Consider the following 114,050-nt stretch of genomic DNA (forward strand, 5'->3'; position numbering starts at 1 on the left):
CCGCCACCACCGGTGTTACCGGCATCGGTGTCGCCATTCGCGGCGATCGGGATAGCTACGGCGACGTTGTCATCGCTTTTGTTCCCACCCCAAGAGGCACCGTTGTCGCTGCCAGCTTCGGCATCGTCCATCAGTGCCAGGGCGACAGGTACCGCGGTCGAGTCGCCGCCGCGTCCACCGTTGCCGCCGGACCCGCCGTCGCCGCCCTTGGCGTCGGCAAAGCCAAGCGCGCCAGCGTCGCCGCCCTTGGCGTCGGCATCGCCGCCGTCGGCCTTGGAGTCGCCGCCGACGCCGACGCCCAGGCCGAGGCCCAGACCGAGCCCGACGCCGTCGCCGCCGTCGCCGCCCTTGGCATCGCCGCTGTCGCCGCCAAAGGCTTCGCCGCTGTCGCCGTAACCGCCCTTGCCGTCACCGCCGAGGCCTGCGCCGACAGCCACGCCGGTCGCGTCGCCGCCCTTGGCGTCGCCGCTAACCGCGATCGGCACGGCGTCGCCGCCATAAGCGCTGCCGCCGTCGGACTTGGCGTCAGCGGAGCCGACGACAATCGGCACGCTCACGGCCACACCGCCGCCCTTGGCGTCGCCAGCCTTGGCGTTGCCGGTATCGGCATCGCCGCCCTTGGCGCCGAAGCCACCCAAAGCGACCGAATCGCCAGCATGGCCGCCGTCGCCGCCGGCATCAATGCCTTCGTCGGACTTGGCGTAACCACCCTTGGCGTCGCCCTTGTTGCCGAAGTAGCCGTTATTCTGGACCGTCGCGCTGCCGAGATAGTCGTTGTCCTTCATGTCGCCGGTCTGGTTGATGATGGTGGCGCTGTGGCCATTGCCAGCGCCGGCAAACGCGCCGTTCAGGACGTCCGAGAAGCTGACGTCATCGCCCGGATCGAAGCTGATGTCGCCGTCGCGGCTGAACATCATGACGCCGCCGAGGCCGACATTCACGTCGTCGAGGTCAATGAAATCGTCGTCCTGTTTTCCGTCCGACGTCGCGCTGGCGCTAACATTGGCGTTAACATTGGTGTTAACGTTGTTGGTGTTGGTGTTGGTGTTGCTGTTGTTGCTGCTGTTGCTGCTCGAATTGCTGTTGTTATTGCCGTTATTGTTGGTGTTGTCGCTGGTCGAATTGGCCGTAGCGTCGGCAATGCCGATGCCAGCTCCGACACCCACACCTACGCCGACGCCTACACCGGTGGCGTCAGCGTCGCTCTTGGCGTCAGCGTCGGATTTGGCATCGGCTTTGGCGTCGGCGCTGGCGTCGCTCTTGGCGTCGGCGCTGGCGTCGCTCTTGGCATCGCCATCTCCGATATCGATTACGGTGTCGTCATCGGAGACATCGCCGATGAACTGCCAACCGGTGTTGGAGTTATTGCTGTTGCGAGTAGTCATTGTCGTTCCCTCGGTTAGAGGCCACGACAACCGAACCACATTCAATCTGACGTGGTCTTGGGCTGCTCGCGGCCGTTAAGTTTTCTCGGTAAGAGGCCGCGACAACCGAACCACATTCAATCTGACGTGGTCTTGGGCTGCTCGCGGCCGTTAAGTTTTCATGTGGTTGGTTTTGGATCGCCTGCGCCTAGGGGACTAAGGCCGGAGATCCGGTCATCGTCTGTTTTTATGGCGTCACCTCCCTTTGACGGGGGAGCGAGGCAGCCAGATTGCGCACGAGTTACCGCCTGCGCCGCCCAACGGTGCGGTCGCTAGCTGCTCTCGTGATCTCTGGATGTTCCCCAAACTCCCAATACGGAACATTGGAAGTCTGTGACCGTCAGCCGTAAATTGAAAGCTGATAGTTGGAGCTAGCCCGTTTGGGATGATCTGCTCGCCATGAAGGGTTAAATCCTGGGGCGAAGACCAGGTCGGCAGCAATCGTGAATCGCGGACAGTTGCGCGCCGCGCCGCTGCCAGCACGGGTTGCCCTGGCAATTGCCTAGCTCGTCAGGACTATATTTTTTCGCCTAGTTTTGAGTTAGGAAGTCGTTAACGTGTGTCGTCCGGGTTAGGGGTTCCCGGCCTTTAGCGAGTGCAAGTAAACGGGTGGGTCATGAATGGGGTGGATGGGGTGGAGGCGAGCGGACGAGGTCGAGCTGATACAGCCGATAGAGAATCCTGGGCCCGACGAACCTTGCTGTTCATCGCCCCTGACGACACGATCTCAGATAGCCTGGTGCATGCCGTCGAAAGGGAATTCCCGTGGATCGGGGCTGAGCGCGTTCGCGACCTGTCCGCCACCTGGGCTGCGTTCGATCCTTCGGTTTCCCTTATTCTGATCGATGCGGTGTTTCTGAGCGAGATCGATTCCTGTTCCGCCCAGCTGGCCCGCTTCCACCCGGCAGCCATGACCGCTGTGATGCAGGACGACGGCAGGAGGCCGCTTTCCCCCGATGAGGTCTTTGCGTCGCGAGTGGTGCGCGGCGTGCTTCCCATGAACCTGAAGCTGGATGTGTGGCTTTCCGTGATCAGGCTCATGCTGCGCGGAGGCGAGTATTTTCCCTTGGCCATGTTTCAGTCGTACCTGAACAACGGCATCCCGCATAGCGACACGAAGGAAGCGAAGCCCGCCATCAAACGGCAAGCCGCACTCGAGGAGTCAGGCCAGCTGACGTGTCGGGAGAGTCAGATCCTGGAGATGGCGTCGCAGGGACTGCAGAACAAAACCATAGCGGCCGCGCTTCGCCTTTCCGAACACACCGTCAAAATTCACATGCACAACATCATCAACAAGCTGGGCGCCCACAACAGGACTGAAGCCGCAGCCCTTTTTCATGCCAGACGGGTTGCGGCCGCTGGAATGGTTCCCGGTGCGGATCGCCCGGCGATCTCAACTCTCACGTGAGCAGGTCGATGCCACGCTTCCAGGAGATTTTGCTGCTTGTTGGTCAATTGAACTACACATGGACCAACACAGAAAGCTTGCTGATTTACCTGATTGCCGGTCTGGCGAAAGTAGACAAGGAGACTGCGATCGTCATTTTCCTGACGCTGAACACCACGCGTGCACGGATCGAGCTGGTCGAGCGGTTGGCGAAGATGGCGGGAACACCGGTTGAATGCCGACGCCAGGTCCTGGAGATCGCCAGCCAGCTTACCCGGCAGGGAAAGCTGCGCAACAAATACAGCCACTGCATCTATTCGTTCGACGAAACGGGAACGCATGCGAGCACGCAACTAATGCGCATCTTCGACAGCAAGGATGCAATCAAATATGGGAAGATCGAGGAGCTCGACGATTCCGAGATGAAGCGGATCAGCGCCTCCATCCAGGCGATCAGCGCAATCAACAAGGATATTTGGCGGGTCGTCGAAAGCAATTCTTTCCCGCATTGAATTGCTTGCCCTGTGATGCCGCGCATCGAGGTTGACGTGGGCCACGATCAGGCCGCCGTGACCTCTGCCTGTACGCATTGTCGCGCAGAGCCGGTGACGGTCGCGGCCAACCGTCGGGCTGAGGACGCCAGATGGAAGATAGATCTGGTTTGCGCGCGGCGAAATCGACGCGGGGCGATCAAGGCACGGGTGTCAGGTTTTTATCCGCGCCCACTTGCCGTTTTCGGACTGGGACTGCCGAGCAAAATAACGGTACGACGTCCGTGACCAATTCCTGATCGCGCCCGTCCTGTTGTCCAGCACCAGATCGCCCTGGTTCGTCCGCACCGTCAGGACCGTATGACCTGCGCCGCCAAGCGTCGCAACGGTCAGCAACATGGCGGATGCGGGCCACCCGCGTTTCAACAACTCGGCTTTCTTGAGGATGGCGAAATCCTCGCAATCGCCTTCGCCGGTCGGCAAGCCCCAAACGTCGGCTCGGCCTGCGGAGTCTCTGTCGCCTCTCTCCTTGATGCGGCGATTGACCGACTTGTTCACGCTCGCAAGTTCCGCTTCCAGCCTAGGCGTGAGTTCGACCGCTTTGACCTTGCCGCGGGTGCTGCAGAGCGCCGGATCGCTGGCGCAGAATTTGTAGAAGGCGGCCGGTGCAAAGGCGTAGCCTTGCGTGGCCATCTTCGTTGCTGTTCCAATTGTTTGATTGCTGCAGCCGGCCAACAAAATGGCCGCCGCGAGAAGCGCCGCTGAACGAATCACTGAGTGTCCCCTTTTGGTGGGTCGGTATAATCCTTATGGGGGTTGGTAAATCAACCCTGAGAATCGCAATTGCGCAGGAACAAATTGTTTGCCATACTTAATAAAGTGTTACCGATGGTCGGTAATATTGAACTTTTCGCGCAACCAAAGGGGACGGGAGCGCCTTTTTTTCCCTCAAGGAGGAAGAAAATGCACCTGTACCCTGACGTCTCAAGCACGATTCTAAGAATACTGCTCCTTTCATCCGCTGCCTTCACGGTGGCAATGATCACACCGGCAACAGCACAGCAGAGTCAACGTCCTCGGCTTGCGGCTGCACAGTGCCAACCTCTCACTGAAGCCAATTTCGCGCTTTGCTGTATTGCAGCCAACCGCACCAGCATTCTTTCCGCCGCGCAAATCGACATGTGCCCGCCGGTTACCACGGCCCTTATTACCGCCACCTTGAACGATGGCGGCGATGGTGACGGCGACGGCGATGGTGACGGCGACGGCGACGGCGATGGTGACGGCGACGGCGATGGTGATGGCGACGGCGATGGTGATGGCGACGGCGATGGTGACGGCGACGGCGATGGTGACGGCGACGGCGACGGTGACGGCGGCGGCGGCGGCGGTGGCGGGGGCGGCGGCAGCGGCGGCAGCGGTGGTAGCGGCGGCAGTGGTGGTAGCGGCGGCAGCGGCGGCAGCGGCGGCGACGGCGGCAGCGGTGGTAGCGGCGGCAGCGGTGGTAGCGGCGGCAGTGGCGGTGGCGGCGGCAGCGGCGGCTAACGACCCACCAGATATTCGCTCGATAATCGCGAAGGGTGGGCGTCTAAAGACGCTCACCTTCCGTTTGGGATACTGAAAGGAGAGCCGGCGCGAGGCTGACTATCGGCCGCGAAGCTATCCTCACCACTCCTCCGCGCCGGGCTTCGTCGCAGACCGGCCCTTCAACTGCAGCGAAAACCAGGATCTTCATGGCTCTCTACGCTCATTTGGAGCCCGGCCCACGGCCGTTGCCACCGCCTAGACCGTGCCGTTACAGTCGACAGTTGAAGAACAGCCAAAAACTCGATCAATCTCGGCGAAACCATGTCCGCCCACCGGATTCAAACCTCCAAACGCCTCATGCCAAAGAGGAACTTTCATCGGGCCGAACGGTCTCCCGAACGACGGACGGTCGTGTCGCTGCCGGAGGAGATGGCAAGGATCCGAGACTTGGCGGAAGCCTGGATAATCCGCAATATTGGAAAAAAGGGTCTGTTTACCTACAGTATTAATCCGTATACGGGCGAGAAATCTGGAAAAAACAATGAACTAAGGCAGCTTATGTCGTCGCGCACGTTAGCGGAAATGAGCGTAGGAAATCTCTCGCTTCGCCCTGTTCATCGCCGGAATTTGTCATTCATCATGAATACATGGTATAGAGAAGAGGGTGGTATTGGTTATATTGAGTATGATGGCAAGTCAAAGCTCGGGGCGAACGCGATGCTGCTTCGCACATTCGCGGCAAGCCCTCACTTTGAACAGTTCCAGTCAAAGGCTAGTGCAGCCGCGGAGGGCATCCTTGCGCTACAGAATGCAGACGGGTCCTTTCGCCCTTGGCTAAAGGAGCCGAATTATTCCTTCGACGCAAAATACCTCTTAACATTTTACTCAGGGGAAGCATTAGTAGCTTTGCTTGAATATTACTTCCGGACTGGATTAACCCGTTATTTCGACGAAGCGGCGCGCAGTGCAGAATTCTATTTAGATGAATATGTCCGCAATATCGCAGATAATTATTACCCGGCATACGTGCCTTGGCACACCATGGCTTATCGGCATCTATATGAGTTGACGAAAGCCGATAAATTCGCCGAGGCGGTGTTTACTCTGAACGACAAATTGCTTGAACTTCAGGACCGGTCGTACAGGATTGGACGATTCTTCAATCCAGCAACCCCTCAGTACGGCCTTCCGCACGCGTCCTCGGACGGAGTTTATACCGAGGGGCTGGCTTATGCATTCGAGATGGCGCAGCGGACAGGGGATGAGCTGAGGGCAGGGCGATACCTTGACGCTATTATGCTCTCGTTGAAAAACATCGCATCCTTGCAGTATAGAGAAAAACTGGATGAATCTTCTCTTCCTTTTTATGCGTACCGAGGAGCCATCAGGACCAATGCAGAGAAAAATAGGTGGGCTCGCATAGACAATGCCCAGCATACGATAGACGCTATCCAGGTCTTGGAGAATTTTCTCGGAAGCAAGCAGGCTTCCACATTCGAGCTGGGGCTTTGACTCCCGTCAAAGGACAGCCGGTAGCCCCGAACTGCTCCTGCGTTTCTTCACCAGGCAGTGCGGCCAGCATCCCAGTCTGGATCTGTACCATTTCGACCTTCAACGCCACCCAATATATTGCCCGTGGTTCTGCTTGACCGGCTCAAGCCATGATGCAAGCATGGAAAAGCGTTTTGAACACATCAGGCTCATAAATGCCGACGTTGGAATACCTGTTGACCCCATCGCCGGAAGAGCTGGCGCAAACCCATGTGCTGTTTTTGGCGCGTCATGCCCTCGACTCCAGCCCGGAGCGCAGGGCCAAGTACGGCTACCACGTCGTCTACCATGCCATCATGCTCGAAACGCTACGCGGGCTGGGTTTCAGGGTCACGCCGGCGAGCGAGCACGAGGTGCTGTTCGGGCCTCTCGACTTCGATTTCCTCTATGCCATTCACTCGCATGCGATATTCGATGGTCACGAGCTCCTGGCGCCGGCAATCGCGGCCTATCGTGGCGTCCCCTGTCTCGGCGCATCGGCGTCAAGCCGGGCGGTCTCGGAAGACAAGGTATTGGCCAAGCAACTGGCTGCTTCGCTGGGGCTCGATGTCGCCAAGCACAGGATCATGCAGCCCGGTGAGGTCAGCAATGACAAGTTCAGCCTGCCCGGTTCGTGGATTGTCAAGCCGCGAGGGGGTATCGCTTCCGACGCAATTGTAAAGGTCGAGAATGAAGCGGATTGGCGGGATGCGCTGACAACCATCTCGGATCCGCGTCACGGCGGCCGTGAATTCATTGCAGAAGAGTTTGTGCCGGGCCTCAATCTGACGGTTCCAATTGTCGAGGGCTTCCCCCCGGGTTCATTGGCGGTCTTCGAGGAGCGCGGCCGCCCTGGCGACAATGTTCTGACCAATGAAGCAAAGCGAGGGCTCAACAGTTCCTACAAGTCCGCTCCTTACGACGGACCGGGAGCCGAGGAGGTTTCGGAGGCAACCGCGCGAATGGTGGCCGAGATGTCGCCATTCGACTATGCCCGCTTCGACTTCCGTTATGATCCCGACACGCGGCGGACCGTTTTCATCGAAGTGAACATCGCCTGCAACATGGCGCCGGCCTCGGCGGTCTATCGTTCGGCCGCCCTGCATGGGATCAAGTATGAAGAACTGGTGGGACATGTTTTGACGCACAGTCTCAGGCGTCAGAGAAAGCGGCAAAGATAACCGCAACGCTCGATAAGGCACTTCAGTGATGGTCAGCGCATGCAAATCGATATGGTCGACAAATTCGAAGCGTTGGAGCCACTGAGAGAGAATTGGGACCGGATATATGACTCCGATCCGGAGGCGAACTTCTTCCTGTCGTGGCTATGGATGTCGAATTGGCTGCGACGCCCAAATTGGGTGATTTTGGCCGCGCGGTCTCCCGGGTCGAACGAGTATGTCGCCTTCTTCCCTTTGCAACTCGTCACCGGGCTTGATGAGCAGGCGGGGTTTTATAGCAGCATGAGGATGGCCGGCTCGTATTTCGCCACCTATACGGGCTTCATCTGCGTTCCCGAATTCGAAGAGCAAGTCATTTCGTCGTTCGCCGATCGCCTGCAGGCGCTGAATTGGACAACGTTACACTGCGACGACATTTCGATATCGGCCAGGCGCCGTCAAATGCTGCTTGGAAGCTTTTCTGACAGCCATTTTGTGAAGGAAAAGATTGAACGACGTCGCCATACAACCCGAACAGGCGAAAATATAAATCATGACATCTATATGTATGTCGATTTGCCAGCCGATTGGGACGAATTCCTGGATGGCAACCTTGGCTCGAAAACCCGTCGTGATGTCCGCCATTTTCTTCGTCAGGTCGAAAATAGCGGAGAATACCGGATAAGTTTGGCAGACTTCGAGACAATCCAAAGCGACCTGGAGGTTTTCTATCAACTTTGGCTTGCGCAGTGGGAGGCCAAAAGCCGCGTCTATGCTCAGGGTGTTATTGCCAACTGCCGCCATATGTTACTTGAGTGCCACAAGGCGGGTGTGCTGTTCGCGCCGGTATTGTGGAAAGGCGATACTCCATTAGGAGTGCACATTGCGTTTATCGACAGGTCGAAGCGTTCACTCGTCTGTTTCCTCGTCAGCCGCAATCTCGCAATTCGGAAGCCTCCACCGGGCTTGGTGCTTCACGCCTACAGCATCCGTTGGGCAATTCAAAACGGCCTCAGGACTTACGATCTTGGCACTGGAGATTTTTCGTACAAGTACAGTTTCGGATCGAAGGAGCGGCTTGTAGAGGGTGTCCGGATCGACTCCACCAACAGCCGCAGAAACAGGCTGGATCGAAGAAGCCTTCCTTCAGTGATTTCGTCGGTGCGAAAGCTGCGTCAGGAGGGGAAGTTCTATCTGGCGGAGCGCGGTTGCAGGCAGGTGCTCGAGACTGAGCCGAGCAATCTGGAGGCGCGCCGGCTTCTGAACGAGCTTGTGGCGGCTAGGCGGATTGAGGAGCAATTTGCGCGTGCCTTGCAATGCCATCGGAGCAAGCAATTTTTGGATGCCCAGAGGATTTATCTGCAGGTGCTCGCAGCAAATCCCCGGCATTACGACGCTAATTGTCTGTTGGGCGTTCTATGTCTTCAGGCCGGTCGGTATCAGGCAGCGGACACCTACCTGGCTCGCGCCACCGAGATCAATCCCAAAGCCGCAGCTGCGTACAACAACAGGGGGCATGCCTTGCGCGGCCTGAAACGGTATGACGAGGCTCTCGCGTGCTACGAGAAAGCCATCGGGGTGAAACCCGATTTCGTGCAGGCAATGAACAATCGGGGGGTGACGCTGCGGGCGTTGGGGCGCATTGATGAAGCACTCGCCAGCTTTGACGAGGCGCTGACGCTCAAACCGGACTTTGCCAAGGCCTTGTCCAATCGCAACCAGTTGCGTGTGCCCCTGCCGAGCGACCGTTTGTCCATTGCCGATGATGTGGACACGTTAGAGTAAAGCGCGCCGCGTTTTGCATCTGGTCAAGGACAGGAATGGCCGGGTAAACCGTCGACCTGCTAACCTTTCCACTCCATCGATAGCCCATGCGGATCGCAGACCGCGAGCGTTTTGACCCTGCGCTCGCCATTGAAGTATCTGCTGACCTTGAGAGGATTGAACGTCTCAGTGGGGTTGGGGTGTGCGACCTCGCCTTCCACGGTGACGCGCCAGACCGGCGCCGTCTTGCTCGCCTCCAACAGGATATCGTTTATGCGTCGGTGTTGATCGCCGGAAAGCTGATAGCCCATTATCGTGTGATACACGCACCGGGCTTGATAAGGCGGAATCTCCGCCAGCGCAGAGGCCAGGTTCAGCACGGCGTCGCCGCCTTTGATCCGGGGCGGATGCGCGGCGGCGACCTTCAAGGCGCCGTCCAGTTTTGTGAGCCGGTCAATGCGCTCGGGCCAGACAAGCGCCTTGAGCCACCGACGTTCATTTTCATCCCGAACATCGGTCGGATAAAGTTCGAGGCCGACCCTCGATAAAACGGGGGGCGGGAACATCCCCAATACAGGCACGCCAGGCCCTTCAAGGATGCAGGAAAGGACAAAATCCGCATCGGTCCACCGCTCCAGCTTCGGAGCGCCTGTCCCGTCCGTATACCGATATCCATAGCTGTCGAAGTTCAGGTTCAGGCCGGCGCTGGATCCGATCTCGACGAGGCCAAGCGGAGCGGCGGCCTCGCGCGCAACCAGATCGAATGCGGGCAGCAGCAGCGCGCTGCGGCCAGCCTCGTTGGTGTTGGTGGCGCGTTTCGCGATGATGTCGACGAGTTCGGCTTCGTGGGCACCGCAAAAAGCGGCGAAAAGTTCGAATGCGCGATCGTCGGCCGGCCGCGTTCCGCCCAGACTCGGATAATAATCCTTGAGAGGATGGTCGACGCCGCCGAGCAGGAGATACTGTACCGCGCCGAAGACAAGGTTCGCCGCCGGCTGACCCTTCCTGCGCCCCGCCGCCAGGCGCTGCAGCGCGACATTGTCCGCAATCCCAAGCGACAGCTTTTCATAGAGGGGAGAGCCGCCACGACGAGACTCGTTGGCAAAGAAGCGGTAATAGTGAGCGCTTGTTTCAAACACCACCATAGCACGAACCTAGCGGGCAATAGATGTCTTGGATGTGGATTCCACCTGTAGTTGCCTTAATGCTTTCGGCCCAGCGGGTCAAGGAACCGGGCGAACAATAGAGGCTTTCGAGCATACATTCCTGAGAGGCTGGCGGATGAACGAAACCGTGGATGATACACCTTCGGGATATACTGTCATTGACGGCGCCTTTCGCGACGAATCGCGCAGCCGTTCCGTGCCGTACCGGCTTTATGCCCCAGCTCCCCTCTCTGGCGCTTCCCCGGTGATCCTTGTGTCGCATGGCATTGGCGGATCGCGCGAGGCGATGCCTTACCTCGGGCGGCGCCTGGCGCAAAGCGGCTACGTGGCGGTGCACCTGCAGCATATCGGGACGGACAGTTCGATCTGGCAACAGGCAAACTCCCTTGCGGAAGTCTACCGATTGCTTCGTGAAGCCATGTGGGACGCCAATGCTGCGCGCGCGCGATTTCAGGACGTGCCCTTTGCCCTGCGCGAGCTTGCGCGCATGAACGGCGAGGGGCGGCTCGCCGGCCGCCTGGATTTGACACGCATCGGCATGGCCGGACACTCTTATGGAGGCGTCTCGACGATGGTTGCAGCAGGGCAGAGAATGGGTCCGGGCGGGCAGTGGTCGTTCAAGGAGCCAGGAATTCGCGCTGGCCTGGTCATGAGCCCGAACATACCCATCCAGGGCGGCGACTTGGCCGCCCTTTACCGCGATATCAGTATCCCGCTCTTTCACATCACGGGGACGAAAGATGGCAATGCAGTGCCCGGCAACAAGGAATTCGATCCGATACAGCGGACCCTTCCTTACGAAGCGCTGACCATCCCTCATCAATATCTGCTCGTTCTCGACGGTGCTGGCCACAATGCGTTTTCGGGCCTGAAGCACGGACCACACGCCCACGGCCCCGAGGAAGAGACCCGCTACACGCGCGTTGTACAAGACGGAGCAGTGTCGTTTTTCGATGCCTACCTGAATGGGAAGACGGCGGCTCTGGCGGCGATTCGCCAAACGTTTCAATCCAGCCTTGAGCCGACCGACAGGTTTGAATGGAAATAGCGGGAAGTCCGCCAGTGTTCACTGACAGTTATTTGACCTGGATCCGACGTGGCAGGATGGGGGGAGCAGCCAGCTTGAGTTTTATCTGGTACGCCCAAGGGGAATCGAACCCCTGTTACCGCCGTGAAAGGGCGGTGTCCTGACCGCTAGACGATGGGCGCGCTCAGATGTGAGCGCTTATAGTTGCGTTGCACCAAACCGGCAACCCGTCTGCCGCTACCTGCGACAACTTTTTTCGGTGACCGCAAAACCGCGCATTTTCGGCGATTTTATCCCGGTTCGACGCGGCACCGTATGCCGTCCTGAGACGGCACACGGCGGGCGTTGCATGGACGAGAGGGAGAACCAGCCGTTACCGCCGGCGACGGCAGCGCCAGTTCCAGTCGCGCTCGGGACCGACGTCGATGTGGACGGATTCTGTATGGCAGTAGGTGCCGACGCCGCCGCGCCCTGGCATGCTGCGGATGTAGCTTGCCAGCTGCGCTTTCGAGACGCCTGGAACCTGGATGTCGGCAGCGGCGCAATACATGTGCAGCGAATTCTTGGCGCCGTTGGCGCGGCGATTGCGGGCCGGATCACGATAGCCGGAGGTGACGATCATCTTCTTGCCGTAGTGGCCCTCGATCGTCTTCAGCACGCGGACCAGCGAAGGTTTCAGGCAGGCAACGTCGACATTCTCGGTCTGCTTCAAAAGACCGTTGGGCGCCAGCCGGGCAAGTCCCGGAGCGTATGCCACCTGATATGCGCCGCCTTCATCCTCGTTCAGATCGACGTCGCTGTCGTCGTCGAGGCCGGATTTGCGCTTGATCTCGAAAAGCGCGGTCTTGCGCACGCCAGGCAGCGCGTCATCGGTGAAACGGCTGGTATCGCCGAGCGAAGCCAGTTGCACCGGCTTTTCAGCCGATTTGGCCGAGGCCAGGGTGATGGCGGGTTTTGCCCCCGCCTTGGGCTGTGCGGCCTTGGGCTGCGCCGCCGGCGGCTGCTCGCCCGACCTGTTGCTGGCCTGCGGGGCAGGTGCTGCCGAGGCCGGCGTGGCGCTGAACAAAGAGGCGAAAAACCCCTTCTTCTTCGGCGCATAGGCCTGCGGCTCTGCGGCGGTCACATAGACCGGGTTGTTCATCGCCGGCGCGGCGGACTTCGGCGCGGCCGTGCCGGCATCGGCGGTTTCAGTCTTCTGCGCAGCAGCGTCGGCCTGTTCAACCGTCTGCGCCGCCTGTGGCTGCGGCGTCTGGCCCGCAGCCGTCTCTGCGCCCGCTTTAGCCGGGACGGGGAAGCCGGCATCCGATTTGGTGCCTCCCTGGAGGGCCTGCGCCCCTGGCTTGGCCGCTGGCACATGAGCGACCTGCTCGGGAAGGCTTGCGTCGCCCTTGGCGGTCATCGTCATTTGTGAAGTCGTCATCTGCGACGATGAATCAGTGGTGACCTGTTGGCTGCCGGAGGCTGTGTCCGTAGCCGAGGCATTGTAGCCGGGCATGCCGACGGACAGGGACGGGTCGCCGGCCGAGGTGCAGGACGCCAGGAGCACGGAGAAAAGCGCGGCCGCAATGGCGCGGCTTTCTCCCTTCGCGAGGCGCGATCCTGCTGATTTCAAAACCAAATTCCCCCTCGATGTCCGGTCGGTACTTCATTGGCGGCACCGAAACGTCTCGCCGCAATGAACCCTTGTCCCCGAACGGAAACGAGACCTGTGTCAAATCCGCAAGCCCCAGAGTATTTCGACGGCTAGAGAAGAATCGAGAGTGCTTAAGGGTTGACGAACCCATTTCGCCCTCTTTTACCGGCGCGTCAACTCACCACACATTACAGAAGGTTACACTCGCACCTTGACATAGGTGCCTGGCGCATCGCCCAGGGTTTTCATGTGCTTGCCGGGTTTGCGGGCCGGCACGCGGGTGTCGTCCCTGGCTCCGACCCAGCGTTGCCAGTGCGACCACCAGGAGCCGGGATGGTTGGTGGCCTTGGCGAGCCACTCGTTGAAGTCGCCGGTTGGCTTGCCGCCGGTCCAGAAGTGATATTTCTGCGCCGCCGGCGGATTGACGACGCCGGCGATGTGGCCGGAGCCGGCCAGGACGTAGTCGACCTCGCCGCCGAAATATTTCGATCCGAGGAACACCGAAAGCGCCGGCGCGATATGGTCTTCCTTGGAGGCGAGGTTGTAGACCGGGATGGTGACATCCTTCAGCGATACGACGCGGCCCGCCAGTTCCATCTCGCCTTGCGAAAGTCTGTTCTCGAGATAGCAATTGCGCAGGTAGAAGGAATGGTTGGCTGCGGCCATGCGGGTCGAATCGGCGTTCCAGTAGAGCAGGTCGAAGGGCAGGGGATCCTTGCCGCGCATGTAGTTGTTGACGACATAGGGCCAGATCAGGTCGCCCGAGCGCAGCATGTTGAAGGCGGTCGCCATCTTGGTGCCGTCGAGATAGCCTTTCTCGTTCATCGCCTTTTCGACGGCCGCGACCTGCTCCTCGTCGACGAACACTTTCAGGTCGCCGGCATGGGTGAAATCGACCTGCGTGGTGAAGAAGGTGGCCGATTTGATGCGGTGGTCGCCTTCCTGCGCCAAAAGCGCCAGGGCGGCCGCCAAAAGCGTGCCGCCGACGCAATAGCCGACGGCGTTGACGTCCTGTTCACCGGTGGCCTTTTCGATCGTGTCCAGGCCGTATTGCAGGCCCTCCCTGATATAGGCCTCCCAACTCTTGGTGCCGTGCCGCTCGTCCGGGTTGATCCAGGAGATGACGAAGACGGTGTGGCCCTGCTCGACGGCCCAGCGGATGAAGGATTTTTGCGGGTTGAGATCGAGAATGTAGAATTTGTTGATCCATGGTGGGCAGATCAGCAGCGGCCGCTTGAGCACGGTCTCGGTCGCCGGATCATATTGCAGGATCTCGGCGACGTCGCTGCGGCCCACCACCTTGCCGGGTGTCGTGGCCAGGTTCTTGCCGATCTCGAAGGACGAATAGTCGGCCTGCCTCAGTTTCAGGTCGCCCTTGCCGGCGGCGATGTCCTCGGCCAGCATCTTCATGCCGCGCACCAGGTTTTCGCCATTCGAAGCGATGGTCTCGCGAAACAGTTCCGGGTTGGTCAGGATGAAATTCGACGGCGAGATGGCGTTGGACACCTGCTTGACGTAGAAACCGGCCTTGTGGCGGGTGTGCTCGTCCAGGCCATCGGCGTGCTCGACCAGGTCGGTCGCCCAGCGCGAGGTGACGAGATAGGCCTGTTTGAGGAAATCGAAGAAAGCGTTGCGGCCCCATTCCGGGTCCTGGAAACGCTTGTCGCCGGGCTCGGGCTTGAACGCGCCTTCGGCGTCTTCGCCGCCGTCGCTGAGGCGCTGGATGGAGTTGGCCCAGACGGTCATGTAGCCGGAGAACAGCCGCGTTTGCGCCTCCAGCGCGCGCTGCGGATCGGAAAGCCAGTATTCGCTGAGCTTGGAGAAGGTTTTCACCATGTCGACGACCGGCTCGGCGACATGATCGCGCACGTCGCCTTTCTCGCGCGGCTCGGCCCATGCGGAAGCCGCCTTGCCGGCCTGCTCGATCATGCGCGCCATGTTCAAGGCGAAGCGCTCCGGATCCTTGACCAGATATTGCTCGACGGTCGAAGGCCGGTCAGCTTCCGCTTTGCCCGAATCGGGTGTTTTGGACATGGTTCGCGGGGTTCCTCCCGAAGCGTTTTCTTGACATAGTATCATGGCACATCCAACAGGGTCCAACGCGCTCTATCTTGGCTGCCCGGGAAACAATATGACGACTGATACTGGCAAAACTGTTTTTTCTGGCACTGGTCGTTTTTGCCGCACAGGCGCGGCGGTCGTCTTTTTGGCGATCGCCGGCTGTTCGAGCACCAACATCGAGGGCGCCACGCCTGTCGCGGCTACCGACGGGCCGAAGAACACCGGCACCTATCCGAACCTGAATATCCCGCCGCAGGCGGCGGCGGAGCAATTCACCGAGGCGGAAAAGAACGCCAAACTCGCCCAGTTGAAGGCGGAGGCACAGGCGCAGGGCTCAAAGCGCGGCGCGGTCAAGGTCGCGAACCCGGCGGCGCTGAACACATTGGCGAAGCAGCACGGCGCCGATGCGCTGAAGCAGATCGAAGCCAAATGCGATCCCGCCCTCGACCCTACCTGCAAATAGGATTATATCGCGCGACCGACAACCACCTTTGCCAAAACCACTTTGACCGTCTGGAATTGAACCTACCACTGGAAACGACATGGAAGAATTTCACAAGGTCCGCCGGCTTCCGCCCTACGTCTTCGAGCAGGTCAACCGGCTGAAGGCCAGTGCCCGATCGCGCGGCGCCGACATTATCGACCTTGGCATGGGCAATCCGGACCTGCCGACGCCCAAGGCCATCGTCGACAAATTGTGCGAGGTCGTGCGCGACCCGCGCACGCACCGCTATTCATCGTCGCGCGGCATTCCGGGCCTGCGCCGCGCCCAGGCCAATTACTATGCCCGCCGTTTCGGCGTGAAACTCGACCCGGACACGCAAGTGGTGGCGACGCTGGGCTCGAAGGAGGGCTTCGCCAATATGGCGCAGGCGATCACCGCGCCCGGCGACGTGATCCTGTGCCCAAACCCGACCTATCCGATCCACGCTTTCGGCTTCATCATGTCTGGCGGCGTCATCCGCTCGTTGCAGGTGGAACCGGACGACGGCTTCATTCCGGCGCTGGAGCGCGGCATCCGCCATTCGATCCCGAAGCCGCTGGCGTTGATCCTCAATTATCCGTCGAACCCGACGGCGCAGGTCGCCTCGCTTGATTTCTACAAGGAGGTGGTGGCCTTCGCCAAGAAGAACGACATCATCATCCTGTCTGACCTTGCCTATTCGGAAATCTATTTCGACGGCAACCCGCCGCCCTCGGTGCTGCAGGTGCCGGGCGCGATCGACGTGGCGGTCGAGTTCACCTCGATGTCGAAGACCTTTTCGATGCCCGGCTGGCGCATGGGTTTTGCCGTCGGCAACGAGCGACTGATCTCGGCGCTGACGCGGGTGAAATCCTATCTGGACTACGGCGCCTTCACGCCGATCCAGGTGGCTGCGGCGTATGCGCTCAACGGCGACGGCGCCGATGTCGCGGAAGTGCGCGACATCTACCACAAGCGCCGCGACGTCATGGTCGACGCCTTCAGCCGCGCCGGCTGGGTCGTTCCGGCGCCGGCGGCGTCGATGTTCGCCTGGGCGCCGATCCCGGAGCCGTTCAAGCATCTCGGCTCGCTCGAATTCTCCAAGCTTCTGATCGAGCACGCCGACGTGGCGGTGGCGCCCGGCGTCGGCTTCGGCGAGCATGGCGACGACCATGTCCGCATCGCGCTGGTCGAGAACGAGCACCGGATCCGGCAGGCGGCGCGCAACATCAAGCGCTTCCTGGCGTCCAGCGCCAAACAGCCCAACAATGTGGTGCCGCTCGCCGCGCATCGTTGAGTTGCCTGATACCACATCGATCAAATTCTTGAAGGGCGTCGCCGGACATGGCTGAAGCGTTGCGTGTTGGAATCGCCGGTCTCGGCACCGTCGGCGCGTCGGTGGCGCGCGTGCTGCGCGACAAGGCGGCGGAACTGACGCGGCAATGCGGCCGCGAGGTCGTCGTGTCAGCCGTTTCGGCCCGCGATCCCAAGCGCGACCGCGGCGTCGATCTCGGCGCGGCCAAGTGGTTCGACGATCCGGTAAGAATGGCGCAGACCGCCGAGATCGATGTCTTCGTCGAGCTGATCGGCGGCGACGAAGGGCCGCCGCATTCATCGGTGAAAGCGGCGCTTGAAGCCGGCCGCCACGTCGTCACCGCCAACAAGGCGCTGCTCGCGAAACATGGCGTGGCGCTGGCCGAGACTGCCGAGAAGAAGGGCGTGCTGCTCAATTACGAGGCGGCGGTGGCGGGCGGCATTCCGGTCATCAAGACGATGCGCGAGGCGATGGCCGGCAATTCGGTGACCCGCGTCTTCGGCATTCTCAACGGCACCTGCAACTACATCCTGACCCGCATGGAAGCCGAGGGCCTGTCGTTCGACGCCTGCCTGAGAGATGCGCAGCGGCTGGGCTATGCCGAGGCCGACCCGACCTTCGACATCGAGGGCCACGATACCGCGCACAAGCTGTCGATCCTGACCAGCCTTGCCTTCGGCACGAGGATTGCCGCCAACGACATCTACATGGAAGGCATTTCCAACATCAGCCAGGCCGACATCCGCGCCGCCGGCGACCTCGGCTACCGGATAAAGCTGCTCGGTGTCGCCCAGCGCACGGAAAGCGGTATCGAACAGCGCGTGCACCCGACCATGGTGCCGACGGCCTCGGTCATCGCGCAGGTGCACGGCGTCACCAATGCAGTGGCCATCGAAACCGATATCCTTGGCGAGCTTTTGCTCTCCGGTCCCGGTGCCGGTGGCAACGCCACCGCATCGGCGGTGGTCGGCGACATTGCCGACATTGCCAAGAGCCGGCCCGGCTTCCAGCACGGTCCAGTCTTTGGCCTGCCGGCGAAGGAATTGCGGCCGTACAAGAAGGCGCAGATGCGCAGCCATGCGGGCGGCTATTTCATCCGGCTGACCGTGCATGACCGCATCGGCGTCTTTGCCGCCATCGCCAAGCGCATGGCCGACAACGATATTTCACTGGAATCGATCGTGCAGCACGCCGCCGGGCCGGATACCGCCTTGCAGAAGACAGTGATCCTCGTCACCCACGAGACGACGGAAGCGGCGGTCCGCAGGGCCGTCGACGGCATCACCAGGGACGATCATCTGACCGACAAGCCGCAGGTCATCCGCATCGAGCGGGCGGAATAGGCATTTCACTTTTCTCCTTCAATCGTTTGATATGGTTGCGTTTTCAAAAAAGACCGGCTGAGGTCTTGCTGTTGTCATGGAGCTTTGACACAACCGGCGCGCCTCTCGCGCGAGGGAATGTGCCAACGAGGATTGTCCACCGATGAACGTTGCCCAGAACATCGTCGCCGGCCTTGACCGGATACTCACCATGGAACTGGTGCGTGTGACCGAACGCGCTGCCGTTGCGGCAGCCAGATTGCGCGGACGCGGCGACGAAAAGGCCGCCGACCAGGTCGCGGTCGACGCGATGCGCGAAGAGCTCAACCGCCTCGCCATCAATGGCACGGTGGTGATCGGCGAAGGCGAGCGCGACGAGGCGCCGATGCTCTATATCGGCGAAGAGGTCGGTTCCGGCAAAGGCCCGGCGGTCGACATCGCTCTCGATCCGCTCGAAGGCACGACGATCTGCGCCAAGAACCTACCCAATGCACTGGCGGTCATCGCCATTGCGGAAAAGGGCAGCCTTCTGTTCGCGCCCGACGTCTATATGGACAAGATCGCCATTGGCCCGGGTTATGCGGATGGCGTTATCGACATCGATGCCGCGCCGGCCGAAAACATCGCCAGCCTGGCCAGGGCCAAGGGCATGGCGGTGTCGGAGATCACCGCCTGCATCCTCGACCGGCCGCGCCATGGCGCGCTGATCGAGGCGGTGCGCGCCACGGGCGCTGCGATCCGGCTGATCGGCGATGGTGACGTCGCCGGCGTCATCCACACCACCGATCCGGACGAAACCGGCATCGACATCTATCTCGGCACCGGCGGCGCGCCGGAGGGTGTGCTGGCGGCGGCAGCGTTGCGCTGCACCGGCGGCCAGATGCAGGGAAGGCTGGTCCTCGACACGCCGCAAAAGCTGGCGCGCGCGGCGAAGATGGGCATTTTGGATCCGAACCGGGTCTACCGCGCGCAACACAATGCGCGCGGCGACGTGCTGTTCGCAGCAACCGGCGTGACCGACGGCAACATGCTGGCCGGCGTCAAGTTCGGCCGCAATTTTATCACCACGCATACGATCGTGCTGCGCTCGTCGTCGCGCACCGTGCGCGAGATCAAGGCCAGGCACCAGGATCTGGAAAAGTTTTGATTCCCGACTCGGCTGGCCGTCGCATATTGTGAGCAATGATAATCCGCAGACGGCGCGTCGCATGACGGGCGAAAACCGTATCTTCCTCGATGTCAGGCAGTCGGCATCAGGTGTTTCCTGGGAACACCGGTTGACGGAGCGGCAGGACATGACCGCGCTTGCCATAGCGCAAGGCTATGGCGTGCCGGACATCGTTGCGCGCGTGCTTGCCGGGCGCGGCGTGACCGCCGAGCATACCGAGCGGTTCCTTGATCCGACCATCCGCGATCTTTTGCCCGACCCGGCGTCGCTGACCGACATGGACAAGGCCGCCGCCCGCATCGCCGGGGCAGTCGTCGCCAGGGAAAAGGTGGCGATCTTCGGCGACTACGATGTCGACGGCGCGGCCTCGTCGGCGCTGCTCAAGCGGTTCCTCACGCATTTCTCGGTGCCTGCGGAGATCTACATACCGGACCGTATCTTCGAAGGGTACGGCCCCAATCCGGAAGCGATGCGCGAACTCGTCTCGCGCGGCGCGACGCTGATCGTCACCGTCGATTGCGGCACCAACAGCGCCGTCTCCGTCGACGCGGCGAACGCTGCCGGCGCCGATGTCGTGGTGCTCGATCATCACCAGCTCGGCGGTCCGCTGCCGGCAGCGGTTGCGGTCGTCAATCCCAATCGCGAGGACGACCTTTCGGGGCAGGGCCATCTTTGTGCGGGCGGCGTCGTCTTCCTGGCGCTGGTGCAGACGGCGAAGATCCTGCGCGGCCGGTTGCCGGACGCCGCACCGCCGGACCTGCTCGGTCTGCTCGACCTCGTTGCCCTGGCCACCGTTTGCGACGTGGTGCCGCTGACCGGCGTCAACCGCGCCTTCGTGGTCAAGGGACTGCAGATCGCACGCCAGCAGCGAAACGAAGGCTTGGCGGCATTGGCGCGGGTCTCGCGCATCGGCGAGCCGGTCAGCACCTTTCATCTGGCCTATCTGATCGGCCCGCGCATCAATGCCGGTGGGCGCATCGGCGACGCAGCACTCGGCAGCTGCCTGCTCGCCACCGACGATCCCGTCGAGGCCCGCACCATCGCCGAGACGCTGGACCGACTCAATCAGGAGCGGCAGCAGATGGAACTGGAAATGCTGGCCGCGGCACGGGTCGAGGCCGATGCCGAGCTTGCCGGCGGCAACGGGCCAGCCATCGTCGTCACCGCCAGCTCCAACTGGCATCCCGGCATCGTCGGCCTGCTGGCCTCGCGGCTCAAGGACCATGCGCGCCGACCGGCTTTCGCCATCGCCTTCAACGCCAATGGCGTCGGCACCGGGTCGGGCCGTTCGGTGTCGGGCTTCGATCTTGGCCGGCTGGTGCGCGAAGCGGCCATTGCCGGGCTGATCGTCAAGGGCGGCGGCCATGGCATGGCGGCCGGCATCACGGTGGAGCGGGCGAAACTTGGCGCGCTCAGGGCCTTCTTCGAGGAACGAGCGGCGGCCGAGGTGTTCCGGCTGCAAGGCGAGGAAAGCCTGGCGATCGACGGCGCGCTGGCCGCCGAGGGCGCGACGCTTGGCCTGCTCGATGCGCTGGAGAGAGCCGGCCCGTTCGGCGCCGGGCATGTCGCACCGGTCTTCGCGCTGCCGCGCCATCGCCTTGCCGATGCGAGGCCGGTCGGCACCAATCACATCCGCGCCGAGTTGCAGTCGGAAAGCGGTGGCCGCATCCAGGCGATCGCGTTTCGCGCCGTCGATACGGCGCTCGGCGAATTCCTGTTCAAGAACAGGGGCAAGCCGGTGCATGTCGCCGGTTCGCTTTCGGGCAATCACTGGAACGGCAACCGCACGGTGCAGTTCCGCATCGTCGATGCTGCACGCGCCTGAGGATAGCTTCCGTTTTCTGCGCGGACCTTCAGTTCGGATCGCGCTTCAGGCCAGAACCGCCTGCAGGCGGGCCAACTCGTCGATCTGGGCCATTGTCACCTGATAGCCGATGCGGATTGCCTCGTCGGCGCGATGGAATTCGGTCAGGCCGATGTGGCTGAGTTTTGGCTGCAGCGACATATCGGGCGGGTCGCCGGCAAGTCGCGCCCGCGAAATGCGATCCTGGATGATGTTGAAGGCTTCGACCATAACGCCGGTGATGCCGAGCCGTGTTTGGTACTGGTGCCCTGTGTCGATCAGGCCGGGCCTTGGCGCGTCCTTCTCGATGACCAGTTCGCCGGCGCTGTGCTTGATGACGGCGGCGCGGCCGAACAGATCGTAGTGAAGGTTCACCGCGACCACGAGCGGCTGCTCGTAGGCGCGGCAGACCGAGACAGGGACCGGATTGACCAGCGCACCGTCGACCAGCACGCGCCCGTTGCAACTGACCGGTTCGAATACGCCGGGCAGGGCGTAGGAGGCGCGCATGGCGGTGATCAGTGAGCCGCCCGACAGCCAGATTTCATGGCCGGTGCGGATCTCCGTGGTGACGCAGACGAAAGGTTTTGGCAGATCCTCGAAACGGATGCCGGCCATGTGCTCGCGCAGCCGTGCATCGAGCTTCATGCCGCCGAACAGTCCGCTGCCGCGCAGGTTGAGATCGAGAAGACCAAAAATGCGCCGCTTGGTCAGGCTTCTGGCGAATTCTTCCAGCTCATCCAGCTTGCCGGCAAGATAGCAGCCGCCGACCAGCGCGCCGATCGAGGTGCCGGCGATCATCGACACTTCGATGCCGGCTTCGTCGAGCGCGCGCAGCACGCCGATATGGGCCCAGCCACGCGCGCAGCCGCCGCCCAGCGCCAGCGAAATGCCTGTTTTCCTGGCGGGGCTCTTTTCGGATGCACCGGCGGACGATGACAGGCCATTGGCCTCCCGAACGTCTGGTCTGTTATGCAATGACGCCCATTCGAGCATCACAATCTCCCTTGTCCCGCGGCTAAATTATCGGCAGGCCGTATCGAAATCATGAATATACGTGATTGCAGTTCGGCGAATGGTTCAAATAGATGGTTCATAAGGCTTTCGATACGTTTCTTGCGTATCGAACAGCGGCTTGCTGCCATCGTTGGCAAGCGTCCCCTTGCCGTCGATCAGTCCCACCGTCCGATAAAAGCAGGAACGCCGGCCGGTGTGGCAGGTTGCGTCGTGGCCCATCACTTTGACGCGCAGCCATATTGCGTCCTGGTCACAATCCGTGAGCATCTCGACGATTTTCTGGACATTCCCGGACGTTTCGCCCTTCTTCCACAGAGCGCTGCGCGAGCGCGACCAGTAGTGGGCGATGCCGGTTTCCAGCGTCAGCGCCAGCGCCTCGGCGTTCATATGCGCGACCATCAGCAGCATGCCGTCTTCGGCATCGCTGACGACGACGGTGACCAGGCCGCCGGCATCGAAGCGCGGCGAAAAGACCGTGCTTTCTTCCAGTGTTTTCTTGTCTGATGGAGCTTTCGGAAATTCTACTGCCGACATCGCCGGTCCTTGTTCAGAGCCTCGCCCAGTCCGATCGGATCGGCATGGGCGAGGCTCTGTCTTGTTGTTTGGCCATGATCTGGTCCGAGAACCGGTTCTCATTTCTCGCGATCATGGCTGGCGGCCGGCAAGGCTCGTTCAGCCCCTGCCGCCGCGCACCATGGTGACGAAACGGACCTGTTCCTCGGGCGTGTCCTTGAAAACGCCGGTAAAGGTCGAGGTCAGCGTCGTCGAGCCTTCCTTGCGGATGCCGCGCATCGCCATGCACATATGCTCGGCTTCGAGCATGACGGCGACGCCGCGCGGATTGAGCACGTCCTGGATGACGCCGGCGATCTGTGCGGTCATCGCTTCCTGGGTCTGCAGGCGCTGGGCGAAGATATCGACGACACGCGCGATCTTGGATAGGCCGACAACCTTGCCATCCGGCAGATAGCCGACATGCGCCTTGCCGATGACCGGCACCATGTGGTGCTCGCAATGCGAATGGAACGTTATATCCTTGACGAGGACAAGGTCATCATAGCCGGCGACTTCCTCGAAGGTGCGGCCGAGTTCTTCGGCCGGGCACTTGTCGTAGCCGCCGAACATTTCACGATAGGCCTTCACCACACGCTTTGGCGTATCGACCAGGCCCTCCCGGTCCGGATTGTCGCCGGTCCAGCGCAACAGCGTGCGCACCGCTGCCTCGGCTTCGGCTTCGGTCGGCCGATCGGTGACCGGCTTTTCCATATAGGCGGAAGGGGGCATGAATTTCTTGATGACGGCATCCATAAAGGCGTCTCCCGTAGTTCCCCTCTCAGGAGGAACGAGTTGAACGGACCACGACCTTTCGGGTGTTAGAAACGTGCCCTGTTTCCAGCCCGTAAGCGGCGTGAAGTGAATTGAGCAGGGACGCGGTCGTTGGTCGCCTTGTCCATACCCGAGTACCAGCATTATATATGATCGTTGCGAGCGAAAGGAAGGCCGTCTGCGGCAATCGCTGTTCGCTCGGCGGCAACGGATTGGAAAAATATGATCGACGACGTCTACAATGCGAAAATTCTGGGATTTGCCGGGAATATCGCGCGGATCGGCCGGCTCGACCATCCCGATGCAACCGCGCGCGCGCATTCCAAGCTGTGCGGCTCGACGGTGACCGTCGATCTGAAGATGGATGACGGCATCGTCACCGATTTCGCCCATGACGTCAAAGCCTGCGCGCTTGGCCAGGCGTCGTCCTCGATCATGGCGCAGCATGTCGTCGGCGCCAGCGCGGATGAATTACGCAGCCTTCGCGAGACCATGCTGAAGATGCTGAAGGAAAACGGCGCGCCGCCGCAAGGCCGCTTCGCCGACCTCAGATATCTCGAGCCGGTGCGCGACTACAAGGCGCGCCATGCCTCGACCATGCTGACCTTCGATGCGGTGGTCGACGCGATCGGGCAGATCGAGAAGAAGCGCGCCGAACAGGCAGCGTAGCCGTCAAATGGCCACGGATCACACGCATCAGAGGCCGCGATACACACGCAACTGGCCAGGTCCCTGGCGCAAGACGCCCGGCCGAATTTTCGGCACCTCGCTCGTGCGTTTCTACCAGCTGACGCTGTCCGGCTTTGTCGGCAATTCCTGCCGGCATCTGCCGACCTGCTCCGAATACGCGCACGAAGCGATTGCCCGCCATGGGCTATGGGCCGGCGGCTGGATGGGTTTTTTCCGCGTGCTGCGCTGCGGGCCGGGCGGAACGCATGGCATCGACCGGGTGCCGGACGTGCTGGCCGAGCGCTATGTCTGGTTCACGCCCTGGCGCTACTGGCGGATCGGAAAAAAGGATCCGGAAACCGATGCCGGTGGGGCGTAAGCTCTGCATATAGATGCAGGATCTTTACGATTTGCTAGGGTTAACCGCACGTTGCGTATTTAAGACAAAATCGAGACAAGACGCCTCGCTAAGCCGCTCCTGATAGCCATCAGGAGAGACTGCCAATGCGCCAGATAGACCGCCGTCCATTCGTTTTCGCAGTGGTTATCTACCTTCTGGCCTGGTTTTTGGGTTTTCCAATCCGCGCTCAATCGGCGCCGCTGGCGGAGGTCGAATGCACGCTGATCCTGGATGCTGCAAGCGGTGAAACGCTGTATCGGGACGGGGTCTGCGACCAGCGCTTCAGTCCCGCCTCGACTTTCAAGGTCCCATTGGCCCTGATCGGCTATGATTCGGGAATCCTGAGCGACGAGCACACGCCGGCCTGGGACTACAAGCCCGAGTTCAAGGCGGTCAAGCGGGACCAGAAAACCGTTGACCCGACGATCTGGGAAAAGGACTCGGTGCTGTGGTTTTCGCAGGAAATCACCCGCCGGCTCGGCAGCGAGCGGTTTGCCGGCTACGTCTCGAAATTCGACTACGGCAACACCGATGTTGCCGGCACTGCCGGCAAGAATGACGGCCTCACCCGGTCCTGGGTGAATTCTTCGCTTGAGATATCGCCGGTCGAACAGGTGAATTTCATGCGCCGGCTGCTTGCCGGCGAACTGCCGGTTTCGGCCAAAGCCCACGCGATGACCAAGGCGATCTTGCCGACCTTCCGGTCAGGTGGCTGGACGGTGCAGGGCAAGACCGGGACCACCAGGCTTGGCGACAGCGCCGAAAAGCGCTCGCTTGGCTGGTTTGTCGGCTGGGCCAACAAGGATTCTCGCGACATCGTCTTTGCCCGTTTGGTAATCGATACGAAACGTTCCGATACGCCCAAGGGTCCTCAGACGCGGGCGATGTTCCTGAAACAGCTGCCGAATCTCGTCAGGTGACCTGTATCCGGCTTTACGACGCCGAAAACTGCCCATAAAAGACTGCCGCCGGACGTATCCGGCTTTTACTTTATGCATGTCGTCGGCCAAAAACCGCTGCACACTTTTGGGCGACATGCATTTCACCACCCGCGCTCGTTTGCGGGACTGGATAGGAGAATTTTATGCTGAATTCCGTTTCCCTGACATTTCCCGATGGCTCCGTCCGCGACTACGAAGCGGCGATGACCGGCGCCGGCCTGGCGGAATCGATCTCGAAGTCGCTGGCCAGGAAGGCGGTCGCCTACTCGATCGATGGCGTGGTGCGCGATCTTTCCGACCCGCTCGGCAAATCCGGCAAGGTTGAGATCATCACCCGCGAAGACCCGCGCGCGCTGGAGCTCATCCGACATGACGCAGCGCACGTTTTGGCCGAAGCCGTGCAGGAATTGTGGCCGGGCACGCAGGTGACCATCGGCCCGGTGATCGAGAACGGATTCTACTATGATTTTGCCCGCAACGAGCCGTTCACGCCCGACGATTTCCCGGTGATCGAGAAGAAGATGCGCGAGATCATCGCGCGCAACAAGCCGTTCACCAAAGAGGTGTGGTCGCGTGAGAAGGCGAAAAAGATCTTTGCCGACAACGGCGAGCGCTACAAGCTGGAACTGATCGACGCCATTCCCGAAGATCAGGACCTCAAGATCTATGCGCAAGGCGATTGGTTCGACCTCTGCCGCGGCCCGCATATGGTCTCGACCGGACAGATCGGCAGCGCCTTCAAGCTGATGAAGGTGGCCGGCGCCTATTGGCGCGGCGATTCGAACAACCCGATGCTGACCCGCATCTATGGGACGGCCTGGGCCGATCAGGCGCAGCTCGATGCCTATCAGACCATGCTGGAGGAAGCCGAAAAGCGCGACCACAGGAAGCTCGGCCGCGAGATGGACCTGTTCCATTTCCAGGAGGAGGGGCCGGGCGTCGTCTTTTGGCATGCCAAGGGCTGGAGACTGTTCCAGAACCTGGTCAACTACATGCGCCGCCGCCTCGACGAGCAGGGTTATCAGGAAGTCAACGCACCGCAAGTGCTCGACAAGAGCCTATGGGAGACGTCAGGTCACTGGGGCTGGTACCGGGACAATATGTTCAAGGTGACGGTTGCCGGCGACGACACCGACGACGACCGGATGTTTGCACTGAAGCCGATGAACTGCCCCGGCCACGTCCAGATCTTCAAGCACGGGCTGAAGTCCTACCGCGATCTGCCGGTAAAACTTGCGGAATTCGGCAATGTGCATCGCTATGAGCCGTCCGGCGCGCTGCATGGGCTGATGCGCGTGCGCGGCTTTACCCAGGACGATGCCCACATCTTCTGCACCGAGGAACAGCTCGCCGACGAATGCATCAAGATCAACGACCTGATCCTGTCGACCTATGCCGATTTCGGCTTCGACGAAATCACTGTCAAGCTGGCGACCCGCCCCGAAAAACGGGTCGGCACCGACGCTATGTGGGATCATGCCGAGGGCGTGCTGCAGGACGTGCTCGACAAGATCGCAGCGCGGTCGGGCAACCGGATCAAGACCGGCGTCAATCCGGGCGAGGGCACGTTCTACGGGCCAAAATTCGAATATGTGCTGAAGGACGCCATCGGCCGCGATTGGCAATGCGGGACCACGCAGGTCGATTTCAACCTGCCGGAACGGTTCGGCGCCTTCTACATCGGCTCGGATTCGGAAAAAAAGCAGCCGGTGATGGTGCATCGCGCCATCTGCGGTTCGATGGAGCGCTTCCTCGGCATCCTGATCGAGAACTATTCCGGCCATTTCCCGCTGTGGTTCGCGCCGCTGCAAGTGGTGGTTGCAACGATCACCTCCGATGCCGACGACTACGCGCAAAAGGTCGTCGCGCAACTGAAGGCGGCCGGACTGTTGGCGGAAGCCGATCTTCGCAACGAGAAGATCAACTACAAGGTCCGCGAGCACAGCCTGGCCAAGGTTCCGGTCATCCTCGTCTGCGGCAAGCGCGAGGCGGAGGAAGAGACGGTCAACATCCGTCGGCTCGGCTCGCGCGACCAGGAGTCGCTCGGCCTTGGCCAGGCGGTGGCGATGCTTGCCGAAGAAGCGGTGACGCCCGACCGCAGGCGCAAACGAGTGGCCTGACCCCGGCCGGATTGTCGATGAAATGGCGGTGGAGCGATCCACCGCCACTCACATGTAAGCCATTCACATGCCCGCCATTTCACACGCCTGTCACGCCAGCCTAGTAACGAGCCTCATGCTCAAGCTGAAGATGCGCGAAAGACCGTTTCCCGAGCTCTCCTATGCCAGCCCGCATCAGCCGGCCTTGACGCGCTGGTTCATCCACTCCATCGAAGGCCTGTCCGGCCGCGACCGCTTCGCGGCGCTCTATGATTTTTGGCGCCGCCATGTGGTGCCGAGCGGCGAGCGCGTGTTCAGCCGCATGCTGGAGCTGATCGATGTCAGGGTGCGGACCACCGGCCAATGGCCGCCGGAAAAATTGCCTGACACGCCGCTGGTGATCGTCGCCAACCACCCGTTCGGCATCGGCGACGGCATTGCGGTGCTGTCGCTGGCCGAGCAGCTTCAGCGCCCGTTCCGTGTCATGATCCACAAGGATCTGCTCAAGATCCGCGAGATGGAGCCCTATTCGCTGCCGATCGAATTTTCCGAGACCAAGGACGCGCTCAGGAACAACATGGCGGTGCGCCATGAGGCGGTGCGGCTGCTGAAAGACGGCGTCATCATCGTCGTCTTCCCCGCGGGCGGCGTCGCCACCGCGCCGAAAGGTTTTGGCCGGGCGCGCGACCTGCCGTGGAAGATGTTTCCGGCCCGTCTCGTTAGGGATGCCAAGGCGTCGGTTGTCCCAATGCACTTTTCCGGCCAGAACGGGCGGCTGTTCCACCTGGTCAGCGGACCCATGAACCTGGCCGAGCGTGACGGGCGCGTCGCGAAGTTCGTCGGCAGGGCTTCGCTGACGCTGCGTACTTCGCTGCTCATCCACGAATTCGGTCGGCTGTCCGGCAAATCGATCGACGTGCGCGTCGGCGACGTGCTGGGATGGGACGAACTGGAGCAGGTGGGCGACCGCAAGGCTTTGCTCGAGCGGCTTTACCGGGCTGTCTTCGATCTGGCTCCGGCGGAACCGCGCGGCCGCGGCCAGTTTCTGCCGCAACGCATGCGTAACGCGGCTTGATCGGCAATCATACGCTGCTGGACCGGTTCCCGCACAGGGTTCGGACGTCTAGTCCGCGCCTTCCTGAGGATCGATCGCCGAGGCCTCCGTGGCCAAAACCTGGATTTCCTGGTTCTGCCCGGCCACGACCGTAAAATCTTTCTGGTAGATGCGGTCGCGGTTCTTGGCGATGATTGTGTAGTCGCCCTCGGCAAGCACCATCGAAGCAAAGGCGCCGACGGTTTCCTGGATGGGATCGCCGGATTCGTTGAGCAACGACCAGGAGGTGTCGGCGATCGCCTCTCCGCCCGGCTCGCGCACCAGCTTCATGGTCATCTCCGCCGCACGATGCTCGACGGCTGCTTCGGTCAGCTTGCCGGCCTCGACGCGGATGTCTGAGCGGATGACCGCATTCACCGAGCCATAAGTCGAGACGACGTGATAGACGCCCGCGTTCAGCCGCACGACGCTGTTCGGCTCGACGTCGGGTATGATCAGGGCGCGATCGTGATTGGCCTCGGCCTGGCCTTCATAGATCGAAAAGCGCAATTTCTTCGGCGGTATGCGCACCCCGCCTGACAGCACGGCGTCGAGCTTGAGTCCGCCGGCATCGAGCACGAGGCTTTCGCGCTTGGCGTCCTTGCCGACGGTGATGCGCTTGGTGGCGCCGGCCCGGCCGTAAGAGGCGTGGACCAGATAGCTGCCGGGCTCGAGCTGGAACACCGCGCTGCCGCCATGGGCGGAAGCGACCATCGGCAGCTTGCCGTCGCCGGTGGGGTCAGGCCTGAAGACGCGCCAGACGATGCCGCGCGTGATGTCGGCGCCCTTGTCGGTCAATTGCGCCGACAGCGTGATCGCCCCGCTGCTCCCCGCTGCCAGCGGTGCATCGCTTTTCGGAGGCGCATAGTTCGACATTCCGGGAAGTTTCAGATCACCGAGGCCGTCCGCATCCTGCGCGACGGCAAGCGAAACCGGCACCATCAACAGTGCGGCAGCGAGCCAGATCGGGAAAAGTCGCAATGTCCCCTCAAACATGGCTTGCCTTGAAGCCCAAGGCGGTGGCAATTTCAAGGCTTAAGAGTCCGATCAGATCCTGCCAGAGGGCTCTTTGTGCGGCGCGCCGCGCCAATGCCCGAGCCGCCCAATGTCCCGATGGTGCGCTTCAGCTCAAATTCCAAGGAGACTTGCGCCCATGGCGTCGCCGATCATCGACTTTCTGCTGACCCGAAATTCGGCGCCGATCCCGGAGTTGAAGGAACCGGCGCCCTGCGACGCTGACATCGCGACGATGATTGCCGCCGCCTCGCGGGTGCCGGACCACGGCCGGCTCGAGCCGTGGCGCTTCATCCTCTACCGGGGCGAGGCGCGCGTCGAGATCGGCAAGAAGCTGGCGGCACTTGCGGCGCAGCGCGAAGGGCCGTTGCCGGAAGGCCGCTACAACCAGGAACTGGCGCGGTTTTCGCGCGCGCCGCTGGTGATCGGCGTGGTGTCGAGCCCGAAGGAAAACCCAAAAATCCCGCAATGGGAGATGTTCCTATCCGGCGGCATGGCGGCGATGAACCTGATGCTATCGGCCAATGCGCTGGGCTATGGCACCAACATGATCAGCAACTGGTATTCCGACGTGCCGGAGGGCAGGGCGATCCTGGGGCTCGCGCCGCATGAGCGGGTGGTCGGCTTCATCCATATCGGCACCTATCAAGGGCCGGCGCCGGAGCGGCCGCGGCCGGACCCGGCAAAGCTCTATGGCGATTATGCAGGGCCATGGGTGGGCTGAATGTTCTACGAGCCGGCAAAGGGACATGGGCTGCCGCATGACCCGTCCAAGGCGATCGTGGCGCCACGGCCGATCGGCTGGATCTCGACGGTGAACAGGGCCGGCGAGGTCAACCTCGCCCCCTATTCCTTCTTCAATGCGTTTTCGACGCGGCCCTTCATCGTCTGGTTTTCATCCGAAGGCGAGAAGGACAGCGCCACCTTCGCCGAAGAAACCGGCGAGTTCGTCGCCAATCTCGTCAGCCGCGATCTCGCTGAAAAAATGGTCCGCACCGCGGTCGATGCGCCGCGCGGCGTCACCGAATTCGACTATGCCGATCTCGCCATGGCGCCGTCGCGGCTGGTTGCGCCACCCCGCGTGGCGTCGGCGCCCGCGGCGCTTGAATGCCGGGTGACGGAGATCATGCGTCCAAAGGCGCTGGACGGGACACCGACCGGCGCCATCGTCGTCTCCGGCGAAGTCGTCGGTGTGCATATCGACGATGCATTCCTGAAAGACGGCATCTTCGATATCGTCAGGGCGGGCAATGTCGGCCGTCTCGGCTATATGGATTATGCCAGCGTCAGCGAGATCTTCTCGCTGCGCCGGCCTCATTGGGAAAAGACTAGGCTGGGAAAATATTAGGCCGAAATCCCCGCCGCCCTGGCGCGTGCCAGAAGCCGCTCGGCCAGCTTGAGATGCGGCCGGTCGTACATCTTGCCGCCAATGCCGACGACGCCGGGATTTCCAGCCGCCTCGAATGCCTGGACGATTGCCAGGGAGTGTTTCACCGCCTCGGTCGACGGCGTGAAGGCAGCGTTGATGACCGGCACCTGCGCCGGATGGATCGCCATCTTGCCGGTGAAGCCGTCGCGCTCGGCCTCGGCGCATTCCGCCGCGAAGCCGGTCATGTCGCGAAAATCTGGGAAAACCGTGTCGATCGCCGCGACTTCCGCGGCACCGGCGGCGAGGATGGTCATGGTGCGGGCGAAGCGGAACACATCGGTGTAGCGGCCATTCTCGTCGCGGGTCGTGCGCGCGCCGATTGCTGCCGAGAGATCTTCCGCACCCCAGGTCACGCCGACAAGCCGCGCACTTGCCTTGGCGTAGCTCGCGGCCGCCAGCACGCCGGCAGCTGTTTCGGTGATGATCGGCAGGATTTTTATCGCACCGTCCGGCACCCCGCTTTCGGCCTCGTGCACCCTGAGCTTGGCCGAGAGCTGCTGGACATCCTGTCCGCTGTTCGACTTTGGCAGCATGATGCCGTCGGGTTTCACTGGCACGAGTGCCGCCAGATCGTCATCCGCCAGGCCGGTCGAGAGATCGTTGATGCGGACATAGATTGCGGAACTGGTTTGATGCCCGTGTTCGGTGATGAAGCGTGCGGCGATATCGCGGGCCAAGGTTTTGTTTTGTGGCGCGACCGAATCCTCGAGATCGACGATGACCACGTCGGCGTCGGCGCCAATCGCCTTTTCCAGCTTCTTTTCCGAATCGCCGGGAATGAACAGCAGCGAGCGCATCGGTCAGGCCTTCTTCATCATCATCGCCTGCCTCGTGCATTTGGCGACGAGCACGTCGTCCTGGTTGTAGGCGCGGTGCTCGAATTCGACGATGCCGCGGTCCGGCTTCGACCTGGAGTCGCGCACCGACACCACCGTCGTCTCGACGCGGATGGTGTCGCCGTGGAAGACCGGATGCGGAAACACCGTCTCCTTCATGCCGAGATTGGCGACGGTGGTGCCGACGGTGATGTCGTTCACCGAAATACCGATCATCAGGCCCAGCGTGAACAGCGAATTGACCAGCGGCTTGCCCCATTCGCTCTTGGCGGCGAAGTCGAAATCGATGTGCAGCGGCTGCGGGTTCAGCGTCATTACCGAAAACAGCATGTTGTCGCTTTCAGTGACGGTTTTCCGCAGCGTGTGCCGGAAGACATGGCCGACGACGAACTCTTCCAGATAAAGCCCGGTCATGGTCGATCTCCTCCGCTGCCGCATCGCCCCGAAAAATCGGAATCGAGTTTTGGAAAGCACGATGCGAAGATTCAAAGTGTTAGCGTACTTTCCGAAACCGCGCACGTCGCCAGGCGCTGCATACCGCGCTGGGAAGCAAAGTTAACAAACAGGGGCCAGTTAACAAAGATGGGCCAGTTAACAAACATGGTGAACCGTTCGTAAACCATTTCTGCCTACGGTCTTCACTGGGGCGGGAACGGACTCGGGCTAGGGGCATAGCGGACGGCATGGTTGTTTCGCATTTCCTGAAATGGATTCATACGGCAAGGGTCTCTGAGCGCGCCGCGGCAGCAAGCGCATTGGCTCACGCCTACATCAATGCCGAGCTGCCTTTCGAGGATCGCTGCGCGGCGGAGGCGGCGCTGACGCTGCTGCTCGACGATGCCTCGTCGAAAGTGCGGCTGGCGATTGCAGAGGCGCTGTCGATGAGCCATCACGCGCCGCTGCAGATCATCAGCGCGCTGGCGTCTGATCAGCCGGAAGTCGCCAGCCTGGTGCTGGCACGTTCGCCGCTGCTTACCGATGCCGATCTGATCGACCGGGTTGCCGGTGGCCAGAAGGCGATCCAGAAACTGATCGCCGATCGTCCGCGCGTCTCCATGGCGGTCGCCGCCGCGATCGCCGAGATCGGCGAGCCGGAAGCCTGCGCCACGCTTCTCGCCAACAGCGGCGCCGATATCGCTTCGCTCAGCTTCCGCCGTATCGCCGAACGCCATGGCCATCTGCCTTCGGTGCGCGAAGCGCTGATATCGGATGCGCGCCTGCCCGCCGACTGCCGGCATATGCTGCTGATAAAACTTGGTGAAACGCTAAAAGGTTCGCCGCTGGTGCTGGCGCTGATGGGCCGTGCCAGAACCGAGCGCGTCATGCGCGACGCCTGCGTCAAGGCTTCCATGACGCTGATCGAAGGCACCCGCCAGGACGAACATGCGGCGCTCATCGAGCATCTGCGCCTGCGCGGCGACCTGACCGCAAGCTTCCTCATTCGCACCATCGCGCACGGCAAGGTCGATTTCTTCGGCTCGGCGCTGGTCGCGCTCAGCCAGCAATCCGAACCACGGGTGAGGGCGCTGCTGGCCGGCGGGCACGACGTGGCGCTGCAGGCGCTGCTCCGCAGCGCTGGCCTGGCCGCGGCCACGCACGCCATCATCCTGCGCGCGCTGAAGGTCTGGCGCGAGGTCGCCAATGGCAAGCGCCTCGCCGGCGTCCAGGAAGTCACCTGGCTGATGCTGAAGGAATTGGGCGGGCAGTCCGCCGAAGGCGATCTCGCCGGATTGGTCAAATCGATCCACCTCGATGCGCTGCGCGAAAACGCGCGCGGTCACGCGCTGGCGATCGCTGCGGCTTAGGCCTTATCCTTCACGAAGAACTCCGGGAACTCCGCATTCGACGCGAGCGGGTTAGCTCAGATGTCCAGCACTTCCGTCTCGGCGAATTCCGCGCGTTCCTGGATGAAGCGGAAGCGGGCTTCCGGCTTGGTGCCCATCAGCGCGTCGACCGCATCCTTGGTCGCCGCCTCGGCGTCGATCACATCGACCCTGAGAAGCGTGCGCTTTCTCGGGTCCATGGTGGTTTCCTTGAGCTGGGCGGCCATCATTTCGCCCAACCCCTTGAAGCGGCCGATTTCGACCTTGCCGCGCCCGGTGAACTCGGTGCGCAGAAGTTCTTCCTTATGCGCATCGTCGCGGGCATAGGCGACCTTGCCGCCTTGGCGGATCGAGTAGAGCGGCGGCACCGCCAGGTAGAGATGGCCGTCGCGGACCAGGCTCGGCATCTCCTGATAGAAGAAGGTGATCAGCAGCGAAGCGATGTGGGCGCCGTCGACGTCGGCGTCGGTCATGATGATGACCCGGTCGTAGCGCAGATCCTGATCGCGGTATTTTGACCGCGTGCCACAGCCAAGCGCCTGGATCAGGTCGGAAATCTGCTGGTTGCCAGCCAGCTTGTCGTCGCCGGCGCTGGCGACGTTGAGAATCTTGCCGCGTAGCGGCAGCACTGCCTGGCTGGCGCGGTCGCGCGCCTGTTTCGCCGAACCGCCGGCCGAATCGCCCTCGACGATGAAGAGCTCGGCGCCGGCCGCGGCATTCTGCGTGCAGTCGGCGAGCTTGCCGGGCAGGCGCAGCTTGCGCACCGCGCTCTTGCGCGAGACTTCCTTTTCCTGGCGGCGGCGCACCCGCTCGTCAGCACGCGCGATCACCCATTCGAGCAGCTTCGAAGCTTCCTGCGGGTTGTCGGCCAGCCAGTGGTCGAAGGGGTCGCGGATCGCGGCCTCGACGATCCTGATCGCCTCGATCGTCGCCAGCCGGTCCTTGGTCTGGCCGACGAATTCCGGCTCGCGGATGAACACAGACAGCATGCCCGCCGCCGAGATCATGACGTCTTCCGAGGTGACGATCGAAGCGCGCTTGTTGCCGACCAGCTCGGCATAGGCGCGCAGGCCGCGCGTCAAGACGTTGCGGAAGCCAGCCTCATGGGTGCCGCCTTCGCCGGTAGGGATGGTGTTGCAGTAGGAGTTGAGGAACCCGTCGCCGCCGAACCAGGTCACCGCCCATTCGAGCGAGCCGTGGCCGCCTTGCCTGTCGCTTTTGCCGGCAAAGATTTCGCGGGTGACCTGGAATTCGTCGCCGAGCGAGGCTTTCAGATAATCCTTGAGGCCACCGGGAAAATGGAACTCGGCCTTGGCCGGCGTCGTGTCCTTCTCATTGATCAGCGAGGGGTCGCAGGTCCAGCGGATCTCGACGCCACCGAACAGATAGGCTTTCGAGCGCGTCATCCGGTAGAGCCGCGCCGGCTCGAACGCCGCACCCTTGCCGAAGATCTGCTCGTCGGGATGGAAGCGTATTCTGGTGCCGCGGCGGTTATGCACCTCGCCGAGCTGCTCCAGACCGGTCACCGGAACGCCGCGCGAAAAGCGCTGGCGATAGAGCTGGCGGCCGCGAGCGACCTCGACCTCGAGATGGTCCGACAGCGCGTTGACGACGGAGACGCCGACGCCGTGCAGGCCGCCCGAGGTTTCGTAGACCTTGCTGTCGAACTTGCCGCCGGAATGCAGCGTCGTCATGATGACTTCGAGCGCAGGCTTCTTGAATTTCGGATGCGGATCGACCGGAATGCCGCGGCCATTGTCGGTCACCGCCAGGTATCCGTCGGCCGAAAGCTCGACATCGATGAAAGTCGCGTGGCCGGCGACCGCCTCGTCCATCGAATTGTCGATGACCTCGGCGAACAAATGGTGCATCGCCTTGTCGTCGGTGCCGCCGATATACATGCCGGGCCGCCGCCGCACCGGCTCCAGCCCTTCCAGAACCTCGATGTCGGCGGCACTGTAGCTCTCGCTGCCGTCGCGGGATGCCGGGCGCTTCGCCGCCTGCACCAGCGGGTCGGCCGGGCGCGCGGTGGCGCGAACCGGTTGCGGCTGCTTGTCCAAATTGCCGAAAAGATCGTTGCTGTCGTTCATGCTGGTCCTGGATTGCGATGCTGCGAATCACCACCCGATACTGCCACGCTTTTTGCGGGCAGGCGACGGAGGTTCCCGTTACGTTCGAGGATAGAGCCTCTTACTGCAAAACCATTCGACAACCAAGCGGCGGAAATGGGCCGAGGGCATCGACGCTTTGTAAACCTTGTCCGGAGGTTACGCCGGAAGGTTGGCCGAAAAAGGGTATTCGCGGATTGCTGCTGACCTAGAATGCGGCAGAACCCGAGAAGAGGCTGTCGCTTACGCATGTTGGATTACAGTTCGCTCCTGCTTGCGGCAGCGCTGTCGGGCACGTGCCTCAGCATCACCCTGTTTGCGATCTGGTGCACCGCGCCACAGGCACGCTTTGTGCTGACGGTGGCGTGCGGCATTCTCGTGCTCGTCGCACATGTGGTCTTGTTCTGGCACTATGCCAAGCATCCTAGCCCCTGGCTTTGCCAGATTGTACTTGCGCTTCTCAGCCTGGGCCTTCTGACCCTCTGCCTGTCGGCCATGCAGTATCTCGGCGTCCACGACTACAGGCGCGCCATCTTGCCGACCCTGGCTGCGATGGCGGTTTGCGCAGGCGCGACGTCGCTGGGCTTTGACGGCGTCGGCTTCATCGTCACCTACGCGACGGTAACGGCGCTGCTCTCGCTTATCGGGGTGATGTTCTGGATCAAAGGTGGTCATGATCGCCGGATATTGCTGGTCGTTTCGTTCCTGAGCGGCGTCTGTGCGCTGTCCTTCGGACTTTGCGGCGCGGTCCTGCTGGTCAAAGGCCAATGGGTGCTCGGCGTTGCGCCCGACAACTGGGCCGAACGGTTGAATTCCGCCGTGGCGGTCGCCTGCATGACGGGGCTCGGCGCATTGACGCTCTCCCTGCACCATTTGCAGGCGCAGATCGAACTGAAGGCCGAGACCATGACCGACCCATTGACCGGGCTGATGAACCGGCGGGCGTTGACGGCATTCTACGGCGAGCGGATTTTCGGCCCGTTCATGTCCGTCGCCATGTTCGACCTCGACCATTTCAAGAAGACGAACGATGTATTCGGTCATCCGGTCGGCGATCAGGTTCTGCGCCGCTTCGCCGCTGTCGTCAGAAAATACTCCAGGACCGGCGTCGACGCCTTCCGGCTGGGCGGCGAGGAATTCGTCCTCGTCATGTCGCGGATGACTGAAGAGAAGGCTTACGACATTGCGAGCAAGATCAGCGTCGCCTTCGGCGCGGAAGTCGTCGCCACCCAGCTTGGTCCGTTGCGCAGCACAGTCAGTGGCGGCATCGGCTTTGGCGGGACAGATGGCACCAGTCTCGACAATGTGCTGGCCGAAGCCGACGCCGCACTCTATGCGGCAAAGCGCGCCGGGCGAAATCGCGTCGTCGCCCAGAACAGGGCGAGCAAGGCCGACGCGCCGGCCTTGCGTTCTGCCTGATTGAGGCTTCTATCTTCTTGTTTGTCCGAAAACCGGATTCCACTTTTCGGGATCATGGTCTACTCCGCCGCCCCCAGATATTCCGACAGCGGCGGGCAGGAGCAGACGAGGTTGCGGTCGCCGGCGACATTGTCGATGCGCGACACCGGCGGCCAGTATTTGGCTGACGTGTCGGCATCGACGGCGGGGTAGGCCGCCTCCAGGCGCGAATAGGGATGGGTCCACTGGCCGGCCAGCGCCTCGGCGGCGGTATGCGGCGCATTGACCAGCGGATTGTCGGCTAGGGGCCATTCGCCTTTCGCCACCTTGGCTGCCTCGCCTGATATCGCGATCATCGCCTCGCAGAAGCGATCGAGCTCGCGCTTGGGCTCGGACTCGGTCGGCTCGACCATCAGCGTGCCGGCGACCGGAAACGACATGGTCGGCGCATGGAAACCATAGTCGATCAGCCGCTTGGCGACGTCGTCGACGCTGATGCCGGCACTGTCCTTGAGCACGCGGGTATCGAGGATGCATTCATGCGCGACGCGCTCGTGCCTGCCCTTGTAGAGCACCGGGAAATGCGCTCCGAGCCGCGTCGCCACATAATTGGCGGAAATGATCGCCGTCTCGGTCGCCTGCTTCAGGCCCGAAGCGCCCATCATCCGGATATACATCCAGGTGATCGGCAGGATCGAAGCGCTGCCGAACGGTGCAGCCGACACGGCATGGCCCGAGCCTTCGACGACGTGGCCGGGCAGATAGGGTTGCAGATGCGCCTTGACGCCGATCGGGCCGACGCCGGGACCGCCGCCGCCATGCGGGATGCAGAACGTCTTGTGCAGGTTCATGTGGCAGACGTCGGCGCCGATGTCGCCGGGGCGGGCGAGACCGACCAGCGCGTTGAGGTTGGCGCCGTCGAAATAGACCTGGCCGCCATGCTCATGGACAAGGGCGCAGAGGTCGCGCGCGCCTTCCTCGAAAACGCCGTGCGTCGAGGGATAGGTGAACATCAGCGCCGCAAGGTCTTGCGCATGCTCGTCCGCCTTGGCTTTCAGGTCGTCGACGTCGATGTTGCCGTCTTCGGTGCAGCGCACGACGACGACGTTCATGCCGGCCATCGCCGCACTCGCCGGATTGGTGCCATGCGCCGATGACGGGATCAGGCAGACCGTGCGGTGAGCTTCGCCGCGTGAGCGGTGATAGCCGCGAATGGCGAGCAGCCCGGCATACTCGCCCTGGCTGCCGGCGTTGGGCTGCAGGGTCACCGCGTCGAACCCGGTGATCTCCGCCAGCCAGGCTTCCAGTTCGTCGATCATGGCGCGGTAACCGGCCGAATGGCTTGCCGGGGCGAAGGGATGCAAATTGGCGATATCAGGCCAGCTTACCGGCATCATCTCGGCGGCGGCATTGAGTTTCATCGTGCAGGAGCCGAGCGGGATCATGGCGCGGTCGAGCGCCAGGTCCTTGTCGGCCAGCCGGCGCAGGAAGCGCATCATGTCGGTTTCCGAGTGGTTTTCGCGGAAGACAGGCTGCGTGAGAAACGCCTTGCCGCGCGGTTTTCCGGGCATGGTGCTGCCGACGGCTGCGCCCGGCTTGGCGCCGAACAGCGCCGCGATCGCCTCCAGATCGGCCTCGGTCGAGGTTTCGTCGAAGCTGATGCCGATGCGGTCGGCGTCGATGACGCGCAGCAATCGGCCGGTCTTTTCGGCTGCGGCGCCAATCGCCCCGGCTCTGCCTTTCACTTCCACCGCCACGGTATCGAAGCGGCTTGCGCCAAGCACCGAAATTCCTGCTGCCTCGAGACCGGCAGCCAGCCGGTTGGCCAATGCATGGATTCGGCCGGCAATCGCCTGCAGCCCGGCAGGGCCGTGCCAGATCGCATAGGCGGTCGCCATGTTGGCGAGCAGCGCCTGCGCGGTGCAGATGTTGGAGGTCGCCTTGTCGCGGCGGATATGCTGTTCACGCGTCTGCAAGGCGAGGCGATAGCCGGGCCGGCCCTTGCTGTCGGTGGACTGGCCGACCAGGCGGCCGGGCATCAGCCGCGTCAGCCTGTCGGAAACGGCGCAATAAGCGGCATGCGGCCCGCCAAAGCCCATCGGCACGCCGAAGCGCTGCATCGGGCCGACGGCGATGTCGGCGCCAAGCGCAGCCGGCGCGTCGGTCAGCGTCAGGGCGAGCGGATCGGCAATGAAGACGACCAGCGCGCCGGTGGCGCGAGCTTTCTCGATTGCCGCCCTGTGGTCGCCATAGACGCCAAACGTATCGGGCCAGGAGACCAGCAGAGCGGCTGTGTTGTCGTCGATCGTGTCACCGTCGACCTCGATGCCGAGCGGCTCGGCGCGGGTGCGCACGACGTCAAGCGTCTGCGGATGCGGCGTGCCGGCCAGCGCCACCTTGGTCCGCTTGTCGCGGTGGTGGCGTAACGCGATGCCGACTGCTTCGGCCACCGCCGTCGCCTCGTCGAGCAACGAGGCCGACGCGACCGGCAGCCCGGTCAGTTCGGTGACCAAGGTCTGGAAATTGAACAGCATTTCGAGCCGGCCCTGGCTGATCTCGGCCTGGTAGGGCGTGTAAGCCGTATACCAGGCCGGGTTCTCGAACAGGTTGCGCTGGATGACCGGCGGCACGTGGACGCCGTGATAGCCGGCGCCGATGAAGCTCTTCAAAACTGTATTTTTCGCCATTGTCGCTGACAGTTCGGCCAGCGCCTCGGCTTCGCTCGCCGGGGCCGGCAAGGCCAGCGGCCGGTCGAGCCGGATCGATTTCGGCACGGCCTGGCTGATCAGCGTCTCGACCGACGGAACGCCGATCGTCGCCAGCATGGCTCTGACATCATTGAGGCCGGGGCCGATATGGCGGGCCGAGAAGGAGTAGGGTGCTGCGGTCATCTTTCCTGGTCCTGCTCTCTCAACCAATATGGGCTTTGTAGGCGGCCTCATCCAGGAGACCTTCGAGTTGGCTTTCATCGGCCAGCTTCATCTTCCACAGCCAGCCGTCGCTGGCCGCCGCCGAATTGACCAGGGACGGATCAGACGAAAGCGCGGTGTTGGACTCCGTGATCTCGCCGTCGACCGGCGCATAGACGTCCGATGCCGCCTTGACCGATTCGACCACGACGGCGGTATCGCCCTTGGCCAGCTTTTTCCCAGGCTCCGGCAATTCGACGAAGACGAGATCGCCGAGCTGTTCCTGCGCGTAGTCGGTGATGCCGATGGTGGCGATACCGCCTTCGACGCGGAGCCATTCGTGATCTTCAGTGAAATAGGTCTTTGCCATGAAGTTCATCCTTTGCGGTAGCGATGCGGCGTGAAGGGCAGGGGATTGATATCGACCGGGATTTTGGTCCCGCGAACGTCGGCGAAGAGTTTTGCGCCGGGTTTGGCCAGCGACGCATGGACGTAGCCCATGGCGACCGGATGGGCGGCCGAGGGGCCGAAGCCGCCGGAGGTGACGTGCCCGGCGGGATTGCCGTCGGCATCGAAAAGGGCAGCACCGGGACGCACCGGCTGGCGGCCTTCCGGCTTCAGGCCGACGCGTTTTTGCGCCGGGCCGCGCTCCAGGATTGAACGCAAGGCGTCGGCGCCGATGAAAGCGCCAGAGGCGCGAACCTCCTTCGGGATCGCCCACATCAGCCCGGCGCCGGCCGGGTCCATCTCAGGCGTGATGTCCAGTCCGTGCAGGCACAGCCCTGCTTCGAGCCGCAGGCTGTCGCGGGCGGCCAGCCCAACCCACATCACTCGCTCGTCCTCGAGCAGTTTGGCGACGAGATTTCGCGCATCCGCTTCCGGCAGGCCGACCTCGAAGCCGTCCTCGCCGGTATAGCCCGAGCGGCTCATGAACCAGTTTTCGCGCGGCTCGAAGCCGTGCATGAACAGCAGCGATCCGGTTTCGATGCCGGCGCGCGACAGGGCGGCCCAGGCTTCGGGACCCTGGATTGCCAGGAAGACGCGGTCGAGTGCTTCAATCTTGACGTCAAAGTCCGCCTTGGCATCAAAGTCGGCAAGCTCACGAAGGTGTTTTTCGTCGGCTTCAGCATTGCCGGCATTGGCGACGACCATGAAGCGTTGCCGGCCGAGCCTGGTGACGATCAGATCGTCGATGATGCCGGCGGCTTCATTGAGAAAGAACGTGTATTTGGACTGGGAAATCTCAAGCGCGCCGGCGTCGAACGGGCAGGCACGATTGAGCAGTGCTTCAGCGCCCAAGCCACTGATCTCGAACAGCTTCATGTGTGAGATGTCGAACAGGCCGGCATGTTCGCGGGTATGAAGGTGCTCCTTCATCACGCCGGCCGGATAGGTGAGCGGCATCGACCAGCCGGCGAACGCGCCAAAGCGCGCACTGGCGGCCACGTGCAGGTCTTCGAGGGGAAGGTGTTTGGTGTCGTCGCCCGTCATGTCGTCTCCAGAGTCGCACGCAATCGGCCGCGAATGGCGACCAGTCCGTGCCCCTCTGTCTGAAGCCTGAGAGACTCGCGCCCCGTAACTCTGTCGGCAGCGCTTACACCTTCGGCGCGGGGCAAAAATCCCCCGACTTTCCAGAGTGTCTTTCCCGTCTACGGTTCTTTTTGCCTGAGAGATTTCGGGCGATTTCCCCTTCGGCGGCAGCTCTCGCTGCTCTCTCCCGCAAACAGGTAGGACTCAATTCGAGCCCTCGACTCGTCATTCATAGCCTGTCGGCGACACCTTGTCACCTGCCAGCGACAGCGTTGCGATCAAATGCCGCCGTACCAGTCGTAGCCATTGTCCTCCCAGTAGCCGCCCCTGCCGCCGCCGATGGCGGCGAAACTGTCGACCAGTTCGATCTTGCGGAGATACTTTGGCATCTTGTAGCCGATCTGGCGCTCGACGCGGACGCGCAGCGGCGCACCGTTCTCGACCGGCAGCGGCTTGCCGTTCAGGCCATAGGCAAGGATCGTCTGCGGGTGACGGGCATCGATCAGGTCGATCGAGCCGTAATATTTGATGTCGCCGGACAGGCTGCGGTCGATCGTGTCGAGGCAATGGAACACGACGTAGCGCGCCTGCGGCTTGACCACCGCCTGATCAAGCACCAGCGACAGCGGCGTGCCGGTCCATTTGGCGATGCAACTCCAGCCTTCGACGCAGTCGTGGCGAGTGATCTGGGTGCGGCTTGGCATGTTCATCAATTGCTCGCGGGTCAGCGACAGCGGCTTTTCGACGAGGCCGGAAACCTCGAGGCGCCAGTCGGCGAAATTGTTGGCGAGCAGGCCCTTGTAGACATCGTCGTCCGGCGCGGTGACGCCGTTCGGCCGCTGCGGCTGGCGAATGTCGGCTTCGGTGAATTCCGGCGCCAGCGAATTGCCGGCAAGCAGGCGCTGCGCGCGCCAGGTCAGGCCGTTGGCGCCTTCGAGGAAACTGCGCAGGCCGTCGCCGACACGAAGCTGGCTGTCGAAGGCATCGCAACCCGACAGCATGATGCCGGAGACGCCGAGGCTTGCCGAGGTCAGGAATTTTCTGCGGCTGATTACAAACTTTGCCATCTCACGCACTCCTCTGCGGCGTCTTGCTGCCATGCTCCGGCGGATCGGTTCGGTACCAACCGGTGATGATGGAACGCAGCTCGTTGATCGGGCCGGCGGCGAAGATCATCAGCATATGGATGATGAAGAAGGCGACGAGCAGCAGCATTACTATGAAATGAATGGTCCGCGCCGTCTGCCGGCCGCCAAGCAGATCGTTGAGGAACGGCAGCGCCGCGTTCATGCTCGGCGACATGGCAAGGCCGGTGATGATCATCAGCGGCAGCAGCACGAACATCACGCCGCCATAGGCCATCTTCTGCAGCGTGTTGTACTCGCGCGTGTGGTGAAACTTGAATTTGGCATGATCGACGATGTCTCGCGGCAAGCGCCTGAGATCGGCGATGCGCGGGACAAGATCGCGGCGCAGATGACCGTTGATCAGGCTGGCGACCAGCCACACGACCAGGGTCGTGGTCAGTACCCAGGCAAAGAAGAAATGGACGACTCGGGCCGTGCCGAGGTCGTAGTAGGAGGGGATCGTCGCCCAGGACGGGAAGGCGCGGGCCGTCTCCCGACCCGCCGGCCCCGACCAGCCGAGCACACCGGTTGTGTCGAAGCGCTTGCCGAAGATTTCGGTGTAGCCGCGCGGGCCGTTTGCGGTGTTCTCGGCGCCGATGGCGAAGATGGTGTTGTTATAGGCGAATCCCGATTCCTTGCCGATATAGAGCTGCGGGCGGGCGTTGAAGATCTGCAGGCCGGAAAGCAGCATGAAGAACAGCGAAATGGCCCAGAGCCAGTGCGTCAGCCGCGTCCAGCGCGACTGCCGGTAGATCAGCGTCGCATCCTTCGGCGCGGCAGTATCTGGCCCGACGGTTGATTGGCTCCTGGCCACCGATTGCATTTTTTCGCGTCCTTCCGGCCGCTCAGTCGGCCTTTCCGATCGTTCTCCTCCCAATACGTCGCCGGCCAAAGCGATGTTTCATCCGATCACGGAATTATTACAGCCTGCCCGAGACTACTGGCTCCCGAAACTGACGGCGAGGTTGACCGCGGCAGCGACGATCACTGTATTGAAAAAGAACGACACGATCGAATGCAAAAGCACGATACGACGCATTTGCGTGGTCGAGACCGCGGTATCGGAGGTCTGTGAGGTCATGCCGACGGTGGCCGAGAAGTAGAGAAAATCCCAGCCGTCCGGCTCCTCCTTGCCGGGAAACGAAAGGCCGCCGACGGGCTTTTTCTGCTTCGATTTGCTGCCGGGATCGGTCTCTTCGTCGTTGACCCAGTAAACATGTGCGTAGTGCAGCGCGGTCATGGCGTGGATGGTGAACCAGCCGAGCGGGATCGACAGCAGCGCAAAGGTGAGTTCGACACGATGCGCGCTGCCCTCGCGATTGATCACTTGGAACAACGAGATCAAGGCGACGGCGACGACAATCAGAGTCACGGCAAAGATGACCAGCACCGGCTGGTCGGTGGCGCGGGCATACTTGCTCAGATAGCGGCCGGTGAGCAGCGGCATCTGGGCGACGACAATGGCGGTGTAGGCGGCGAAAAACGCATTGGCGCCGATGGAGAAGGCGAGCGGAGTGCGCAAGGCCAGCGCGATCGCCAGTGCCACCACGCCGATGCAGGCCGACACCGCGAACTGGATGTGGCGGTGCAGTGGTTTCTTCAGGGGCAGCTCGGTCGTCATTGCCCGGCCTCTGATGCGGTCCGTCTTCTACACCGCCGCTCGTCCTCTAAGACTCGGACATTATAGCACTTTTGATTGTGCGCATGTTATTCTGGTTTTCTGCGCTGACCTCCGGTCCGAGGTGAAAGCGCTAGCCCAGCGCGGCGGATTTCAGCGCACGCCGCAAGATGCGGTCGAGCTCGCCAAGAAACCGCGAGCGGTCCTGCGGCGCGAAACTGGCATTGTAGCCCTTGCTTTCGCCGGTCTCGCGCAGATGCTGCTTGAGGTCGCGCATCGCCACCGCCATGCCGATCGTTTCCGGCGTGAACGGGCGTCCGGTCGGCCCAAGCACATGGGCGCCGAGCGCCACCGTGCGGGCCGCAAGCGGGATGTCTGATGTCACAACGATGTCGTTGGGCTTGGCATTGTCGACGATCCAGTCGTCCGCCGCGTCGGCGCCTTTGGACACGACGACGTTGCGGATCATCGGATCGCGCGACTGGCGCAGGCCGCCATTGGAGACAAAGGTGACGACGACGCCATGGCGCTCGGCGACCTTCTCGACCTCGGCCTTCACCGGACAGGCATCGGCATCGACGTAAATGGCGGGTGCGGGCATGGTTCGTCCAACGCATATGGAGCCGGGCGATTGTGCCTGGCTCTGTCGATGATATTCGAGCGGTCGCCATCCCAGCAACGCTCCGGACCTGTTGGTGCAGCGCAATCGCTTCAAAGGTCGGCGCCGCCCCTCATTGCCCTGTCGGGCATTTCTCCCCGTATAGTGACGGGGAGAAAGACGCCTTCGCAAAGGATTTCGCCAATCTTCAGCGTGGCAGAAAGCGTGCCGACGTTGCGATCAGCCCCTTCTCCCCGTCACTATACGGGGAGAAAATGCCGGCAGGCAGATGAGGGGCAGCGCAAACCTGAAGCGATTGCCTTGCTTCCTCCCGGCCACGTCGCAAATTCTCAATAGACCACCACGCTCCTGATGCTCTTGCCCTCATGCATCAGGTCAAAACCCTTGTTGATGTCCTCCAGCTTCAGCGTGTGGGTGATCATTGGGTCGATCTCGATCTTGCCGTCCATGTACCAGTCGACGATCTTCGGCACGTCGGTGCGGCCGCGCGCGCCGCCGAACGCGGTGCCCATCCAGGTGCGGCCGGTGACCAACTGGAACGGCCGCGTCGAGATCTCCTGACCGGCGCCGGCAACGCCGATGACCACCGACTTGCCCCAGCCGCGGTGCGATGCCTCAAGCGCCTGGCGCATCACCTTGGTGCTGCCGGTGCAGTCGAACGTATAGTCGGCGCCGCCGATCTGGTCGGCGCCGCGTTTTGTCATGTCGACGAGATAGGGCACGATATCGCCGTCGATCTCCTTCGGATTGACGAAATGCGTCATGCCGAATTTCTCGCCCCATTCCTTCTTGTCGTTGTTCAGGTCGACGCCGATGATCATGTCGGCGCCGGCCAGGCGCAGTCCCTGGATGACGTTGAGGCCGATGCCGCCGAGGCCGAAGACGGCGGCCGTGGCGCCGATCTCGACCTTGGCTGTGTTGATCACCGCGCCGATGCCGGTGGTGACGCCGCAGCCGATGTAGCAGATCTTGTCGAAGGGCGCGTCGGGATTGACCTTGGCCAGCGCAATCTCGGGCAGCACGGTGAAGTTGGAGAAGGTCGAGCAGCCCATATAGTGGAAGATCTTGTCCTTGCCGATCGAGAAGCGCGACGAGCCGTCCGGCATCAGGCCTTGCCCCTGCGTGGCACGGATCGCGGTGCACAGATTGGTCTTTCTGGACAGGCAGGACGGGCATTGCCGGCATTCCGGCGTGTAGAGCGGGATGACGTGGTCACCCTTCTTGACCGAGGTGACGCCCTTGCCGACATCGACGACGATCCCGGCGCCCTCATGGCCGAGGATCGCCGGAAAAATGCCTTCGGGATCGGCGCCCGACAGCGTGAACTCGTCGGTGTGGCAGATGCCGGTCGCCTTGATCTCGACCAGCACCTCGCCGGCTCGCGGGCCGTCGAGGTCGACCTCCAGGATTTCCAGCGGCTTTCCGGCGGCGACAGCGACAGCGGCACGGGTTTTCATCGGGGCTCTCCTCTCAAGCCAAATCGGCAATCGAGGCGAGCTTTAGCGTATCTGCAGGTTCTGGACTATGGGACGAATTGACAGTTCGGTGCCGGGTTTTGGTCGTCACCAGGCGACTTGCGCCCGGATATGCGCCTACGTGCCTTGACCGGCCGGGCCAAGCCCATAAAAGAAAGGCAGCCGAGGGAACAAAACCCGCATGTTCACAAAAATCCTGATCGCCAATCGTGGCGAGATCGCCTGCCGCGTCATCAAGACGGCGCGCAAGATGGGCATCGCCAGCGTCGCGGTCTTTTCGGACGCCGATCGTGACGCCGTGCATGTCGAGATGGCCGACGAGGCTGTCCATATCGGGCCTTCGCCGGCCTCACAAAGCTATCTGGTGCCGGAGAAGATCATCGCCGCCTGCAAGGCGACGGGTGCTGAAGCCGTGCACCCCGGCTACGGGTTTTTATCCGAACGCGCCTCCTTCTGTGAAGCGCTGGAGAACGAAGGCATCGTCTTCATCGGCCCGAAACCCGGAGCGATCAGGGCGATGGGCGACAAGATCGAATCGAAGAAATTCGCCAATGCAGCCAGGGTCAGCACGGTGCCCGGCTGGCTCGGCGTCATCGAGAATGCCGGTCATGCCGAGAAATTAGCCGGCGAGATCGGCTATCCCGTGATGATCAAGGCCTCGGCCGGCGGCGGCGGCAAGGGCATGCGCATCGCCTGGAGCAAGGCCGAGGTGCGCGACGGGTTCGACCGGGCGCGGTCGGAGGCCAAAAGCTCGTTCGGTGACGACCGCGTCTTCATCGAAAAGTTCGTGGTCGATCCGCGCCACATCGAGATCCAGGTGCTGGCCGACGCGCATGGCAATGCGCTTTATCTCGGCGAGCGCGAATGCTCGATCCAGCGCCGCAACCAGAAGGTCGTCGAAGAGGCGCCTTCACCTTTCCTCGACGCCAGGACCCGGAAAGCCATGGGCGAGCAGGCGGTGGCGCTGGCCAGCGCGGTCGACTACCAGAGCGCCGGCACGGTCGAGTTCATCGTAGATAGTGAAAAGAACTTCTATTTCCTTGAAATGAATACACGATTGCAGGTCGAGCATCCGGTGACCGAGCTCGTCACCGGCATTGACCTTGTCGAGCAGATGATCCGCATAGCAGCCGGCGAAAAGCTCGCCATCAAGCAAAGCGACGTCAAGCTGAACGGCTGGGCGGTGGAAAGCCGGCTCTACGCCGAGGACCCGTATCGCAATTTCCTGCCGTCGATCGGCCGGCTGACGAGATACCGGCCACCGCAAGAGGGACAGTTCGGCGACGTCGTCGTCCGCAACGATACCGGGGTTACCGAGGGTTCGGAAATCTCGATGTTCTATGACCCGATGGTCGCCAAGCTGTGCACCTGGGCGCCGACTCGGCTCGCGGCAATAGACGCCATGTCGGAAGCGCTCGACAGTTTTGTCGTCGACGGCATCGAGCACAACATGCCGTTCCTGGCAGCACTAATGCAGCATCCGCGCTGGCGGGAAGGGCGGATATCGACCGCCTTCATATCAGAGGAATATCCCGACGGCTTCGCGCCGATCGTGCCTGACAGCGAGGAAAAGGCCGTTCTCGCAGCGATCGCCGCCGCGGTCGAACTGCTGCGCCGCGACCGGCTCGACCGGCTCGGCGGGCGGCTGGCGCCGCATTCGGGTGTCCTGAAACGCGACTGGGTGATTAAGATCGGCAAGGACTATCTTTCAGCCTCGGTGCTCGAAGGCATGATCTCCATTCCGATGGAGCTCGGTCTGTCGATCGACGGCGGCAAGGCGCTGACGGTAGCCTCCGACTGGCGTCCGGGCGATCTCGTCTGGCGCGGCACGGTCGGCGACCGAAGGATCGCTGCGCAGGTCAGGCCGGTGCTGAACGGGCTTCGCGTCGCCTGGAAAGGCGTGTCGGTGAGCGCACGCGCCATGCTGCCGCGCACCGCCGAACTCGAAAGGCTGATGCCGGAAAAAGTGGCGCCGGATACGTCGAAGATGTTGCTCTGCCCGATGCCCGGCCTTGTCGTGTCGATCGCCGTTGCCGAAGGGCAGGAGGTCAAGGCCGGCGAGACGCTGGCGGTCGTCGAGGCGATGAAGATGGAAAACGTGCTGCGCGCCGAGCGCGATCTCACCGTGTCGAAACTCAAGGCAAAACCGGGCGACAGTCTCGCCGTCGACGCGGTGATCATGGAATTTGCGTGAGGATACAAGGAAATCGCATTGGTTGGCGCTGCCCCTCATTGCCCTGCCGGGCATTTCTCCCCGTATAGTGACGGGGAGAAAGACGCCTTCGCAAAGGGATTTCGCCAATCTGCAGCGTGGCAGAAAGCGTGCCGAGGTTGCGGCCAGCCCCTCCGCCCCGTCACTATACGGGGAGAAGGTGCCGGCAGGCGGATGAGGGGCAGCGCCAGCATCGACAATTGGCTGTCGCTGGACTCGCATCGTCCAGTGCCGGACAATACATCCTCATCGACTGAGTCCTCTCAAACGGCGATAAAAAAATGGCGAATGAGACACTTCCCCGCGATCCGTTGCGGCGCGAGGCCTTTGTGAAGGCGTCGCGGCCGGAAGCGCCGGCGCGGCCGTTCATTCATCTGCGCGTGCATTCGGCCTATTCGCTGCTCGAAGGCGCCTTGCAGCTCGGCACGGTTGTCGGCCATGCGGTCAAAGATGACGCCCCGGCCATTGCCGTCACCGACACCAACAATCTGTTCGGCGCGCTCGAATTTGCGCAAAAGGCGGTGAAGGAGGGCATCCAGCCGATCATCGGCTGCCAGACCGCTCTCGCTTTTTCCGGTGAAGCCAGCGACAGCCAGCGCGACCGCAGGCGGCAGGGCCCGGAAATGCGGCCGGTGGTTTTGATCGCGGCGACCGAGGCCGGCTACAGCAATCTGGTCAGGCTGGTCAGCCGGGTCTATCTGGAAACGCCGCCCGGCGAGGCCGTGCATCTGACGACCGAGATGCTGCAAGGCCATTGCGAGGGCCTGATCTGTCTCAGCGGCGGGCCGCGCGGCCCGATCGGCAACGCGCTGAAAGAGGACCGCCGCGACCTCGCCGAGACGCGGCTTCTGGCGCTCAAGGCGCTGTTCGGCGACCGGCTCTATGTCGAGCTGGAACGGGTTTCCGGCTATGACCGGGCCATCGAGAAATCGTCAGTCGACCTCGCCTATATCAATGACTTGCCGCTGGTTGCCACCAACGAGGCGTTTTTCTCCTCGCGCGACGACTATGAGGCGCATGATGCGCTGATCGCCATCGCCGAAGGGTCGGTCGTCGCCGTCGACAATCGCCGGCGGCTGTCGCCCGACAATTTTCTGAGAAGCCAGGCCGACATGGCGAGGCTGTTCGCCGATCTGCCGGAGGCGATCGACAACACCGTCGAAATAGCGCTGCGCTGCTCCTACTATCCCAAGACCCGCAACCCGATCCTGCCGCGCTTTGCCGGCGGCGATGTCGCCGATGCCGATGCGGCGGTGAAGGCGGAGGCGCAGGAGCTTGCCAGACAGGCGCATGAAGGGCTGGAGGCGCGCCTCGCCGCGCATGGCCTGGCCCCTGGCTACGCGGTCGAGCAATACCGCGAAAGGCTGGAATTCGAGCTCGGCATCATCGAGAAAATGAAGTTCCCCGGCTATTTCCTGATCGTCGCCGACTTCATCAAATGGGCGAAGGCGCAAGGCATCCCGGTCGGGCCGGGGCGCGGTTCGGGCGCCGGCTCGCTGGTCGCCTATTCGACGACCATCACCGACATCGATCCGCTGCGCTTCTCGCTGCTGTTCGAGCGCTTCCTCAATCCCGACCGTGTGTCGATGCCCGACTTCGACATCGATTTCTGCCAGGACCGGCGCGAGGAGGTCATCCGCTACGTCCAGCAGAAATACGGTCGCGACCAGGTCGGCCAGATCATCACCTTCGGCACGCTGCAGGCCCGCGCGGTGCTGCGCGATGTCGGCCGCGTGCTGCAGATGCCCTATGGCCAGGTCGACAAGCTCAGCAAAATGGTGCCGTCGAACCCGGCCAATCCGGTCAAGCTCGCCGACGCCATCGCCAACGAGCCGCGCTTTGCCGAGGAGGCGGAGCGCGAGCCGATCGTGCAGACGCTGCTCGACATGGCGCAGAAGCTGGAAGGGCTCTACCGCCACGCCTCGACGCACGCCGCCGGCATCGTCATCGGCGACCGGCCGCTGTGGGAGTTGGTGCCGATGTACCGCGACCCGCGCTCCGACATGCCGGTCACCCAGTTCAACATGAAGTATATCGAGCAGGCCGGCCTGGTGAAGTTCGACTTCCTCGGCCTGAAGACGCTGACGGTGCTGGAGACCGCGGTCAAGCTGATCCGCCGCCGCGGCATCGAGATCGATCTTGCCCATATTCCGCTCGACGACCCCGACACCTATGCCATGCTGTCACGCGGCGAAGTGGTCGGCGTGTTCCAGGTGGAAAGTGCCGGCATGCGCAAGGCGCTGATCGGCATGCGGCCCGACTGCATCGAGGACATCATTGCGTTGGTCGCGCTTTACCGGCCGGGCCCGATGGAGAACATCCCGACCTACAACGCCAGAAAGCACGGCGAGGAGGAGATGGCGTCGATCCATCCGAAGATCGACCATCTGGTGAAGGAGACGCAAGGCGTCATCGTCTACCAGGAACAGGTGATGCAGATCGCGCAGGAGCTAGCCGGCTATTCGCTGGGCGAGGCCGATCTGCTGCGTCGCGCCATGGGCAAGAAGATCCGCGCCGAGATGGACAAGCAGCGCGAGCGCTTCGTCTCGGGCGCGATCGAGCGCGGCGTTGGCAAGCCGCAAGCCGACTTCATCTTCGACCTGCTGGCAAAGTTCGCCGACTATGGTTTCAACAAGTCGCATGCCGCCGCCTATGCGGTCGTTTCCTACCAGACGGCCTATCTGAAGGCGCACTACCCGGTCGAATTCCTGGCCGCGTCGATGACGCTCGACATGGGCAACACCGATAAACTCGCTGATTTCCGCCAGGATGCGCTGCGACTCGGTCTCGATGTCGTGGCGCCGTCGGTGATATCAAGCTTCCGCGCCTTCGAGGTCGCCGAGAACCGGATCTTCTATTCGCTGGCCGCGCTCAAGGGCGTCGGCGACGCGGCGGTCGAGCATATCGTCGCCATGCGCGGCGAAAAACCGTTCAAAAACCTCGCCGATTTCTGCGAAAGGGTCGACCCGAAGATCGTCGGCAAGCGCGTCTTCGAAAGCCTGATCATGGCCGGTGCGCTCGACTGCTTCGGCCACGAGCGCGCCGCGATGATGGCCGGCGTCGAGCGGATGATGGGGCTGGCGTCGCTGGCGCAGCAGAATGCAATGTCGGGCCAGCACGACATTTTCGGCGCCTCGCTCGGCGCACAGTCGCAGGCGCTCAACCTGCCGGAGACCGACCCGTGGCTTGCCGCCGACCGCTTGCACCGTGAATTCCAGGTGGTCGGCTTCTATCTCTCGGCGCACCCGCTGGACGAATACAAGGCGGCGCTGCAGAAGATGCGGGTGCAGACCTGGGCCGAGTTCTCGGCCGCCGTCAAACGCGGCGCTGCCGCCGGGCGGCTTGCCGGCACCGTCACTACCAAGCAGGAGCGCAAGACGCGCACCGGCAACAAGATGGGCGTCGTGCAGTTCTCCGACACGTCAGGCCAGTATGAAGCAGTGCTGTTTTCCGAAGGTCTGGCGCAATATCGCGACCTGCTCGAGCCCGGCCGTTCGGTGGTGATCACAGTTTCGGCCGAGGACAGGCCCGAAGGCGTCAATCTGCGCATCCAGACGGTGCAGTCGCTGGAGGACGAGGCAAGCCGCATCCAAAAAGCCTTGCGCATCTTTGTCAGGGATGACCGGCCGGCGTCGGCGATTCAATCGCAGCTTACCCAGCGCGGCGATAGCCAGGTGAGCATTATCGTCATCAAAGACGAGGCGCAGGGCGAGGTCGAGATCGAACTGCCCAACCGTTACCGCGTCTCGCCACAGATCGCCTCGGCCATGCGGGCGGTGCCGGGCGTGGTGGAGGTGGAGTTGGTGTGAGCTAACGACCGTATTCCGCCGGTCGCATTGCCCGGTGACGATGCCGCTGGTATTGTGGGCTCGGCGGCCTGGGTCTTTTGGCGGCCGGGGGAGTGCGTCATGGATGAGCGGGATGCCGCTGCCGAACTCCAGAAAATGGTCAATGGCTTCCAGGTATCTCAGGCGATATGCGTCGCCGCCACGCTGGGCATTGCAGACCATCTCAAGGACGGAAAACGCAGCAGCGGCGAACTGGCCGTGCTGACCAATACCCATCCGCAGGCGCTCTACCGGCTGCTGCGCGCCCTTGCGTCCGCCGGCGTGTTCCATGAAGCGAAAGACCGGTCCTTCTCGCTGACCCCGGTTGGCGGCGCGTTGCGATCCGACGTTCAGCATTCGGTCGCGTCGTGGGCAATTCTGGCCGGACGGCCGTATTTCCGTCAGGCATGGAGCGATCTGCTGCACAGTGTCAGCACCGGCGAAAACGCCTTTCGCCACGCTTATGGCAAGGGCGTTTGGGAATACCGGGCGGAGCATCCGGAAGAGTCCGTCGTTTTCGACCGGGCGATGACGGCCATGTCGCGTGGCGTCGCCGCTGCGGTGCTCGCGGCCTATGACTTCCGGCAGTTCTCTGTCGTTATGGATGTAGGCGGCGGGCAGGGCGCGCTGCTTGCCGAAATCCTCCGCCGCAATCCCGGCCAGCGCGGCATTCTATTCGATCAGCCGCAGGTCGTGGCGAAGGCCGGCCCGGTCTTCGACGCCGCGGCTGTGGCCGATCGCTGCGACATCGTCGCCGGCGATTTCTTCGTCTCGGTGCCCGAAGGAGCCGATGCGATTGTGCTTAAATGGATCCTGCATGACTGGGACGACGACACAAACATCCGGATCCTGAAAAGCTGCCGCCGGGCGATTCGCCCAGAAGGCAAACTGCTGGTGCTCGAGAGCATTCTGGCGCCGCCCAATGAAGGCGCCGTCGCAAAATTCGGCGATCTGAACATGCTGGTCATGCCGGGCGGGCAGGAGCGCACGGCGGAAGAATTCAGGTTGCTGCTTGTCGCGTCGGATTTTCGGGTCGCGAATATCGTTGAAGCCGGACCTCGCATCAGCATCATCGAGGCCGAACCGGTCTGATTGCTTTCCGGGTGTGGAACGCTGCGGATGTACTCAAGCCACAGCGGCTTGCCTCTGCTCTGCCCACTGGACGGCTGTCGCAGCGAGCGTTATCGCAATTGTCATGAAGGCGCCGGAAAGGGACGGAGTGCAGGATTTTTCAGCCTTGACGCGGCTGCGCGACACATTGCGCAAACTCTATCACGGGCGCACGCCTGCGGCTTTCCGGTTTCAGCTGGCGGCTGTTATCATCGACCTTGCCATCATCGCCTTCTTCATCGCCACACCGGTGATCCAGGAATCGTCCTCGTTCCTCTGGCTCGATTATTCAGTGGCAGCGCTTGTCGCCGCCGACATGATTGCCCGGCTGCTGGCGTCAAACAACATGCTGCGCCTGATGAAACAGCCGACGTCGTGGGTCGACGGCTTCATCCTGCTGACGCTGCTGCTGCCTTCGGCGCTGGCCAATCTGGGTTTTCTGCGCATATTGCGGCTGTGGTCGCTGTCGCGCAGCGGCGCGCTGTGGCGGTTTTTCGAGATGCGCGGCCTCAAAAAATGGCGCGAGGCAAGCCATGCAGTCATCAATCTCCTGACATTCCTGTTTGTCGTCACCGGTTTCGTCTACACCTTCTTCTTCCGCACCGGGGCCGGTCTCGAAGGCTATGTCGATGCGCTGTATTTCACCGTCGCCACGGTGACCACGACCGGCTTCGGCGACATCGTCCTGCCGGGGATAGCCGGCAAGCTCACTGCCATTGTCACCATGATCATCGGCATATCGCTGTTCGTCAGGCTGGCACAGGCGCTCTTCCGTCCCAATAAGGTCTTCTTCCCGTGCCCGCAATGCGGCCTTCAGCGGCATGAAGCCGACGCCGTCCACTGCAAGGCCTGCGGGCATCTCCTCAACATACCCGACGAAGGCGACTGAAATGCGAGGCTAAGCGCGGTTTTGTGGAACAAATACCGCGCGGTAGCTCTTTGCTTTAACGCATTTTGTCGGACGCCAAACGAAGACGTTTGGCTGCAAAATGCTAAGACGCTGCCACTTCCGCTGGTTTGGTCGCCTTTTTCTGCAGATTAAGCAGATTGCCCAGCAGGATCAGCAAGGCGCCCCCGGCGGTGAAGGCGTCGATCTGCTCCTGATACAGCAGCCAGCCGATCAGCGCCGACAGCGGCACGCGCAAAAAGTCCATCGGCGAGATTACGGTGGCGTCGGCATAGGCGAGTGCGCGCGCCATGCAGAAATGCGACGACATGCCGGTGAAGGCGATCAGCAGGATCCACGGCCACAGTTCGAGCGGCGGGTTGCGCCATTCGTAGAGCGCCGGGATCAGCCCGAGCACCGACTGGATGACCAGCATCCAAAAGATGATGGACACGACGCTGTCCGTCCGCGTCAGCGATTTGACCAGGACCACGGATATGCCGAAGCAGACCGCGGCACCCAGCACGACAACATGTCCCGGATCGACCGAGCCAACGCCCGGACGGACGATGATCAGCACACCGATCAGCCCGAGCACGATCGCCGCAAGTCTTGGCCGGCTTAGTCTTTCACCAAGAAAGCCGACCGCCAGAATGGCCGTCCAGATCGGCGTCGTGAATTCGATGGAGATCAGCACGGCCAGCGGGATCAATGTCAAGGCGTAGAGCCATGCCGCCTGGCCGACAAAATGGACGACGTTGCGGGCGATATGGGCGGTGGGGCGTTTGCTGCGCATTGCCGCAAAACCGCCTGACATCATCACCAGCGGCAGGAGGATGAACAGGCCGATCACCGAGCGCAGCTCCAGCACCTGGAAGACGTTGAGCTCGGCGGTCGTGGCGCGGCCGGCGACCGACATCGTCAGAAACGATGCGATCGACAGCGCCATCCAGAACGCAGCCTTGGGGATCGAGGGCGAGGGTGCCATGCGCGCTATGTCGCAAGCCGGGACTTTCACCGCAACCGCTAGTCGACGCATTCGGCTGGGCCAGAAGCGAGGTGTTGCAAAACGGTCATCTCGAAGGCGGAACCTGCCGTCACGGCGAGCGTTGGTCCAACAGCCAATTCAAGGGGAGAGATCCAATGAAATCATGTGCACGATTTGCACTCGCCGGCTGCCTGACGGCTGCCGCCGGCGCGGCTCATGCCGACGAGGCCGATTTTCTTCGCTCGTTCGAGGGGAATTTTGCCGGCAAGGGCACCGTCAAGGTAACCACCGAGGCGCCGACGGTGAACGTCTCCTGCCGCTTCAATTCCGACGCGACATCGAGTTCACTGTCGCTGGACGGCACCTGCCGCGGTCTCGTCGTGGTGACGCGCGCCATCAGTGCCGACCTGAAGTCCAGCGGGACGAAGTACACCGGCACCTATGTCGGATCCCGCACCGGACCGGCGCAGCTCAGCGGCAGGCGCTCGGGCAATGCGATCAATCTCGGCATCCGCTGGGCGAAGGAGGTCAACGGCGACCGCACCGCGCAAATGACCGTCGAGAAGAAAGGCGAGGACGGCATGCGGCTGACCGTTATCGACGTCGACCCGAAAACCGGCGAGCGCGTGACGACCAGCCGGATCGATCTGCGACGCACCTGAAGCGGCCCGCTTTACCTTGTCTTGTTTGAGCGTGGTCTTTCCGAGAACTGGATCCGCTTTTCGCTTGCGCGGACATTCGGTTCGGGGTCATGCTTAAACTAGTCCTCGATCGGCTCTGACGGGTGGGCGTTGCGGCCCTTGCCGAAGGTGTAGCCGGTCTCCACCGCCCTGCGGCCGAACTTGTCGCGCAACCTGTCGATGGCGCTTTCGGCCATGGCACGCTTGCGTGACTGGATATCGACGAGGTCGGGCGGATCGGCTTTTTCGTCATTCGAGAGGTCGCTGACGCCGATGCCGAGCAGCCGGTATCGGGTGCCGTCCGCCTCTTTGCGCAGCAGCTCGAGCCCGGTCGAGAAAATGCGGTCGGCCAGCCGTGTCGGGTCGCCGAGCTGCCGGTTGCGCGTGCGGGTCTTGAAATCCTGCGTCTTCAGCTTCAGCACGACGGTGCGCCCGGCAATGCCGGATTTCTTCAGCCGCCCCGAGACTTTTTCCGACAGCGCTCTCAGCACCGAAACCAGTTGCTCGGGGGAGGCGATGTCGGTGTCGAAAGTGGTCTCCGCCGAGACGCTTTTCGCATCCTGGTCGGGGTGGACGCGGCGGTCGTCCTCGCCGCGTGAAAGATGGTAGAGCCGGTCGCCCATCACGCCGTAGCGACGCATCAGGTCGCCGCGCTCCATGCGCTGCAACTGGCCGATGGTGCGGATGCCGTCGCGCTCAAGCGTGGCGGCGAAGGCTTTTCCCACCCCCCAGATAAGCGTCACCGGCTGCTCGGCCAGAAAGCCGGTCGCCTCGGCTTCGCCGATCGCCGAAAAACCGCGCGGCTTGCGAAAGTCCGACGCCACCTTGGCCAGGAACTTGCAGTAGGAAAGGCCTGATGAAACGGTGATGCCGATCTCCTTCTCCACCTTGAGCGCGAAGCGTGCCAGCACCACCGCCGGCGGCAAGCCATGCAGGCGCTCGGTGCCGGCAAGGTCCAGAAACGCTTCGTCGATGGAGATCGGCTCGACCAGCGGCGTCAGCGCCTGCATCATGGCGCGCACCTCGCGGCCGACGCGACCATATTTTTCCATGTTAGGCGGGATGACGACCGCTTCCGGACAGGCTTCGAGCGCCTTGAACATCGGCATCGCCGAGCGCACCCCATGGATGCGGGCGATGTAGCAAGCGGTGGAGACGACGCCGCGCTTGCCGCCGCCGATGATCAACGGCCGGTCCTTCAGCGCCGGGTTGTCGCGCTTTTCGACCGCCGCATAAAACGCGTCGCAGTCGATGTGGGCGAGATGCAGCCGGTAGAGCTCCGGATGGCGGGCCAACCGTGGACTGCCGCAGCGCTCACAGCGCCGTACCTCACCGCGCTGAAAGGTCAGGCAGTCGCGGCAAAAACCGTGATCGGGATTGTTGACAGGAACCGCCATCGCTGCGAACATAAAGAGAACAAAAGCAATGGTACGTCAGGACGGACGCCACGACAAGGCGGTGGGCCGGGAGAGAGTTCGTGAATACGACCATAGCGCCGCTGGTGCCCGAGCTTTGGGCGGATTTTGAAGATCTTTTCGGTAAGCAGGGTGCCTGCTACGGCTGTTGGTGCACACATTTCCGGCTGTCGCCGGCAGCGCGCCGCGCCGGCAACCGGGAACGCAACAAGGACCACATCAAGGCGCGGATCGAGGCCGGACCGCCACCGGGCGTGCTGGCGTTCGAGGATGGCAAGGCGGTCGGCTGGATGCAGATCGGCCCGCGCGCCGACGTGCCCGAATGGAACAACAAGGGCAGGGGGTCGGCGCCGGTCGATCCCGCCGACGCCACCGATCCGGGCGTCTGGGCGATTTCCTGCTTCTTCATCCGCGTCAAGGCGCGCGGCAGGGGCGTGACGCACCAGCTGGTCGAAGGCGGGATCGAATTTGCTCGCCAGAATGGCGCGCGGCTGGTCGAGGCATGTCCGATCGACCTGTCGAGAGATTCGCGTTCGATCGGGCTGTTCGTCGGCTCGTCGCGGGTCTTCGAGAAAGCCGGTTTCGAGAGGCTGGTCGAGCGCAAGGCGGGCCGGCCGCTGATGCGATTGGTGCTTTAGTCAACGCTGCTGTGCGCGCCGCGGCGACCGAACTATCGTAGTCGGCCTGCATATCAGACGTCCATCCGGGAATAAATCCGGCTGCGGCCCGTTCCTCCTCGGATTTTTCCATGGAGGCCATCGATGTTTCATTTTTCCCAGACTTCTCAGAAGACCTCTCGCTCGATCCGGTTTGCCTGTCGGCCGGAAGATCATGGCGTCATCGCGCCGCCGGTAGCGGCCAAGACGGTCCTGCCGGACTGGTTCCGCAAACTGCCGCCGGTCGATGCGCAGCAAGCCTCGGCCACCAACAATGGCCTGACCGTCAAGCGCTGCATGCCGTTTCTCGACGCGATGACAACTGGCTGGATCCTGCCGCTCGCGGCGACAGTCCGCCTTGAGGTCAAGGATGGCGGCAGCGCCGTCGATGCCGGCTGGGAGTTCGACAGGGTGATGGTGAGCAATCATGGCGCGCATCAGGTCGCCGGCAATCCGAAGGAACCGGCACCGCCATGCAAGTTTCACAATTACTGGTCGATCCGTACCCCGCCGGGCTGGAGTTGTCTATTCCTGCCGCCGCTCAATCGGCCGGCTCAGCCTTTCGAATGCGTCGCCGGCATCGTCGATACCGACACCTACGCAGCCCACATCCATTTTCCGTTCTTTGCGACGGCGCCGGATGGCCTCTACGTCATCGAAAAGGGAACGCCGCTGGTCCAGGTCATATCGTTTCGCCGCGAAGATGCGGCGCTCAAGGCCGAAATCCAGGCGGAGACCGGAGCCGAGGCGACCGAGCGCGAAGCGGTCTACCGCAACACGATTGCCAGCGAAGGCTGGTATCGCAAATGGGCCCGCGCGGCCCGCTAGACTTTTCCTGGAGAACAATGCGAAACGGGGCCGCTGGGCCCCGTTTCCTTGTGGAGTGCCAAGCGCGGCAGATTTTCAAGTCGAAGCGAACCGCCGATCTGTCTTGACGCATCGGGGCCGGTCGGCAGCGAACGTCCACGGTCCCTTTCAGCGGAATCGCAGACTTTTGAGATTGGCCGAAAACACCCCTCCACTTCGTCATCCTAGGGCGAAGCGACGCAGACCCCTGGGGTGCATACCGTTACCTTGGAGCGCTGCTGCGGTCCAGAACCTTTGATCGCCGAGGGACAGCGCCCCCCTCTGTCCTGCCGGACATCTCCCCCACAAGGAGGGAGATTGGCCTTCATCACTGATTTCGCCAACCACCAGCGTTGCAAAAAGAATGCTGTCCGCGAAGCTGCCGATCTCCCCCCAAGTGGGGGAGATGTCCGGCAGGACAGAGGGGGGCGCGAAGGATCGCTACAGAGCGCTTTTATTCTGCATTCTTCGGCGGATGTCACGGAATGGATCCCCAGGGTCGGCGCCGCGTCGCTTCGCTCCTTGCTTTGCCCTGACGACGTCGTGGTGGCCTATGCCAATCGCCAGCGAATGCGAAACGGGGGCCGGCTGGCCCCCGTTTGTCTGTGGATTGTTTTAGAGCCGCGGACACAAGTCGAAGCGCGCCGCCGCTCTATCGCGCGGCCCGCGTCAACGCCGCCAGTTGCGCGACCACCCGCGATCCGAACCGTTCGAGTTCGAGTTGGAGGAACTGTTCGACGATGAGTTCGAATTCGAGTTGCTCGAGGAATTGGAGCTGGAGTTCGAAGACGAGTTCGAATTCGAATTGCTCGACGAATTAGAGCTGGAATTCGACGAACCGTTGGACGACGAATTGGAGCTCGAATTTGAAGAGCTGTTGCCAGCGACGATGAAGGAACCGTCGCTTTGGCTGGACATTGCGGCCGGCGGACGCTCGGTTTCCGGCGCCCCCGCGGGAGACTCCTTCGCCTGCGCCGTGGTGCTCGCGAGCGCTGCCATTCCTGCGACCAGTGTCGACTTGAGCTTCCAGTGTCTTGTCATGGTAGTTACTCCTTGTTTCAGACCGGACCGGCAGTTGCGGCCCGGCGGAGTAACGGGCGATCGCCGGCTTTATTCCATTCAAAGAAAGTTGGATTCCATTTCAGAGCAAGCCGGGTCAGAGCAAGCCGGGTCAGAGCAGCCGGGCCGTCGCAGTTTCACTTCCGGTCCTTTTGACGGATCTCGTCCAGCGCTTTGACTTCCTCCTCGGCTGACATCGGAGCGCCGGCTTCGATCGCCGAAAGATAGGCGTCGAGGGCTTCGGTCGACGAGGCCGGGGCATAGCCTCCGGCGTCGCCGGGCGCCACGACCGCGAAGCTGACGCGCCATTCGTCGCCGGAACGGCAGGCGACCGACATCACCGTGGAGCGGTCCTGCGAGTCGACCTCGAATTCGCGGCACAAATCCTGCGAATCGTTACGGAACGTAGCGATGGCCCGGAACCGGTCGCTAATCCCGGCGAGCTTGATTTCCTTGCCGGACTCGACCGTTTCAAGGGCCTGGGCCAGGCCCGGCCTGATGACGCCGGCAACCCACAAGCCGCCCTGCGTGCGTTCGTTGCTGCCTGCTGCCCAATAGCCGGCGAGCCCGCCGCCAATTGCCGCCGCGAGAGAGGCGGCAATTGGCAGCATCCATCGAGACCTCGAAGCAGGCCCTGCCAAGCGCCTGTTGCCGAAGGGCAGTATCGATGCCGTCGCCGCTTTCTCGCCGGCACGCCTGGCCTCGATCATCTGCTCGACGGCCGCGACAAGTTTTTCGGGAACCGGCTCGTCGAGCAGCGGCTTCAGCGCGGCCTGCGCCTGCGCTCTGGTTTCGATGAACACAGCAATCCTGGCAACCAGACGGTCGTCCGTTTCCATCGCCTGCTCGATCCTGGCGACCATGTCCGGATCAAGCTCACCGTCGGCGAACCGCATCAGGATTTCGTCCGAAAAAGTCTCTTCGGTCATTTTGCAGCCCCTTTTGTGACCGGAGAACGGATGGGCGCCGAAGATATTCCAGTCGCCTCCGCCAGATTCCTCCTCGCTCGGGCCAGCCTGCTCATCACCGTCCCGATCGGCACGGCAAGGACTTCCGCGGCCTCCTTGTAGGAAAGCTCTTCGACACAGACCAGAAGCAGCACGTCGCGCTGGTCGGCGGCGAGATCGCCTATGGCTTGCGCCACGCTGTTCAGCGCCAGCCGCGCCTCCATCTCGCGCTCACCGGAAACGCCGGCGATGTCATGGCGCCCGTCGATATCGTCCTGCGGGCCGGCGACCTTGCGCTTGCGGATGTCGTCGATCCACAGATTTCTCAGGATCTTGAACATCCACGCGTCGAAGCGCGTCCCTGGCTCGAAACGCTGCTCGTTGGCGAGCGCCCGTTCGCAGGCGCGCTGGACAAGATCGTCCGCGATGTCGCGGGACCGGCACAGCGCAATCGCGAACCGGCGCAGATTCGGCAGAAAAGCGACAAGCTGATCTTGGACGCGGTCGGCTTTTTCCGGCATGTTGCTCCAGGTTCTGGAATAAAGCGGCCCCGCGCCCGTTCCTCGCAAGGCTAGCTTATTGCCGAACAGCTCCGCTAGCCTCGCGATGTTGAAAATCGGCGACGGCCGGAAATGTGAGGGAGACCATGCGCGCCACCTCCTGGTTGAGACCAAAAGCCCTGCTGCTTTTCTGGGTCGCCGTCGCATTGCTCGTCGATCCTCAGGCGCCAGGCGGCCAGCTGGCGCTCGGCGAGTTCGGACCAAGATCGGCGTTGGCCGATGACGACGGTGGCGGTGACGACGGTGGCGGTGACGATGGCGGTGGTGATGACGGCGGTCGGTCCGGCGCTTCGCCCGGTGGGTCGCGAACGACGTCCAGCCGATCGACCGGACCGAACCTGTTTCGCGCGCTGACGGATCGGTTTCTTCCGCGCCCGCCAAGGCGCGGCGGCAGGCGTGCGCAACGGCCAGCCGCCCCTTTGCCGTCTCGGGCACCGGACCAGATCGTGGCGACCGGGCTGAGTTCGGCTGAGATCGGTCGGCTTCAGGCAACCGGCTTCACCCTACTGGACCGTGCCGCCATTCAGCTTCTTGGATCGGAGCTGATTCGGTTGCGCATTCCACCCAACATGCCGCTGGAGGCTGCGCGCGATCTTGTCATCGATGCCGCTCCGCAGTCGACGGCAGATTTCGTGCATTACTACCGGCCCGGACAAGAAGCCGAATGTGCCGGGCCGCACTGCGCCGCCGCGGGCCTGATCGGCTGGCCGGCCGGTAGCGGACTGCCAGCCGGCTGCGGTGGCAATGTCACGATCGGCCTTATCGACACCGCGATCAATCCTGCGCATGACGCCTTCTCGAAAGGCCGGGTCGAAGTTCTTCGCCTGTCGGACGACGGCGTTCCCGAGTCCGGCCGCCAGCACGGCACCGCCGTCGCGGCCCTGCTTGTCGGCGGCGCCGACAGCCGTACTCCCGGCCTGCTGCCGCACGCTAGGCTCATCGCGGTCGATGCGTTTCATCGGGGCGATCGCCAGGATGACCGCTCGGAGGCCTACGATCTGCTTCGCGCGCTCGACTTTCTTTCGGCGCGCGGCGTGCAGGTGACGAATATGAGCCTGTCGGGACCTGCGAATGCGCTTCTCGAGCAGGTTGTCCGAAGACTCTCCGAACGCGGCATGGTGATCGTCGCCGCCGCCGGCAATGGCGGCCCAAAAGCCGGGCCTGCCTATCCGGCGGCCTATGCTGAAGTGATCGCGGTGACGGCGGTCGACCGCATGAAACGCCCCTACAGGCGCGCCGGCCGCGGCGAGCATATCGACCTGGCCGCTCCCGGCGTCCAAGTGTGGACGGCCGCGTCGGTCAGCGGCGCACGGCCGAAGACCGGCACCTCCTTCGCGGCGCCCTTCGTCACCGCAGCCGCTGCCTTGATGAAATCTGCAAACGGCAACGCCACCGCAGCCGACATTCAAGACGCGCTCGGCAAGTCGGCGGAAGATCTCGGCGCGCCGGGCAAGGACGACGTCTTCGGCTGGGGCCTGCTCAATGCCAGCGCCGCTTGCCTCGTCACGTCGAAGAAGGCGACCTGAAGCTCCACTGTCGATCCGGAGGATAGCGCGGAGGGCGAAGGCTGGTTATAGACGGCTTCCAGCCCCAACGAGGGGATTGCACCCCGACGGTTTCCGATTACGGTTGCGGCTGGAGTTTTTACCACAGAAACAGCAACGGAGATTCTGCGTGAATCGTGTTCTGCCGGCCGTCTTTGTCCTCGCGCTCAGCGCGCCTGCCTTCGGCCAGACCGTCGACGGCGAGGGTGCCAAGCAGCTCTCCGAAAATCTGTCCCGCTATTTCGGCAGCAAGGCGATCGACAGCGGTTTCCTGAAGGTTTCGGTGGAAGACGACGCCTACAAACTCGCCGTCGATTTCAAACCTGTCGTGGACCTGCTGGCGGCGCAGAATTCCTTCAAGTTCGACTTCAGCCCCTACGCATTGCTCGTCAAGCCAGGCAGCAACGGGACATGGAGCGTCTCGGCGGACGTGTCGCAAAGCGGGTCCTTCGAGTTCAAGGGGCCAGAGGGCCCGCAAAGCATGCAGTTCTCGATTACAGACGGCAAGTTTTCCGGCGTCTACGATCCCGAACTGGCGGCTTTCACCAGCGCCACACAGTCGATAGCCGGGATGACGATGAATTCCCGGGACGCCGTGCAGCGCGCCAAGGTGAGCACCGGCGCCGGTACGGCCACCATGAACGCAAGCAAAGCTGCGAATGGCGGCGTGGATTTTACCGCGACGCAGTCGCTCGCCGATTTCGCCGAAGCGCTCGACTTTGACGATCCCAAGAGCGGGCTGAAATTCCCGCTCACGATCAAATCGCCAAAGCTGTCGGTGAACGCGACCGGCAAAGGCGTGCGGACCAGGCCGCTTCTCGATCTGCTGGCATTTGCCGTCGCCAATGAAGACGAGGCTAGACTGAAGGCCAACCAGGCGCAGCTCAAATCGCTCCTGCTCGCCGCGCTGCCGCTGTGGGAGCGGCTCGACGGAACCTACGGGTTCAAGGATCTCACCGTCGAAAGCCCGGTCGGGCTTTTCGGGGCGACTGAACTGGACACAGGCTTCGGAACCGACGGCATCGCCCAGAACGGAGCAATCAACTACTCGATCAGGGCCGCGGGACTGAAGATCCCTGACAATCTCGCGCCCGCCTGGAGCACGGCGCTGCTGCCCACCGATGTCAATCTGAGTTTCGGCGGCGCCAATATCGATCTCGACAGCATGGCGAAGAAGGCGATCGAAGCCTTTGATCTGAACAAGAATCCACCGCTGCCGGCCGACTTCGGCGATACCTTGACCGCTGATTTCATGGCCAAGATGCCGAAATTTGTCATCGGCCACAGCACGGTGAAAAACGGCGATATGGAAATCGCGATGGAAGGCGAGATGACCTTCGCCGGCATGAAGCCGGAGGCCAATGTGACCATCGATGTCGCAGGCTATGACAAGATCGTGGAAAGCCTGCAGGCGGCAGCGAAGTCGGAGCCGGAAGCCGCGCAATATGTGCCGGTGGCGCTTGCGATCAAGGGATTCGGCAAGACGCTGCCGGACGGCCGCATCGAATGGGTCGTCAACGGCAAGCCGGACGGTTCGGTCACCGTCAATGGTGTCATGGTGAAACCGGCCGATCCGGTTGCGGATGCTGACGGCGACGACGGCGAAGAAGAAACGACGCCGTAGGCGTTTTCGCGATCCGGTCGTCGCTTATATCGAATGCTCATGATCCTCGTCGCCAAGCGGCAGCGCCCGCAGCGCCCTGCCGACGGAAGCCGGCGGCGTGCCGGTTTCCGCCGCGAACCGCATGAGCGTCGGCTCGTGGGCGAGGATGAACTGCAGCACGCCGGCCAGGAATCCCGGCTCGCCGGCGGCCTGGCGGATCGAATGCGCCTCGATGCCGGTGATCGCCAGGAAGCGGGGCAGAAGTTCCGGATCGGCGGCGACGAAGCCCAATGCCTTCACGGCAATGGTTTCCGCTTCCTCGCGCATTGACCCTGGGTTTGCCATCACTACCTTCTTGTGGGTTGAATGAGTCTGTTTTTGGCAGTAATCGCAAGCGTCGCCTGCGGCAAGCCATCTGTCTCTGCAATGCGGAGTTCGCGGTGAAATCCGAAGCTTTTCCGGCAGCCGGTTTCCGTTTCGTCAATTATCTCGCGGTAGAGTTGAGCAGGGTTTGGTGCGTACCGGCGAGGGCGCATGGCGGCATCCTTCGAGCGGAAGGCAGGCCGGGACGGGAATTTGATGCCTAAGAAGGTCATGATCGTCGAGGACAACGAGCTCAACATGAAGCTCTTTCGCGACCTCATTGAAGCGAGCGGTTACGAGACGGTACGCACGCGCAACGGTCTGGAAGCGCTGGATCTGGCGCGACTGCACAAGCCGGACCTCATTTTGATGGACATCCAGCTGCCCGAAGTGTCGGGGCTGGAAGTGACCAAATGGCTGAAGGAGGACGACGACCTCCATGTTATCCCGGTCATTGCCGTCACCGCATTCGCGATGAAAGGCGATGAGGAGCGTATCCGCCAGGGTGGCTGCGAAGCCTATATTTCCAAGCCGATCTCGGTGCCGCGTTTCATCGAAACCATCAAATCCTACCTGGGCGACGCCTGATGCGCCCTTCCAGCCGAGCCGGAGCTTTATGAGATGACTGCACGGATCCTCGTCGTCGACGACATCCCTGCCAATGTCAGGCTGCTCGAGGTCCGGCTGCTTGCCGAATATTTCGAGGTGCTGACCGCCACCAACGGGCCGGACGCGATCGAGACCTGTGAAAACGGCAAGGTCGATGTCGTATTGCTCGACGTGATGATGCCTGACATGGACGGGTTCGAAGTCTGCCGCCGGCTGAAGAGCGATCCGGCGACGTCGCACATCCCGGTCGTCATGATCACCGCGCTCGACCAGGTTTCGGACCGGGTGCGCGGCCTCGAGGCCGGTGCGGACGATTTTCTGACCAAGCCGGTCAACGATCTGCAATTGATGACCCGCGTCAAAAGCCTGGTCCGGCTGAAGACTTTGACCGATGAGCTGCGCCTGCGCGCCTCGACCACGCGCAATATCGGCATCGAGGAGCTGTTGAGCCGCAACTTCGCGTCCGCGGACACCACGCCGAAGGTTCTGCTGATCGATGAGCGCAAATCCTCCATTGAGCGCGTCCAGAAGATGCTGCGCAGCAGCGCCGACCTCGACATCGCCACCGATCCGCATGCGGGCTTCTTCCAGGCCGCCGAGACGCCCTATGAATGCGTGATGATCTCGACGGGTTTTGCCGATTTCGATCCGCTCAGGCTCTGCTCGCAACTGCGTTCGCTCGATCGCACCCGTTTCGTGCCGATCATCCTTCTGGCGGAGCAGGGTGAGGAGGGACGCATCGTCCGCGGCCTCGAGCTTGGCATCAACGATTATCTGATGCGTCCGATCGACCAGCATGAATTGACCGCGCGGCTGCGCACGCAGGTGCGCCGCAAGCGCTACAACGACCAGTTGCGCGCCAGCGTCACCCAGACCATCGAGATGGCGGTGACCGACCCGCTGACGGGATTGCACAATCGCCGTTACCTCGACAGCCATCTGCAGACACTGTTCGACCGCGCCGTGGCGCGGCGGCGGCCGCTGTCGGTGATGATCACCGATCTCGACCGCTTCAAGACCGTCAACGACACGCATGGCCATGACGGCGGCGACGAGGTGCTGCGCGAATTCGCGCGGCGGCTGCGCAAGAATGTGCGCGGCATCGATCTCGCCTGCCGCTTCGGTGGCGAGGAGTTCGTCGTGGTGATGCCGGACACGGACGGCGCCGTCGCCGAAAAGGTGGCGGAGCGGATTCGCGCCGAAATCGCCCAGATGCCGTTTGCCGTCGGTCAGGACGGCAAGACGATCGAGGTTACCGTCAGCGTCGGCGTGTCGTCGGTGCTGAAGGGTGTCGACTCGGTTGCCGGGCTGATGAAGCGGGCCGACCTCGCGCTCTACGAAGCCAAGAGCGCCGGCCGCAACCGGGTCGTCGCCAAGGCGGCGTAAAAGTCCGATTATCCTGTCGATGTGACAGGGTTACGAATTTACCTTAACGCAAGCGATTCGCCGGGCTTGGTTAAGAAATTGTTGATTTTCGCAGGCTGTTGCGCAAATGTGCAGGCCGATGACGGGACCGGCGCGAGGGTAGATCGCCGGATCGATCCGAAGAATACCCCATGATTCAGGTCCGCCGCATCTCCTGGGTCCGTGGGGTCGGCCGGCCGGCGCTGGCACATAGTGGCCTCCTCGTACCGCTGCCAAACGCCGGCCGGCCCCCATTCTCAAAATGACATCAAGTCTCTGCGCCAAGCACTGGAAATTCTGGACTTTTCGAGCTTTGAAAACAAAAAAGCCGCCCACGGGGCGGCGTTTTTGTCTAGGCAGGAAAGCAGATTACTTGATCTTGGTTTCCTTGAACTCGACGTGCTTCTTGGCGACCGGATCGTATTTGCGGAACGACAGCTTGTCGGTCTTGGTGCGGCTGTTCTTGCTGGTGACGTAGAAGAAACCGGTGTCGGCGGTCGACAGAAGCTTGATCTTGATGTTTGCGGCTTTGGCCATTGTATCAGTCCATTATGTTCGTGGAGTCTTGGCCGCTGGAGCACGGGAAAACCACCCGGACGCGGGAAACTTGGCGCGACACATAAACAACGCGCCCGGAAAGTCAACCCTGTGAGGCGACCTCTTCCTTCCCATTGTGGGAGAAGGTGGATCGGCGCGTAGCGCCGAGACGGAAGAGGGGTGTTGGACGGAGTGCTGTCAGTGCCAACCTGGAGCACCCCTCATCCGGCCGCTTTCCGAATCTACGCATCTTCTTTAACTGGGGCGGTCTTCTTCCAGTCTCCCGTGGTGTTCCACCAGCGGTTCGGGTTGGAGCGGTCGTCCAATCCCTTGGAGCGGCTGGCGAGGATCGGCTGGATGCGGATCACCGGCTCCTGATAGGTGTGGACCTGGAAGATCGCCTCGACGATGCGGGCGGCCAACGCCTGGTCGTCGGGCAGCTCGAACGACACTTCCACCGTGCCATGCCGTCTGCGCAATTCGGTCTCGGCGCCGGCAGCAGCACCTTCGAGCGCCCGGTAGCGCTCGATGCCGTGCGCCGACTGGTAGGCATTGCTGTCGTATTTGCCCATGGTGAGCGGGGCGATCGCGACCACCGCTTCCATGATACGGTCGACATCGGAAGCCGGCGCCTGGAAGGTCACAAGCAGCAGCAATTCCATCCGCAGCGATTTCGTTTCAAATCCGGAGTCGATCATGGCGGCATCCTCAAATTCGTGGCGTGTTGCTGACAATCTACCCAGGTGCTGCTGACACGGTTATGTCAGCAGCCTTGCGCCACCTGAGGCATCGATCGGGTCTTTCTACAGGATTTTTCGGATGAGCCTGGCGCCGACCAGCGCGATATAGAAGGCGAAGAACAAGCCGAGCGCCCAGCCGAAACCGGAGGGGCCGAAAAGGTCCATGCCGATGCCGATCGCCTGCGGGCCGAGCACCATGCCGACACCGTAGCAGAGCACGAAGGCAGCGTTGGCCGAGGCCAGGTCGTGGCCGGAAAGCTGCGAGCCGAGATGGGCCAGGCCGATCGTGTACATGGCCGCGACGACGCCGCCCCAGACGAACAGAAGCGCCGCCATCAGATGCCAGTTCTGCGCGAAGTGCGGCATGAAGATGGTGCCGGCAAGCCCGATGGTTGCACAGGCCAGAAGCAGATAACGGCGGTCGCTGACCCGGTCGCTGATCATGCCGAGCGGGATCTGCAACAGCACGTTGCCGAGGCCGATCATGGTGAGCAGCAGGGCGGCATCGGCCTCGGAGTAGCCGATGCGGTTGCCATAGACGGGAAACAGCGCAAAGCCACCGGTCTCGACCGCGCCGAACACCAGCACCGCAGCGGTCGCCGTCGGCACCAACCAGATGTAGCGCAGGAAGTTGCTGGTTTCGCCGTTGGAGACGATCGTCGGGCTCTCGTTGCGGGCCGCCAGAACTGGAATGGCGGCCAGCGTCACCAGCGCCATGATGACGCCGAACGGCAGGAAGCCAGCGCTGCCGAGTTGGGCGAACAGCCACGGCCCGGCGGCAAAGCCGAGCGACAGCACGGTGGCGTAGATGCCGAGGACGAGACCGCGCCGGTGCGGCGGCGCCGATGTGCTGATCCAGAATTCCGACAGGATGAAAAGCACCGTCAGCGCGATGTGCAGCAGGACGCGCAACGGAAACCACATCCAGAAGTCCGGTGCGAAATGGAAGCCGACAAAGGCCAGCACTCCGGTGGCGATCATGGCGAGCATCGTCCTGGCGACGCCGAACCGCATCGCCAGCGGGGTGGCGAGCGGTGCGCCGGCGATCGAGGCGAGGCCGGCGACAGCGGTGTTGAAGCCGATCATCGACGCCGAATGGCCACGCGTTTCGAGAATGACGCTGAGCAGCGGCATGCCGAGGCCGATGGCGATGCCGACGACGCTGATCGACGAGATCGCCGCGATCATCGGCAGCCAATGGACGCGTTCTTCGACCTCTTGCTGGGTATCGACTGTCATAGGATGTGAATGCTCTATGCTCTAAAGAATTTCGCGAACGAAGCGATTGCCGACAAGCCGGTAGAAAGGCACGGAACCACCGGGGCGCAGCCGCGGATCGTCGACGAGCCGCTTTTCCAGCTCCTCCAGGATAGCCCTGGTGATGTCGGGCACATCAGCTTCTCTGGCCTTGGCGAGCGGCAGCCAGACCAGTTCCTCCAGCTCGTTGGTCGGACCGCCGTCCGGCAGCTCCACGGCGACGTCTTCGCGCCAGGCGCTGAAGAAGCGCGTGTCGAAGCGCCGCACCCGGTTTGGCGGGGTGATGGCGCGCGCGATGAAGCGCAGCGCTTCCAGCGACGGTCTTACGCCGTGCTCGGCGAAACCCTGCCAATCGCGCCTGGTCGTGGCGAAGGCGCCCTTCTGGCCGATCAGCAGGCCGGCTTCTTCATAGGTCTCGCGAATCGCCGACAGGGCGATGGCGCGGGCGCGGGCCGGGCTGGTGCGGCCGACGCCGGCAGTCAGCCTCGCCTGCTCCTCAGGGTGCAGCGCTGTGGCAACGGGAATTCGGCTGTCGGCCGGATCGGTACGGCCACCGGGAAAGACGAATTTCCCCGGCATGAAGGCGTGACGGGCGTGGCGCCTGCCCATCAGCACCAGGAACTCGGCGCCCCTGCGGTCGAGCAGGATCAGCGTCGCGGCGTCGCGCGGGCGTATAGGCCTGGCGTCGAGCGCGATCGGCTCAACCTTGTCGACTTCCGCCTTGGTCATAACGTCCATGCGCACGACCTAGCGGAATCTTCTTCGATGCGAAAGTGGCGTCCAGCCATGCCGATTTGCGCCAGCCTCGGTTTCAAGCCTCGGGATGCGACTCGATCAGATCTTCTTCCCCGCCGAAGCCGTGCATATAGAACGCCCATTGCAGGCCGATGACGGCGCCCTTGACCGGCTGCAGCAAGACGATCGCCATGAGGATGGTCAGCGGCACCCAGATGGCGATGTGCTGCCAGGTGGACAGAGTGGAGGCCGCTTCGACACCCATGAAGGCGCCGAGCACGATGTGGCCGACGATGGCCACCACCAGATAGGCCGGCAGGTCGTCGGCGCGGTGGTGATGAAGCGCCTCGCCGCAATGATCGCATGTATCGACGGTCTTGACGAAGGCGCGAAACAGCTTTCCCTCGCCGCAATGCGGGCAACGGCCAAGCGCGCCACGCTTCATCGCCGTCCATAGCGGGCGGGCGATCCGGCCCGAGTGCTGTTGGCCGCCGAAAACCTGTTCGTTCATTTTCAGATCGCTTGGCATTACCGTCTCCTGCCGCGCGAGCCTGGACGCGATTGCGACGCACGGGCGCGGCCCTTGGCCTTGTGAAACGACCGTTTGGAGCCGGGCAGCGGCTTTGGGTCGGTCAGCATCTCGAAACGCATCGCGCCGGCCATAGGCGCCACCTCGATCAGGCGAACCTCGACGCGGTCGGCAAGCTGATAGCCCTTGCCGGTGCGTTCTCCGAAAAGCGATCGGGCAGTTTCGTCGTATATATAGTAATCGCCGCCCAGACTTGACACCGGAATGAAACCATCTGCGCCATACTGCGGCAATTGGACAAATAGTCCCGATTTGGTGACGCCCGAAATGCGTGCATCGAAGCGATCGTCGACACGCTCTGCCAGATAGGCGGCGATCAGCCGGTCGACCGTGTCGCGCTCGGCGGCCATGGCGCGGCGCTCGGTGGCTGAGATCAGCGCAGAAACTTCTTCCAGCCGCTCCGCTTCATCCTGCGTCAGTCCGCCTGCACCGAAGCCGAGCGCGGCAATCAGCCCGCGATGCACGATCAGGTCGGCATATCTGCGGATCGGCGAGGTGAAGTGCGCATAGCGTTTCAGGTTAAGGCCGAAATGACCGATATTGCTTGGCGAATATTCGGCTTGCATCTGCGTGCGCAGCACCACCTCGTTGACCAGCCCCTCATGGTCGGCGCCGCGGACGCGATCCAGAATACCGTTGAACTGGTTTGGCCGCATCTGCGCGCCGCGCGCCAGCGACAGGCCAAGCGTCTGCAGGAATTCACGCAGCGATTCCTGCTTGGCCAGCGAAGGTGCGTCATGGATGCGGTAGACCAGCGCCTGTCGTTTCGCCTCCAGCGTCTCGGCCGCCGCGACATTGGCCTGGATCATGAATTCTTCGATCAGCTTGTGCGCGTCGAGCCGCTCCGGCACGACGACGCGGTCGACGGTGCCATCCTCCTTGAGCAGGATTTTCCGCTCCGGCAGTTCGAGCTCGAGCGGCTGGCGCGTCTCACGACCGCGCTTCACCACGGCGTAGGCATCCCACAGCGGCTTCATCACCGTGTCGAGGATCGGGCCGGTCTTGTCGTCCGGCGCGCCGTCGATCGCGGCCTGCGCCTGGCGATAGGCGAGTTTTGCCGCCGATTTCATCATGATGCGGTGGAACGAATGCCTGAGCTTGCGGCCATCGGCCGAGAAGGTCATGCGGACCGCCAGCGCCGGGCGGTCCTGGCCTTCGCGCAGCGAACAAAGGTCGTTGGAGATGCGCTCCGGCAGCATCGGCACGACGCGATCCGGGAAATAGACCGAGTTGCCGCGCTTCAGCGCCTCGCGGTCGAGCGCGGTGCCATAGCGCACATAAGCGGCTACATCGGCAATCGCCACGGTAACGACCACGCCGCCGGGGTTCTTCTCGTCCGGATCTGCTGTCGCGAACACGGCGTCGTCATGGTCTTTGGCGTCGGCCGGGTCGATGGTGACCAGCGGCAGGTCGCGCCAGTCTTCACGGCCGGCCAACGTCGCCGGTTTGACCGCCTCCGCCTCCGCGATGACGTCTGCCGGGAGAATATGCGGAATGTCGTGCGCGTGGATGGCGATCATCGAGACCGCCTTTTCGCTGGTTAGCGAACCCAGCACCGCCAGCACCTTGGCCCTGGGCAGCCCGTAGCGGGAGGCCCGCGCCGGCTCGACCTCGACAAGATCGCCGTTCTTGGCGCCGTTCCGGAATTCCTTGTCGACGACCAGCTCCGGCTGGCGTCTTTCGACAGGCTCGATGCGGAAGGTACCGTCCTGCAGCACGCGAAAAACGCCGAGAACTGCATCGGTGCGCTTCTCGAATATCTTCATCACTCGCCCGGTATAGGCAGGGCCGGTCGGGTCATCGGTTGGAAAGGTCTTGGCCAGCACGCGGTCGCCAATGCCCGGTGTCGGGCCGCCGCCGCCGCGCGACACGCGTATCGCTATGACAGGAGGCTCGCCGTTGCCCACGGCTTCGGTTGGGTGCGCCAAAAGCACGCCGTCGGCGTCGCGGCCAAAGATGTCGAGCACGGCGACATGGGCGAGGGCGCCGACGCGGGCGAGCCGCTTGCGCTCCTTGGTCAGCAGGCCCTCATCCTGCAAGTCGCGCAAAACATCCTTCAGCCAGATACGGTCCTCGCCGCGCAGCGCAAACGCCTTGGCGATGTCGCGTTTGCCTGAGCGATCCGGATTTTCGGCGATGTAGCGCAGGATTTCGTCGCGGGACGGCCGGTAATCATCCTTGACCTTGGCCCGGGTGTCGGCGGTGCGCAGATCGCCATGACTTCTTCCGGATTCCCTGCGCGCCACGATGCACTATCCCTTTTTGTTGGCCACTTTCTGGGCCGCCGGTTTCTGGGCCGCCGGTTTTTTGGCCGCAAGCTTTTTGGCAGGTGCGGCCGCTTTGCGGAAGGGCTTTCTGCCGCCATTGCCGCCCTTGGCTTCCTTCTCGGCAATCAGCGCTACCGCATCCTCGATCGTCACCGACTGCGGGTCCTTGCCCTTCGGCAGCGTCGCATTGACCTTGCCGAAATTGACATAGGGCCCGTATTTGCCGTCACGCACGACGATCTTGCCGCCGCCCGCCGGATGCTCGCCAAGTTCCTTCAAGGCGGCGGGCGTGCCGCCATTTCGACCGCCGGGGCCCTTCAATTGCTTCTCGGCGATCACCGACACGGCGCGGTTGAGACCGATCGAGAACACGTCCTCGATATTGTCGAGATTGGCGTAGGTGCCGTCATGTAGCACGAACGGGCCGTAGCGCCCCAGCCCGGCGGAGATCATCTTGCCGGATTCCGGATGCTTGCCGACGTCGCGCGGCAGCGACAGCAGGGCGAGGGCTTTTTCGTGGTCGATCGAATCGACGGTCCAGCCCTTGGGCAGGCTGGAGCGCTTGGCTTCCTTGCCGTCGCCGCGCTGGACATAGGGGCCGAAACGACCACTGCGCAGCGTGATTTCCTCCGCCGTGTAGGGGTCCTTGCCCAGCACCTTGGTGCCGTCCTCGCCATTGCCGTTTTCGGCATTGGGGTTGGCGGCGTCGCCGAGCTGGCGGGTGAAGGAGCATTCGGGATAGTTCGAGCAGCCGACAAAGGCGCCGAATTTGCCGAGCTTCAGCGACAGGTTGCCGGTGCCGCATTTCGGGCAGATGCGGGGGTTCGAGCCGTCCTCCCGCGCCGGAAACACCAGCGGCGCCAGTTCCTCGTTGAGGGCGTCGAGCACATCGGTGACGCGCAATTCCTTGATGTCGGCGACGGCGCCTGAAAAGTCCTTCCAGAAATCGCGCAGCACATCCTTCCAGGCGAGCTTGCCGTCGGAAATCTCGTCGAGTTTTTCCTCGAGCGAGGCGGTGAAATCATACTCGACATAGCGCTCGAAGAAGCTTTCGAGGAAGGCCGACAACAGCCGGCCCTTGGCCTGCGGCAACAGCTTGCGCTTGTCCATGCTGACGTAGTCGCGGTCCTCCAGCGTCTTCAGGATCGCCGTGTAGGTCGACGGCCGGCCGATGCCGAGCTCTTCCAGCTTCTTGATCAGCGAGGCTTCCGAATAGCGCGGCGGCGGTTCGGTGGTGTGCTGGGTGGCGTTGATCGCCTCGCGCTCGAGTTGTTCGCCGGCACGGATCTCGGGTAGACGGCGGTCTTCCTCGTCTTCCGCATCCTCGTCCTTCTGGTCGGTATAGGCGGCAATGAAGCCATCGAAGCGAATGACCGAACCGACGGCGCGAAGCTCCGCGCTGCGGCCGCCGTTGACCGCCTCGATCTCGACCGTGGTACGCTCGATCTCGGCCGGCTGCATCTGGCTGGCGATGGCGCGTTTCCAGACAATCTCGTAAAGCCGCGCCTGGTCGGCATCGAGATATTGCCTGACCGAAGCCGGCGTGCGCATGAAGTCGGTCGGGCGGATCGCTTCGTGCGCTTCCTGGGCGTTCTTGGCCTTGGTGGTGTAGTTGCGCGGCCTTTCGGGCAGGTATTTTGGGCCGAACTCTTTTGCGATCGCATCGCGCGCGGCTGATATCGCCTCGGGCGCCATCTGCACGCCGTCGGTTCGCATATAGGTGATCAGGCCGGTGGTCTCGCCGCCGATGTCCATGCCTTCATAGAGCCGCTGCGCCACCTGCATGGTGCGGCTTGCCGAAAAACCGAGGCGCGAGGAGGCGGCCTGCTGCAACGTCGAGGTGGTGAAGGGCGGGCCTGGATTGCGCCTGGTCGGCTTGGCTTCGACCGACAGCGCCTTGAAGGTCGCGCCATCCAGCATCGCCTTGATGTTGTCGGCCTGCGCCTTGTTCGAAATGTCGAGCTTTTGCAGCTTCTTGCGATCGAAGGCAGTCAGCCGCGCCTCGAAATTATCCTTGCGCGGCGTGCCGAGAATGGCGGCGATCTGCCAGTATTCCTCGCGGATGAAGCGCTCGATTTCCAATTCGCGGTCGCAGACGAGGCGCAGCGCCACCGACTGGACGCGGCCGGCAGAGCGGGCGCCCGGCAGCTTGCGCCACAGCACGGGCGACAGCGTGAATCCGACGAGATAGTCGAGCGCGCGGCGGGCGAGATAGGCGTCGACCAGCGGCGCATCGATCTGGCGCGGATTGGCCATCGCTTCTAGCACCGACGATTTGGTGATGGCGTTGAAGACGACGCGGCTGACCGGCTTGTCCTTCAGCGCACGCTTCTGCTTCAGCACTTCAAGGACATGCCAGGAAATGGCTTCGCCCTCGCGGTCCGGATCGGTGGCGAGGATCAGGCCGTCGGCGTCCTTGACCGCCTTGGCGATGTCGGCAAGACGTTTGCTCGAGGCGGTGTCGACAGCCCAGGACATGGCAAAATCCTCGTCCGGACGCACCGAGCCATCCTTGGCCGGCAGATCGCGGACGTGGCCGAACGAGGCCAGGACCTTGTAGTTCTTTCCGAGGTACTTGTTGATTGTCTTCGCTTTGGCCGGCGATTCGACGACGACGACGTCCATGAGGTCTCATATCAGCTGTGGTGCGGCAGAAGAATTCCGCTGCGCGCGACGAAATCTCGTATAATTGTCGCTCACATGGCCGTGCTTTTGCATCCGGTCAAGGGGAGGCGCCCAAAATGCAGTCCTGCATTGAGGGGTGCGTCATGTGATATCCGCAATCCTGGATAGCGAGAGCGGCTGCCCTGATCGTTGGACAAACCGGCAATGAATCCGGGAGAACGGGACAAATACTTCCGCGGATATAAGAGAAACATCGATCACGCGCCAGCCCTGGTTTGAAGAGACGGCCGGCACGATGCGACGTTGACGGGCGAGACAGGCGTGGCAAGCGGCCGTCTGCGCCACGCGATGGTGATTGGCGGATCGGCGCGGTCGCCGCTATATGGCAGCGCAAACCATCAGGAGTTCGGGAATGGCGTTGGATATCGGCTATGTCAGCGCGGTCGGGGCGGGGGCGATCTCGTTCCTGTCGCCTTGCGTGCTGCCGCTGGTGCCGCCCTATCTCTGCTATATGGCCGGCGTGTCGGTCGACGATTTCCGCGGCAATGCCGGCGTCACCGCCAAGGCCGACGCACGCGGCGCGCTGCTTTTTGCCTCGATCGCCTTCGTTCTCGGCTTCTCGACCGTCTTCGTGGCGCTGGGCGCCGGCGCCTCGACCATCGGCCGGCTGCTGCGCGTCTGGCAGGAGCCGCTGGCGATGGCGGCTGGCGTGCTCATCATCCTGATGGGGCTGAATTTTCTCGGCATATTGCGCATCCCGCTGCTGTCGCGTGAGGCGCGCTTCCAGTCGCAGGGCAAGCCGGCCAGTATCGTTGCCGCATACGTCATGGGGCTGGCCTTCGCCTTCGGCTGGACACCCTGTATCGGACCGGTGCTGGGGCCGATCCTGACGCTGGCCGGCGGCCGCGAGACGGTGGGCGAGGGCGCGGCTCTGCTTGCCGCCTATTCGCTCGGCCTCGGCATCCCGTTCCTGGTCGCGGCGCTGTTTTCCGGCGCCTTCATGCGCTTTCTCGCAAAATTCCGCGTCCATCTCGGCCGCGTCGAAAAGGCAATGGGCGCGCTGCTGGTCGTCGCGGGCGTGTTTTTTCTGACCGGCGGCGTGCAGGCTGCATCCTACTGGCTGCTGGAGAATTTCCCGGTGCTGGGGCAGTTGGGATAGGTACAGCGATCGCAACTGGCTTGGCCGGCAGGACAATCGCTTCAGGTCTGCGCTGCCCCTCATTGCCCTGCCGGGCATTTCTCCCCGTATAGTGACGGGGAGAAAGACGCCTTCGCAAAGGATTTCGCCAATCTCCACCGTTGCAGAAAGCGAGCCGAGGTTGCGGCCAGCCCCCTTCGCCCCGTCACTAAACGGGGAGAAGGTGCCGGCAGGCGGATAAGGGGCAGCGCCGACTTCGAAAATTGGACTGCCGCACCGTCTCACCGGAATTTAACCGCATTGGTGCAGCATTGCGCCAACACTAGACATGCCTTGATCCCCAACCCTTTTCAAATGGTCGCATTCCATGAGCCAGAGAACCTGCCTGTCCGTCATCCTCGCCGCCGGCGAAGGCACGCGCATGAAAAGCGATGTGCCAAAAGTGCTGCACCCGATCGCCGGCCTGCCGATGGTCGCCCATGTCGTCAAGGCTGCGGAAGCCGCAGGCAGCGGTGATCTGGCGCTGGTGATCGGCCATGGCGCGGACGAGATGCGCAAGGCCACGCAAAAATTCGCGCCGAAGGCGGAGACCTTCGTCCAGGACAAGCGGCTCGGCACGGCGCATGCCGCGCTGGCGGCTCGCGATGCGATCGCAAAGGGTTACGACGACATCCTCGTCATGTTCGGCGATACGCCGTTGATCGATCCGGAGGTGCTGACGGCTGCGCGCCTGAAGCTGGCTGATGGCGCTGCCGTCGTTGTGGTCGGCTTCCGCACCTCAAATCCGTCCGGCTATGGCCGGCTGATCGAAAAGGGCGGCAAGCTCGTCGCCATCCGCGAGGAAAAGGACTGCACCGACGAGGAGAAGAAAATCACCTTCTGCAATGGCGGTCTGATGGCGGTTGCAGGCAAGCACGCGCTGCAGCTGCTCGACCAGGTCGGCAACGACAACGCCAAGGGCGAATATTACCTCACCGACATCGTCGAGATCGCGGGCGGGCAAGGCCTTAATGTCATCGCCGCAGAAGCTGGCTTTGAGAATGTGCTCGGCATCAACAACCGCGCCGAACTGGCTGCGGCCGAAGGCATCTGGCAGGCGCGCCGGCGGCGCGAGGCCATGCTCTCCGGGGTTTCGCTGATCGCGCCCGAAACCGTCTTCTTTTCGCACGATACCGAGATCGGCGCCGACACGATCGTCGAGCCCAATGTCTGGTTCGGGCCGGGCGTGACAATCGCCACCGGTGCCAGGATCCATGCCTTCAGCCATATTGAAGGCGCCACGATCGCTTCGAATTGCGCTGTTGGTCCGTTTGCGCGGCTGCGGCCGGGTTCCGATCTCAAGCAAAAAGCCAAGGTCGGCAATTTCTGCGAGGTCAAGCAGGCGACGGTCGAGGAGGGCGCCAAGGTCAATCACCTGACCTATATCGGCGATGCCCGCGTCGGCGCCGGCGCCAATATTGGCGCTGGAACCATCACCTGCAATTATGACGGCTACTCGAAATTCTTCACCGACATCGGCGAAGGCGCCTTCGTCGGCTCGAATTCGTCGCTGGTGGCGCCTGTCACAATCGGCAAGGGCGGCTACGTCGCTTCGGGCAGCGTGATCACCGAAAGCGTGCCCGACGATGCGCTCGCCTTCGGCCGCGCCCGCCAGAGGACGCTGCCTGGCAAAGGCAAGGAATTGCGCGAGCGTTTTGCTGCGGCTGCGGCGGCCCGGAAAAAAGGCTAGCCTGGCTGCTGTAACCGGATTGCAAGAGCGCCCTGTCATGGTGCATTTGTGCAGAACCGTTCCGGCTGATACGGAACGAAGCGCAATGTGATTTTTGCGGCAGCCCGGCCAACCCTAAATGGCGCCGGGTTTTCAGCCGGAATCGAGGGCAACGTCTATGTGCGGTATCGTCGGAATTGTCAGTCACTCGCCGGTCGCGCCGCTCATCGTCGATGCGCTGAAAAGGCTCGAATATCGCGGTTATGATTCGGCCGGCGTCGCCACTGTCGAGCACGGCCAGCTGGCGCGTCGCCGCGCCGAGGGCAAGCTGATCAATCTCGAACGCCGGCTGAAGGACGAACCGCTCGACGGCATGATCGGCATCGGCCACACGCGCTGGGCGACGCACGGCGTGCCCAACGAGACCAATGCGCATCCGCATTTTTCCGACGGCGTCGCCATCGTCCACAACGGCATCATTGAGAATTTCGCCGAATTGCGCGACGAGCTGATGCGCGACGGCTACACATTTTCATCGCAGACCGACACCGAGGTCGTCGCACACCTGGTGGGGCGCGAACTGGCCAGGGGCCTGCAGCCGGTCGAGGCCGCGCACCAGGCGCTGAAGCGGCTGGAAGGCGCCTTTGCGCTGGCCATCATGTTCAGGGGAGACGAGGATCTCATCGTTGGCGCGCGCAACGGCCCGCCGCTGGCCGTCGGCCATGGCGATGGCGAGATGTTTTTGGGCTCCGACGCCATCGCGCTTGCCCCCTTCACCAATTCGATCACCTATCTGGAGGATGGCGACTGGGCGGTGGTGCGTCGCAACGACGTCGCCATCTTCGACATGGACGGCAACAAGGTCGACCGCAAGCGCCAGCAGTCGCTCAGCACCAGCTTCATGGTCGACAAGGGCAACCGGCGCCATTTCATGGAGAAGGAAATCCATGAACAGCCCGAGGTGATCTCGCACACGCTGGCGCATTATGTGGATTTCGTTGGCGGCGTCTCGAAGCCGCTCGACCTGCCGTTCGATTTCGCCAAAATCGACCGGCTGGCGATTTCGGCCTGCGGCACTGCCTATCTGGCCGGCCTGATCAGCAAATATTGGTTCGAGCGCTATGCGCGGCTGCCGGTCGACATCGATGTCGCTTCGGAATTCCGTTACCGTGAAATGCCGCTGTCGAAGACAGACGCCGCCTTCTTCATCTCGCAATCGGGCGAGACCGCCGACACGCTGGCCTCGCTGCGCTATTGCCGCAAAGCGGGCATGAAGATCGGCGCGGTCGTCAATGTCCGCGAATCGACGATGGCGCGTGAATCCGACGTTATCCTGCCGACGCTGGCCGGGCCGGAGATCGGCGTCGCCTCGACCAAGGCCTTCACCTGTCAATTGTCGGTGCTGGCCTCGCTTGCCGTGCGGGCCGGCGTGGCGCGCGGTACGATTTCGCAGGAACAGGAAACGACGCTGGTCCGCCAACTGTCGGAAGCGCCGCGCTATGCCAACCAGGTCCTGAAACTCGACGGCCAGATCGAAAAGGTCGCGCGCGACCTCTCGCACTACAAGAACGTGCTCTATCTTGGCCGCGATACCAATTTCCCGCTGGCCATGGAAGGCGCGCTGAAGCTCAAGGAAATCTCCTATATCCATGCCGAGGGCTATGCTGCCGGCGAGCTGAAGCACGGGCCGATCGCGCTGATCGACGAGAACATGCCGGTGATCGTCATTGCCCCGCATGACCGGATTTTTGAAAAAACCGTGTCGAACATGCAGGAAGTGGCGGCGCGCGGCGGCAAGATCATCCTGATCACCGACAGCAAGGGTGCCGCGCACGCCACGGTGAAGACGATGGAGACGATCGTGCTGCCGGACGTGCCGGAAATCATCTCGCCGATCATCTACGCGCTGCCGATCCAGATGCTGGCCTATTTCACCGCGGTGTTCATGGGCACCGACGTCGACCAGCCGCGCAACCTGGCGAAATCGGTGACGGTGGAATAGCGGTCGCCGCGGCTGGATGCATGTATCAATTCCTGATACGTCTTCCTTGCGTGCAGCTTGGCTATTAGCGGAAACGCCCATCGCTTCGTCATCCTGGGGCGGAGCAAGGAGCGCAGCGACGCAGCGAAGACCCTAGGATCCATGCCGCGACTTCTGAGCAATGCTGCGGCGCAAATTCTGCTCCGCTGCACTCCTCGGCTAAGGTTATGGCATGGATCCCAGGGTCTCCGCGACGGAGCTTCGCTCCTGCTTCGCCCAGGGATGACGAAGTTGGGGATGAAACTCGCGCCGGAACTTGAGAAGATCGAGCCGCTGGAAGTCGCGGCATAGTTGATCTTTTAAAAATTGCAGTTCCAAAGCCGGATGCGGTTCATTAATGTCGCGCCGCAATCAGCGCTGCGGTGAACCATGTCCGATGCTTCCAAGACCTCAGGCATGACCCGGCTGCGGAATTACTTTCTGACAGGCTTTGTCGTCTGCGCGCCGCTGGCGATCACCGCCTACATCGCCTGGTCGTTCATCGGCTGGGTCGATTCCTGGGTGAAACCCTATATTCCGGCGCGTTACAACCCCGATAGCTATCTGCCGGCGCCGGTTCCGGGATTCGGGCTGATCGTCGCCTTGATCCTGATCACCCTGATCGGTTTCCTGACCGCCAATATCGTCGGCCGGGCTATCGTCTTGTTCGGCGAGCGGCTGCTCGGCCGCATGCCGCTGGTGCGCGGCATCTATGGGTCGCTGAAGCAGATCTTCGAGACCGTGCTGTCGAACAAGGGCGACATGTTCCGCCAGGTCGGGCTGGTCGAATACCCGCGCAAGGGCGTCTGGTCGCTGGTCTTCGTTGCCAGCGAGAAGGAAACCGAGATCAACCAGAAGCTCGACCAGGAGGGTGATCCGCTGATCGCGGTGTTCATGCCGTGCACGCCCAACCCGACCACCGGCTTCCTGATGTATGTGCCGAAATCCGATATCGTGCTGCTCGACATGACGATCGAGGACGGCGCCAAGCTGATCGTTTCGGCAGGGCTGGTGGCGCCGGCGGTCAAGACGAACATGGTGACGTTGAACGGCAAGCCGATCGGCGGCCAGATCGGCAATCCGCCGGTGGATGCCGAGCCTCAGCCGGCGCGCAAGAGCCGCACCGCCTCGTCGCGTCCGAACAAATAGAGCAGCATGCGAAGGGCGGCGCCGCGTTCGGATTGCAGTTCCGGATCGCGCGACAGGATCAGCCGCGCGTCGTCGCGAGCGGCTTCGAGCAGGTCGGCATGCGCCTCGATGCGCGCCACCTGGAAGCCAGGGGTGCCGGACTGGCGGGTGCCGAGCAACTCGCCTTCGCCGCGCAGCTTCAGATCCTCCTCGGCGATGCGAAACCCATCCTCGGTTTCGCGCATCACCGACAGCCGGCGCGTTGCCGTCTCGCCGAGCGGATCCTTGTAGAGCAGCACGCAGGACGACGGTTTTTCGCCGCGACCGACCCGGCCGCGCAACTGGTGCAACTGAGCGAGGCCGAAGCGCTCGGCATGCTCGATGACCATGATCGTCGCATCCGGCACATCGACGCCGACCTCGATGACCGTGGTGGCGATCAGGATGCGTGTCTCGCCGGCCTTGAAGGCGCGCATCGCCTCGTCTTTTTCGGCGCCCTTCATGCGGCCGTGCACCAGGCCGATCCGGTCGCCGAACAGCGGCTTCAAGGAGGCAAAACGGTCCTCCGCCGACATCAGCTTGATCTCTTCGGACTCCTCGACCAGCGGACAGATCCAATAAATCTTCTGGCCGTCGGCGACTGCGTCGCGCATGCGGCCGACAAGTTCGTCGAGCCGCTCGAGCGGCAGGGTGGCGGTGCGGATCGGTTGGCGCCCGGCCGGTTTTTCCGTCAGCTTCGACACATCCATGTCGCCGAAAGCAGTCAGCACCAGCGTGCGCGGGATCGGCGTCGCCGTCATCACCAGCATGTCGGGCGCGTCGCCCTTGGCGGTGATGGCCAGCCGCTGGTGGACGCCAAACCGGTGCTGTTCGTCGATGACGGCGAGGACCAGGTCGTGGAACGTCACCGTTTGCTGGAACAGCGCATGGGTGCCGACGACGATGTCGATCTCGCCACTGGCCAGGCCGGTCAGCGTCTCGGCGCGCTCGCGGCCCTTTTCGCGGCCGGTGAGGATGGCGATGCGCAGGCCGGCTTGTTCCGCCAACGGCGCAATCGTCGCAAGATGCTGGCGCGCCAAAATTTCGGTCGGCGCCATCAATGCCGCCTGGCCGCCGGCCTCGACAGCGCGCGCCATGGCGAGCAGCGCGACAACCGTCTTGCCTGACCCGACATCACCCTGCAGAAGGCGCAGCATGCGTTCGGGGTCACCGAGATCGGCATTGATTTCGGCAAGCGCCATTTCCTGCGAATTGGTCAGCGAATAGGGAAGGGCGGCGCGCAGCTTTTCGACGAAGCGGCCGTCCCCGACCAGCGGCCGGCCGGACAGGCGGCGGACTTTTGCGCGCACCAGCGCCAGCGACACCTGGCCTGCCAGAAACTCGTCATAGGCGAGACGCCGCCAGGCCGCGCCGTCGACGGACACGTCGATCGGGTCGGCGGGATTGTGGATGCGGGAGAGAGCATCACCGAAGGCGGGAAAGCTGCGGCGGCGCAGAAACTCACCCTCCTGCCATTCCGGCAGCACCGGCAAGCGAGCGAGCGCCTGGCCGATTGCCCGGCGCAGCACTTTTCCCGAGAGGCCGGCGGTGAGCGGATAGACCGGCTCGACCAGCGGCAGGTTTTCCACTTCGCTGGCCAGCGCGATGTGGTCGGGATGAACCATGGTCGGGCGGCCGTTGAACCATTCCATGCGGCCGGAGACCACGACATGCTCGCCCTCCGGCATCGTCTTTTCGAGATAGGCGGCATGCGCATGGAAGAAGGTCAGCGCGATCTCGCCGGTGTCGTCATGGGCGTAAACCCGGTACGGCACCGATCGGTTGCCGCGCGGCGGCGGTTGGTGGCGATCGATGCGCACTTCGAGGGTGACGATCGCGCCTTCGACCGAACCGGCGATGCCCGGCCGGTTGCGGCGGTCGATCACCGAATGCGGCAGCACGAACAGAAGATCGCCGGCACGTGCGGGGCGGCGGTCGCCGAGATCGGCCGGCACGATTTTCTCGATCAGGGCGCCGACCTTCGGCCCGACGCCGGCAAGCGAGGTGATCGGGACAAACATCGGATCGAGGAGGGAAGGTCTCACGGGTGAGAGACCACGCGATGTCGGCGCTCACCCCCCTCTGGCCTGCCGGCCATCTCCCCCTCAAGGGGGGAGATCGGCAGCTTTGCCGACAGCGTGCCTTCTACAGCATTGGAGATTTGCGAAAGCAGAAACAACATCCAATCTCCCCCCTTGAGGGGGAGATGTCCGGCGGGACAGAGGGGGGTCTTAGCGCCGACGGTGTCAGGAGTGTATGCCACAACGGGATGTTAGACACCCGCCGGACCGTTGCAAGGCTGACACCGCGCTCTATCCACGCTATATGCGCCGCTTCAGGCAAGGATGCTGGACAATGACCGGAACAAGACGATCAAGCGAGGGGCTCGATGCCCGCCGCCGCAAGCTTCTGTTTCGATCCTGGCATCGCGGCATGCGCGAAATGGACCTTATTCTCGGCAGTTTCGCCGACGCCGAGATCGGCGCCTTGACCGGCGACGAACTCGACCAATATGAGAGGCTCCTCGAAATTGCCGACACCGAATTCCTGCCCGTGATCACCGGCGAGCGGCCGATTCCGGCTGACATCGACTGTGCCGTCCTGCAAAAAATCCTGGCGTCGCGCCAGGCGATGACATTCTGAAATACGTGATTTCATGAGCCTGATCCCCACCATCGGCCTGCCGAAAGGCCGCGCAGGCCAGTTCATCGTCGACGGCGTCGCCGACGGTTACGAAGCCTTCGCGCTGGTGCAGGCCGCGCACGAGATCGCGCCCGACAAGCCGGTGCTGTTCGTGGCACGCGACGGCCAGCGCCTGCCTTCGATCGTCGAGGCGCTTTCATTCGCCGCGCCTGGCCTGCCGGTGCTCGAACTGCCGGCCTGGGACTGTCTGCCCTATGACCGCGTTTCGCCCGCCTCGGATGCAGCCGCGCGGCGGCTGGACGCGCTCACCGCGATGATCGCGCTGGCAAAAAACCCACACCGCGCCGTCATCCTGACTACCGCCAACGCGCTGCTGCAGCGCATTCCGCCGGCAGGCCTTGTCGAGGCGCAGACATTTCACGCCAAACCCGGCAACCAGATCGACATGAACGCACTGGCGTCGCGGCTGGAGATATCAGGCTTCGAGCGGGTGCCGACCGTGCGCGGCGTCGGCGAGTTCGCCGTGCGCGGCGGCATTCTGGACCTGTTGGCGCCGGGCTGGACGGAAGCCCTCAGGCTCGATTTCTTCGGCGATACGCTGGAATCGATCCGCGTCTTCGACGCCGCCACGCAGCGCACCACCGGCCAGCGCAAGTCGATGGCGCTGCAGGCGATGAGCGAAGTGGCGCTGACGCCGGAGACCATCAGCCGCTTCCGCCGCTCCTACATCGACGCTTTTGGCGCGCCCTCGCGTGACGATGGGCTCTATGCGGCGGTCAGCGAGGGACGGCGTTTTGCCGGCATGGAGCACTGGCTGCCGTTCTTCTACGAGCGGCTGGAGACGGTGTTCGACTATCTGCCGGACACGCCTGTCGTGTTCGATCATCTGGCGCATGAGGCGCTGGCGGAGCGCCATGCGCTGATCCTCGACCATTACGAGGCGCGCAGGAAGCAGGCCGACGGCGCGCTGAAGGACGCCGTCCCCTACAAGCCGGTGCCGCCCGACCTGCTTTATCTGTCGCCGGAAAACCTCATCGCCTCGCTTGGCCCGCGCGAGGCGATCGACTTCACGCCGTTCGACGCGCCCGACGCCGGCGCCAGGAAAATCTTCCATGCCGGGTCGCGGCATGGCCGCAGCTTCGTCGAGGAACGCGCCGACCCCAACGTCAACGTCTTCGACGTCGTTGTAAAACACATCGCCGACGAGCGCGCCGCCCGCCGCCGCGTCGTCGTCGCCGGCTGGACCGAAGGTTCGCTCGACCGGCTCGGCCAGATCCTGGCCGAGCATCATCTCGGCAACCTCGAGCCGGTGGCTACGCTGGCCGAGGCGGAAAAGCTCGAACCGGGGCAGGCGGGACTTGCCGTGCTGCCGCTCGAATCCGGCTTCGAGACCGAGAAAATGGTCGTCGTCGCCGAACAGGACATTCTGGGCGACCGGCTCATCCGTCGCTCGAAGCGCAAGAAGCGCCCTTCCGATTTCATCGCCGAGGCCTCGGCTTTGGCCTCCGGCGACATCGTCGTCCATAGCGACCACGGTATTGGCCGCTTCATCGGGCTGCGCACCATCGAGGCGGTCGGCGCACCGCATGATTGCCTCGAAATCCATTACGCCGGCGACGACCGGCTGTTCCTGCCGGTGGAGAACATCGAGCTTTTGTCGCGCTATGGCTCGGATTCGGCCGAAGCGACATTGGACAAGCTTGGCGGCGGCGCCTGGCAGTCCAGAAAAGCGCGGCTGAAGAAACGCCTGCTCGACATGGCCGGACAGTTGATCCGCATCGCCGCCGAGCGGCAGATGCGCGCTGCCCCTTCGCTGGTGCCGGCAGACGGTCTCTATGACGAATTCGCCGCGCGGTTTCCCTATGAGGAGACCGACGATCAGCAGACGGCGATCGATTCGGTCATGGGCGACCTGGGCGCCGGCAAGCCGATGGACCGGCTGATCTGCGGCGATGTCGGCTTCGGCAAGACGGAGGTCGCCCTTCGCGCCGCCTTCATTGCGGCGATGGAAGGCTTTCAGGTCGCGGTGGTGGTGCCGACAACGCTGCTGTCGCGCCAGCATTTCAACACCTTCTCGCAGCGCTTCTCCGGCCTGCCGATCCGCGTCGCCCAGGCCTCGCGGCTGGTCGGTGCCAAGGAACTGGCAGAGGCCAAGAAAGGCATCGCCGACGGCACCGTCGACATCGTCATCGGCACTCACGCGCTGCTCGGCTCGTCGATCTCGTTCAAGAATCTCGGCCTGTTGATCATCGACGAGGAACAGCATTTTGGCGTCAAGCACAAGGAGCGGCTGAAGGACCTGAAGAGCGACGTGCATGTGCTGACGCTGTCGGCGACGCCGATCCCGCGCACGCTGCAACTGGCTTTGACCGGGGTGCGCGAACTGTCGCTGATCGCCACGCCGCCGGTCGACCGCCTGGCGGTGCGCACCTTCATCTCGCCTTTCGATCCGCTGGTCATCCGCGAGACCCTGCTGCGGGAACGCTACCGCGGCGGTCATTCCTTCTATGTCGTGCCACGTATCAGCGATCTGGCGGAAATTCATGATTTCCTTCGTGAATCCGTGCCAGAGCTAAAGGTGGCTGTCGCTCACGGCCAGATGCCGCCCGGCGAGCTCGACGACATCATGAACGCCTTCTACGACGGCCAGTACGATGTGCTGTTGTCGACCACCATCGTCGAATCCGGCCTCGATATCCCGACCGCCAACACGCTGATCGTGCATCGCGCCGACATGTTTGGCCTGTCGCAGCTCTACCAGCTGCGCGGCCGCGTCGGCCGCTCCAAGGTGCGCGCCTATGCGCTGTTCACGCTGCCGGCCAACCGCAAGCTGACCGATACCGCCGAGCGCCGGCTGAAGGTGCTGCAGTCGCTCGACACGCTCGGCGCCGGTTTCCAGCTCGCCAGCCACGATCTCGACATCCGCGGTGCCGGCAATCTTCTCGGCGAGGAACAGTCCGGCCACATCAAGGAGGTCGGCTTCGAGCTCTACCAGCAGATGCTGGAAGAGGCCGTCGCCGAGGTCAAGGATTCCGGCGAGGTGCAGGATGGCGGCTGGTCGCCGCAGATTGCCGTCGGCACGGCGGTGATGATCCCGGAAAGCTATGTTCCGGACCTGCAGCTGCGGCTGGCGCTCTACCGCCGCCTCGGCGATCTCGAAAACACCGAGGAGATCGACGCTTTCGGCGCCGAGCTCATCGACCGCTTCGGACCGTTGCCGGAGGAAGTGAAGCATCTCTTGAAGATCGTCTTCATCAAGGCGCTGTGCCGCAAGGCCAATGTCGAAAAGCTCGATGCCGGGCCAAAGGGCGTCGTCATCCATTTCCGCAAGCGCGAGTTCTCCAACCCCGTCGGACTGGTCACCTTCATCGGCGAACAGGGTTCGCTGGCCAAGATCCGGCCGGACCACAGCGTCGTCTTCGTCCGCGACTGGCCGACACCTGAAAAGCGGCTGGCCGGTTCAGCGGTCGTCATGACGCAGCTGGCAAGGCTGGTGGAGAAGGCGGCTTAGCGCGGCTCAGCCGGCTCCCCCTCCTCCCCTTGTGGGAGAAGGTGGCCGCGAAGCGGTCGGATGAGGGGTGTTCCAGCTTGGCAAAACCGTGCTCCGGCCAACACCCCTCATCCGTCTTGGCGCTGCGCGCCAATCCACATTCTCCCACAAGGGGAGAAGGAAAGACAGGCGGCGAGCTTGCGCCATTCGCCACCACCGAAATTCCGGTCTAGAATAGGAAATCGGCTTCGTGTATGGAGCCGCGATCCCCATATTGGGGCGAAATGGCGGGCGACAGCACCCGCTGGAAAGAATTTTGGGTGCAACGATGACGAAATGGTCGCCGAATTCGTGGAGAGCAAAGCCGATCCAGCAGGTTCCTGCCTATCCGGATCTTGCCGCGCTGAAGAACACGGAAGCCCAGCTCGCCACCTTTCCACCGCTGGTTTTTGCAGGTGAGGCACGCAAGCTGAAGAAGCAGCTTGCGACCGTCGCTGCCGGTGACGCATTCCTTCTGCAGGGCGGCGATTGCGCCGAGAGTTTTGCCGAACATGGCGCGGACAACATCCGCGACTTCTTCCGCGTCTTCCTGCAGATGTCCGTGGTGCTGACCTTCGCCGGCGCGCAGCCGGTGGTGAAGGTCGGCCGTGTTGCCGGCCAGTTCGCCAAGCCGCGCTCGTCCGACAACGAGACCAAGGTCGGCGTGACGCTGCCCAGCTATCGCGGCGACATCATCAACGGCATCGAATTCGACGCCAAGTCGCGCATTCCCGATCCCGCACGCCAGGAGATGGCCTACCGCCAGTCGGCGGCGACGCTCAACCTGTTGCGCGCGTTTGCGCAGGGCGGCTACGCCAGCCTGGAGAACGTGCATCAATGGATGCTCGGCTTCGTGTCCGACAGCCCGCAGGGCGAGAAATACGAGTCGCTCGCCAACCGCATCACCGAGACGATGGACTTCATGAAGGCTGTCGGCATCACCTCGGAGACCAATTACGCGCTGCGCGAGACCGACTTCTATACCAGCCACGAGGCGCTGCTGCTCGGCTACGAGGAGGCGCTGACCCGCGTCGATTCGACCTCGGGCGACTGGTATGCAACCTCCGGCCACATGATCTGGATCGGCGATCGCACCCGCCAGCCCGACCATGCCCATGTCGAATACTGCCGTGGCATCAAGAACCCGCTTGGCCTGAAATGCGGCCCGTCACTGACGCCGGACGGCTTGCTGCAGCTCATCGACCTGCTCAATCCGGAAAACGAGCCCGGCCGGCTGACGCTGATCGCGCGCTTCGGCTCCGACAAGGTCGCCGAGCATCTGCCGAAGCTGGTGCGCGCAGTGCAGAAGGAAGGCCGCAGCGTGGTGTGGTCGTCGGACCCGATGCATGGCAACACGATCGAGGCCGCCGGCTACAAGACACGGCCGTTCGACCGCATCCTGAAGGAGGTGCAGAGCTTCTTCGAGGTGCATCGCGCCGAAGGCACGCATCCGGGCGGCATCCATATCGAGATGACCGGCAAGAACGTCACCGAATGCACCGGTGGCGCCCGCGCCATCACCGCCGAGGAATTGCAGGACCGCTACCACACCCATTGCGACCCGCGCCTCAACGCCGACCAGGCGATCGAACTGGCGTTCCTGGTCTCGGACCTGCTCAAGAAGAGCCACCCGGTTCAGCACAAGCAGGCCGTCAACGGCTGATTTCAGTCACCATCGATCAGATCTTGCCGCGCATCTGGCACGCTCCGGTCTGATCGACGAGTACCGGCTCTACATCCACCCGGTCGTGCTTGGCGGCGGCAAGCCGTATTTCCAGTCCGGCCTGTCGCTGACCTTGAAGCCGCTTGGTAAGGAAAGCCTAACCCAGGGCGTGACGCTGCTGCGCTACGCACCCGCCGGTTTTTAGCGAGGATCCGGCTAGCGGCCGCGCTCCCAGCGCAGTCCGTTGAGCCGGGGATCGGCGGCAAACGCCGTCCTCGAAAACTCGATCCGGTTTTGCGGGAACTCGCAGATCGCCTGCACGCCGAAGGCGCCCAGCCTGATGCGCCAGGTGTGGGGTTCCAGCGGTTTCGGCTTGGCAAAGCCGCTGCATGCCAGCAGCGCCACATTAGCGCCTTTCGGGTCGCGCACGGAGCGATAGCGGATCGCCTCCAGCCCGGCTTCGCGCGCGACATCGGCAATATTTTGGCAGGCCGCATAGTCGGTCGGGTGCGTCCACGCCGCTGCGTCGCGGTCGAGCGGCGGCCGCGTCAGGTCGATCACCTTTGTGCTGCGTATCGCTGCGGCGAAGGCGGTGTATTCGGCGGCGTCGCGCGGCCACGGCGTAGCCGGCGATTCGGCGAAGAACAGCAGGCGGTAAAAAGCCATCTCAGAGACGGCGGTCATCATGGTTTCCGCCGCATAGTAGACGCCCTTGGTCCTGCCGGCGCGGCGGAAGCGCGAACCGTGCGGATAGATCGAGCCGTAGCGGAAGGGCGTTGCCAGGAGATAATGCAGATGCCGGCATTCCAAGGGGATTTGCGGCTTGGTTTCCTCGATCAGGTCTTCGAGGACGGCCTGCTCGTCGAGCGTGTCAACGACTTTCAATGTCGAGACGCGGTGCTGCGCCTCGACCATGCGCCAGTATTTGCCGTCGAGCCCATACTTGCCATCGAGCCCATACTTGCCACCTCGTTTGGCGGCTTCAGACGAGAGCGCGTCGGGAGTCCAGATAGGCGATGACATCGACAAGCCCTGATATCGTCACGATTTTTTCGAGCGGGGTGCCATCGAAGGCCGTGTTGGCATTCTTCAGCCATGCCCGGGCAACGGTCTCGTCGCCGCCGACAATGGCGTCGAGCGAGCGGAACAGGCGGACGAACAGCACGGCAAGCTCGAACGGCTTGGTTCCACGCTCCAGCAGGAATTCCTGCCTGCGCATGCGCGAAACCGTGGCTTCCGAAACCCCGATGATGGAGGCCAGCATCCTGGCGGTAATGTCCAGCAGGTCGGCGGCGCGCAGCGTCGCCTTAGTCAGCACTGCATTTTCGGCCGTGTTGGCAGCGAGATCGGGTTGCATTGTCGGCAGCGTCTCCTTTCTAATGAAAATATAATGCACAAAAATGCATATGGAAAGATGTTGCTTTAACAATTTGGCGGACCGTCGAGAGGCTGTTGGCGCGGCCTGCCGCTTTCTCCAAACCGTGCTGTGCGGAACACGCCCGTCGAATGTCGCATTCGCTTGAGCACGGCCGCTGCAAAACTGGAATCCTGGCTAGGGACGCCGAGGATCACGGCTGCGTCGGGAGGCCCGAGATGGACAACACACATAGCGGCTCTTGCCTGTGCGGGGCTGTCCGGTTCAAGACGCGAGGGGCCTTGCGCGACGTCATCTATTGCCATTGCTCGCAGTGCCGGAAGCAAAGCGGGCATTTCTACGCTGCAACCAATGTTGCCAATGCAGACATCACGATTATGGGCGCGGAAAGCATCACCTGGTACGAAGCATCTTCGTTTGCCAGGCGCGGTTTCTGCAAGACATGCGGCTCGTTGCTGTTCTGGAACCCGCAGGATGATGAATATGTCTCGGTTCTCGCCGGACTGTTCGACAAGCCCACCGGACTTCAGGGCCAATGCCACATCTTCGTCGGCGACAAGGGCGACTACTACACGATCGACGATGGGCTGCCGCAGTTCGAAAAGTCGACGCCGTCGATCAAGGTCGCCGATGAGTGACAAGCTCGCCGGCAAATGATTTTTGCAGCGATCGCCTTATTCCCTTGATCCGGCCATTGCGCTATCCCCCTGCCGTTGGTTCGGAAAGGTTTGGCATGCAACGGCTGATCGATGCTTTCTACAATTCAGTGCGGGCATTTCGCAAATTGGCTTCCAGCGAAAAAGCCTTCCAGCAGGAGCTGATGCTGCTCGTGCTGGCGCTGCCGCTCGGCTGGTTTGTTTCGGTGTCGTGGCGCGGCTATGCGCTGCTGATCGGCGCGGTGCTGCTGCTGATCATGGTCGAAGTGCTGAACACCGGCATCGAGGCCGCATGCGATGCGTTCAGCCGGGAGTTCAACGTCGATATCCAGCTCGCCAAGGACTGCGGTTCGCTGGCGGTGCTGATTTCGGTGGTGATCGTTGCCGGCGTCTGGGGCATCGCCATCATCGAGCGAATCATGGGGCTACCGATCTAGCCATCAAACCCCTACATGCCGGTCACCACAACCTGATCCCATGATCTGTTCCGAAACCCGGTATCCACTTTCCGGGATCTGGTCTGAGGAGACCGACATGACCGCCGATTCCCTGCTGCTCGAACGCGCAGGCCTGCCGGACGATTTGCGCTGGCTGGCTGAAAAATACCCGCGCGAGGTCTGGCAGGGCCACGCCAATATCCATGGCATCGCCACTATGTGGCTGCAGCGGCACGACATGTTCCGCGAGCTCGGCGGCATGCTGACCAACGGCACTGACGACTATCGCGGGGCCGGCTGACGGCGCCGGAGTTCGCGCGCTGGTTCGCGCCGCGGCTCAATCATTTTCTTGGGCACCTCAACGGCCACCATAATGTCGAGGATATCCATTATTTTCCGGTCTTCGCCAAGGCCGAGACCCGGCTGAAGCGCGGCTTCGAGATTCTCGATGCCGATCATCATACGATCCATGAAGGGCTGGAGCGCAATGCCGAGGCGGCAAACGCTTTCATCCGCACGCTAAGCGAGAGCGAGGACAAGCAGCGCTTTGCCGCCGATGCCTATGCCGACGAGAACAGCCGGCTGATCGCCATGCTGACCCGGCACCTTGCCGACGAGGAAGACCTGATCATCCCGCTGATCCTTGATCGCGGCGACCGGGCGCTCGGCATCGACTGATCCTCACGTCTCCTTGCTGCGCTCCTTCTTGGCAATGGTGTGAGCGATGAACCAGGCGAGGATCGCTGCTGCCAGGCCAATCGCCAGGGCGATCAACAATCGCTCGTGACGGACCAACGCCTGGCCGACGATGCGCTCCGCGCCCAGCCCGAACACATAGCCGACGGTGGTGAACAATCCGGCCCAGACCATCGATGAAATGGCGTTGAGAATGACAAAGCGCGTCACGGCAATGCCGGACAATCCGGCCGCGATGCCGCCGACAAGGCGCAGGCCATAGATAAAGCGGTTCGTCAGCACGAAAATGTCGGGATGGGTGGAAACAAGACGATAGGCGTGGCTGAAACCCGGGCGGCGCTTCAGTTTGACCACGAACGGATGGTCGGCGAAGCTTCGTCCGAGGATAAAGAAACAGCTGTCGCCGGCAAAGGCGCCGATGGCGGCCGCCAGGAACGCCTGCCACAGGACGAAAACATGCTGATGCGCGAAAAAACCGCCGAGGAGGGCGGCACTTTCGCCCTCGGCGACACAGCCCAGAAAGACGGCAATCAGCCCATATTGCTCGATGAGATTGTGGATGGCATCCGTCATGAAGGCGTCCGCTGCTTCGACAGTATCTCGTCGATCCGCTTCACCTGTTCGGCCAGCTGCGCGATCTCGTCGCGCATGCCAACGATCTGGCTGTGGCGCAGTTCGTCCAGCTTCTCATGCAGCGCCATGATCTCGATCTCGGCCTTGAGATTGACCTCGTAGTCGTGGGCGGCGTCGATGCGGTCGCGCTCGGCCTGGCGGTTCTGCGCCATCATGATCACCGGCGCCTGCAGCGCAGCGACCATCGACAGGATAAGGTTGAGGAAGATGAAGGGATAGGGATCGAAGGCGTCGCGCGACAAAAGCCAAGCATTGCCTGACGTCCACAGGATCAGGAAGGCGATGAAGACCAGGATGAAGGACCACGAACCGCCGATCCGGGCGATGGTATCGGCGAGGCGGTCGCCAAACGTCTGGTGAAAAGCGACGGCCTTGTTGGTGTCCTTCGCGATCGTGGTGCGTTCGAGCGTGCTTTGCAGCACCTGGCTCTCGACCTGGCTTAGGCCATCCGGCCTTCGCCGCAGCCAGCGGTTTGCCAGATCTTCGATCGTCTTGTTCATTGTCGCCTCCGTCGCAGCGTCCGCATAGACCTAGAGGCTGCCGGTTCGCGCGGGAAGTGGTAGATTGACGCGACAGGGTGAGGAAACAATGATGGATTTTCAGAAAATCCGCGCCCGCGCGGCCAAACGCAAGGGCGGGGAAGCGGTGCTGGCATCGCTGCTGGGGCCGATGCCCGACAATGCCGCGGTGGCTGACATTAGCGATGACCGCATCCTGTCGACGATGGCCGAGCGTGTTTTTGCCGCCGGTTTCGTCTGGCGCGTCATCGAGCAGAAATGGCCGGGTTTCGAACAAGCGTTTCTCGGCTTCGAGCCGAAGCGGTTGTTGTTCCAGCCTGACGATTTCTGGCACGATCTGACGGCCGACGAGCGCATCGTGCGCAATCCGCAGAAGATCAAGGCGGTTCGCGACAACGCGGCTTTCGTCGAGCTTGTGTCGAAGGAGCACGGCGGCTTTGGCAGGTTCCTCGCCGACTGGCCAGAAGACGACCAGGTTGGACTGATGGCCTATCTCGGCAAGCATGGCAGCCGGCTCGGCGGCAATACCGGCCAGTATTTTTTGAGGTGGCTGGAGTGGGACGCCTTCATCATCTCAAGCGACATGGCGGCCGCACTGCGCGACGCCGGCCTGGACATCGCCGAACACCCGACATCGAAGCGCGATCTCGACAAGATCCAGAACCAGATCAATGCCTGGGCGGCGGACATCGGGCTGCCGCGCCGGCATATTTCGCGCATCCTGGCGATGTCGATCGGCGAAAACCATTCGCCGCAGGCATTGCGCGAATATATGGGCGAATAGGACGCGATCGGTATCCGGCGGTCCGATCGGTCTGACACGAATGACCTGTGTTATTCGGTCTGACACGAATGACCTAGGTCATTCGGTCTGGGGTGGTCCAAGCAAACGCCATTGCCCGGCCAATTCCGTCGCGCTAAGTCAGCAGGCATGACCGACAAGACCGCTTCCGACATATTGCGCATCGCCGTCGCCCAGCTCAATCCAACGGTTGGCGATGTCGCCGGCAATCTCGCCAAGGCGCGCGAGGCGAGGGCGGATGCCGCTCGCCAGGGCGCCGACATCGTGCTGTTCACCGAGCTTTTCCTTGCTGGGTATCCGCCCGAAGACCTGGTGCTGAAGCCGGCGTTCCTGAAGGCCTGCGAGCGGGCGGCGCAGGATTTCGCTGGCGACACTGCCGATGGCGGGCCGGGCGTCATCATCGGCACGCCGCTGAAGCGCAAGAGCGGCACGCACAATTCGATCATCTTTGCCGATGGCGGCAAGATCCTTGCCGAGCGCTACAAGCTCGATCTGCCGAACTACGGCGAATTCGACGAGAAGCGCGTCTTCCAGGCCGGCCCTGAAATCCAGGGGCCGGTCAATTTCCGCGGCGTGCGCCTGGGGATTCCGATCTGCGAAGATATTTGGGGCGATGTCGGCGTCTGCGAGACGCTGGCCGAAAGCGGTGCTGAAATCCTGCTGGTGCCGAACGGCTCGCCCTATTATCGCGGCAAGGTCGATGTTCGCCACCAGATTGTCATCCGCCAGGTCATCGAATGCGGGTTGCCGATCATCTACGCCAATCAGCTTGGCGGCCAGGACGAACTGATCTTCGACGGCGCGTCGTTTGCCATCGGCGCCGACAAGACGCTGGCCTTCCAGATGAGCCAGTTCGAGGAAACGGTCAACGTCACCACCTGGAAGCGCAACCGCGCCGCCGCAGGCGCGCAAAATAGAAATAACGCCGCCGCAGGCGCGCAACTTGGAAATGGTCCTGATGGCTGGGTCTGCTCCGAAGGACCGATGTCGAAAATCCCGGAAAAGGAGGAGGCCGATTACCGCGCCTGCATGCTGGGCCTGCGCGACTACGTCAACAAGAACGGTTTCAGGAATGTCGTGCTCGGTCTTTCCGGCGGCATCGATTCGGCGATCTGCGCCGCACTTGCCGTCGATGCGCTCGGCGAGGAGCGGCTGCGCGCCGTGATGATGCCTTACCGCTACACCTCGAAGGACTCGCTCAAAGACGCCGAGGATTGCGCCCGCGCGCTCGGCTGCCGTTACGACATCGTGCCGATCTTCGAGCCGGTCGAGGGATTCCTGCATACGCTGACGCAGCTTTTCGAGGGAACCAAGGAAGGCATCACCGAAGAAAACCTGCAGAGCCGCGCGCGCGGCACCATTTTGATGGCGATCTCCAACAAGTTCGGCTCGATGGTGGTGACCACCGGCAACAAGAGCGAGATGTCGGTCGGCTACGCCACGCTCTACGGCGACATGAATGGCGGCTTCAACCCGATAAAAGACCTCTACAAGATGCAGGTCTATGCGCTTGCGCGCTGGCGCAATACGCATGTGCCGCCGGGTGCGCTGGGCCCATCCGGCGAGGTGATCCCGAACAACATCATCGACAAGGCGCCGTCGGCGGAACTGCGCGAGAACCAGACGGATCAGGATTCGCTGCCGCCCTATCCGGTGCTGGACGACATATTGGAGTGTCTGGTCGAGAACGAGATGGGTGTCGACGAAATCGTCACCCGCGGCCACGACCGGGCAACGGTGACGCGCATCGAGCACCTGCTCTACATTGCCGAATACAAGCGCCGGCAGGCAGCGCCGGGCGTGAAGATCACCAAAAAGAATTTCGGCCGCGACCGCCGTTATCCCATCACCAACCGGTTCAGGGACGGCGGATAGATCGCCGTTTTTTGCTCCTGTGAAAATGGCTGCCGCGAGGAAGTGCACAACCCGCGATTGTTGCAAAATCGCCTCACCAGTTGGACCAGATGCGCTTTCGGCAACCTGCTGGCTTGGCGCGGCGTAGACGCGTCTCTATAACGGCGTCTCCGCGATCCCTACGCATCGGCCTGAAAATCGGAATCGATTTTCAGAAAGCACGATGCGCAGATTCAAGAAGTTAGAGCGTACTTCGTGCGTCCGAATGGACGCACGTCGCTCTAATGGGAGGACCGAATGCCAGGATTTGACATCGTTATGCGAGGCCGCGAAGCCTAGGTCTCAGAGGGCGCGCCGGAAGGTTTTTCAGCTTCACGGCCGGGCAATCTGACAGCAGGCATTCGTCGATGCCGGTCGCCGCCCGTATTCGGGCGAGCCGCCAATATGCCGAACCTCCCGCATTCCTGGGCACTAATTCGCCCAACGCGGTTTTCTCAACTTCGACCTTACCGGGACCGGGCTCGTTTGCGCCCGAATGACATCATGGCTCGTTTTCAGATCGATTTGCGCGCCGGCGCCTTTCGCAGCGTCCTTGGCTTCACGCTCAGTCATTGGCGGCGCCAGCCGTGGCGGCTTTCGCTCATCATGGGCACATTTTCCTGCTGTCGACCTTGGCCGACGTGCTGACGCCGCTCTATTCCGGCCGGCTGGTCGACGCCGTCGCCAGCAGTGCTGCGGCCGACGATGTCGCCTGGGACGCGGCGATGGCGGCCTTTTCGATGCTGGTGGCGCTGGCGCTCACCGGTGTCGTGCTGCGCAACCTCGCCTTCATGGCCATCGTCGAATTGACCCTGAAGATGGTGGCGGATATCGCCGCCGACGCCTTCCACCGGGTCCAGCGTTTCTCCACCGACTGGCACGCCAACAGCTTCGCCGGATCGACCGTGCGCAAGATAACCCGTGGCATGTGGGCGCTCGACCTGCTCAACGACACGATCCTGATCGCGCTGCTGCCGTCCGTCGTCATGCTCGTCGGCTCGACGCTGCTGCTCGGCTGGTTCTGGCCGCTGATGGGTGCTGTCGTCGCCGCAGGCTCGGTGCTGTTCATCGCGGTGACGGCGCTGCTGTCGCTTGGCTATGTCGCGCCCGCGGCAAGGCTTGCCAATGCTTGGGACACGCGCCTTGGCGGCTCTCTGGCCGATGCGGTGAGCTGCAACGCCGTGGTCAAGGGCTTTGGCGCCGAGGAACGCGAGGAAACACGCCTCGCCAAGGTCGTCGCCAGATGGCGCGCCCGCACGCGCCGCACCTGGGTGCGCGGCACCATCAACGGCACCACGCAAGGATCGATGCTGCTGCTTCTGCGAACAGCGGTGATCGGATTTTCGCTGCTTTTGTGGGCGTGGGGGCAGGCGAGCGCCGGCGATGTCACCTTCGTGCTGACCTCGTTCTTCGTGCTGCAAGGCTATCTGCGCGATATCGGCACGCACATCCGCAATTTGCAGCGCTCGATCAACGACATGGAGGAACTGGTCGACTTCCAGTTCGAGCCGCTCGGCATCGAGGATGTGCCCGGCGCCAGGCCGATCCGCATCACCGACGGCCGCATCAGCTTCGACAACGTCACCTTCCATTATGGCAGCCACCGACTGCCGCTGTATCGCGACTTTTCGGTGGACATCGCGCCGGGCGAGCGCGTCGGGCTGGTCGGCCATTCGGGTTCGGGCAAGACGACCTTCGTCAAGCTGATCCAGCGGCTTTACGACGTGAACGCGGGAACGATCCTGATCGACGGCCAGGATATTTCCGGGGTGGCGCAGGCGTCGCTGCGCGGGCAGATCGCTATCGTCCAGCAGGAGCCGATCCTGTTCCACCGGTCGCTGGCCGAAAACATCGCCTATGCCCGGCCGAGCGCGACGCAGGCCGAGATTGAGCGTGCCGCACGGCTGGCAAGCGCGCACGACTTCATCATCGATCTGCCGAAAGGCTATGGCACGCTGGTCGGCGAGCGCGGCGTGAAACTATCGGGCGGCGAGCGCCAGCGGGTGGCGATCGCGAGGGCTTTCCTCGCCGATGCGCGGATCCTCATTCTGGACGAGGCGACGTCGAGCCTCGATTCGGAATCGGAGGTGCTGATCCAGCAGGCGATGGAGCGGTTGATGGTCGGCCGCACGACGCTGGTCATCGCGCACCGGCTTTCGACGGTGCGAGCGCTTGACAGGCTTCTGGTGTTCGATCGCGGCCGCATCGTCGAGGAGGGCTCGCATGATCAGCTGATCCGGCTGCAAGGCGGCATCTACCGCCGGCTGTTCGAGCGCCAGGCGCTCGAATTGACCAAGGGGCTGGCGATCTGACGACTTGCAGCGCCGCGCGCGTCCAACAACTTTGAATCTGCGCATCGTGCTTTCCGCAAATCGGTTCCGATTTTCGGGCCGATGCGTTAGAGCGACGTGCGTCCACTTGGACGCACAAAGTACGCTCTAACAACTTTGAATCTGCGCATCGTGCTTTCCGAAGATCGGTTCCGATTTTCGGGCCGATGCGCTAAACGCGCGGCGCTGCCGCCTTTTCATCGCCTTCGTCATGTCTTATGTCTGCGGCCAAGCGCGGGGGCGTGTCTTGTCAACAGCAAAACCATCCGGTACGCCCCATTCATGACAGTTACCGTCCGTTTCGCCCCATCACCCACCGGCCGCATTCATATCGGCAATGCGCGCACTGCGCTGTTCAACTGGCTGTTCGCCATGAACAACAAGGGCCGCTTCATCCAGCGCTTCGACGACACCGACGTCGCACGCTCGACGCAGGAATTCTCCGACGCCATCCTCTACGACCTGCATTGGCTTGGCATCTTTCCCGACGCCACGGAATACCAGTCACGGCGCTTCGAGATCTACGATGCGGCGGTGGAGAAATTAAAGGCGGCGCGCCTTCTCTATGCCTGCTACGAAACACCGGAAGAGCTTGATCTCAGGCGCAAGGTGCGCCGCACACGCGGCCTGCCGCCGGTCTACAGCCGCGAGGCGCTGACGCTGACGGCCGAGCAGGTCGCCGAATACCAAGCCGATGGCCGCCGGCCGCATTGGCGCTTTCTGCTGCCCAATTTCACCAGCGATCCGCTGCAGCCGGAGCGCACCGAAATCCACTGGAACGATCTGGTGCGCGGCGAGGAAACCGTCGACCTAGCCTCGCTTTCCGACCCGGTTCTCATGCGCGAGGACGGCACCTATCTCTATACTCTGCCTTCGGTGGTCGACGACATCGAGATGGGGATCAGCCATGTCATCCGCGGCGACGACCACGTCACCAATACCGGCGTGCAGTTGGCCTTGTTCCAGGCGCTGGGTGCCGAGCCGCCGGTGTTCGGCCACCACAATCTGTTGACCACCGCATCGGGCGAGGGCCTGTCGAAGCGGAGCGGCGGGCTGTCCATCGAAAGCCTGCGCGAGACCGGCATCGAGCCGATGGCGGTCGCCTCGCTGGCGGTGCTCGTCGGCACCTCGGAAAACGTCGCCGCCGTGCAGACGATGGCTGAGCTTGCCGAGCGATTCGATCCGGCGGCGACATCGAAATCCCCGGCCAAATTCGATCCGGACGAGCTTTTCGTGCTCAATCGCACGCTGCTGCACCATATGCCGTTTTCCGAGGCGCGCGACCGGCTGATCGTGCTCGGCATTTCCGGCGAACAGGCGGAGCCGTTCTGGCTGGCGGTGCGCGGCAATCTCGACAGGTTGGCCGACGCCGCAATCTGGTGGCGCACACTTCGCGACGGCCCGCAGGAGCAGCCGGACTTTTCCGACCCCGACCGCGAGTTCCTTCGCCAGGCGTTCGACCTTTTGCCGGAAGACCCCTGGAACGGGTCGGTCTGGAACGAGTGGACCGGCAGGATCAGGGAAGCAACCGGCCGCAAGGGCAAAGCGCTGTTCACGCCGCTCAGGCTGGCGCTTACGGGCCAGCCCTCGGGACCCGAGCTTGCAGATCTGTTGCCGCTGCTGGGTCGGGAAGGAACGTTGGCCCGACGACCCTGACCTTGCGCTGTTCCGGCGGCGGCAAGGTCGTCGGCGAGGGTTTTGCGGCACGGGGCTCGATGGCTTCGAGCCGGCCTTCGCCATTGGCCAAACTCGCGGGGTCGGCGGGGTCAGGCTGTTCCGGGCCTGGCGGGTTGCCGGCAATGATCTCGAAATTTCGCGCGGCGTTGCAGCCGCAGGCCGGCGGACGCGCGGGCTGCTTGTAGAGATAGGCGGTCGGCAGCTCGCTGTAGGGCCTGCCGGTTACCGAAGACGTCATGCCGCCCGAGTCGTCGCCAAAGCCGCGCGCATAAAACACCTGCATCTCGGTGCCGGGGCAACTCGAATCGCAGTTCTTCTGGTCGCGCTCGAAATCGCCCAGCGAGGCGGCGTTCGACATCGGGAAGAAATAGCCGTCGCAGGTGCGCACGCACATGGTGCGGAATTCGCCGTGCGGCTGGCCCATGTCGTCGCCATTATCGAGCATAGTGCGGATGTCGCGCGGACCCATGGCTTGATCGGGCTCTTCAGGCCGGTCGGACGCGCCGGGTCCAATTGCGTCGCTGCCCAAAAGCTGGTCGAGCAAGTTTTTCTCGCCGGTTCCACGGCTGGCGTCGCGGCCCGGTGCCGGCTTTGGCGGCGCCGCATCATCGCGGCAGCCATTGGCGTCGAGCGAAGCCAATATGCGTGCGCGATTGCGGTGCGAGCCGTCGCCGGCGAGTTCAGCGCGCGTGGCTTGCAAGCCGTCGAGATTGGCTGCCATGCGATCGATGGTGGCGTCGAGTGTGGCGCATGCGTTGGCGTTGCGGCGCGACAGCGAAAAGCCGCAGCCGGCGCGGCTGGATTGGCTGACGGCCTTTGAAATCTGCTGGCGCTGCCGCACGATTGCATCGTCATATTTCCTGAGCAGGGCTGGCTTGGTGCCGCCACCGCGCGAAGCGGCCGCGAGATCGGCTTCCAGCTGCCGGCAAACACCGGAGGCGGCCTGCAGTTCGGTGGCGGCAAAGGCTGATAGCGCCAGGGCACCGAGCAGCGCTGCGGCACGCGTCAGTTTTAGCGGTTTCTCGCCCCGGGCGTTGGTGCTGCCCCTCACCTGCCTGCCGGCATCCTCTCCCCCTATAGGGACGGGGAGAGGGGCGCTTTTGTCACCGGTTTCGCTAATCACCAGCGTCGCAGTAAGGAAGCCGAGACTGCGGCCAGCCCCCTTCTCCCCGTTACTATACGGGGAGAAGTACCCGGTCCACCCTCCGCAGCTGCAGCGCAGCTGCTGCGGAGGACGGGCAGGGCGATGAGGGGCGGCGCCGCCTTTGACAGTTGATGCGGCGGCATGCGTCAGCTTCCACCTCGCGCCCATCCGGAACTCCGCTTGCCTCGTCGGTTGCGAAGGTTACCGCGTCTGCGGTTAACTGTTCATTTAGCTTACCGCGAAAGGCCGGTTTCGCCCAGACTTACGACCGCCTGCGCCTTGTGGGCCGCTTCGACCACCGCGAGCGCCGTCATGTTGACGACGCCGCGTGACGTCACCGACGGCGTCAATATATGCGCCGGCCTGTCGGTGCCGAGCAGGATCGGGCCGACATGCAGCGCGTCCATCATCGCGCGCAGCGCAGTGAGCGTGATGTTGGCCGAATCGAGATTGGGGAAGACCAGCAGATTGGCTTCGCCCTTCAGCCGCGAATGCGGATAGACGCGCTGGCGCAGCGGCTCCGACAGAGCCGAGTCGGCATGCATCTCGCCGTCGCATTGCAGGTCCGGCGCGATGCGCGCCAGGATCGCCGCTGCCTGCCGCATCTTGAGCGCGCTTGGCGAATCGCGCGAGCCGAAATCCGAATGCGACAGCAGGGCGGCCTTGGGCTCGATGCCGAAGCGCTGGATTTCCTCGGCCGCCAGCACCGTCATCTCGGCGATCTCCTCGGCGGTCGGATCGACGGTGACATGGGTGTCGGTGAGGAAAATGATGCCGCGCTGCGAGATCAGCATCGAAAGCGTCGACAGGTCGTGATCCTTGATGCCGGCGCGCGGGCCGATGATCAGGGTGACATTGCGCAAATGCCGCTCGAACCGTCCTTCCAGGCCGCAGACCATGGCGTCGGCGTCGCCACGCTTGAGGGCAAGTGCGGCGATCACCGTGTTGTCGGTGCGCACCATGGTGCGCGCGGCCTCCGTCGTCACGCCACGCCGGCCGGCGAGCTCGATCAAAAGGTCGACATAGTGGCGATAACGCGGATCGTCCTCGGGATTGATCAGGCCGAAATCGACGCCCGGCTTGATGCGCAGCCCGTAGCGTTTCAGCCTGACTTCGATGACATGCGGACGGCCGATCAGGATCGGCTCGGCGATGCCTTCCTCCAGCACTACCTGGGCGGCGCGCAGCACGCGCTCGTCCTCGCCGTCGGCATAGATGACGCGCTTGGCGCTCGACGTCTTGGCCATCGTGAACACCGGCTTCATGACCAGGCCGGAGCGGAAGACGAAGCGGTTGAGCGTGTCGATATAGGCGGCAAAATCGGTGATCGGCCGTGTCGCGACGCCGGTGTCGCAGGCTGCCCTGGCCACCGCCGGCGCGATGCGCAGGATCAGCCTGGGATCGAACGGCGAGGGGATCAGGAAATCGGGCCCGAAGATCGGCGTTTCGCCGGAATAGGCGCGGGCGGCGACGTCAGACGGTTCCTCGCGGGCAAGGGCTGCGATCGCCCGCACCGCAGCCATCTTCATCTCTTCGTTGATGGCGCTGGCGCCGCAGTCCAGGGCGCCGCGGAAAATGTAAGGAAAACAAAGCACGTTGTTGACCTGGTTGGGAAAATCGGAACGGCCGGTGCAGATCATGGCGTCTGGTCGCGCCGCCCGCGCCGCTTCCGGCATTATCTCGGGGTTGGGGTTGGCCAAGGCCAGGATCAGCGGTTTTGGCGCCATGTGCTGGAGCAATTCCGGTTTCAGCACGCCGGCGGCCGAAAGGCCCAGGAACACGTCGGCGCCCGGCAGCACATCGGCCAGCGTGCGCGCCTCGGTGTCCTTCACATAGGGGTCCTTCCAGCGGTCCATTTCGTCGACGCGGCCCTTGTAGGCGACGCCGAAACGGTCGGTGACCCAGATGTTTTCGATGCGCGCGCCGAGCAAAACCAGCAAGTTGAGGCAGGCGAGGGCCGCTGCCCCGGCGCCGGAGGTGACGATCTTGATGTCGGAGATCGTCTTGCCGGCAAATTCCAGCCCGTTGAGCACGGCGGCGGCGACGATGATCGCGGTGCCGTGCTGGTCGTCGTGGAAGACCGGTATGGCCATGCGCGCCTTCAGCCGTTCCTCGACCTCAAAGCATTCGGGCGCCTTGATGTCCTCGAGGTTGATGCCGCCGAAGGTCGGCTCCAGCGCCGAGATCGTCTCGACCATCCGCTCGATGTCAGGCGCGTCGATCTCGATGTCGAAGACGTCGATGCCGGCGAATTTCTTGAACAGCACCGCCTTGCCTTCCATCACCGGCTTGGAGGCCAGCGGGCCGATATTGCCAAGGCCGAGCACCGCCGTACCATTGGAGACGACGCCAACCAGATTGGCCCGCGCCGTGTAGTCGGCGGCGGCTGCCGGATTGTCGCGGATTTCCAGACAGGGCGCCGCGACGCCCGGCGAATAGGCAAGCGCCAGATCGCGCTGGTTGCCGAGCGGCTTTGTCGCCTGGATTTCCAGCTTTCCAGGGCGTGGATGCTTGTGGAAATAGAGTGCGGCTTCGTCGAGGTCCGACCGGGCTGCTTTTTTGTTTTCGCCTTGCATGCCGGCCGCTCCTCAGTCCAGTCCGTTTGCTGTTTTGAGTCTCTTAGCATGCAGCCGAGGCTTTTCGAGAGGTGATATGTCGCAAAGTGCGGCCTTTGGCTTCGCATAGCGTCCCGCTGCGTGGTCCCATCGAAATGCTGGACGCGGGGCGGCGCGGTGCGGCGAGCTACGCCGACATCCCAGTTTGAATGTCTGCAACGGGTGGAAAACGACCTTCACGCGCGAGCCGCATCGAATACGAGCGCGCTTCTGTTCGCTTGGGCGGAGGAGAAAATTCTACGTCTTGACCGACGTGCCGAGTTTTCACACGCCCTCGGTCGTGAACTGCCGGAGCCGACATCACCCCGCGGCCCAACAATGTCAGCGTTAGATCATTTCGATGAGGGTGACGACTGGCAGGCTCTCGAAATGCTTGTCGCAAGTCAGGAGCGTCGCGTCATGCGCCCGAGCGGTCGCGAAAATGATCGCATCTGCGGTCGCCAATTTGTGCTTCCGGCAGGCTTCGGCGGCCGCTAGGGCGATTTCCGTGTCAAGCGGGACCACCGTACAGACCTGCGTAAAGGCGATGGTCTGATCGGCTTTGTCTTCGCCTACTTCGCGAGTGAGCCATTTTGCGAGTTCCAACTGCACAATGGTCGGAACGAGCCAGTCGGCTCGCTCGGGCAGATGCTCTGCCACCTGCTCTCCAGTCGGAGAGCCTATCAGCCATTCGATCCAAGCCGAGGTATCGACGAGCACCATCAGAAACGGTCCGACCGGTCGCGAAATTCCGTCGCCGAAGCGCCCTTCGCCAGCCCCTTCAGCGCTTCCCGCTTCGGCACAGGGACGAGTAGCACGCCCGTTCCCTTCGGGATGAAGGCCAAGGTCAAACCCGCTTCCCAATGCTGGGCGGTCCGGATCGCCTTGGGGATCGATATCTGGAACTTCGAGGACAGGGTTGCAGTCTCGGGCATTATCATACCCTCACTTGATCGATGCGCCAAACGTAAGACGCAATGAGGGCCAATGCAAGGAGCTTACGGCAGCCGTCTAGTCTCGGATTTCGAGACAGGGCACCGCCACGCCGGGCGAATAGGCGAGCGCCAGGTCGCGCTGGTTGCCGAGCGGCTTTGTCGCCTGGATTTCAAGCTTTCCAGGGCGTGGATGCTTGTGGAAATAAAGGGCGGCTGCGTCGAGGTTTAGCATGCAGCGCTGGTTTTTCACGATGCCAAATGACGCAACCGCCAGTTTGGGGGGATGGATCGTGGAAAACCCTACCATGTCAGATTGTTGCGCTGAAATCCTCACCTGCCTCGTCGCGGCCGGCGCGGATGTCATCGAGCGCGTCGCGCGGCCGGGCGTGTCCAGTCGCGGGCGGTCACTCACGTCTGAACGAGCCTCAAGCAGTTTCCAGACGCTATCGACAATCGTGGCGGGTATTTCCGCAGCGGTCGACGGCATCGCGAAATGGAGCGACGTTTCGAGGATCAGCCTCGTCGGCTGGGCCACCGGCGGGCATTGGGCCGGCGCCTATGCCAGCCGGTTTCCGCAGACGGTCGATCGGCTCATCCTCTACAACACCCTGTATGGAGGCTCAAACCAGCATCCCACTCTTGGCACCGGCTCGCTGCTCGAAAATCCGGATCGGCCCGGGACGTTCAATGTCCATGCGTTCGGCGGTTATCGGCTGAATACACGTCCGAGCCTGTTCACCGCCTGGGACGACAGCATCCCGGTCGCGGACAAGGCTCAGTGGCGCGATCCCGCGGTGGCCGCGGCCTATGGTGATGCGGCACTCGCCTCCGACGAGACGGCGTCGACGCGCCAGCCGCCGAGTTTCCGGTCACCGAGCGGCGCCATGGCCGACAGCTTCGAACTCGCGTTCGATCGCCGGCAATGGTCGGCGGCGGCGCTCACCATGCCGGTGCTCGTCATCCGTTCCGGACGGGATTTCTGGAGCCGACCGGAGGATGCGATGGCAATTGTGGACGAAGCACCAAAAGCGGAACGCCTAAACATCCCGGACGCTACCCACTTCGTGCATCTCGACCGCGAGGCCGCAGGGCGCGGTGTGTTCCTCGGCGCCGTGAAGCGGTTTCTCGATCGGCAGGAGGAATGACCATGAAGGGCAGTTCATGTGTCCTGCGGGAGCAGTAGCCGCAACGGTCGACCGCCTCCAGGCTTTGCGGCTGCCGTCCACCCGACAGCTACTCACTGCGCGGTTGCGGGGCTACGCCTATCTCCGCCGCGCCACATCTCGACTCCCCCGTCTCCGCCATTTCCCTGCGCGTACAAACGTCAGACTTCACTGGGCCGGCGCCGTTTCCTTGGATGTACATGCTTTTTTGTCATCGATGAACGCACCCATCGCGGCGAGGTGATCGGCGAAGCCGGCAACGAACCGCCTGACCTTCAACGGAATGAAGCGGTTCGATGGATAGACCGCATGCACATGGTGCGGCGCATAGTGCCAGTCCGGCAGCACATGTTCGAGCAAGCCTTCGGCGATGAGCGGATCGAGTATCACCCTGTGCCCGAGGCCGATGCCGACGCCGGACAGCAACGCCTGATGATTGAGCAGCGAATTGTCGGAGCGCATGGCCGGCCGGATTCGCACCTCGGCCTTTTCGCCGCCCGGGCCGGTGAGCGGCACGACATCGCGCTTCCTGATGTGGGCGTAAAGCAGATAATCATGGTCGGCTATATCTTCCGGGCGTCGCGGCCGGCCCCTGCGGTCGAGATACTCTGGCGTCGCCGCAAGGCAGCGCCCGATCACGCCGAGCTTGCGCACGATCAGCCGGTCGTCATCGATGGTCCCCATACGGATCGCCACGTCGAGCCCCTCTGCGATCACATCGACGAAACTGTCGGTCAGCGCCACGTCGAGCAACAGTTCCGGATAGGCGCGCTTGAACTCGATCAAGTAGCTGCCAAGCACACCTGCGCCGAAGCTGGCCGGCGCGCCGACGGCAAGACGTCCGCACATCTTCGATTCGAGGCAGCCGACGCTGCGGTCCGCCTCCTCGAGGCGCTCGATGATGTCGCGGGCGCGCTCCAGATAACGCCGGCCGGCTTCCGTCGGCGAAACATGACGAGTCGTACGGTCAAAGAGCCGGACCCCTAGACGCTTTTCCAGTGCGCGGATCTGCTGGCTGACGGCCGGCTGGCTCAAGCCCAACTCGCGCGCTGCCGCCGAGAAGCTGGCGGTATCGCAGGCGCGTACGAAGCTGGTCAGCTCGGTCAAGCGGTCCATGATGGCAACTCTCCGTCGTGATTAATAAACAAGAGTAATAAGACATATAAGCAATCGGCAAGTTCAAAAAGCTGAGCCTATGACATAGACCCGCCTTGCTCCGCCTGGAGCTCTAGATCCCCAAACTGGAGACGATGCAATGCCGCTTTCCCGCCGTCATTTTCTCGCCGGTGCCGGCCTAACCGGCGGCACTCTCCTAGCCAATGTATCCGTTCCGGCGGTGGCCCGAGCGCCGCTGGTCGACGCCGCAACGCTTGGCGCGCTGCGCCGCAACGTGGGATCGGTCCAGGTTACGGCGCTACTAGATGGCTATATCGACATTGGTTCCGAGCTGGTCATCGGGCTCGCTGAGGCCGATGCGGAGCGGCTGGCTGAGGCCAGCTTCCAGAAGCCCGGACCGCGCCGCGCACCGGTCAATGCCTATCTCATCAATCTGGGCGACCGTCTGGTGCTCGTCGACGCCGGTACGTCGGACAGCATGGGCCCGTCACTCGGCCGACTCCCGGCCGCTATCGAGGCGGCCGGCGTCTCTCCGGACCAGATCGATACATTGCTGATTACCCACATGCATCCCGACCATATCAACGGCGTGCTGACTCCCGCCGGCCAGGCGCTGTTTCCCAATGCCGAACTCGTCGTCACCGCCACCGACTACGCCTTCTGGCACGACGATGCGAACATGAACCAGGCGCCGGACGAAGCGAAGCCGTTCTTCATCGGGGCACGCAAGGCTGCCGCCGCTTATGCGGATCGCCTGCGGCAAGTGGACGGCGAGCGCGAGGCGCTCGGCTCGATCCGCACCGTGCCGCTGCCCGGCCACACTCCGGGCCATGCCGGCTTCATCGTGGAATCGGACGGTGAGGCGCTGTTCATCTGGGGCGATGTCGTGCACATGGCGACCTACCAGTTCGCGCGCCCGGATTGGAGCATCGCCTTCGATGTCGATTCCAAGCTGGCTGCCGAAACGCGCAAGCGGACCCTCGACCGGGTCGCTGCCGACCGGATGCTGATCGCCGGCATGCATTTGCCGTTCCCCGGCATCGGCCATGTGGCGCGCGATGGCGACGCCTATCGCTTCGTGCCGGACGAATGGCCCTATGCACTGTAGCGGCGGCCGGCGCGGGAAGGGGCCATCATAGCCCCGCTGCTCAACACCACACCCGCCCCCTCGCCAGCGCAGCCGATGTCTTTGAGACTTCGGACGATAAATCGGCTCCTTATGGTCTGGCACGGCACCTGCAACGCCTGCGTTCAGAGCCGTCACTTCCTGACAAGAACGGCCGAGATGGATCGCCTCCCGGCGTTCCCAGCGGGTACCAAGCGTTAGGTACCAAAACGCGCTGACGTAGAGGCCGCCACCGCCCAGTGTGATGTCTACAACGGGTGCAGCCTGCGGAATGCTGTCATTCGTCTCGTCGATTGGGCACGAGAAAGTGGCGCCAGCAGATGCCTCACCCAGGGTTATAAATATTCGCGCACAAACACACCCGCGCTGTGAAGAGTGCGGCGACCGGCACTCAATCCTGCATTCCAAACCGGCCAAGCGTGAATCATATACGGCCAAATTTCGAGACGTACTTTGACGTCAGCCGCGCCAGCGGCTTCCGCGAGCCGAGTTGCGTCCGACAACAGCGCCTCGGCCGAACCGACTTGTATCAGCATTGGGGGAAATCCGCCCAGATCGGCGAACAACGGCGAGATCAGGGGATCGCGCCGACCAACGCCATGGGGAACATAGGCGGTGGCCAGTTCCTCCAAATACGCCCGGTGGATGATAGGGTCGATCGCGTCCTTAGTTGATAGTGTCGCGCCGGACATCGAAAGGTCCGTCCAGGGCGAGACCAGCCAAAGACATCGCGGCAACCGCTCCCCTGCCGCGCGCAATATATTGACCAAGCACAGGGTGAGGTTGCCGCCCGCACTGTCTCCGCCAACCACGATGCGGTCCGGCGCGATCCCTTGCCGGCTCAGAAAGCGCCATGCGGTAAGTGCGTCTTCATGTTGCGCAGGGAAAGGATGTTCCGGTGCGCGTCGATAGTCGATCGCGAGGGTGCGCATTCCCATTGCTCGACCTGCCTCGGTGACCATTCGACGATGACTTTGGAGAGAGCCGGAGCAGTAGCCACCACCGTGGAAGAAGAGCAGAACCTTATCCCTGTCACTCTCAGGCGCTAGCGACCACTCTCCCTCAAGGCCGTCGAGAACCGCATCCTCGCATCGGATGTCGTCCGCAATCGGCCACACCGAACCAACCTCGTCGAGCCGCGCCCGGCGTTCGTCCCAGTCCACCGGTCGTGGCTTTGACGCCAACAACCTGCGGACGGCGTTGATCTCCGTCAGATCGAGGTGTTCGTCCACATCGCTCATTTTGCTTCCCTAGCCTCATCAAGCCTAGAAAACCGGCGGACAGCAACAGCCAAACGTCATCCATAAAGTGCCAATGCCAGCGCTTGGAATTTTTCGTTAGAATCAGAAAAACACCCTTTTTCTCGCAGTTGCCAGCGGGAAGCGTTAGGCGCTAAAACGCGCTGACGTAGAGGCCGCCATCGACCGGGATGTTCTGCCCGGTCAGGTAGCCGGCGTGAACCGAGCACAGGAAGGCGCAAATCTGGCCGAATTCCTCCGGCGTGCCGAGCCGCTTGGCCGGAACGTTGACTGCTGCCTGGGTCTTGCGTGCGGCGGCGGCTGCCGGATCTTCCGGGGTGCCGGCTTCATGCGGGGGACGCAGCCGGTCGGTGTCGAGCTTGCCCGGCAGCATGTTGTTGATCGTCACATTGCGGTCGATCACCGTCCGCGCGACGCCGGCCAGGAACGAAGTCAGTCCGGCGCGCGCGCCGGACGACAGATCGAGGCCTGGAATGGGAACATAGACCGACAGCGAGGTGATGTTGACGATGCGGCCGAAGCCGCGCTCGGCCATGCCGTCGATGACAGCCTGAACCAGTTCGACCGGGGTCACCATGTTCTGGGTGACGCCTTCGAGGATCTTTTCGCGGTCGAGCTCGCGGAAATCGCGAAGCGGCGGTCCGCCATTGTTGTTGACGAGGATATCGGGATCGGGGCAGGCGGCAAGCAGCGCCTTCTGCACCTCGGGCTTCGACACGTCGCCGACGATCTCGGTCACCTCAACGCCGAATCTTTCGCGCAGTTCGGCGGCGGTCTTGGCCAGTTGGTCGGCGTTGCGCCCGTTGACGACCAGATCACAGCCCGCTTCGGCCAGCGCCATGGCGCAACCGCGCCCAAGGCCTTTGCTCGAAGCACAGACGATGGCCTTTTTTCCGCGAATACCGAGATCCATGGCGATTTCTCCTCTGATTTGGGTCGCAACCTACTCTTGGGGCTGGACCAATCGCAACCGTCATACGGTTGTTGCATGAATCGAGGCATAGCCTGTTCGGAAGCAACGGTGAGAATCCAATGCCTGGCGCAGAGCCCCGCACATTCCGCAGCATGTTCATCTCCGACGTCCATCTCGGATCGAAGGCGGCGAAGGCCGAGTTCCTGATCGATTTCCTGCGCCATCACGACGCCGATATCATCTGTCTCGTCGGCGACATCGTCGACGGCTGGCGGCTCAGACGGAACTGGCACTGGCCGCAAAGCCACAATGACGTCGTCCAGAACTTGCTGCGCAAGGCGCGCAAGGGCGCCAGCATCACCTACATCGCCGGCAATCACGACGAATTCGCGCGCCAGTTCCAGGGCGTGCATTTCGGCGGCATCGTCGTCGCCGACCGCGTCGTCCACGAGACTGCCAACGGCAAACGCTTTCTCGTCATCCATGGCGACCAGTTCGACACCGTCGTCCACAATGCGCGCTGGCTGGCCTATCTCGGCGACTACGCCTATGATGCGGCGATGCTGGTCAACCGCGTGGTGACGCGGCTTCGCCAGCTGCTTGGCCTGCCTTACTGGTCGTTTTCGTCCTGGGCCAAGGTCAACGTCAAGAAGGCGGTGAATTTCATCGGCTCGTTCCAGACCATGCTGACCGAGGAAGCGCGCCGCTCGCATGTCGACGGCGTGATCTGCGGCCACATCCACCATGCCGCGATCGAAAATTATGAGGACGTGCAATACATCAACACCGGTGACTGGGTGGAGAGCTGCACCGCAGTGGTCGAGCATTTCGACGGCCAGATGGAGATCCTGCACTGGGCGCACGTCCTGCCGGAGGCTCCGGTCGGCGGCGAAGTGCTGGTGCCGATCGACATCGTCGCCATCAAGGGCAGGGCAGTCCAGGCTGCCTGACGCGATGATGCGTTCATGCATGTCGCGCAAAAGCATGCCCTCGGGCCTGACACGAGGGTGTGCAGCGGTTTTGCGATAACGACATACATAAAACAAGAACCTAAAGCGCGTCGCATGAGGCGGTCAAACGCGACGCGCTTTAGCGCAGCGGTTTCATCGCTTTTTTTGCCATGTTATGGGATCGGCGTGCGTTGGCTGGCCGGCCGGTCGAATGCTGCGCCGACGGATTGCCTGCTGATGTCCTCCCTGCCGCCGCTTTTACTCGAACAACTCGTCAAGCCGCGTCAGTTCGAGCTGCGCATGGGCCTGATCTTCTTCACGCTTTTCGTGCCGCTCGGGATACATTTGCCGTACTTTCCGCTGTGGCTGCAGGCAAACGGTTTTGATGCCGAGCAGATAGCGATCATTCTCGCGGCACCGATGTTCCTGCGCGTGGTGACGACGCCATGGCTTACGGCACTGGCCGACAGGGCGAGCGACCGCGCCCATGTCTATGTCGCGCTGACGGCCGCATCGCTGGCGCTGTCCGCCGGTTATTTCCTGACGCCGACCTATGCCATGGTGCTGGCCGTTTCGCTGGCGCTCACCGTCGCCTGGACGCCGCATTCGCCGATCGCCGATTCGCTGGCGCTGTCGGGGGTGCGCCGCTTCGGCTCGAATTATGCCAACATGCGCAAATGGGGATCGATCTCCTATCTGTGCGCAAATCTTGCCGGCGGTTTTATCCTGTCGGCGACCGGCGCCCAGGCAGTTCCGGTGATCATCTTCGTGGCGTTTGGCGCCGCACTTGTCGTCGCACTGATCGCGCCGCGGCTCGGCCGTCCCCGCCGTGCCTCGCCGCTTTCGGCTGCCGACATCCAGCAGTCGGCGCCAAAACTCCTCAACGGCTATTTCCTGTATTTCTCCGTCGGCGTCGGCGTCATCACCGCCAGCCACGCGTTTTTCTACGGCTTCGTCTCGATCTACTGGAAATCGATCGGCATCGGCGACTCTGTGGTCGGGCTGCTTTGGGGTTGGGGTGTCCTGGCCGAGATCGGCATGTTCATGATCTTTACTCGGGTTTTCGGTTCCTTCTCGGTCGTATCGATCATGGTGATGGCGGGAATAGGCGCGATCGTGCGCTGGATAGCCTTTCCCTTGATCTGGCCGCTTGGCCTTGGCGTAGGTGGGTTTTTCGCAGTCCAGACGCTGCACGCGGTCTCGGTGGCGCTGGTGCTGATCGGCCTGCAGAAAATGATCGGTGAGACGGTCGCGGAGGAACGCACCGGGGCCGCGCAAGGCATCGCCTATTTCTCCAACGGCTTTTTCACCGCTGTGGTGACACTCCTGTGCGGCCCGCTTTACGACCGCTTCGGCGTCGACGGCTTTTTTGCCATGATCCCGATCGCCCTGGTCGGCCTTGTGCTGATCGGGCTTGCGGCGCGTTCAGCCCCACAGCACCGGATCGGGCGGTGACACCAGCGAACCTTGGTAGACAAGGCCAGGCGCACGGTCGCGGGCCAGCAGCAGTGGACCGTCGAGATCGACGAAATCGGCATCCTGGGCCAACAGCACCGCCGGCGCCATGGCCAATGACGTGCCGACCATGCAGCCGACCATGACGCCAAAACCCAGTTCGCGGGCGCGATCGCGAAGGACGAGGGCAGCGGTCAAGCCGCCCGACTTGTCGAGCTTGATGTTGACCGCATCGTAAAGGCCGACAAGCCAGGCAAGGTCTTTAGCCTCATGCAGGCTTTCATCGGCGCAGATCGGCACCGGATGGGCGATGTTGCGAAGGATGCCATCACGGCCCGC

General features: G+C 62.8%; 98 protein-coding genes, 1 tRNA gene, 1 pseudogene and 1 riboswitch (1 of these 101 running past the window's edge). Of the genes and pseudogenes, 53 read left to right on the forward strand and 47 right to left on the reverse strand.

The features are described 5' to 3' along the window. Positions 1-1,385, reverse strand: a 1,385-nt coding sequence (locus tag AC0L2C_RS07600; protein WP_287395191.1) for a hypothetical protein, incomplete at its 3' end; no start/stop codon positions are given. A 736-nt stretch (positions 1,386-2,121) separates the two neighbouring features. On the opposite strand from AC0L2C_RS07600, the gene AC0L2C_RS07605 reads away from it, so the two are divergent. Continuing rightward, the gene (locus AC0L2C_RS07605) at positions 2,122-2,832 is read left to right on the forward strand and encodes a helix-turn-helix domain-containing protein (RefSeq protein ID WP_473523093.1); all 711 of its coding nucleotides are present in this window, start codon (positions 2,122-2,124) and stop codon (positions 2,830-2,832) included. 8 nt (positions 2,833-2,840) lie between these two features. Further along, the gene (locus tag AC0L2C_RS07610) at positions 2,841-3,323 is read left to right on the forward strand and encodes a hypothetical protein (RefSeq protein ID WP_027156248.1); all 483 of its coding nucleotides are present in this window, start codon (positions 2,841-2,843) and stop codon (positions 3,321-3,323) included. Positions 3,324-3,515: 192 nt separating this feature from the next. On the opposite strand, the gene AC0L2C_RS07615 is transcribed toward AC0L2C_RS07610, so the two are convergent. Further along, positions 3,516-4,043 (reverse strand): transglutaminase-like cysteine peptidase, encoded by a 528-nt coding sequence (locus AC0L2C_RS07615; RefSeq protein ID WP_473523209.1) that lies wholly within the window; start codon positions 4,041-4,043, stop codon positions 3,516-3,518. Between the two features lie 493 nt (positions 4,044-4,536). Between AC0L2C_RS07615 and AC0L2C_RS07620 the strand changes: the two genes are divergently transcribed. The 4 genes from AC0L2C_RS07620 to AC0L2C_RS07635 all read left to right on the forward strand — a co-directional run bounded on the left by AC0L2C_RS07620 (position 4,537) and on the right by AC0L2C_RS07635 (position 9,304). Next, positions 4,537-4,923, forward strand: coding sequence for a hypothetical protein (locus tag AC0L2C_RS07620; RefSeq protein ID WP_473523094.1), 387 nt, complete (start codon positions 4,537-4,539; stop codon positions 4,921-4,923). Between the two features lie 353 nt (positions 4,924-5,276). Then, positions 5,277-6,341: a glycoside hydrolase family 88 protein gene (locus AC0L2C_RS07625; protein ID WP_287238032.1), complete on the forward strand. Its 1,065-nt coding sequence runs from the start codon at positions 5,277-5,279 to the stop codon at positions 6,339-6,341. A gap of 215 nt (positions 6,342-6,556) precedes the next feature. Beyond that, the gene (locus AC0L2C_RS07630) at positions 6,557-7,540 is read left to right on the forward strand and encodes a D-alanine--D-alanine ligase family protein (protein WP_198032757.1); all 984 of its coding nucleotides are present in this window, start codon (positions 6,557-6,559) and stop codon (positions 7,538-7,540) included. A gap of 51 nt (positions 7,541-7,591) precedes the next feature. Then, positions 7,592-9,304, forward strand: coding sequence for a GNAT family N-acetyltransferase (locus AC0L2C_RS07635; RefSeq protein ID WP_473523095.1), 1,713 nt, complete (start codon positions 7,592-7,594; stop codon positions 9,302-9,304). Between the two features lie 59 nt (positions 9,305-9,363). Here AC0L2C_RS07635 and AC0L2C_RS07640 read toward each other — a convergent pair whose 3' ends face one another. After that, complete coding sequence (locus tag AC0L2C_RS07640) at positions 9,364-10,428, reverse strand: DUF2332 domain-containing protein (RefSeq protein WP_287062897.1); 1,065 nt, start codon at positions 10,426-10,428, stop codon at positions 9,364-9,366. Positions 10,429-10,564: 136 nt separating this feature from the next. On the opposite strand from AC0L2C_RS07640, the gene AC0L2C_RS07645 reads away from it, so the two are divergent. Further along, positions 10,565-11,497, forward strand: a complete 933-nt coding sequence (locus AC0L2C_RS07645; RefSeq protein ID WP_287062895.1) for an alpha/beta hydrolase family protein — start codon at positions 10,565-10,567, stop codon at positions 11,495-11,497. 86 nt (positions 11,498-11,583) lie between these two features. On the opposite strand, the gene AC0L2C_RS07650 is transcribed toward AC0L2C_RS07645, so the two are convergent. The 3 genes from AC0L2C_RS07650 to phaC form a co-directional block, all read right to left on the reverse strand. After that, positions 11,584-11,658 (reverse strand) — tRNA-Glu (locus AC0L2C_RS07650). 191 nt (positions 11,659-11,849) lie between these two features. Next, positions 11,850-13,094 (reverse strand): D-Ala-D-Ala carboxypeptidase family metallohydrolase, encoded by a 1,245-nt coding sequence (locus AC0L2C_RS07655; protein ID WP_287062893.1) that lies wholly within the window; start codon positions 13,092-13,094, stop codon positions 11,850-11,852. A gap of 213 nt (positions 13,095-13,307) precedes the next feature. Continuing rightward, a complete protein-coding gene (gene phaC, locus AC0L2C_RS07660) occupies positions 13,308-15,143 on the reverse strand; it encodes a class I poly(R)-hydroxyalkanoic acid synthase (RefSeq protein WP_473523096.1) in 1,836 nt (611 codons plus the stop codon). Between the two features lie 172 nt (positions 15,144-15,315). Between phaC and AC0L2C_RS07665 the strand changes: the two genes are divergently transcribed. From AC0L2C_RS07665 to recJ, 5 genes are all read left to right on the forward strand, one after another. Then, on the forward strand, positions 15,316-15,633 hold the full coding sequence (locus AC0L2C_RS07665; protein ID WP_353682513.1) for a hypothetical protein: 318 nt from the start codon (positions 15,316-15,318) through the stop codon (positions 15,631-15,633). A gap of 79 nt (positions 15,634-15,712) precedes the next feature. After that, positions 15,713-16,930, forward strand: coding sequence for an LL-diaminopimelate aminotransferase (locus AC0L2C_RS07670; protein ID WP_287238035.1), 1,218 nt, complete (start codon positions 15,713-15,715; stop codon positions 16,928-16,930). A 47-nt stretch (positions 16,931-16,977) separates the two neighbouring features. Continuing rightward, a complete protein-coding gene (locus AC0L2C_RS07675) occupies positions 16,978-18,291 on the forward strand; it encodes a homoserine dehydrogenase (protein ID WP_287238036.1) in 1,314 nt (437 codons plus the stop codon). A gap of 142 nt (positions 18,292-18,433) precedes the next feature. Continuing rightward, entirely contained in the window at positions 18,434-19,417 is a 984-nt protein-coding gene (gene glpX, locus AC0L2C_RS07680; RefSeq protein WP_473523097.1) for a class II fructose-bisphosphatase, read from the forward strand. A gap of 61 nt (positions 19,418-19,478) precedes the next feature. Further along, positions 19,479-21,263, forward strand: a complete 1,785-nt coding sequence (gene recJ / locus AC0L2C_RS07685; RefSeq protein ID WP_473523098.1) for a single-stranded-DNA-specific exonuclease RecJ — start codon at positions 19,479-19,481, stop codon at positions 21,261-21,263. Positions 21,264-21,308: 45 nt separating this feature from the next. Here the strand turns inward: recJ and AC0L2C_RS07690 are convergent, their stop codons facing one another. The 3 genes from AC0L2C_RS07690 to folE all read right to left on the reverse strand — a co-directional run bounded on the left by AC0L2C_RS07690 (position 21,309) and on the right by folE (position 23,606). Then, a complete protein-coding gene (locus tag AC0L2C_RS07690; protein WP_287174058.1) occupies positions 21,309-22,277 on the reverse strand; it encodes a patatin family protein in 969 nt (322 codons plus the stop codon). An 84-nt stretch (positions 22,278-22,361) separates the two neighbouring features. Beyond that, on the reverse strand, positions 22,362-22,832 hold the full coding sequence (gene hisI / locus AC0L2C_RS07695; RefSeq protein WP_287062879.1) for a phosphoribosyl-AMP cyclohydrolase: 471 nt from the start codon (positions 22,830-22,832) through the stop codon (positions 22,362-22,364). A 138-nt stretch (positions 22,833-22,970) separates the two neighbouring features. Further along, a complete protein-coding gene (gene folE, locus AC0L2C_RS07700; RefSeq protein ID WP_287062877.1) occupies positions 22,971-23,606 on the reverse strand; it encodes a GTP cyclohydrolase I FolE in 636 nt (211 codons plus the stop codon). Positions 23,607-23,846: 240 nt separating this feature from the next. On the opposite strand from folE, the gene AC0L2C_RS07705 reads away from it, so the two are divergent. The 5 genes from AC0L2C_RS07705 (at position 23,847) to AC0L2C_RS07725 (ending at position 28,808) form a co-directional block, all read left to right on the forward strand. After that, positions 23,847-24,293, forward strand: a complete 447-nt coding sequence (locus tag AC0L2C_RS07705; RefSeq protein ID WP_128172297.1) for an iron-sulfur cluster assembly scaffold protein — start codon at positions 23,847-23,849, stop codon at positions 24,291-24,293. Positions 24,294-24,300: 7 nt separating this feature from the next. Then, positions 24,301-24,672, forward strand: coding sequence for a membrane protein insertion efficiency factor YidD (gene yidD, locus AC0L2C_RS07710; RefSeq protein ID WP_287062873.1), 372 nt, complete (start codon positions 24,301-24,303; stop codon positions 24,670-24,672). 125 nt (positions 24,673-24,797) lie between these two features. Next, positions 24,798-25,613 (forward strand): class D beta-lactamase, encoded by an 816-nt coding sequence (gene blaOXA, locus AC0L2C_RS07715; RefSeq protein ID WP_287289834.1) that lies wholly within the window; start codon positions 24,798-24,800, stop codon positions 25,611-25,613. 164 nt (positions 25,614-25,777) lie between these two features. Beyond that, a complete protein-coding gene (gene thrS / locus AC0L2C_RS07720; protein WP_473523099.1) occupies positions 25,778-27,754 on the forward strand; it encodes a threonine--tRNA ligase in 1,977 nt (658 codons plus the stop codon). A 115-nt stretch (positions 27,755-27,869) separates the two neighbouring features. Continuing rightward, positions 27,870-28,808: a lysophospholipid acyltransferase family protein gene (locus AC0L2C_RS07725; protein ID WP_473523210.1), complete on the forward strand. Its 939-nt coding sequence runs from the start codon at positions 27,870-27,872 to the stop codon at positions 28,806-28,808. 48 nt (positions 28,809-28,856) lie between these two features. Here the strand turns inward: AC0L2C_RS07725 and AC0L2C_RS07730 are convergent, their stop codons facing one another. Then, the gene (locus tag AC0L2C_RS07730) at positions 28,857-29,822 is read right to left on the reverse strand and encodes a hypothetical protein (RefSeq protein ID WP_027156267.1); all 966 of its coding nucleotides are present in this window, start codon (positions 29,820-29,822) and stop codon (positions 28,857-28,859) included. Between the two features lie 157 nt (positions 29,823-29,979). Here AC0L2C_RS07730 and AC0L2C_RS07735 point away from each other — a divergent pair, with 157 nt between their 5' ends. After that, positions 29,980-30,564: a nitroreductase family protein gene (locus AC0L2C_RS07735; RefSeq protein ID WP_473523100.1), complete on the forward strand. Its 585-nt coding sequence runs from the start codon at positions 29,980-29,982 to the stop codon at positions 30,562-30,564. Further along, entirely contained in the window at positions 30,565-31,188 is a 624-nt protein-coding gene (locus AC0L2C_RS07740) for a flavin reductase family protein (protein ID WP_473523101.1), read from the forward strand. Here AC0L2C_RS07740 and AC0L2C_RS07745 read toward each other — a convergent pair. Continuing rightward, positions 31,185-32,066, reverse strand: a complete 882-nt coding sequence (locus tag AC0L2C_RS07745; RefSeq protein ID WP_473523102.1) for an HpcH/HpaI aldolase/citrate lyase family protein — start codon at positions 32,064-32,066, stop codon at positions 31,185-31,187. The genes AC0L2C_RS07740 and AC0L2C_RS07745 overlap by 4 nt on opposite strands. Positions 32,067-32,069: 3 nt before the next feature. Next, positions 32,070-32,543 (reverse strand): MaoC family dehydratase, encoded by a 474-nt coding sequence (locus AC0L2C_RS07750; protein ID WP_473523103.1) that lies wholly within the window; start codon positions 32,541-32,543, stop codon positions 32,070-32,072. A 245-nt stretch (positions 32,544-32,788) separates the two neighbouring features. Here AC0L2C_RS07750 and AC0L2C_RS07755 point away from each other — a divergent pair, with 245 nt between their 5' ends. Continuing rightward, positions 32,789-33,910, forward strand: a complete 1,122-nt coding sequence (locus AC0L2C_RS07755) for a DUF2336 domain-containing protein (protein ID WP_473523104.1) — start codon at positions 32,789-32,791, stop codon at positions 33,908-33,910. Between the two features lie 56 nt (positions 33,911-33,966). Here AC0L2C_RS07755 and parE read toward each other — a convergent pair whose 3' ends face one another. Continuing rightward, positions 33,967-36,018: a DNA topoisomerase IV subunit B gene (gene parE, locus AC0L2C_RS07760; RefSeq protein WP_473523105.1), complete on the reverse strand. Its 2,052-nt coding sequence runs from the start codon at positions 36,016-36,018 to the stop codon at positions 33,967-33,969. A gap of 267 nt (positions 36,019-36,285) precedes the next feature. Here parE and AC0L2C_RS07765 point away from each other — a divergent pair, with 267 nt between their 5' ends. Then, positions 36,286-37,455: a GGDEF domain-containing protein gene (locus AC0L2C_RS07765; RefSeq protein ID WP_473523106.1), complete on the forward strand. Its 1,170-nt coding sequence runs from the start codon at positions 36,286-36,288 to the stop codon at positions 37,453-37,455. 59 nt (positions 37,456-37,514) lie between these two features. Here the strand turns inward: AC0L2C_RS07765 and gcvP are convergent, their stop codons facing one another. The 8 genes from gcvP to AC0L2C_RS07805 all read right to left on the reverse strand — a co-directional run bounded on the left by gcvP (position 37,515) and on the right by AC0L2C_RS07805 (position 46,694). After that, complete coding sequence (gene gcvP / locus AC0L2C_RS07770; RefSeq protein ID WP_473523107.1) at positions 37,515-40,325, reverse strand: aminomethyl-transferring glycine dehydrogenase; 2,811 nt, start codon at positions 40,323-40,325, stop codon at positions 37,515-37,517. A gap of 19 nt (positions 40,326-40,344) precedes the next feature. Next, complete coding sequence (gcvH, locus tag AC0L2C_RS07775) at positions 40,345-40,713, reverse strand: glycine cleavage system protein GcvH (RefSeq protein WP_473523108.1); 369 nt, start codon at positions 40,711-40,713, stop codon at positions 40,345-40,347. Positions 40,714-40,718: 5 nt separating this feature from the next. Further along, positions 40,719-41,834, reverse strand: coding sequence for a glycine cleavage system aminomethyltransferase GcvT (gene gcvT, locus AC0L2C_RS07780; protein WP_473523109.1), 1,116 nt, complete (start codon positions 41,832-41,834; stop codon positions 40,719-40,721). 151 nt (positions 41,835-41,985) lie between these two features. Next, a riboswitch (glycine riboswitch) is annotated at positions 41,986-42,073 on the reverse strand. A 78-nt stretch (positions 42,074-42,151) separates the two neighbouring features. Further along, a complete protein-coding gene (locus AC0L2C_RS07785; RefSeq protein ID WP_473523110.1) occupies positions 42,152-42,940 on the reverse strand; it encodes a molybdopterin-binding protein in 789 nt (262 codons plus the stop codon). Between the two features lies 1 nt (position 42,941). Beyond that, positions 42,942-43,823, reverse strand: a complete 882-nt coding sequence (locus tag AC0L2C_RS07790) for a cytochrome b/b6 domain-containing protein (protein WP_473523111.1) — start codon at positions 43,821-43,823, stop codon at positions 42,942-42,944. 114 nt (positions 43,824-43,937) lie between these two features. After that, positions 43,938-44,621, reverse strand: coding sequence for a DUF1345 domain-containing protein (locus AC0L2C_RS07795; protein WP_473523112.1), 684 nt, complete (start codon positions 44,619-44,621; stop codon positions 43,938-43,940). Between the two features lie 130 nt (positions 44,622-44,751). Beyond that, complete coding sequence (locus tag AC0L2C_RS07800; RefSeq protein WP_473523113.1) at positions 44,752-45,219, reverse strand: YaiI/YqxD family protein; 468 nt, start codon at positions 45,217-45,219, stop codon at positions 44,752-44,754. A gap of 347 nt (positions 45,220-45,566) precedes the next feature. After that, entirely contained in the window at positions 45,567-46,694 is a 1,128-nt protein-coding gene (locus AC0L2C_RS07805; RefSeq protein WP_473523114.1) for an S-(hydroxymethyl)glutathione dehydrogenase/class III alcohol dehydrogenase, read from the reverse strand. Between the two features lie 199 nt (positions 46,695-46,893). Between AC0L2C_RS07805 and AC0L2C_RS07810 the strand changes: the two genes are divergently transcribed. From AC0L2C_RS07810 to AC0L2C_RS07825, 4 genes are all read left to right on the forward strand, one after another. Continuing rightward, complete coding sequence (locus tag AC0L2C_RS07810; RefSeq protein WP_473523115.1) at positions 46,894-48,906, forward strand: acetyl-CoA carboxylase biotin carboxylase subunit; 2,013 nt, start codon at positions 46,894-46,896, stop codon at positions 48,904-48,906. 299 nt (positions 48,907-49,205) lie between these two features. Further along, positions 49,206-52,733 (forward strand): DNA polymerase III subunit alpha, encoded by a 3,528-nt coding sequence (dnaE, locus tag AC0L2C_RS07815; RefSeq protein WP_473523116.1) that lies wholly within the window; start codon positions 49,206-49,208, stop codon positions 52,731-52,733. A 99-nt stretch (positions 52,734-52,832) separates the two neighbouring features. Beyond that, positions 52,833-53,843: a methyltransferase gene (locus AC0L2C_RS07820; protein WP_473508573.1), complete on the forward strand. Its 1,011-nt coding sequence runs from the start codon at positions 52,833-52,835 to the stop codon at positions 53,841-53,843. Positions 53,844-53,946: 103 nt separating this feature from the next. After that, on the forward strand, positions 53,947-54,750 hold the full coding sequence (locus AC0L2C_RS07825) for a potassium channel family protein (protein WP_473508572.1): 804 nt from the start codon (positions 53,947-53,949) through the stop codon (positions 54,748-54,750). A 103-nt stretch (positions 54,751-54,853) separates the two neighbouring features. On the opposite strand, the gene AC0L2C_RS07830 is transcribed toward AC0L2C_RS07825, so the two are convergent. Then, entirely contained in the window at positions 54,854-55,735 is an 882-nt protein-coding gene (locus AC0L2C_RS07830; RefSeq protein WP_473508571.1) for a DMT family transporter, read from the reverse strand. Positions 55,736-55,890: 155 nt separating this feature from the next. Here AC0L2C_RS07830 and AC0L2C_RS07835 point away from each other — a divergent pair, with 155 nt between their 5' ends. Beyond that, complete coding sequence (locus AC0L2C_RS07835) at positions 55,891-56,397, forward strand: hypothetical protein (protein WP_473523117.1); 507 nt, start codon at positions 55,891-55,893, stop codon at positions 56,395-56,397. Between the two features lie 98 nt (positions 56,398-56,495). On the opposite strand, the gene AC0L2C_RS07840 is transcribed toward AC0L2C_RS07835, so the two are convergent. Continuing rightward, entirely contained in the window at positions 56,496-57,824 is a 1,329-nt protein-coding gene (locus tag AC0L2C_RS07840) for a DNA polymerase IV (protein ID WP_473523118.1), read from the reverse strand. Positions 57,825-57,892: 68 nt separating this feature from the next. Between AC0L2C_RS07840 and AC0L2C_RS07845 the strand changes: the two genes are divergently transcribed. The 3 genes from AC0L2C_RS07845 to AC0L2C_RS07855 all read left to right on the forward strand — a co-directional run bounded on the left by AC0L2C_RS07845 (position 57,893) and on the right by AC0L2C_RS07855 (position 60,569). Continuing rightward, positions 57,893-58,468, forward strand: coding sequence for a GNAT family N-acetyltransferase (locus AC0L2C_RS07845; RefSeq protein ID WP_473523119.1), 576 nt, complete (start codon positions 57,893-57,895; stop codon positions 58,466-58,468). 123 nt (positions 58,469-58,591) lie between these two features. Then, positions 58,592-59,314 carry a DUF6065 family protein gene (locus AC0L2C_RS07850; protein WP_473523120.1) on the forward strand — a complete coding sequence of 241 codons (723 nt, stop codon included), beginning with the start codon at positions 58,592-58,594 and terminating at the stop codon, positions 59,312-59,314. 739 nt (positions 59,315-60,053) lie between these two features. Then, positions 60,054-60,569 carry a hypothetical protein gene (locus AC0L2C_RS07855; RefSeq protein WP_473523121.1) on the forward strand — a complete coding sequence of 172 codons (516 nt, stop codon included), beginning with the start codon at positions 60,054-60,056 and terminating at the stop codon, positions 60,567-60,569. On the opposite strand, the gene AC0L2C_RS07860 is transcribed toward AC0L2C_RS07855, so the two are convergent. Both AC0L2C_RS07860 and AC0L2C_RS07865 read right to left on the reverse strand, forming a co-directional pair. After that, entirely contained in the window at positions 60,529-61,320 is a 792-nt protein-coding gene (locus tag AC0L2C_RS07860; RefSeq protein ID WP_091593572.1) for an anti-sigma factor family protein, read from the reverse strand. The two genes, AC0L2C_RS07855 and AC0L2C_RS07860, sit on opposite strands and share 41 nt — an antisense overlap. Then, the gene (locus tag AC0L2C_RS07865) at positions 61,317-61,859 is read right to left on the reverse strand and encodes an RNA polymerase sigma factor (protein ID WP_473523122.1); all 543 of its coding nucleotides are present in this window, start codon (positions 61,857-61,859) and stop codon (positions 61,317-61,319) included. Before AC0L2C_RS07865 ends, AC0L2C_RS07860 begins: the two co-directional genes overlap by 4 nt. A gap of 125 nt (positions 61,860-61,984) precedes the next feature. Here AC0L2C_RS07865 and AC0L2C_RS07870 point away from each other — a divergent pair, with 125 nt between their 5' ends. Together AC0L2C_RS07870 and AC0L2C_RS07875 are read left to right on the forward strand one after the other, a co-directional pair. Beyond that, complete coding sequence (locus AC0L2C_RS07870; protein ID WP_473523123.1) at positions 61,985-63,424, forward strand: S8 family serine peptidase; 1,440 nt, start codon at positions 61,985-61,987, stop codon at positions 63,422-63,424. Positions 63,425-63,572: 148 nt separating this feature from the next. Then, positions 63,573-65,066, forward strand: a complete 1,494-nt coding sequence (locus AC0L2C_RS07875) for a hypothetical protein (RefSeq protein ID WP_473523124.1) — start codon at positions 63,573-63,575, stop codon at positions 65,064-65,066. A 24-nt stretch (positions 65,067-65,090) separates the two neighbouring features. Here the strand turns inward: AC0L2C_RS07875 and AC0L2C_RS07880 are convergent, their stop codons facing one another. Continuing rightward, the gene (locus tag AC0L2C_RS07880) at positions 65,091-65,390 is read right to left on the reverse strand and encodes a DUF3572 domain-containing protein (protein ID WP_473523125.1); all 300 of its coding nucleotides are present in this window, start codon (positions 65,388-65,390) and stop codon (positions 65,091-65,093) included. A 249-nt stretch (positions 65,391-65,639) separates the two neighbouring features. On the opposite strand from AC0L2C_RS07880, the gene AC0L2C_RS07885 reads away from it, so the two are divergent. Further along, positions 65,640-65,996, forward strand: coding sequence for a response regulator (locus AC0L2C_RS07885; RefSeq protein WP_287247952.1), 357 nt, complete (start codon positions 65,640-65,642; stop codon positions 65,994-65,996). Positions 65,997-66,029: 33 nt separating this feature from the next. Beyond that, positions 66,030-67,403 (forward strand): PleD family two-component system response regulator, encoded by a 1,374-nt coding sequence (locus tag AC0L2C_RS07890; protein ID WP_023801084.1) that lies wholly within the window; start codon positions 66,030-66,032, stop codon positions 67,401-67,403. Between the two features lie 387 nt (positions 67,404-67,790). Here the strand turns inward: AC0L2C_RS07890 and rpmG are convergent, their stop codons facing one another. From rpmG to topA, 7 genes are all read right to left on the reverse strand, one after another. Next, positions 67,791-67,958 carry a 50S ribosomal protein L33 gene (gene rpmG / locus AC0L2C_RS07895; protein ID WP_006201775.1) on the reverse strand — a complete coding sequence of 56 codons (168 nt, stop codon included), beginning with the start codon at positions 67,956-67,958 and terminating at the stop codon, positions 67,791-67,793. A 242-nt stretch (positions 67,959-68,200) separates the two neighbouring features. After that, positions 68,201-68,656: a hypothetical protein gene (locus tag AC0L2C_RS07900; protein ID WP_023801085.1), complete on the reverse strand. Its 456-nt coding sequence runs from the start codon at positions 68,654-68,656 to the stop codon at positions 68,201-68,203. A 105-nt stretch (positions 68,657-68,761) separates the two neighbouring features. Beyond that, positions 68,762-69,937 carry an MFS transporter gene (locus tag AC0L2C_RS07905; protein WP_023801086.1) on the reverse strand — a complete coding sequence of 392 codons (1,176 nt, stop codon included), beginning with the start codon at positions 69,935-69,937 and terminating at the stop codon, positions 68,762-68,764. A gap of 21 nt (positions 69,938-69,958) precedes the next feature. After that, positions 69,959-70,693, reverse strand: a complete 735-nt coding sequence (locus AC0L2C_RS07910) for an NUDIX hydrolase (protein ID WP_128172324.1) — start codon at positions 70,691-70,693, stop codon at positions 69,959-69,961. Positions 70,694-70,766: 73 nt separating this feature from the next. After that, positions 70,767-71,219 carry a DUF983 domain-containing protein gene (locus AC0L2C_RS07915; RefSeq protein ID WP_128172325.1) on the reverse strand — a complete coding sequence of 151 codons (453 nt, stop codon included), beginning with the start codon at positions 71,217-71,219 and terminating at the stop codon, positions 70,767-70,769. Continuing rightward, a complete protein-coding gene (gene rnr, locus AC0L2C_RS07920; protein WP_473523126.1) occupies positions 71,219-73,525 on the reverse strand; it encodes a ribonuclease R in 2,307 nt (768 codons plus the stop codon). Before rnr ends, AC0L2C_RS07915 begins: the two co-directional genes overlap by 1 nt. A 6-nt stretch (positions 73,526-73,531) precedes the next feature. Continuing rightward, on the reverse strand, positions 73,532-76,171 hold the full coding sequence (gene topA / locus AC0L2C_RS07925) for a type I DNA topoisomerase (protein WP_473523127.1): 2,640 nt from the start codon (positions 76,169-76,171) through the stop codon (positions 73,532-73,534). 412 nt (positions 76,172-76,583) lie between these two features. Between topA and AC0L2C_RS07930 the strand changes: the two genes are divergently transcribed. The 4 genes from AC0L2C_RS07930 to AC0L2C_RS07945 all read left to right on the forward strand — a co-directional run bounded on the left by AC0L2C_RS07930 (position 76,584) and on the right by AC0L2C_RS07945 (position 82,186). Further along, positions 76,584-77,330, forward strand: a complete 747-nt coding sequence (locus AC0L2C_RS07930; protein ID WP_128172328.1) for a cytochrome c biogenesis CcdA family protein — start codon at positions 76,584-76,586, stop codon at positions 77,328-77,330. A 346-nt stretch (positions 77,331-77,676) separates the two neighbouring features. After that, a complete protein-coding gene (gene glmU / locus AC0L2C_RS07935) occupies positions 77,677-79,038 on the forward strand; it encodes a bifunctional UDP-N-acetylglucosamine diphosphorylase/glucosamine-1-phosphate N-acetyltransferase GlmU (RefSeq protein ID WP_473523128.1) in 1,362 nt (453 codons plus the stop codon). A gap of 157 nt (positions 79,039-79,195) precedes the next feature. Further along, entirely contained in the window at positions 79,196-81,019 is a 1,824-nt protein-coding gene (gene glmS, locus AC0L2C_RS07940) for a glutamine--fructose-6-phosphate transaminase (isomerizing) (RefSeq protein ID WP_027155143.1), read from the forward strand. 408 nt (positions 81,020-81,427) lie between these two features. Next, positions 81,428-82,186, forward strand: a complete 759-nt coding sequence (locus AC0L2C_RS07945; protein WP_031255660.1) for a DUF502 domain-containing protein — start codon at positions 81,428-81,430, stop codon at positions 82,184-82,186. On the opposite strand, the gene recG is transcribed toward AC0L2C_RS07945, so the two are convergent. After that, a complete protein-coding gene (gene recG, locus AC0L2C_RS07950; protein ID WP_287174078.1) occupies positions 82,138-84,225 on the reverse strand; it encodes an ATP-dependent DNA helicase RecG in 2,088 nt (695 codons plus the stop codon). The genes AC0L2C_RS07945 and recG overlap by 49 nt on opposite strands. 334 nt (positions 84,226-84,559) lie before the next feature. Between recG and AC0L2C_RS07955 the strand changes: the two genes are divergently transcribed. The 4 genes from AC0L2C_RS07955 to AC0L2C_RS07970 all read left to right on the forward strand — a co-directional run bounded on the left by AC0L2C_RS07955 (position 84,560) and on the right by AC0L2C_RS07970 (position 90,244). Further along, positions 84,560-84,847, forward strand: coding sequence for an FAD assembly factor SdhE (locus AC0L2C_RS07955; protein ID WP_128169001.1), 288 nt, complete (start codon positions 84,560-84,562; stop codon positions 84,845-84,847). Between the two features lie 13 nt (positions 84,848-84,860). After that, positions 84,861-88,358, forward strand: coding sequence for a transcription-repair coupling factor (gene mfd / locus AC0L2C_RS07960; RefSeq protein ID WP_473523129.1), 3,498 nt, complete (start codon positions 84,861-84,863; stop codon positions 88,356-88,358). A gap of 307 nt (positions 88,359-88,665) precedes the next feature. Then, entirely contained in the window at positions 88,666-90,039 is a 1,374-nt protein-coding gene (locus AC0L2C_RS07965; protein ID WP_287238076.1) for a class II 3-deoxy-7-phosphoheptulonate synthase, read from the forward strand. A gap of 73 nt (positions 90,040-90,112) precedes the next feature. Continuing rightward, positions 90,113-90,244 (forward strand): hypothetical protein, encoded by a 132-nt coding sequence (locus AC0L2C_RS07970; RefSeq protein WP_473523211.1) that lies wholly within the window; start codon positions 90,113-90,115, stop codon positions 90,242-90,244. A gap of 11 nt (positions 90,245-90,255) precedes the next feature. Here AC0L2C_RS07970 and AC0L2C_RS07975 read toward each other — a convergent pair whose 3' ends face one another. After that, complete coding sequence (locus AC0L2C_RS07975; protein ID WP_287238077.1) at positions 90,256-91,062, reverse strand: RES family NAD+ phosphorylase; 807 nt, start codon at positions 91,060-91,062, stop codon at positions 90,256-90,258. Continuing rightward, a complete protein-coding gene (locus AC0L2C_RS07980) occupies positions 91,022-91,396 on the reverse strand; it encodes an MbcA/ParS/Xre antitoxin family protein (protein WP_077383976.1) in 375 nt (124 codons plus the stop codon). The genes AC0L2C_RS07975 and AC0L2C_RS07980 overlap by 41 nt, the downstream gene beginning before the upstream one ends. A 236-nt stretch (positions 91,397-91,632) precedes the next feature. Here AC0L2C_RS07980 and AC0L2C_RS07985 point away from each other — a divergent pair, with 236 nt between their 5' ends. From AC0L2C_RS07985 to AC0L2C_RS08000, 4 genes are all read left to right on the forward strand, one after another. After that, positions 91,633-92,052, forward strand: coding sequence for a GFA family protein (locus AC0L2C_RS07985; RefSeq protein WP_287238078.1), 420 nt, complete (start codon positions 91,633-91,635; stop codon positions 92,050-92,052). 95 nt (positions 92,053-92,147) lie between these two features. Next, complete coding sequence (locus AC0L2C_RS07990) at positions 92,148-92,507, forward strand: diacylglycerol kinase (protein WP_091593617.1); 360 nt, start codon at positions 92,148-92,150, stop codon at positions 92,505-92,507. A 97-nt stretch (positions 92,508-92,604) separates the two neighbouring features. Next, positions 92,605-92,808, forward strand: coding sequence for a hypothetical protein (locus AC0L2C_RS07995; protein ID WP_353842960.1), 204 nt, complete (start codon positions 92,605-92,607; stop codon positions 92,806-92,808). Beyond that, complete coding sequence (locus AC0L2C_RS08000; protein ID WP_353842961.1) at positions 92,805-93,185, forward strand: hemerythrin domain-containing protein; 381 nt, start codon at positions 92,805-92,807, stop codon at positions 93,183-93,185. Before AC0L2C_RS07995 ends, AC0L2C_RS08000 begins: the two co-directional genes overlap by 4 nt. A gap of 3 nt (positions 93,186-93,188) precedes the next feature. On the opposite strand, the gene AC0L2C_RS08005 is transcribed toward AC0L2C_RS08000, so the two are convergent. Beyond that, positions 93,189-93,776 (reverse strand): DedA family protein, encoded by a 588-nt coding sequence (locus tag AC0L2C_RS08005; RefSeq protein ID WP_287238079.1) that lies wholly within the window; start codon positions 93,774-93,776, stop codon positions 93,189-93,191. Beyond that, positions 93,773-94,336, reverse strand: coding sequence for a DUF1003 domain-containing protein (locus AC0L2C_RS08010; protein WP_128169008.1), 564 nt, complete (start codon positions 94,334-94,336; stop codon positions 93,773-93,775). The genes AC0L2C_RS08005 and AC0L2C_RS08010 overlap by 4 nt, the downstream gene beginning before the upstream one ends. Positions 94,337-94,424: 88 nt before the next feature. Between AC0L2C_RS08010 and AC0L2C_RS08015 the strand changes: the two genes are divergently transcribed. The 4 genes and pseudogenes from AC0L2C_RS08015 to gltX all read left to right on the forward strand — a co-directional run bounded on the left by AC0L2C_RS08015 (position 94,425) and on the right by gltX (position 101,035). Continuing rightward, on the forward strand, positions 94,425-95,138 hold the full coding sequence (locus tag AC0L2C_RS08015; protein ID WP_287238080.1) for a DNA-3-methyladenine glycosylase I: 714 nt from the start codon (positions 94,425-94,427) through the stop codon (positions 95,136-95,138). 147 nt (positions 95,139-95,285) lie between these two features. Further along, the gene (locus AC0L2C_RS08020) at positions 95,286-97,031 is read left to right on the forward strand and encodes an NAD+ synthase (RefSeq protein ID WP_473523130.1); all 1,746 of its coding nucleotides are present in this window, start codon (positions 95,286-95,288) and stop codon (positions 97,029-97,031) included. Between the two features lie 522 nt (positions 97,032-97,553). After that, positions 97,554-99,361 (forward strand): annotated as a pseudogene (locus AC0L2C_RS08025) (ABC transporter ATP-binding protein). Positions 99,362-99,661: 300 nt separating this feature from the next. Then, on the forward strand, positions 99,662-101,035 hold the full coding sequence (gltX, locus tag AC0L2C_RS08030) for a glutamate--tRNA ligase (protein WP_473523131.1): 1,374 nt from the start codon (positions 99,662-99,664) through the stop codon (positions 101,033-101,035). On the opposite strand, the gene AC0L2C_RS08035 is transcribed toward gltX, so the two are convergent. From AC0L2C_RS08035 to AC0L2C_RS08055, 5 genes are all read right to left on the reverse strand, one after another. Further along, a complete protein-coding gene (locus tag AC0L2C_RS08035) occupies positions 100,953-102,107 on the reverse strand; it encodes a DUF2865 domain-containing protein (RefSeq protein WP_023801112.1) in 1,155 nt (384 codons plus the stop codon). The genes gltX and AC0L2C_RS08035 overlap by 83 nt on opposite strands. A 326-nt stretch (positions 102,108-102,433) precedes the next feature. Further along, positions 102,434-104,776 (reverse strand): NADP-dependent malic enzyme, encoded by a 2,343-nt coding sequence (locus tag AC0L2C_RS08040; RefSeq protein WP_473523132.1) that lies wholly within the window; start codon positions 104,774-104,776, stop codon positions 102,434-102,436. A 366-nt stretch (positions 104,777-105,142) separates the two neighbouring features. Further along, a complete protein-coding gene (locus AC0L2C_RS08045; RefSeq protein WP_128172347.1) occupies positions 105,143-105,517 on the reverse strand; it encodes a type II toxin-antitoxin system VapC family toxin in 375 nt (124 codons plus the stop codon). Beyond that, positions 105,517-105,735, reverse strand: coding sequence for an AbrB/MazE/SpoVT family DNA-binding domain-containing protein (locus tag AC0L2C_RS08050; RefSeq protein ID WP_287238085.1), 219 nt, complete (start codon positions 105,733-105,735; stop codon positions 105,517-105,519). Before AC0L2C_RS08050 ends, AC0L2C_RS08045 begins: the two co-directional genes overlap by 1 nt. A 70-nt stretch (positions 105,736-105,805) precedes the next feature. Then, positions 105,806-105,961: a hypothetical protein gene (locus AC0L2C_RS08055; RefSeq protein ID WP_287238086.1), complete on the reverse strand. Its 156-nt coding sequence runs from the start codon at positions 105,959-105,961 to the stop codon at positions 105,806-105,808. Between the two features lie 73 nt (positions 105,962-106,034). Between AC0L2C_RS08055 and AC0L2C_RS08060 the strand changes: the two genes are divergently transcribed. Further along, entirely contained in the window at positions 106,035-106,874 is an 840-nt protein-coding gene (locus AC0L2C_RS08060; protein ID WP_473523133.1) for an alpha/beta fold hydrolase, read from the forward strand. Positions 106,875-107,060: 186 nt separating this feature from the next. Here the strand turns inward: AC0L2C_RS08060 and AC0L2C_RS08065 are convergent, their stop codons facing one another. Further along, entirely contained in the window at positions 107,061-108,008 is a 948-nt protein-coding gene (locus tag AC0L2C_RS08065; protein WP_473523134.1) for a LysR family transcriptional regulator, read from the reverse strand. Between the two features lie 139 nt (positions 108,009-108,147). Between AC0L2C_RS08065 and AC0L2C_RS08070 the strand changes: the two genes are divergently transcribed. Then, complete coding sequence (locus tag AC0L2C_RS08070; RefSeq protein WP_128244837.1) at positions 108,148-109,116, forward strand: MBL fold metallo-hydrolase; 969 nt, start codon at positions 108,148-108,150, stop codon at positions 109,114-109,116. Between the two features lie 353 nt (positions 109,117-109,469). Here the strand turns inward: AC0L2C_RS08070 and AC0L2C_RS08075 are convergent, their stop codons facing one another. Both AC0L2C_RS08075 and AC0L2C_RS08080 read right to left on the reverse strand, forming a co-directional pair. Next, positions 109,470-110,375, reverse strand: a complete 906-nt coding sequence (locus tag AC0L2C_RS08075) for an alpha/beta hydrolase (protein ID WP_287238089.1) — start codon at positions 110,373-110,375, stop codon at positions 109,470-109,472. Between the two features lie 151 nt (positions 110,376-110,526). Next, a complete protein-coding gene (locus AC0L2C_RS08080) occupies positions 110,527-111,306 on the reverse strand; it encodes an SDR family oxidoreductase (RefSeq protein WP_128172353.1) in 780 nt (259 codons plus the stop codon). Positions 111,307-111,425: 119 nt separating this feature from the next. Here AC0L2C_RS08080 and AC0L2C_RS08085 point away from each other — a divergent pair, with 119 nt between their 5' ends. Together AC0L2C_RS08085 and AC0L2C_RS08090 are read left to right on the forward strand one after the other, a co-directional pair. Beyond that, positions 111,426-112,256: a UDP-2,3-diacylglucosamine diphosphatase gene (locus AC0L2C_RS08085; protein ID WP_473523135.1), complete on the forward strand. Its 831-nt coding sequence runs from the start codon at positions 111,426-111,428 to the stop codon at positions 112,254-112,256. 237 nt (positions 112,257-112,493) lie between these two features. After that, entirely contained in the window at positions 112,494-113,711 is a 1,218-nt protein-coding gene (locus tag AC0L2C_RS08090) for an MFS transporter (RefSeq protein WP_287228588.1), read from the forward strand. Here the strand turns inward: AC0L2C_RS08090 and dgcA are convergent. Beyond that, a protein-coding gene (gene dgcA / locus AC0L2C_RS08095) for an N-acetyl-D-Glu racemase DgcA (RefSeq protein ID WP_473523136.1) crosses the window boundary here: on the reverse strand, positions 113,682-114,050 show its final stretch. Its footprint extends 615 nt past the window's final position; the window shows 369 of its 984 coding nt (coding positions 616-984); the start codon falls outside the window, past its right edge; its stop codon occupies positions 113,682-113,684. The two genes, AC0L2C_RS08090 and dgcA, sit on opposite strands and share 30 nt — an antisense overlap.

This window comes from Mesorhizobium sp. WSM4845, assembly GCF_055811455.1.

What these genes read in the sequence shown, in the direction of transcription:
- AC0L2C_RS08080 (WP_128172353.1), bottom strand. Translation starts at nt 111,306, where the DNA reads ATGGATCTCGGTATTCGCGGAAAAAAGGCCATCGTCTGTGCTTCGAGC.
- AC0L2C_RS07620 (WP_473523094.1), top strand. Translation starts at nt 4,537, where the DNA reads ATGGTGACGGCGACGGCGATGGTGACGGCGACGGCGACGGCGATGGTG.
- AC0L2C_RS07790 (WP_473523111.1), bottom strand. Translation starts at nt 43,823, where the DNA reads ATGCAATCGGTGGCCAGGAGCCAATCAACCGTCGGGCCAGATACTGCC.
- AC0L2C_RS07890 (WP_023801084.1), top strand. Translation starts at nt 66,030, where the DNA reads ATGACTGCACGGATCCTCGTCGTCGACGACATCCCTGCCAATGTCAGG.
- AC0L2C_RS07945 (WP_031255660.1), top strand. Translation starts at nt 81,428, where the DNA reads ATGTCCGATGCTTCCAAGACCTCAGGCATGACCCGGCTGCGGAATTAC.
- AC0L2C_RS07865 (WP_473523122.1), bottom strand. Translation starts at nt 61,859, where the DNA reads ATGCCGGAAAAAGCCGACCGCGTCCAAGATCAGCTTGTCGCTTTTCTG.
- AC0L2C_RS07645 (WP_287062895.1), top strand. Translation starts at nt 10,565, where the DNA reads ATGAACGAAACCGTGGATGATACACCTTCGGGATATACTGTCATTGAC.
- AC0L2C_RS07795 (WP_473523112.1), bottom strand. Translation starts at nt 44,621, where the DNA reads ATGACGACCGAGCTGCCCCTGAAGAAACCACTGCACCGCCACATCCAG.
- AC0L2C_RS07735 (WP_473523100.1), top strand. Translation starts at nt 29,980, where the DNA reads ATGGCGTCGCCGATCATCGACTTTCTGCTGACCCGAAATTCGGCGCCG.
- glmS (WP_027155143.1), top strand. Translation starts at nt 79,196, where the DNA reads ATGTGCGGTATCGTCGGAATTGTCAGTCACTCGCCGGTCGCGCCGCTC.
- AC0L2C_RS08020 (WP_473523130.1), top strand. Translation starts at nt 95,286, where the DNA reads ATGACCGACAAGACCGCTTCCGACATATTGCGCATCGCCGTCGCCCAG.
- AC0L2C_RS08090 (WP_287228588.1), top strand. Translation starts at nt 112,494, where the DNA reads ATGTCCTCCCTGCCGCCGCTTTTACTCGAACAACTCGTCAAGCCGCGT.
- AC0L2C_RS07840 (WP_473523118.1), bottom strand. Translation starts at nt 57,824, where the DNA reads ATGTTCGCAGCGATGGCGGTTCCTGTCAACAATCCCGATCACGGTTTT.
- AC0L2C_RS07730 (WP_027156267.1), bottom strand. Translation starts at nt 29,822, where the DNA reads ATGTTTGAGGGGACATTGCGACTTTTCCCGATCTGGCTCGCTGCCGCA.
- AC0L2C_RS08065 (WP_473523134.1), bottom strand. Translation starts at nt 108,008, where the DNA reads ATGGACCGCTTGACCGAGCTGACCAGCTTCGTACGCGCCTGCGATACC.
- parE (WP_473523105.1), bottom strand. Translation starts at nt 36,018, where the DNA reads ATGAACGACAGCAACGATCTTTTCGGCAATTTGGACAAGCAGCCGCAA.
- AC0L2C_RS07810 (WP_473523115.1), top strand. Translation starts at nt 46,894, where the DNA reads ATGTTCACAAAAATCCTGATCGCCAATCGTGGCGAGATCGCCTGCCGC.
- topA (WP_473523127.1), bottom strand. Translation starts at nt 76,171, where the DNA reads ATGGACGTCGTCGTCGTCGAATCGCCGGCCAAAGCGAAGACAATCAAC.
- AC0L2C_RS07835 (WP_473523117.1), top strand. Translation starts at nt 55,891, where the DNA reads ATGAAATCATGTGCACGATTTGCACTCGCCGGCTGCCTGACGGCTGCC.
- AC0L2C_RS07635 (WP_473523095.1), top strand. Translation starts at nt 7,592, where the DNA reads ATGGTCGACAAATTCGAAGCGTTGGAGCCACTGAGAGAGAATTGGGAC.
- AC0L2C_RS07670 (WP_287238035.1), top strand. Translation starts at nt 15,713, where the DNA reads ATGGAAGAATTTCACAAGGTCCGCCGGCTTCCGCCCTACGTCTTCGAG.
- AC0L2C_RS07915 (WP_128172325.1), bottom strand. Translation starts at nt 71,219, where the DNA reads ATGCCAAGCGATCTGAAAATGAACGAACAGGTTTTCGGCGGCCAACAG.
- AC0L2C_RS07705 (WP_128172297.1), top strand. Translation starts at nt 23,847, where the DNA reads ATGATCGACGACGTCTACAATGCGAAAATTCTGGGATTTGCCGGGAAT.
- AC0L2C_RS07990 (WP_091593617.1), top strand. Translation starts at nt 92,148, where the DNA reads ATGCAACGGCTGATCGATGCTTTCTACAATTCAGTGCGGGCATTTCGC.
- AC0L2C_RS07755 (WP_473523104.1), top strand. Translation starts at nt 32,789, where the DNA reads ATGGTTGTTTCGCATTTCCTGAAATGGATTCATACGGCAAGGGTCTCT.
- AC0L2C_RS08040 (WP_473523132.1), bottom strand. Translation starts at nt 104,776, where the DNA reads ATGCAAGGCGAAAACAAAAAAGCAGCCCGGTCGGACCTCGACGAAGCC.
- AC0L2C_RS07750 (WP_473523103.1), bottom strand. Translation starts at nt 32,543, where the DNA reads ATGCGGCAGCGGAGGAGATCGACCATGACCGGGCTTTATCTGGAAGAG.
- dnaE (WP_473523116.1), top strand. Translation starts at nt 49,206, where the DNA reads ATGGCGAATGAGACACTTCCCCGCGATCCGTTGCGGCGCGAGGCCTTT.
- blaOXA (WP_287289834.1), top strand. Translation starts at nt 24,798, where the DNA reads ATGCGCCAGATAGACCGCCGTCCATTCGTTTTCGCAGTGGTTATCTAC.
- AC0L2C_RS08050 (WP_287238085.1), bottom strand. Translation starts at nt 105,735, where the DNA reads ATGATAATGCCCGAGACTGCAACCCTGTCCTCGAAGTTCCAGATATCG.
- AC0L2C_RS07985 (WP_287238078.1), top strand. Translation starts at nt 91,633, where the DNA reads ATGGACAACACACATAGCGGCTCTTGCCTGTGCGGGGCTGTCCGGTTC.
- yidD (WP_287062873.1), top strand. Translation starts at nt 24,301, where the DNA reads ATGGCCACGGATCACACGCATCAGAGGCCGCGATACACACGCAACTGG.
- AC0L2C_RS07765 (WP_473523106.1), top strand. Translation starts at nt 36,286, where the DNA reads ATGTTGGATTACAGTTCGCTCCTGCTTGCGGCAGCGCTGTCGGGCACG.
- folE (WP_287062877.1), bottom strand. Translation starts at nt 23,606, where the DNA reads ATGGATGCCGTCATCAAGAAATTCATGCCCCCTTCCGCCTATATGGAA.
- hisI (WP_287062879.1), bottom strand. Translation starts at nt 22,832, where the DNA reads ATGTCGGCAGTAGAATTTCCGAAAGCTCCATCAGACAAGAAAACACTG.
- AC0L2C_RS07610 (WP_027156248.1), top strand. Translation starts at nt 2,841, where the DNA reads ATGCCACGCTTCCAGGAGATTTTGCTGCTTGTTGGTCAATTGAACTAC.
- AC0L2C_RS08075 (WP_287238089.1), bottom strand. Translation starts at nt 110,375, where the DNA reads ATGAGCGATGTGGACGAACACCTCGATCTGACGGAGATCAACGCCGTC.
- AC0L2C_RS07870 (WP_473523123.1), top strand. Translation starts at nt 61,985, where the DNA reads ATGCGCGCCACCTCCTGGTTGAGACCAAAAGCCCTGCTGCTTTTCTGG.
- AC0L2C_RS07805 (WP_473523114.1), bottom strand. Translation starts at nt 46,694, where the DNA reads ATGAAAACCCGTGCCGCTGTCGCTGTCGCCGCCGGAAAGCCGCTGGAA.
- AC0L2C_RS07690 (WP_287174058.1), bottom strand. Translation starts at nt 22,277, where the DNA reads ATGCTCGAATGGGCGTCATTGCATAACAGACCAGACGTTCGGGAGGCC.
- AC0L2C_RS07675 (WP_287238036.1), top strand. Translation starts at nt 16,978, where the DNA reads ATGGCTGAAGCGTTGCGTGTTGGAATCGCCGGTCTCGGCACCGTCGGC.
- AC0L2C_RS07640 (WP_287062897.1), bottom strand. Translation starts at nt 10,428, where the DNA reads ATGGTGGTGTTTGAAACAAGCGCTCACTATTACCGCTTCTTTGCCAAC.
- glpX (WP_473523097.1), top strand. Translation starts at nt 18,434, where the DNA reads ATGAACGTTGCCCAGAACATCGTCGCCGGCCTTGACCGGATACTCACC.
- thrS (WP_473523099.1), top strand. Translation starts at nt 25,778, where the DNA reads ATGCTGAATTCCGTTTCCCTGACATTTCCCGATGGCTCCGTCCGCGAC.
- glmU (WP_473523128.1), top strand. Translation starts at nt 77,677, where the DNA reads ATGAGCCAGAGAACCTGCCTGTCCGTCATCCTCGCCGCCGGCGAAGGC.
- AC0L2C_RS08055 (WP_287238086.1), bottom strand. Translation starts at nt 105,961, where the DNA reads ATGCTAAACCTCGACGCAGCCGCCCTTTATTTCCACAAGCATCCACGC.
- gltX (WP_473523131.1), top strand. Translation starts at nt 99,662, where the DNA reads ATGACAGTTACCGTCCGTTTCGCCCCATCACCCACCGGCCGCATTCAT.
- AC0L2C_RS07785 (WP_473523110.1), bottom strand. Translation starts at nt 42,940, where the DNA reads ATGGCAAAGTTTGTAATCAGCCGCAGAAAATTCCTGACCTCGGCAAGC.
- AC0L2C_RS07825 (WP_473508572.1), top strand. Translation starts at nt 53,947, where the DNA reads ATGAAGGCGCCGGAAAGGGACGGAGTGCAGGATTTTTCAGCCTTGACG.
- AC0L2C_RS07800 (WP_473523113.1), bottom strand. Translation starts at nt 45,219, where the DNA reads ATGCCCGCACCCGCCATTTACGTCGATGCCGATGCCTGTCCGGTGAAG.
- AC0L2C_RS08060 (WP_473523133.1), top strand. Translation starts at nt 106,035, where the DNA reads ATGTCAGATTGTTGCGCTGAAATCCTCACCTGCCTCGTCGCGGCCGGC.
- gcvT (WP_473523109.1), bottom strand. Translation starts at nt 41,834, where the DNA reads ATGACGGGCGACGACACCAAACACCTTCCCCTCGAAGACCTGCACGTG.
- AC0L2C_RS08015 (WP_287238080.1), top strand. Translation starts at nt 94,425, where the DNA reads ATGATGGATTTTCAGAAAATCCGCGCCCGCGCGGCCAAACGCAAGGGC.
- AC0L2C_RS07975 (WP_287238077.1), bottom strand. Translation starts at nt 91,062, where the DNA reads ATGTCATCGCCTATCTGGACTCCCGACGCGCTCTCGTCTGAAGCCGCC.
- AC0L2C_RS07850 (WP_473523120.1), top strand. Translation starts at nt 58,592, where the DNA reads ATGTTTCATTTTTCCCAGACTTCTCAGAAGACCTCTCGCTCGATCCGG.
- AC0L2C_RS07965 (WP_287238076.1), top strand. Translation starts at nt 88,666, where the DNA reads ATGACGAAATGGTCGCCGAATTCGTGGAGAGCAAAGCCGATCCAGCAG.
- AC0L2C_RS07820 (WP_473508573.1), top strand. Translation starts at nt 52,833, where the DNA reads ATGGATGAGCGGGATGCCGCTGCCGAACTCCAGAAAATGGTCAATGGC.
- AC0L2C_RS08085 (WP_473523135.1), top strand. Translation starts at nt 111,426, where the DNA reads ATGCCTGGCGCAGAGCCCCGCACATTCCGCAGCATGTTCATCTCCGAC.
- AC0L2C_RS08045 (WP_128172347.1), bottom strand. Translation starts at nt 105,517, where the DNA reads ATGGTGCTCGTCGATACCTCGGCTTGGATCGAATGGCTGATAGGCTCT.
- AC0L2C_RS07830 (WP_473508571.1), bottom strand. Translation starts at nt 55,735, where the DNA reads ATGGCACCCTCGCCCTCGATCCCCAAGGCTGCGTTCTGGATGGCGCTG.
- recJ (WP_473523098.1), top strand. Translation starts at nt 19,479, where the DNA reads ATGACGGGCGAAAACCGTATCTTCCTCGATGTCAGGCAGTCGGCATCA.
- AC0L2C_RS08070 (WP_128244837.1), top strand. Translation starts at nt 108,148, where the DNA reads ATGCCGCTTTCCCGCCGTCATTTTCTCGCCGGTGCCGGCCTAACCGGC.
- AC0L2C_RS07860 (WP_091593572.1), bottom strand. Translation starts at nt 61,320, where the DNA reads ATGACCGAAGAGACTTTTTCGGACGAAATCCTGATGCGGTTCGCCGAC.
- AC0L2C_RS07910 (WP_128172324.1), bottom strand. Translation starts at nt 70,693, where the DNA reads ATGGACGTTATGACCAAGGCGGAAGTCGACAAGGTTGAGCCGATCGCG.
- AC0L2C_RS07885 (WP_287247952.1), top strand. Translation starts at nt 65,640, where the DNA reads ATGATCGTCGAGGACAACGAGCTCAACATGAAGCTCTTTCGCGACCTC.
- AC0L2C_RS07995 (WP_353842960.1), top strand. Translation starts at nt 92,605, where the DNA reads ATGACCGCCGATTCCCTGCTGCTCGAACGCGCAGGCCTGCCGGACGAT.
- phaC (WP_473523096.1), bottom strand. Translation starts at nt 15,143, where the DNA reads ATGTCCAAAACACCCGATTCGGGCAAAGCGGAAGCTGACCGGCCTTCG.
- AC0L2C_RS07905 (WP_023801086.1), bottom strand. Translation starts at nt 69,937, where the DNA reads ATGACAGTCGATACCCAGCAAGAGGTCGAAGAACGCGTCCATTGGCTG.
- mfd (WP_473523129.1), top strand. Translation starts at nt 84,861, where the DNA reads ATGAGCCTGATCCCCACCATCGGCCTGCCGAAAGGCCGCGCAGGCCAG.
- AC0L2C_RS07955 (WP_128169001.1), top strand. Translation starts at nt 84,560, where the DNA reads ATGACCGGAACAAGACGATCAAGCGAGGGGCTCGATGCCCGCCGCCGC.
- AC0L2C_RS07725 (WP_473523210.1), top strand. Translation starts at nt 27,870, where the DNA reads ATGCTCAAGCTGAAGATGCGCGAAAGACCGTTTCCCGAGCTCTCCTAT.
- rpmG (WP_006201775.1), bottom strand. Translation starts at nt 67,958, where the DNA reads ATGGCCAAAGCCGCAAACATCAAGATCAAGCTTCTGTCGACCGCCGAC.
- recG (WP_287174078.1), bottom strand. Translation starts at nt 84,225, where the DNA reads ATGTTTGTCCCGATCACCTCGCTTGCCGGCGTCGGGCCGAAGGTCGGC.
- AC0L2C_RS07740 (WP_473523101.1), top strand. Translation starts at nt 30,565, where the DNA reads ATGTTCTACGAGCCGGCAAAGGGACATGGGCTGCCGCATGACCCGTCC.
- AC0L2C_RS07745 (WP_473523102.1), bottom strand. Translation starts at nt 32,066, where the DNA reads ATGCGCTCGCTGCTGTTCATTCCCGGCGATTCGGAAAAGAAGCTGGAA.
- AC0L2C_RS07980 (WP_077383976.1), bottom strand. Translation starts at nt 91,396, where the DNA reads ATGCAACCCGATCTCGCTGCCAACACGGCCGAAAATGCAGTGCTGACT.
- gcvP (WP_473523107.1), bottom strand. Translation starts at nt 40,325, where the DNA reads ATGACCGCAGCACCCTACTCCTTCTCGGCCCGCCATATCGGCCCCGGC.
- AC0L2C_RS07900 (WP_023801085.1), bottom strand. Translation starts at nt 68,656, where the DNA reads ATGATCGACTCCGGATTTGAAACGAAATCGCTGCGGATGGAATTGCTG.
- gcvH (WP_473523108.1), bottom strand. Translation starts at nt 40,713, where the DNA reads ATGGCAAAGACCTATTTCACTGAAGATCACGAATGGCTCCGCGTCGAA.
- AC0L2C_RS07930 (WP_128172328.1), top strand. Translation starts at nt 76,584, where the DNA reads ATGGCGTTGGATATCGGCTATGTCAGCGCGGTCGGGGCGGGGGCGATC.
- AC0L2C_RS07880 (WP_473523125.1), bottom strand. Translation starts at nt 65,390, where the DNA reads ATGGCAAACCCAGGGTCAATGCGCGAGGAAGCGGAAACCATTGCCGTG.
- AC0L2C_RS08010 (WP_128169008.1), bottom strand. Translation starts at nt 94,336, where the DNA reads ATGAACAAGACGATCGAAGATCTGGCAAACCGCTGGCTGCGGCGAAGG.
- AC0L2C_RS08005 (WP_287238079.1), bottom strand. Translation starts at nt 93,776, where the DNA reads ATGACGGATGCCATCCACAATCTCATCGAGCAATATGGGCTGATTGCC.